The following is a 113,798-nucleotide window of genomic DNA, read 5'->3' on the forward strand; positions in this document are numbered from 1 at the left end:
GATATTCCGTTGTTCGGACGCATTATCGCGGTGGCTGACGCATTTGACGCCATGACCTCCAACCGGCCTTACCGTAAGGGGCTTGATGCAGACCATGCGATTCGAATTCTGGAAGAAGGCCGGGGAACCCAATGGGACCCTTACTATGCCGGGTTGTTCGTAGAAGATTATCGAAAGCGCAAGAAACAAGGCGAATACGCAGGCTAACACCAAGAAGACTTTCCGTGAAGAACGGAGGGTCTTTTTTATTTTGTTATTGCATGAGGGTAGCTGTGCGGGGTAGTGGATTCATGCCGAGACCGCTTGGGTAATTTATGAGAGAGGACATCCTTTATCGTTACTTCGTGAACTACATCAATCATAGATTTCGAGGAGCTGATAATTATGGATAGCAGTGTATTCAAAGGGAAATGGAACCAACTCAAAGGTGAAGCCAAAGTACAGTGGGGTAAACTAACAGACGATGATCTTGATGTGATCAATGGCGAGAAGGATAAGCTTGTAGGTAAGCTTCAGGAACGTTATGGCCATACGAAGGATGATGCGGAACGAGAGTATCACGAGTGGGCCCGCAGCCGTCAGTAGCGCTGACGGAAATAGATGAATATTTAGACATAAAGGCGCAGATCTTCCCATAGGTCTGTGTCTTTATTGTCCTTCCGACAGAATACCCCTTCCTCAAGGAATGTGGAGGGCGAAGCCTAATGAGTAGGGAGGGGATGAATGTCGGTTGGCGATAGCCGAAAATTCCCTCCATATGGTATAATAGGAACATAGGTTCTGGTGATGGTGAGGTGAAAAGTAATGTTAGTCAACAAAGCATACAAATTTCGTATCTATCCAACGAAAGAACAGGAAATCCTGATTGCTAAAACATTTGGGTGTAGTCGTTTTGTATTCAATCGTTTTTTAGCACGATGGACGGATATCTTCAAAGAAACAGGCAAAGGATTAACTTACCATTCATGTTCTGCTGAATTGACACAGTTAAAGAAAGAATTAGTCTGGCTAAAAGAAGTGGATAGCATTGCCCTTCAATCCTCACTGAAAAACCTTGCCGATTCGTATACACGATTCTTTAAAAATCAGAACCATGCACCTCGCTTCAAGTCTAAGAAAAATCCAGTACAGTCGTACACAACAAAGGAAACAAACGGAAATATTGCCGTTGTAGGCAACAAAATCAAATTGCCTAAATTGGGTCTTGTTCGCTTTGCCAAAAGTCGTGAAGTAGACGGGTGTATTCTTAACGCAACCGTTAGGCGTAATCCCAGCGGAAAGTACTTCATTTCTATTCTTGCAGAAACACAAGTGCAATCATTAGAAAAGACAGGTTCTTCTGTTGGCGTTGACGTTGGGCTGAAGGATTTTGCTATTTTGAGTACAGCAGAGGTATTCTCTAACCCGAAATGGTTTCGTACACTCGAAGGGAAACTAGCAAAAGCACAACGTATTCTTTCTAGACGTACGAAGGGGGGTTCAAATTGGAACAAACAGCGGATCAAGGTTGCAAGACTCCACGAATGGATCACCCATACAAGAACAGACTACTTGCAAAAAATCTCTACGGATATCATCAAAAACCACGATGTCATTGGTATTGAGACTTTGCAAGTCACGAACATGTTAAAGAATCATAAATTAGCCAAAGCCATTAGTGAAGTGTCATGGTCACAATTCCACAAGATGTTAGAATACAAGGCAAAATGGTATGGTAAGCAAGTGATTGCTGTATCTAAAACCTTCGCTAGTTCTCAATTGTGTTCGTGCTGCGGCTATAAAAACAAAGACGTTAAACATCGAAACCTTCGTGAATGGGATTGCCCTTCTTGTGGACCACATCACGACAGGGATATTAACGCAGGACAGAATCTTATAAATGAAGCTATAAGACTTCTAACCGTAGGGACTACGGGGATAGCCTAATCAAATTAAAAGCCGATAGGCTTTCGTACTTAGGAATCTCCCACTTCAAACGATCCGTAGGGTGTTAAGTGGTGAGTAGTTCAATTGTCGTTGTCATGCTATCTCTATACTCTGCTTCATGCTATGATGAAAAGAGTGGAATATTTCTTGAATATTCCATCCATATGAATGGTTCCAACAACAGGAGTGAGCGAATGGGCTTTAGGGACATGTTCGTGATGAACTTGGGAATGTTGATAAGTGTGGCTTACTTGGCGAATATGTTATATAAGTACTTGTTCAATTTTACTTCGGGTAAGGTAAAGTATGTCTGTTCCGTATTATTGATGATTATTGCGGGTTGGATCTGCATGAAGTTCGGGTTCCGGCTTAGTGATAATGTGATCTTTGATCTGAGATTTGTTCCTGTGCTCATTTCGACAGTCGTGTATTCACAGCCGCTAACCATCCTGATTATCGGTGTGGGAATTGGGCTGGTGAGACTTACCTTCGGAATTAACGAAGCAGCCATGGCGGGATTATATAACCTTGCGATCCTGGGCGTCATATGCGCTGGGCTGAATGTATGGCTTCGGAGAAGTCAGCTTAGGCTTTTGGTGAAAGCGTGTATTACGATCCTGACCGTGAATGTCGTCAATACGATTAATATCAGTATCTTCGGGGTTATTCCTTTCAACAAGTATATGAGCGAGATAGCCCCGGTTGTCTTTCCTTTAGGAATAGGCTTAAGTGCAATATTTGCTTTGATCTTAAGAGACTTTCAAGTGGAAAAGAGCCTGAATCTGGAGCTGAAATATACAAATGAGCTCCTTAAGAAGCAGGCAGAGGAGCTCCAGAGGACTAAGATCAAACTGGAGGAGCGAGCTGAACAGCTGTTGCTGGCTTCACAATATAAGTCTGAGTTTCTGGCCAATATGTCTCATGAGCTGCGTACACCGCTCAACAGTATCCTGAATTTAGCCCAGATTATCGAAGAATCCGGCCCGAAAAGTGCGGATGATGAGAATCCGGTATACGGGGCGATCATTCATAAGTCGGGTCAGGACCTGCTCCAGTTGATTAACGACATCCTCGATCTCTCCAAGGTCGAAGCGGGCCGCCTGGAAATTGCAAGGGAAGAAATCAGCCTCAAGGAGCTTGGGGAAGTCATGGAGATGCAATTTAGACACTTGGCAGAACGTAAGGGACTTGAATTTGAGATCAGACAGGATGAAGACCTTCCGGATAGGATGTACTCGGATTCCCTGAGAATACAGCAGGTGCTTCGCAATTTGCTGGCTAATGCTTTAAAATTCACCGATGAGGGCAAAGTCAAGCTGGAGATCCGCAGGGAGAAGCCGGATGATCTTATCCCGGGGGAATGGGTTGTATTTGCTGTGACGGATACCGGAATCGGTATTGCAGAGGACAAGCATACACTCATTTTTGAAGCATTCCAGCAATCAGATGGTTCCATCAGCCGTAAATACGGAGGAACGGGACTCGGACTTTCGATTAGCCGGGATCTTGCGGGACTGCTTGGAGGCTTCATCCGTCTGCAGAGCAAGAAGGGGCTTGGGAGTACATTCTTATTCTTCGTCCCACTAAATAATCATACAGAAAAGGAAGGGATTTTACAGTGAGCAAAAACGCAATTTCAACAACTAAGGCGCCCGGCGCTATTGGACCTTACTCTCAAGGAGTAGAAATCGGGGACCTCATCTACACTTCTGGCCAGCTTGGACTCGATCCGGTAACTGGAGAGCTTGCTGAAGGAGTGGAGAAACAGACTGTACAGTCGCTTCAGAATGTTCAGGCGATTCTGGAAGAGGCGGGAAGCGGTATGGATAAAGTCATCAAGACCACAGTATTCTTGAAGGACCTGGCCGACTTCACCAAGGTTAACGAGATATACAGCACCTTCTTCACAGAGCCATACCCGGCTCGAAGTGCGGTTGAGGTAGCGAGACTGCCGAAGGATGGTCTGGTAGAAATAGAAGTGATCGCACTCAAGAAATAGAAATGAATTGAATTGTGGAAATAGAATCAAGCAGGAAGAGACAGCTCAAGGTGATATGCTCCCATCATAGTAGACAGTAGAAAAAACAAAAACTTCTACTGCTACAATGATGGGAGTTTTTCTAATGTCAAAAAGAAGTCCTATTTCTTTAGAAGTAAAATTACATGCCGTACAGCGGTGTCTTGAGCATAAGTCTAATCCAAACTATGAAGCGAAACAGCTTAGAGTTTGTAAGAGTACGGTTAAGGATTGGATAAGAAAGTATAAAGCAGATGGTTTGGATGGATTAAAGGAATCGAATACATGGAAATCATACTCAAAGGAATTGAAGCTTGCGGCTATTAAAGACGTGTTGTCTGGTCATTGCTCCGTAGAAGAGGCAACAAAGAAGCATCGTATTTCGAGTAGAAGTGTTTTGGGAAAATGGATTTCCAAGTATACTAATGAGATAGAATTGAAACCTACACCTAAGGGAAAAGGACTGTCTCATATGAACAAAGGACGTAAAACAACTTTCAAGGAACGCATTGAAATTGCACAATATACAATCGCTAATGGTTTGGATTATCAGAAGGCGATCGAAAAGTACGATGTATCCTATCAGCAGGTGTACGCATGGGTTCGGAAATACCGAGCTGGTAGTGAAGATGCCCTCAAGGACAACCGAGGTCGTAAAAAGCCTGCAGAGGAACTAGATGAGCATGAACGGCTTAAGCTACGGATCAAGGAATTAGAAGCTCGAAACGAATACCTGGAAATGGAGAATGCCCTCGCAAAAAAGTTGGCGGAGATCAAGCGACGAAATACACGCTAACCCTTGTTCGACAAGCAGACTTGTATCAAGCGATTCAAGAACTGAACAAAGAAAAAGGTTATGCAATTACGAAATTGTGTGCGTTAGCCGGAGTTGCTCGATCTGCCTATTATAAGGGGTTAAAATGGATGCCATCCGCCAGAGAACTTGAGAATTATACGCTAGCTAAAGAAGTGAAGCTTCGCTATGACAAGCGAAAGGGGATACTTGGCTATCGCCAAATGCGCACCCAATTAAACCGAAAGCTCAAGAAGAAGTACAATAAAAAGCGGTATTACCGAATTATGCGTGCTCTTGGATTAAAGGCGGTAATTCGTAGGAAACGGCCGAACTACGTGAAAGTCTCTGAGATGCATGTAGCTCAAAATGTAATGAACCGTGAATTTCAGGCAGTTGCTCCTAATATGAAGTGGTGTACAGACGTTACAGAATTGAAGTACGGAAACGGCCGTAAAGCCTACCTGAGTGCAATTCTTGATGTATACGATAACTCTATCGTTTCATGGGTGTTAAGCCCCTCCAACAACAATAAACTCGTCATGGATACGCTAAAGAAGGCTTATGAGAAGAACCCCGGTGTAACCCCGCTTATTCAAAGTGACAGAGGCTTCCAGTATACGTCTCATGAGTATAATCGACTCCATGTAAAATACGGATTTATGAAAAGCATGTCTCGTGTGAGCCGATGCTTGGACAACCAACCTATTGAACGATTTTGGGGCACTTACAAATCAGAGAGCTATTATCTTACAAAGTATGATACCTATGAAGATGTCCTCAAAGACGTTAGCGAATATATTCGTTATTACAACAACTACCGGTATACAGAGTGTTTGGATGGTTTGTCACCTAACGAATACCGAAGAGCTGCATAATGAAAAAATCTCAGCTCTGTTAAAACGAGCTGAGGAAAATAAACGAATCGTTTTTGTTTTATTCACTGTCCACTTGACAGGGAGCACTTCAAGGTGAGAGAGCTGTCTTTCTTTTTGTAATATAAATTTATTTATACCTGGTTACTGAGTATGCAGGCTCTTGGCGAAGCCTGTTCTCCAGGTGGGGTACAGGGGGTCCCACCCATATTCTTGGCGCGCTTTGAAGTTTAAGGCTCCCCGTTCCCACGGGATCGAGAGGCCAGGCTCATGGACCGGCTTGGGCGCGCCGATTGCTTCCGCATAGACTGGGAGCCAATCCCGTCCAGCCGCAGGCTCGTTATCCACAATGTTCACGGCCCCGGATGGCCAGTTCAAAGCTTGGACAGCGGCCCGGGCAGCGTCTTGTACATGAATGAAGGAAGTTATTCCATCGCCAGTTTGGACCAGGCCTTGAAGAACCTGCTCAGCCATCCAGCCCGAATTGTCGTACCAGGTGCCCGGTCCGTAGAACATCCCGTATCTAAGAATAACATGCTCCGAAATTTCGGCGGTGGCTTGCTCGAGAGAGGCTACACCATCAATGGTTAGCCGCCTTGGCATGGGAGCCTTGGTATCCAGAGGAACTTCTTCTCCAGCAGGCGTGGGGCCGGGTTCATAGGCCCAGGCGATGCTTTGGGCAATCATGCGTTTCACACCTGCTGCCTTGGCCGCATCAACTAGATTGCGCGTACCTTCTGTGCGTATCCGATTATTAGCGGAGAAGTCCCTTGCACTTAACGCGGTAAGCTGATGAATCAGCACCTCCGGTCTCAGTTCTTCGAGAACCGTCAAGATGTGTTCACGGTCATATACATCTGCAACTATTGGATGGGCTCCCAGGCTACGGATAACTTCGGCATTCTCTTCCTTGTGGGTCATACCGGTCACTTGGTGGCCTTCCTGAATCAACTGGGGGACCAGATAACGTCCAACGACACCAGCGGCTCCGGCTAGTAATATTCTCATTATAAATTGCCTCCTTCAGTTTAATAAGTTAAGAGGGGTTATATAAGTTGAACTTATATAGAATGGAATCTCTTCACTGTTATAGACAAGAAGGCGGTGGTGATTGTGACATCTAGGGCAGCGGTATTAGTCCCGTTCCCGAGTCCGAATGATCAGCAGCCAGATCGCATATACAAAGAGGATAAGAGCCATAAGGCCAGCTACCAAATATACATTTCGGGTATCCTCCTGCTTGATCGCGATGGCAATATAGGCCCAGACGAATACAAGCGGAAGCACACCATCACGAGCCGGATAGCTGATAAGCACGGCTAGAACGGCACCGATGGCCAACATAATAATAGCCCGCTGGGGACTTGAGAGCCCGAAGCCGTCCCATTCATTCTTGGAGAAGACTACAGCCACATTCACCAGGGCAGCCACACTGATCCAGCCGAGATAAATGCTAAATGGCAGGCGGACGAACCAAGTTTCTCCTAATGTAGGGAAAGTGATAGCGCGAGTCTTGCGGTAGATTACGATGAGACTGATAAATAGTGCAAGCATGACGATTAATGATAGCTCTATGTATAAATATTGCCACAAGATAATCCAGCCCATGTTGAGAATACAGGTGATCACGAACCAGAGTCCGATCAATTGTACTGAATCCCGGCCCTCATATGAGCGGTTCGCTTGATAGATGACAAAGCCGGCCAGCAGTAAATAGATGACGGACCAGATCGAGAAGGCATATCCCGCCGGGGTGATTGGAGTGGGATACATATCTGAAATTTCCCCTGTGGAATGTCCTCCGAGTGGTAGAACAATCGCAAGAGTATTCATGATAATAACGCCGATATAGAACAGAATATTCCACCATTTATAAGGATTTCGAGTATGCATGCAGGGTCCTCCCGTTAAGTGTTTAATATAATGAATATACCCAGAAGATGGATATTACAAGCGTACCGTGAAACAGGACGCGGTTACTCTTGTCCTCTCCTCTGATGCATATGCGGGGGCTGCGGCTTCAACGACTAAATGTGAAACATTTTTGCTGAAAAGGAACGGACCGTTTTTAAAACTGCACTTTTTCGTATAATATGTTAGTAATGTATGTGTACCCGGATATGCAATCGTGAATAGACAGGAGAAAGCAATGAATCAACATCTGTATGGAATTTGGCTCGGGGACGTATTCTTCTGCTTCTCGGGAGAAGCATCGGAATCTAAAGTGGATGCCTGGACCGCCTCACTGAGAAGGCTTGAACTCGCTTATGGGGCCCGCCCTTTTCAGCAAGCTGCACTGCGGCTGGCTGAACTGCGCTGGACAGCTCCCGCTCTTCGCGGCGCATCCCGCCGGGGTGAACGGAAGGGGATGCTGGGCAGAACGCTCGAAGGCTTGGCCTTATCTCCCGAGGAGGCTTGGCCTCTGCTGCTGAATTATGAGGAATCGGAACTGACAGCTAAAGGGATTACACCAGGTGCGGAGATGGAATATTGGAGCGGCGCGGCCAAATTTGCGCTGGAGCTGATGCTCCGCGGCGCAATTGCTCCGTCCGCGCGTCCGGCTGCGGTGCCTGGCGCCCGCAGAAGAAGCGGTCAATTGGCGCTTAGAGCGGTATGGGGACCACGTCTGGATGATATCCATGACGAGGAACGATTCCGCCAGCTTGCAAGTGCGATGCCGCCTATCGGTCTTGCGCCTGTGAAGCATATAGGTATAGAGGATGAGCTTTCTGTAGAAGCGCGTCAGCTCGGTGTGCTGCATTCTTTTCTAACTGCATTCATTGATCATGAGACTCGAAAGACAACCAAGGAGCTTGGCAAGGGGCTAAACTCCGTTAAAGGGAGATATCGCAGAGGCGTCTCGCCGCTAATTGAATTATGGTGGGAAGGGCTCCTCAGCGGAGATAGACCGCTTGATATACAAGGGACTGCCGCTGAAATTGAACAGCTGACCGAGGAAGTCTCCGTTCTGGGTGGAGAGCTGCCGAGTGCATCCGCTGAGGATGAACCGGCACCGGGTGGTGGATTCCGGCTCTGCTTAAGACTGGAGCCACCGGATGAAAGTGATACAGCAGAGCCCTCGACCCGCACCTGGGGTCTGTCGATCTGGGCCGAGGTGCCCGAGGACGCTTCACTGCTGCTTCCAGCGGCTCTGATCTGGAATCAGCCGAATCAGGAAATGCTGATCCGCGGCCGGAAATACAGCGGTGTCCAGGAGAATCTGCTGTTGCGGCTGGCTAAGGCTGCGGAGGTGTCTCCGGAAGTGGCCGCTGCGATGAATGTACCCCGGCCTGAATTTGCCAGGCTGAATCCTGAAGAGGTATATTCATTTCTTAGCAAATCGGTGCCCGTTCTGCGGAAGCATGGAGTCACGGTACAGATGCCCGTGCGGTGGACCAAGGAAGGTAAGCGCCGGGCCGGAGTCCGGATTAAGACTTCAAGCTGGGACCCGGTAGAGGCTGGCACAGGGGAGAAGCCGAAGCTTGGGGTTGAACAAGTCGTTCATTTCGAGATGGAGGCAGTGCTCAGCGGTCAGAAGCTTACCCAGGCGGAGCTTGCTGAGCTGGCTTCTGCCCGGGCACCCTTAGTGCTCTTCCGCGGTGAATGGATTGAGATCGATGTGAAGGAGATTCGTCAGGTTCTTCGCTATATGAAGAAGCATGAACAAGGCAGTATGACCTTTAAGGAGCTTATGCATCTGACGAATGACTCTCTGGAGGAAGGGCGCTATGAAGGCCTGTATGTCGAGGGGGTAGAGACCACTGGACTGATTGCCGCGCTGATGGAGGGGGGAGTGCTTAAGAATCTCAGACCCCTTCCAGTTCCAGTATCCCTTCAAGGGACACTCCGGCCGTATCAGGAGCGGGGCTATCAATGGCTCTCCACCATGAAGTCGCTTGGATTCGGTGCCTTGCTGGCAGACGATATGGGACTTGGTAAGACCGTTCAGGTTATAACCACCCTTCTAAGTGATCATGCAGAGGGGACGAGACTTATCGTATGCCCGACGTCTCTTCTGGGGAACTGGCAGAAGGAGCTGACCCGATTCGCTCCGGAGCTTAAGCTGTATATCCATCATGGAACGGACCGGCTTCATGGTGAGCCGTTCATGAAGGCCTGCCGGGAGCATGATATTGTCCTTACAACCTATCACCTAGCTGGACGGGACGCCAAAGAGCTGAAAGAGGCTCAGTGGGAGTCTATTATTCTGGATGAAGCGCAATATATCAAGAACTACAGCACCAAGCAGGCTCAAAGTGTAATGAAGCTGAGCGCTCCTCATCGTATTGCGATGACAGGAACGCCGGTAGAGAACCGGCTAAGTGAATTGTGGTCGATCTTTCAATTTCTGAATCCCGGGTATCTTGGCACATATGCTTCCTTTCGCAAGCAATATACGGGTGGCGGAGAAGAACAGTCGGTAGAGCTGCTTAGGCTGCGAAAGCTTGTGGCTCCGTTCCTGCTGCGCCGCCTGAAGAGTGATCCGGATATCCGCAAAGACCTGCCTGAGAAGATCGAGATTAAGTCGTACTGCTCACTAACGGTTGAGCAGGCAAGACTGTACCGGGTGGTCACCGATGATCTGATGTCCCGGATTCAGGAGAGTACCGGTATTGCACGTAAGGGATTAGTGTTATCCTCACTAACCCGGCTCAAGCAGATCTGCGATCATCCCTCGCTGTACGATCAGGCAAGACCGGAAGGGACATCCGGCAGGTCAGGCAAGACGGAGCGTCTGCTGGAGCTGCTTGATATGATTCGTGAGAACGGTGAAGCCGCGCTGATCTTCACCCAATATGTCCAGATGGGGGAACTGCTTGTGAAGCAGCTGGCGGAGCATTATGATACAGCGCCATTCTTCCTCCATGGCGGGGTGGCGAAGAATGACCGCGACCGAATGGTAACCCAGTTCCAGGAAGGCAAGGGTCCCTCCATATTCATCCTGTCCCTCAAAGCAGGGGGAGTAGGCCTTAATCTAACCCGCGCCAATCATGTCATTCACTTTGACCGCTGGTGGAACCCGGCTGTGGAGAATCAGGCTACCGACCGTGTATTCCGGATTGGACAGGAGAAGAACGTGGAGGTTCATAAATTGATCTGTCAAGGAACGCTGGAAGAGCGGATAGATGAGTTGATTGAACGGAAAAAGTCCTTGTCCGAGCAGGTGGTAGGCTCCGGCGAGCAGTGGCTGACGGAGATGTCGAGCGAGGAACTTCAAAGCCTGATTACCCTGCAGGCTGGCGATTGGAGCTAGGATGTAAGGAGTTAGGCAGCCCTCGCTTCTTGAAAAGCTTTATAAGGGATTGGATGAATGGATAGGTTCTGCTGTACGATTCTGAGTTCAAATGCAGCATGAAGTAATATAACGGATATGACAGATGAACGTGTGAGAGTTGGAGTTCGAGATAGCTGATCGGAGATATATGTGTTCAGTAGGCTAAACTGGCAGGAGATACTGCTGGTTAGGTTAGTTCAAATTCAGTTCAAATCGCAATTGAAATTGCAACCGAAATTGCAACCGAAATTGCAATCCAGAAGGAGGGGTCCAGGTGAAGAAGACGACTCAGCTGGAGGGCCAAGTGGCGGCTTCCGAAGGCGAGCTTAAGGTAGAGCTGAATGTGAAGCGGGCTCGGCAGGAGGAGATTACTGCGCTGGGCGAAGGAGGAGGCCTTGTCTGCACAGTAACCTTTCCTCTCGCTGTGCCAGACGCCGGGCTGCTGACTCGGCTTGTGAACCATCTCAGCACGCATCCCCTGGAGCTCGCCGAGCTGCTCCAAGGCGGGCAGCCTGCGGGCGCAGCGGCGCTGCTGCCCCCGCTGCCGCCTTGGGCGCAGGCGCCCGGCGCCGAAGGCGCCTGCAGCTGCGGCGCGGCCGGCTGCGCGCACATCGCCGCGGCTGCAGAGCTTGCCGCAGCGCAGTGGAAGGCCGCGCCGTCGCTGCGCTGGGCGGCGCTGGGCCTTACGCCGCAGCGCCTGCAGGGCGCCGTCTTCGCGGCTTGGGCAGCGGATGCCCCTGTGGGAGCATCCGAGCTGCCGGCCGCGGCTGCCCGCCGGGGCGATGCGGGCAGCCGCGCGGAGCGCCAAGGCCCGGCCCTGGCCGAATGGCTGGCCGAGGCGGCGGAGCAGGACCGGCTGCATGTGCCCGGTCCGCAGTTCCATGACGTCAAGTTAGACTTGACGTCTGAGAGAGAGCAGCCGGAGCCTGCTGCGGATGTGCAGGCCTGGGCGGAGCTGCTGCCGGGGGTTCCCGGCGCGGCAGACGGAGTTAGGCGCATCGAGGCCCGGCTGATGGAGCGGACCAGGGAGCAGGGAAGAAGACTGGCCGCTGTGCGGCAGTCCTCCTCATCTTAGAGGCGGGCGGCCTCCAGGGCTTCGAATCATACAACAAGGCTGGCTTCGCGAGAATTCTCGCAAGGCCAGCCTTGTTTTTTACCCCTATATAAGACGCAGTTAAAAATTGACTTGAGGGTAAGGCGTAACGGAGGGGAAGCTTGGAACTGTAGGAGCGAAAGTGATCGCCTTAAAGCTTTCTGAAAGAAAGCTGCATCGGAAGCATATACTTTGGCTTTCTGAAAGAAAGCTACATCGGAAGCATAAGCTTTGTCTCCGGATTTCTTCCGCCTTGCGGTATAAATCAAGAAATCTGGAGGCGGGCAGCGGCCGAAAAGTCCAAGCATTCCCCGTAGTTACGACTGTACACACAAATGTTACATTTTTTAACTGCGGCTTACATAGATTATTATTTATTCGTCGGCGAACCCTCGCCATATCCTTTGTGGTCATAATCCGAATGTTCCAGCTTGCCGAGTACCCCGAGGCTTTCAATGGCGCGCCTTGTCTTCTCGTCGCCGATCTGATGCAGATATTCATAGACATCGATAAGCTTGTCATTATAAGAGTCTGTGGCTTCGTCCTTGTCGGCCGATTTATACGGCACAGGTGCCCGTTTGAGGGTATACTCATCCTCTTTGGAGAGGTCATCCAGCTTATCCCGGAGCAACCCAAGCTCTTCATCATCCAGGTAGACTTCGTATTCAGCTGATTCGTTCTGTACGTCTTGAATGAGGTGATGTGTGACCGATACGTAATAACGCGTCTTCGCAGTACTCATCATAGGTTCACTCCCGGTACTTTTATACTTTTATACACGTGGTTTAGGCGGGTGAATCAGGGCATTTTCCCAGAAAGGTTGAAATCTGGTATGATATATGGGATGAATGATATACAGCATGAAATGGTTGCCTGGAATGATTGGAATCAATCATTTATGAGATGAAATATTAGGAATTTGACATGGATGTTGGTTTCAATTCATAGTGAAAGGTATAAGACAATTAAGAAACCAGATGCCGCCTTTCAATTCAGGGAAGGTTTTAGGGGAAATGGGAGGAGAACGTTTATGGATTTCTTGCAGCGAATTAAAAAAGGTGCAGGTAAGGCGACTGAGCGTGCGCAAAATGCGGTTGAAATTAGCAAGCTAAATAACCAAATTTCAAATATTGAACGTGAAATGGGGATTTACTTCCAGCGTATGGGGCAGGTCTTCTATGAAGGATACCGCGAATCGGATATGTCGAAGGCCGAGAAGGAAATGATGGATCTGGCCAAAACCTGTGATCTTCTGAACGAAGAGAAGGATGAGGTCAGACTCAAGATTGCTTCATTGCGCAATGAAAGATTGTGTGCTTGCGGCAAAGTGGTTCCTGAAGAAGCGATCTTCTGTCCTTATTGCGGCCGGAAGCTGGAGACTTATGACAGAGACGCTGCGGCAAGGAAAGCTCCAGAGGTGGAGCAGGATGCCGAGGCCCGGGAAGAAGCAGCCCCTACATATCAGGAGAAGAAATCCATTGACTTGGATCCAATTATTCTGGAACCGGAATTTGTCTCGCAGCGTGAACGTCTCAGCCCTGAGGAGGAAGAGCGCCGCCAGCGTGAGCTGGAGCGTGAACGGGAGCGGCAGCTCGAACTGGATCGGCGTATCCGTACTTGGAAAGAGAATGTGCTAAGCCCGGATCAGGAACGGGAACAGGAGAAGCAGGCGCATTCAGCATATCCTGCAGAAGAGAAGCGGTATGAAGATATTCCGGCTGAAACCACGAACTGCCAGATCTGTGCAGCGCCGATTGCTAAAGGGAGCAAGGGGTGCCCGAGCTGCGGATCAGAACAGATTTAGGCCGTTTGCAGTGAAGTAACGCACATCGCATTAATTTAATCTATATTAGGGTAGACTTCTAGAAACGACAAGGAGTGTTGATGATGGAGTGTATCGTACATTTTGATGTAGTTCATCCGAATCAAGTCAAGGAGCTGCGTGGATTAATTATGCTGGAGGCGGGCAAAGCACCTACGGAAGCTGACTTTCTCAGCATGTTCAAGGATATGGGATATGAACTGAGGCTGTCCGACAAGGAGAAGCTGGTATTTACTCCGCTGAATGCGAACGCAGATTATAAGGAGATTCGTATTCGAAAGCTGGATACCGGAGAAGACTCGTATGTAGAGGATCGCAATTTGAAGTCGGTCATCTCCAATCTGCTGCCTCCGCAGTCCAAGCCGCTTTAGAACAATAAGATTATGGCATTGCAAGGAGAAGACCAACCGAAATCGGCTGGTCTTCTTTAGTGTGCGCCCGGCATAGGCGATAACTTGGCGGTGAAAGTCCCTTTCCCCCATAAGCTTATTTATTAACCAAGCTCTGCTCCCTCGGCGTCCAGCATAGATGTACAGTGAGCGCACCGCGTCGCTTTGGCCGGAATATCGGACATGCAATAAGGGCATTCCTTGGTAGTCTTCTCTGGTTCCGGCTTCTTCTCTTCCGTACGGCGGATGAAGTTAATGCCTTTAACTAACATGAAGATACAGAAAGACACAATGAGGAAATCAATTAAAGTATTGACGAACTGGCCGTAAGCGATGACAGACTTGCCTTGTTCAGTAACCTTAGCCAGCGAAGGCCAAGGGGAACCGACATTATCCAGCGGATAGTACAGGTCCTTAAAGTTCACGTTACCGAGGATCTTGCCGATCGGAGGCATGATGATATCATTGACCAGTGAAGTGACGATCTTACCGAAAGCCGCCCCCACAATGACCCCGACTGCCAGATCAATCACATTCCCTTTAACCGCGAATTCTTTGAACTCTTTTATAAAACCCATTCTCGTATCTCTCCTTCAATCAAATGCAGCGGTCCAGGCCAGGTGGCCTTAAGACAAAGCTGCTTATTCTAATTTTCATAAGTTACAGTCCATGCAGTTAATTGTACATGAATGTTCTTCTTGGGCAATAGTGTCTTTTTCAGTAAAAATTTAGGATGAACAAAGTGCGAATTATGTCGTAATTTGCAAAAAAATCAAAAACTCCACGAAATTCCTCTTTATTTCTGGGCATTCCTTAAGTTATACTTCTAACATTGAATGAAACTTAAATTTATACTTTCATTTCTTTTTCATAGAGAAATGATTCATATCTTCTCGTATATGTGCAGGAATGGGCCTGCATGTTTCTACCAGATCACCGGAATGATCGGACTACGGGAAAAGGCTGATTGTGAATTCATGGTGTGCCAGAGTGAATCACTTTCGCCGTTTCTTAGCCCATTCTCTGAACTTTCGGAGGATGGGCTCTTGCAATCTATCAGGAACAAGTCGATCTGTAGTTCAGAAATTTGAGGGGGAAGAAGAAGTGAAGCTGTTAAGAGACAAGGTTATGCAGGAAGGGATCGTGCTGAGCGATCAAGTGCTGAAAGTCGATTCATTTCTGAATCATCAGATGGACCCGGTACTTATGAAGGAAGTGGGACGGGAATTCACCCGGCGTTTTGCCGGTGAGCAGATTACGAAAGTGCTGACCATCGAATCTTCAGGTATTGCTCCGGCTATTATGACGGCTCTGGAGCTTGATGTACCCATGATTTTTGCTCGTAAGCATAAATCGTTAACGCTCCGGGATAACATTCTGGTCGAGAAAGTATACTCCTTCACGAAGAAGGAGACGAACGAAATTACGGTATCGAAGAAGTTCCTGTGTCCGGAAGACCGGGTGCTGATTATTGACGATTTCCTGGCTAACGGTGAAGCCGCATTTGGACTGGCTCGTATTGTGGAACAGATCGGCGCCAAAGTGGCGGGGATCGGAATCGTGATCGAGAAGGCCTTCCAGCCTGGAGGCAGACTGCTGCAGGAGGCCGGTTATCAGGTGGAATCTCTGGTGCGCGTTGCCTCGCTGGAGAACGGAACAGTTACTTTTGCGGAAGAAGTTATTTACTAATTAAAGGGCAGGTGCAAGATGGCGAGAGAACGTATTTTTCAGAAGAACAGACATCCCATGCAGACTTTCTCACTCGGGATTCAGCATGTGCTGGCTATGTATGCCGGTGCGGTAATTGTCCCGCTGATTGTAGGCAATGCATTGAAATTGACCCAGGAGCAGCTGACATATCTGATTGCTATTGATCTGCTTGCTTGCGGTGTGGCATCCCTGCTTCAGGTATGGGGGAACAAATATTTCGGGATTGGGCTCCCAGTTATGCTTGGATGTGCTTTCCAATCCATATCTCCTATGATTGCGATTGGAACAGAGAAGGGGATGGGCGTCTCCGCCATATATGGTGCGATACTTGCATCGGGGCTATTCGTATTCCTGTTCGCGGGTGTGTTCAGCAAGCTGATCCGCTTCTTCCCGCCGGTTGTCACGGGTTCGGTGGTTACAATTATTGGTGTGACCTTGATTCCTACAGCCTTGGGGGATCTTGGTGGCGGGAATCCGGGCAGCAATCCGGAATTCGGCAGTCTGCTTAATTTAGCATTGGGATTTGGTGTTCTCCTGCTGGTTATTCTGCTTAATCGCTTCGCCAAAGGGTTCGTGCGTTCGATCTCCGTCCTGCTTGGCCTGATCCTTGGAACTGTGGTTGCCGCGCTTCTCGGCAAGGTGGATTTCACGCCTGTGATTAAAGCAAGCTGGTTCCATGCCGTTCAGCCGCTTTATTTCGGTGTACCGACGTTTCATCTATCCGCAATACTAACGATGATTCTGGTTGCAATTGTCAGTGTGGCTGAATCCACAGGCGTCTTCCTGGCACTCGGCAAGATCGTGGATAAAGAAGTGACTTCGAAAGACCTGGCTAAGGGATACCGGGCCGAGGGCCTCGCTATTATGCTGGGTGGACTCTTCAATTCATTCCCTTACACAACCTATTCGCAAAATGTCGGCCTTGTTCAGATGAGCCGCGTGAAGACTCGCGACGTCATTGTTGTAGCCGGCGGACTGCTTGTCCTCATTGGCTTCGTACCCAAGATCGCGGCACTCACTCAGATCATTCCAACGTCCGTGCTTGGTGGAGCGATGGTGTCCCTCTTCGGACTGGTTCTCTCCTCCGGTATCCGGATGCTCGGGGACCAGGTGAACCTGAACCGGTATGAGAATCTGCTGATCATTGCCTGCTCAGTGGGAATGGGGCTTGGAGTTACCACGGTGCCAACCCTGTTCGATCAGCTTCCAAGTTGGCTGCGCATTCTTGTAGATAACGGGATTGTGGCAGGCAGTGTAACAGCCATTATCATGAATTTGTTATTCAACGGGATGCGCGGTGCATCCAATGCATCCTCCGCAGCGTCTCCCGGCGAACCTTCGGGCGCTGCAAGTCAAGAATCTTCAATTGCCTAAGCTTACTACTCAAATCATAAGCCGCAAGATCCTTTAGTCGGGATCTTGCGGCTTTTTTTGTTGCATACAAACGAGATCTCAATTCATCTCCGTAGTCACAGTTTTCTTCAATATAAACATCTTAAATACTTTTATGCAGCCTTTTTGATGAGACGTGTTTATTCGCCAAGACAACAAGTCCTATTCTGACATACTTATGAATTATTACTTAATCGAGGTGAGTGGAAATGGTTCGATCCAGGGTGAAAACATATAAATACCGGGTAGGCAAGAAGAACTTTATTGTGATTAAGATATACCAATCAACCCACGCCAAAGCACATAGTGGTAATGTGCTCGCGAGTAATGCTGTAAATGTGAAGATATTCAAGAAAGCAAAACGAAGATAACGTGGTCGCTGGGACTTAAAGGAGGTGATGACGTTGTCCAAAGTGAAAAGAAGTGGCTTCAAGAATAAGAGAATAGCTGTTAGTGTCCGCCAATCCTCGTCCGCTACTACAGGGCAAGGAGGCAATCCGATTGCAATTAATGCCTCAGACGTAGGTGTCGTTAGGACAGATGTGCGTAACAACGGGCAATAGCTTTCATTGAGCTTTTATTAGACATCAAGCCGCAGCATCCTGGATGAGGATGCTGCGGCTTGATCCATTTCCATTGTTATTGATTGATAAGAACGAAGAGGAGAAAGGGGGATCAATCGGAGAGCGTAAGCGACCGCCTTTAAAATCGGGAAGCATCCTTATCCTATTCCATCAAGATTCCCGATTTTAACAGCGGTGAAGAGGGATACCCCTAACTCCTTAGAAGCTTCTTCTATCAGAAGACTAATGGAAGTGAAAAACCGCATTTACCTCTCCAAGAAATGCGGCTCCATTAGAGGCGCCTCATTTGATCCTCAGCAATATCACCGATATAAGGCACTTTATAGAATCTTCCCTGCAAGGCTGTCAGCATGAGGAGAACCCAGAAGACAGCGCCGGTAAGCTGGAGCAGCATGGCGGCAAGCACCCCGATCAGCGGGACAAACCCAGCCACCACATGGCCTACGATCAATAAGCCGAACAGGATAATGGATTGAAGAGCATGGAACATCACATACCGGCTGCGCTTCTCCAGAGCAAGCATAATTGCACCGCCTGCAAAAGGGACGAGATAACAGAGAAAGCCCGCCAGGTTCTCGGGCAGACCTGTAGAGGATCTAAAGGGCGACAAGGAGGAATCACCTTCTACACCTGCAGGATGAAGGGGCAGCCTGCGGCTGCATGTCCTTCTCTCTACATTCTATGCTTCACTGACCTGCGCAGAACCGCACGTATTCTCCTAGACAGCTCCTACAGGAAAGGCCAGATCAGCGTCAGCCAGAACGGAGGTCTCCTCTGTGTCCGCTGAGAACCATTGCTCTAGAATATCATTCACAATGACCTCGGCAGAATTGGGCCTCCGCAGCAGCTCGATCTTCTCTTGCCTGTCAGTGAGCTTGTCCTCGGCAGCGAACAGTTCCTTCACTTGCTGCACCAAGACGGAAGGCGTATAGGCAACGGAGGCGATGCCCTTGCTCTCAAGATATAGAGCGTTGTTAAGCTCTTGACCGGGTACAGGCCGGTAAAGGAACATAGGCAGGCGGCTGGCCAGCGATTCGGACAGGGTAATGCCCCCTGGCTTGGTAATGATGCAGTCACAAGTCTGCATCAGGCGGGCGACCTCGTTCACGAAGCCGAACACTTGAAAGTTCGGCCTGTCTCCATACTGCTCCTGAAGTATGCGCTGAAGCTCTATATTTTTGCCACAGGCGGCAATAACCTGGAACTCCCCGCTATCCAGCAGGGGCTGAATGATATCCCGAATTCCCTGCATCACGCCATAAGCACCCGCCATAAGCAGAACAGTCTTCTTCCCGGAATCCAGCTTTTCAGTGATTTGAGGATCAGGCTCATGCGTCCGCTCGAAGTCAGGCTTGATGGGAATTCCTGTGGCTAGAACACGGTGCTCTGGAATTCCGCGGCTGACGGCTTCGAGTCTTAGATCATCCGTGGCGACATAGTAGCGGTCCACCTCGGGGTGTATCCATCGTCCGTGCAGGTCGAAGTCAGTCACAATATTGACAAGCGGAAGAGAAAGGCCGGTCTTCTTCATAAGCTTTGGCATAACCAGTTGAGGGAAAGTATGAATGATAAGATCCGGCTCATGATCGGTAATCATCTGTGCAAGCTTACGCATCCCGAACGAATGAAGGATATTGGAGAAGGGAGTATCCGGCTGCATATCTTTGGTGACGTTGTACACCCAGCCATAGACGGCGGGAAGTGTTCTGAAGCTTTGCATGTATACGAATTTGGTTAGTCCGTTAATAACAGGGTGTGCCATGGCCATTAGATCGAGAAGGATCACATTATGAATACCCTTTTGATGAAAAGAAGCTTCGATTGCCTTGGATGCCTGATAATGACCATCTCCGTAGCTAGCGTAGAGCACCATAATTTTCGGTGAAATAGAATTCATAAAGATCAATTCCTCCTCCTGACATCTAGGGCTTGAATGTTAGCTTTTCATGTTCGCATAGCGGGGATTACACCATTCCTCAGCAGCTGATGTGGGTTTTTCCATCGGCTCACCGCACTGTCGGCCGTAAATACCACAACGGCTTCCAAGGAGGGGATCAGAATGATCTGCTGACCTCCGTGACCGTGGGCGTATGTAAAATGGATTCCATCTTCAGCGCCGCTCCACCACTGATAGCCATAGCGCCCATATCCGAAGTAGGGTTCAGACTGCGGGGCGAACGATTGCTGGAGCCAATCCTCGGATACGATCCGCGTCTCTTCCCATAAGCCTCCACTTAGGCACATCAAGCCAAATTTGGCCATATCCCGCGAGGTAAGAGAAAGTCCTATATGTCGCATAGTATGACCTTCAGCACTTGCTGACCACCCTGCATGATGAATGCCGAGGTGCCCAAATAAGTGCGATTGTGCATAACTAAATGCACTGGATCCGGTCATCTCTGTCAAAAGAATCGAGAGCATATGAGAATCTGTGCTTCTGTACTGAAATGTTCCAAGCCTCTCCTCCTGAACGGGGAGTCTTAGAATGAACCGGGCCAAGCTTCGGCTCTTGTGGAATCGGTGAATGAACCTTTCCCCAAGTTTTGAGCCGGTCTCCCAGTACAGTCCAGTGGTCATGGTCAAAAGATGCCTCAGCGTTATTGTACCCCATAGCGGGTCAGGACGATGAGGAGCATACTTGCTTACTAGCTTCCATACAGGGCTATCCAAATCCTGCATCTCGCCCCGCTCTATGGCGATACCAATCAGGACAGACATGAAGCTTTTGGTTGCAGACCTAAGATCGTTCAGCGAGGTAATCTGATGACCGTTGTAATATTTCTCATAGATAAGCTTGCCGCGCCTGACGACGAGGAAGCTGTGCATTCTGGGATACCTGCGCAAGATTGCTTCATCCGCTGCATCCAGCAATGCGGGATCTGTGTCCAGCTCTTCCGGCTGCGCGGTTGGGAAAGATGGAATGGAGGCAGTGGATGAGACAAGTATTGGTGTGAGTGGATTCATTAAATTCTGATCCTCCTGCCGGAATTTTTGCTTCTAATCTTATTTTAACCATCTGCTTGCCCGATAAATAAACTATATTCAAATTCTTTCCCTTATCGCCTAACAAAAATGTGCGAATTGAAGAAAGCTGAAACCGTTTGGTGAATATGATACAATGGAAAAGGATAGGAGGTCGTTCCAATACCCGGGTCCATACTAGAGAGACCGGTCTGTGCGACAAGAGTGACTTACCAGGCTTGTTTCAGTAAGACTTGATTAGGGTATTTAAATTGTCAGATGCCTGCCGGAAGGCAGAGTTATGTTCCTGTGAACCGCTGCCGGCTTGGTCATTTTTTTTCGGCGAAGCTTGCCGGGTGGCTGTGAGGGCTTTGCTTGTCCTACTTCACTCAATAGCGGCACTAAACCACCATATGATAGTACTTGCAGATCTTTTCGGCATTCTCGAAATCGGAGCATTAACTACAAGCGTTCTGGGAGGGAATTACTATGGCAACGAAAGGTCATAATGAAGTCAAAGAAAGTCTGCGGGAGATGACACGGATTTTCAGGCCAAAGGACCCCAAGAAATTTGTCAAGGAGTATGTCCGTAAATACCGCATTATGGGTGGCTATGAAGAAGAACTGACGCATCTGGTTGAGCATGAAATGGGCAAGTTGGACTCATCCGTTTCCTGATCATCTGGAACAACGAAGAAATAACGTAACACAACCATATATAGACGTATCCAAACCGCCTGCGGACAGGCGGTTTTTTTTGTTATCCGGCATATATATATTAAATCACTCTGTCAGGAGTGGAGATAAAGAGCAGGAGGGAGGGGACGCGCTTTGAAAGCAAGAATTAAATCAAAAGAAGAAATCAAGCGGATGCGGGAGGCGGGACGGATTCTTGCCGCGTGTCACCGGGAGATCCGGAAGCTGCTTGCCCCGGGAATATCCACGCTTGAAATTGATGCTTTTGTGGAGTCCTATCTGAGGAAGCATAAGGCAACGCCCGAACAGAAGGGCTATCGCGGCTTCCCGTATGCGACGTGTGCCTCTGTAAATGACGTGGTATGTCATGGGTTCCCCGATTCCCGGCCACTCGGGGAAGGAGACCTTGTAACCATTGATATCGTAGTGAACAAAGATGGCTGGTTGGCGGATTCGGGATGGTCCTATGCTGTTGGGGAAGCCAGCCCTGCCGCTCAATATTTGCTTGATAAGACGCATGAGGCGCTATATGCGGGGATTGGTATGGCTACCGCAGGAAAGAGAACAGGGGATATTGGCTATGCGGTGCAGACCGTGGTAGAGAATGCCGGGCTGGGCATCGTAACTCCTCTGGTAGGCCATGGAATCGGAAAGAATCTTCACGAGCCGCCCGATGTACCCAGTATCGGCAGTCCTCGAACAGGTGCTCTGCTAAAGCCGGGCATGGTCATTACAATTGAGCCTGTGGTTACGATTGGCGAGACCGGGGCCGTGTTCTGGGAAGATGACGGCTGGACCATACGGACAGCAGATGGCTCCTTGGGTGCCCAATTTGAACATACGGTGGCTATTCTGGAAGAGGGGCCATGTATACTGACTGAATGAGAAAAAGAGAGGAGACTCTCTTTTTTTATCTTTCAATTTAAAGAATATGGGAGGAAAGTTAAGAAAAATGTCATATTTTGAAGCTAGCATTTTTGGTCCTATGAGAGCTTGTCAAGACTGCTTCCAGGAAGGGGGTATGACCAGAAAAGGGTAGGTGTAATCGTTTGCAAACCCAGTGCTGGCGGGCTTTTTCGGAATTTTGAACAATTTGTGAACTACCCTTGAATCATTGACAAATTTGTGTACTAATCATATATTTAATTAGTGATTGTTGGAATTGACAGGATAGCAGTTTCCGTGATAGAGCAAGTCGATTGTTTCCTGATTATGGGGGAAGGGTACTTGTGAATATTGGCGGAAGACAAACGTTAAAAGTGGGGTAGATCAATGATGAAACGGTGGCAGGCTGTGAAACGGCTCCTTCCTTTATTTGTGGGGCTGGTGCTGTTATTGTCCGCTTGCGGTCGCGAGGATTTGTCCGCATTAAGACCTCAAGGACCTGTAGCACAAGGGCAATTTGATTTAATGAAGCTTTCCATTGCGATTATGATTGTCGTTCTGCTCATTGTATTCGGTATTGCGATTTATGTTTGGATACGTTTTCGTCGCAGACCGGGACAGACAGACATTCCTGAACAAGTGGAAGGTAACTTCAAGCTTGAAGTGCTCTGGACAGCAATTCCTCTAGTATTGGTACTTATTCTGGGAGTTGCAACGGTTCAAAAGGTATTCTCTTATGGTGAGAATTACTGGAATGACAAGAACGCGGTGAAAGTGAAAGTGACTTCGCACCAGTTCTGGTGGGAATTCAACTATCCTGATTACGGTGTAACTACAGCTCAGGATTTGGTTATCCCTACAGGTAAGAAGATTGCTTTCCAATTGAAGACAGCAGATGTTCTTCACTCATTCTGGGTACCTTCACTGGCGGGCAAGACGGATACAAATCCGGAGGGAGCCATCAATAATGCCTGGTTCACTGCAGATAAAGAAGGCGTTTACTTGGGTAAATGTGCTGAGCTTTGCGGTCAATCCCATGGTCTTATGGAATTTAAGGTCAAGGCGGTTAGTCAGGCTTCGTTCGACAGCTGGGTGAAGGCCATGAAGGAGCCTGTAGCCTTGCCGGCAGACCAAGCTACCGCGGAAGTCTTCAAGAGTCAGTGCTTGACCTGCCATGCGATTGGCAGCGAGGGCGGTCCGTCCGCACCGAACCTGACAGGAATCGGTGGACGTGAATCGGTAGCGAGTATCCTTATTAACGGCAAGGATGGTACTGCTAAGGAGAACATTAAGACCTGGCTTGAAGATCCTCAGGCGGTGAAGCCTGGCAACAAAATGCCGAATCCGAAGAAGGATCTGAAGCTAACGGATGAACAAATTGATGCCATTGCTGATTTCTTGGCAAATTCAAAATTAAAGACCCAATGATTCAACCGCACGGAGCAACTTTGGATAGGAATTTTTAAAGGGGGTACAAACCTTGGCTCACGCTCACAGTGTCAAGCGCCATACGGGGCTGATGGACTGGTTGACTACAGTTGACCATAAGAAAATCGGCATCCTGTACTTAATTGCCGGGGCTTTATTCTTCGGGATCGGCGGAATCGAAGCCTTGATGATCCGCTGGCAGCTTATTAAACCCATGAACGACTTTGTTTCGGCCCAGACTTTTAATGAACTTATAACGATGCATGGTACCACAATGATCTTCCTTGGCGTTATGCCTTTGATCTTTGCTTTGATGAATGCGGTTGTTCCGCTTCAGATCGGCGCGCGCGATGTCGCGTTTCCTTTTCTGAACTCACTTGGCTTCTGGACGTTCCTGTTCGGTGGAATTCTTCTGAACATCAGCTGGGTGATGGGCGGAGCACCGGATGCTGGCTGGACGGCATACACGCCGCTATCCACTACGGCATACAGCGGTACACACGGGGTTGACTTCTACACCGTGGGCCTTCAGATTGCCGGTCTCGGAACCCTGATCGGGGGCATCAACTTCCTGGCTACCGTCATTACGATGCGCGCGCCGGGAATGACCTTCATGCGGATGCCGATGTTCACATGGACCGCATTCATTACTTCAGCCATTATTCTGTTTGCTTTCCCTGCCATTACAGTAGGACTCGTCCTGCTAAGCTTTGACCGGATACTCGGAGCTAACTTCTTTGAAGTCAGCAATGGCGGTAACCCGGTTCTCTGGCAGCATATATTCTGGATCTTCGGACACCCTGAGGTTTACATACTTATCCTTCCGGCTTTTGGTGTCATTTCCGATGTTATTCCTACATTTGCTCGTAAGCGCCTGTTCGGATACAGTTCGATGGTGTTCGCTACCATCCTGATTGCCTTCCTCGGCTTCATGGTATGGGCTCACCATATGTTCACTACAGGTATGGGGCCGGTAGCGAATGCATTGTTCTCGATCTCTACCATGTTGATCGCGGTTCCTACGGGGATCAAGATCTTTAACTGGCTCTTCACCCTGTGGGGAGGCCAAATCCGGTTCACGGCAGCTAACCTCTACGCATCAGGCTTCATTCCTACCTTCGTTATGGGTGGGGTTACAGGGGTAATGCTTGCATCCGCACCAGCGGATTATCAGTTCCATGATACGTATTTCGTAGTAGCCCACTTCCACTATGTTATCGTCGGTGGATTGGTTCTCGGATTGTTCGCGGGTCTTCACTACTGGTGGCCTAAGATGTTCGGTCGTGTACTCGATGAGAAGCTTGGCAAGATCGGCTTCTGGTTCTTCATTATCGGCTTCCATCTGACCTTCTTCGTACAGCATTTCCTGGGTCTGATGGGTATGCAGCGCCGTATCTTTACGTATTTGCCTAATCAAGGCTTTGATACTTTGAACCTGGTAAGTACAGTGGGTGCCCTGATGATGGGAGTTGGCGTTCTCGTGTTCCTGCTCAACGTAGTGGTTACCACTAGAAGACCCGCAGATGCTCCTAACGATCCATGGGAAGATGGCCGTACACTGGAATGGTCGATTCCATCTCCTCCTCCAGAATATAACTTCAAGCAGACGCCGCTTGTGCGTGGGCTTGATGCTTATTGGAAAGAGAAGATGGCTGGACATACGGAAATGACTCCGGCAGAACCGGTAGGTCCAATTCATATGCCATCGGCATCCATTCTTCCATTTGTCATGTCAGTCGGCATCTTTGTTGCTGGACTTGGATTTATGTATCATCAATATATTGTAGTTGGCCTTGGTCTGGTAGTTACCTTCGCCTGTATGGCGATCCGCTCGCTGTATGATGATCACGGCTGGCATATCGATCCAGAGGAGACTACAGAGAAGGGGGTAAAAGCATGAGCGCACCCCATGCTGAACAAGTGACATCGGCTCTTCCCCATGAACCGGAGAAAGCCACACTTGAAGGCCGCAATAAAGTGCTTGCATTCTGGTTGTTCCTGGGCGGAGAATCCGTACTCTTCGGAACACTCTTTGCCACATTCCTGGCACTTCGGGAGCAGATTGCTGATGGCCCTAGCGCGGATGAGTTGTTCAAGCTGCCTACGGTTGCTGCTGCAACCTTCATTCTCTTGGTAAGTAGTTTGACGAGTGTATTTGCTATCCAGGCTATGCATAAAGGGAATCGAAAAGCATTATCCTTATGGTTGATCGTTACCGTTATCCTCGGACTTGGCTTCCTGGGACTTGAAATTTACGAGTTCGCCGAGTATGTGAATCATGAGAAATTCGGAATGACGACGAGTGCGTTCAGTTCGGCGTTCTATACGCTGGTCGGCTTCCACGGAGCTCACGTATTGTTCGGGGTTGTATGGATCTCGCTGCTTATAGGTCAGCTTGCGAAGAAAGGCCTGACCGTAGTTACAGCACCCAAGATATATGTATCCGCGATGTACTGGCACTTTATCGACGTTGTATGGGTGTTCATTTTCACAGTCGTATACCTCCTTGGGAAGGTGGGTTAAGACATGTCAGAGCATAATACGAATCAAGGCAGTGCGGTGAGACACAGACACCGTACGGAAGGACCTCAGAAACACGTAATTGCCTTTATCTTCTCCATCGTGCTTACCTTGATTGCCTTTGCGGCGGTAGCTGCAGGTGGAGTCAACGCCTCATTTACGATCATTCTATTGGTCGTCATGGCGATCCTGCAGGTGCTCGTTCAGTTAGGATACTGGATGCACCTCAAAGACAAGGGACACATGATCCCGATCCTGTTCATGGCCTTCGGATTCTTCGTAGCCGGGACAGCCGTGATTACAGCTTTATACTGGGTTTGGTGGTAAGATAGAGAGGAGGCTGGTTATACAGCCCCCTCTTTTTTGTACAATGAGACATTTGTCACACAATCGACAGTAAATCCATGCCAGCAGATAAGGAGGCTTTGGTATGCTGGGATTAGAATATTTCAGCTTTAGAGACTTATGGAGCCCTCTGTTTATGGCAGCGATGCTCCTGATTACCGCAGGCTATTTATTGCTTATGGGACCGCTAAGTGAGCGGTTTGCAAATGGCCAGCCTGTAAGTGCTGGAAGGAAAATGGCCTTTGTAGCCGGAATGCTTGTTATCTACTTGGCGCAAGGCGGACCGATTAGTCTGCTGGGTCACATTATGTTCAGCTTCCATATGCTTAGTATGGCACTGACTTATCTCGTAGCCCCACCGCTATTGATGCTGGGGATACCCGATTGGGCGTGGAGAGGAATGCTGAAGCATAATCCGCTGCGTGGGCTGTCTTTTCTGGCTCATCCGATCGTAGCGGCCGTGCTGTTCAACGGATTGTTCTCGTTCTACCATATACCTGTGATCCACGATTACGTCATGCTTCACTTCGGGATTCACCGGCTGTATTATTTGGTATTGTTCGCCTCTTCAATCCTCATGTGGTGGACACTGGTTAACCCGCTTCCGGAATATTCGGAGACCAAGGGTCTGAAGAAGATGGCCTATATCGCGATGAACATGGTGCTGCTTACTCCGGCATGCGGACTAATTATCTTCTCGTCAACCAGCCTCTATTCAACTTACAATGATCCGACCGTTTGGGCCAAGGCTATGGGCTACTGCATATCCGGTGATACTTCAGCCTTGCTTCGGACATATGGCGGGCCAGGGTACTTTGCCTATATGGACCCTCATGTAGATCAGCAGGTTGGCGGTATTGTGATGAAGTTTATACAGGAGATTATTTTTGCATCGATGCTTGCCGTAGTATTCAGGAATTGGTACAAGCAGGAGAACAAGGATGATGAAGTATATGGAAATGAGCTAAAGAACGCAACAGGAGGATGAAATTAAGATGGATGTGTACACACTGTTTCCCACAATCAGTACTTCCTTTATCGTAATTAGTGCGATTCTGGTTGCTATTGGTTGGGGACTCATTATTAAGGGAAGAAGAGAAGCGCATAAGAAAGTGATGCTTGCCGGAGCTGTAGCGGCTCTGATTTTCTTTATCATTTATGCGTCCCGGACCATATTAATCGGTAATACGAATTGGGGCGGTCCGGCTGATCTGGCGATTTATTATCAGATCTTCTTGATCTTCCACATTATTTTGGCCACGGTTGCCGCTGTGTTTGGATTAACGACGATCGTTCTTGCTTTCAAAGAAAGATTCGCCAAACACCGCAAATGGGGCCGGGTAACGGCAGTGATCTGGTTCTTCACCGCGATTACCGGTGTAGCTGTATATATTCTGCTGTATGTTCTGTATCCAGGTGGACACACCAAGTCGATGATTGATACGATTTTTGGATTATAAGGTAACCCTCACCAAAAGAGCAGAGGGTGTTGGGTAAAAGACCGGCGAGATGATCGCTGGTCTTTTTTTTGTAGAAATTTTACAAAAATCTAATTGACATGGTTAATTCTGGACATTATACTGTGTATAAAGATATACACACTAAGCACACAGTACGCACAGTAAACAGGTACAGCAAATGTACTTACACAACGTACCCTACAATACGAGTCTTTTACATCAAGACAAGAAAGGTTGATTTTCATTGGATACGTGGAGAGAAGGTTGGTTTATTTTTTGGAACAATTTAAGGAGTGCGCCACTCTATCTCTTATGGAATGTCGTCTTCATGCTCTATATGGGCCTGACAACCAGCTTTTTGTTCACTAGGGGGGACAGGGGCCCTATTGATCCCCTGCCTGATTTCATGCTTCTGCTGCTCGTTCCGTTTACTGGCTTCTTATTTTGCCGGAGAGGATTTCGTTATCTTAAAGATGATTCCTATACGAAGATGCTGTACTACTACCGGATTCTTCCTATCCCACTGAAATTCATTATGAGCAGTAGAATCATTCAGTTGTTATTCGCCTTGGTGTTCAATAATGTAATTTTCTTTGGTTTCATGCTGCTGATGTCCTATTCCTACTGGGTGGAGATGAACGCAGTCAGCTATATTGCTTTTGTGGTTACCTGGGTGGGTTATGGGCTGCTCATGACCGGCAGTTACATCTACTATGAATTCCTGAAGCGGGGCGTTATTTACATGTGGGCCAGCATTATCGTTAATTTCTTGGTCGCCTCCCTGGCTTTCGTTATTTATATGAACGGAGGCAATCTGGTTCGCTTTGTTATGGAATATTCGAATCAATATGGACTGCTCTCTCCACTAATGTGGGGAGCCTTGGTGGTAGGAGGACTGGTTCTAGCCCTGATGTGCCGGATTACACTCCGGAAGATGTCCCTCAGGGACTTGGCTTAAGCCTTCGGGTGACGATCATTTAGAGCCTTCAGTCCCGCTGCTCATATAACCAACATAATCGACTTAGAGAACTGAAGGTGAGGTGCGAAGGGTGTGGATTCCCATTCAAATTAATGAGAATAGCGCCGAGCCTTTGTATCACCAGATCAAGACACAGCTTCGCTCACTTATTGTCAGTGAGCAGATTGAGGAAGGGACGCTGCTTCCTTCCATCAGGGAGTTCGCAGGAAGTCTGAACTGCAGCGTGATTACAATTCGGCGCGTATATCAGGATCTGGAGAACGAAGGATTTTTACGAACAAGGCAGGGAACAGGCACGTTTGTAGCCAAGGTGGATCAGGGCGAACGAAGTGAGTACCGCAGGACTGTTGTACAGGAAGCGGTGGAAGCGGCTGTTGATGCAGGTCTTGCCGTTCAGTACGGAGAAGACGAGCTTAAGGAGCTATTTTTACAAATCCTGAAGAAGAAATATCATATATAAGACGCAGTTAAAAATTTGACTTGAGGGTAAGGCGTAACGGAGGGGAAGCTTGGAACTGTAGGAGCGAAAGCGATCGCCTTAAAGCTTTCTGAAAGAAAGCTGCATCGGAAGCATATACTTTGGCTTTCTGAAAGAAAGCTGCATCGGAAGCATATACTTTGGCTTTCTGAAAGAAAGCTGCATCGGAAGCATATTCTTTGTCTCCGGATTTCATCCGCCTTGCGGTATAAATCAAGAAATCTGGAGGCGGGCAGCGGCCGAAAGTCCAAGCATTCCCCGTAGTTACGACTGCACACAAATGTGAACATTTTAACTGCGGCTTATATAGCAATCAGAAGGAGGGAGATTCCAAGTGACAGAAGCATTGGCCATGCAGATGAATGGGGTTCGCAAGAGCGGTAGGCGGAAGCCGATAGGCCCGCTGAATCTGGAAATACCGTCTGGTTATGTGGTGGCATTGGTTGGGCCGAATGGTTCTGGGAAAAGCACGATCATGAACCTTATTCTGCAGACGCTTCAACCGGATGAGGGTGAGCTGAGCTGGTTCGGCAAGAAGACTGCCGGAGTGCTGCCAACAGAGCATAGACAGCTGATTGGTTATGTGCCTGAGGTTCCTCTGTTTGAAGAAAATTATAAGACGGCAGAGGAGGCAGCGGCGTTCAGAGCCCGCTGGTATCCGAGATGGGATCAGCAGAGGCTGGAGGAGCTGCTCATTCGCTTCGAGGTGCCAGGGAAGGTGAAGCTGAGCAAGATGTCCAAGGGGGAGCGGCGAAAGTTCGAGATTGCAGCAGCGTTAGCCTGCCGTCCCAAGCTGCTGCTGCTGGATGAGCCGTCATCGGGACTTGATCCTTTTGCCTGGAAGCATATGATTGAAGTGCTCCGCAGCTGCCTTGATGAAGAGGAGATCACGATTGTGCTCTCCACCCACATCGTGGACGAAGTAAAGCGCCTGGCTGACTATATCGCTTTAGTTCATCAAGGTGAGGTCAAGGGCATGGTGGAGAAGGATATGCTGATGGGCAATTGGAAAGAGCTTTGGGTTCGGGCAGATAGAGCCCAGCTTGAAGGGCTGCCAGATATTCTTGAAATTCACGAGGATGGTCCTTCAAAGTGGCGGCTTCTGGTACAGAATCTGGCAGAGCTTGAAGACATCTTCATGGACCGCGGTGTTAGTATTTTGAAGAGCCGGGGACTTGAGTTGGAGGACATCCTTACGCTGTGGATGAAGGGCAATTTGCCTGAAGAGATCAAATGGAAGAGGGGAGAATATTAATGACACAACCTTTGGTAATTGACAATCTGTTCAAGCAGTATGGGGAGAAGACGGCTGTTAATGGGGTCTCGCTAGACGTGAAAGAAGGAGAGATTTATGGACTCCTTGGCGGAAACGGGGCCGGGAAGACCACGACGATGCGGATGGTTCTGGGAATTATTTACCCGGATGGAGGACGCATTCAGTACCATGGTAAGGACTATAGCAGTGAGCTTCAGCACGGTATGGGTTATCTGCCAGAAGAGCGGGGCTTGTATCCGAAGGTGAAGGTCAGTGACCAGATTAACTATTTGGCCCGTCTGCGCGGGATGTCAGCCAAGGATGCCGACAAGAGTCTGAGATACTGGCTGGACCGGTTCGAAGTGCCGGAGTATTACGACAAGAAGATTGAAGAGCTCTCCAAAGGAAATCAGCAGAAAATGGGCTTTATTGCAGCAGTTGTTCATCGTCCAAAGATTCTAATTCTAGATGAGGCTTTTAGTGGTCTAGACCCGGTAAATGTGGAAATTCTTAAGTCCACCGTCAAGGAGCTTCGTGATAACGGCACAAGCATCCTGTTCTCCACCCACCGGATGGAGCATGTCGAGGAGCTGTGTCAGCGGATTACGATTCTTCACCGTTCCAATCCGGTCCTGCAGGGCAATATCCGGGAGATCAAGCAGCGTTATCCGAGAGAGCAGATTGTACTTAACACCACAGGCGAAGTAACAGGACTCGAGCAAATACAGGGCGTAAGAAGTGTAGAGAAGCGTGAACGCGGCTACCTGATACATATTACAAACGTTGCAGCCGCAAGAGAGATTTTGAATATGGCAATGCAGCAGAGTGAAGTTGAACATTTCGAGATTAAAGAACCGACGCTTAACCAAATCTTTATCCAAGAGGTGGGTGAATCCAATGAATAAGCTGGGTACGGTAATTGGCTTTACATTTTTGAATAAGGTGAAGACGAAGGCTTTTGTGGTTACGACGATTATATTCGCACTGCTTGTTACGATTGGGGTTAACGTTCCTTATCTGATCAATTTGTTCACCGGGGATGATGGCAATAAAGAGACGAAGATCGGACTGATCTATGGCAGTCAATCGGAGATTGCACTTCGTCTGGAGCAGTTCGCGGCGAATCAGCCGAAAGCCGGCTTTAAGCTGGTGAAATATGAGCAGGCCGATGAGAAGGTGCTCGCCAAAGATATTGAGGATAAGAAGATTGACGGTTATTTACAGTTCAAGGATGCTCCGGCAGGACAATTCCCGGAGGCTGTATATACCTCTAAGGACGGCAGTCTCGGCATGGGGCTTCAAAGTGCCCTGCAAAGCGGACTGCAAATTGTGAAGACACAGTATATTACCAAAGGGTCATTGAGCGATGCGCAGGTAGCGGCATTGAACCAGCCGGTTCAGATCGATGCTCAGCAGGTTAAGGGGCAGGGCGGTACGGAGGCTTCGAGCCAGGATAAGCAGACAGGGGCAAATTATATTTTTGTCTACATTATGATTGTGCTGTTCTGGATGACGACCATGATGACCGGGAATATGATTGCTTCGGAAGTAACATCCGAGAAGAGCTCGCGGATTATGGAAATTCTGATTACAAGCGTGTCTCCATTAACGCAAATGTTCGGTAAAATTGTAGGTATGTTCCTGATCGGTATTGTGCAAATTGCAATTTTTGGAGGTGTGCTCGCCCTCAATGTGATGCTGCCTCATAACCGGGATGCGTTCTCTGAGTTTAATATTGATCTCAATCAGCTTGATCTCAGCGTGCTGGTCTATGGATTAGTGTTCTATGTACTTGGATATATGCTGTTCTCGACCTTGTTCGCTGCAGTAGGCTCCATGGTCAGCAGAACCGAAGATCTTGGTCAAGCGGTTATGCCGATTACGATGATCAGCCTGGCTTCGTTCTACATTGGGACTTTCAGTGCCTCATCCCCTAACTCGATGATCCTTAAAGTCGCATCCTATATTCCATTTACATCGCCGGTATCGATGCTGATCCGTGTGGGCTTAGGGAATGTGGCGATGTGGGAGGTAGGCTTATCTGTCTTGGTCTTGATTGTCTCAATCCTCTTGTTCGGATGGATATCCGCCAAGATCTACCGCACCGGGGTGCTTATGTACGGCAAGCGTCCAACTTGGAAGGAAGTCCGCAAGGCTATGCAGGCTTATAAGATCTAAAGTATGTAGCTTCTAACTAACTACTAATAAGAAAGATTTAAGGGAGGAACTGAAATGACAAAGCAATTCTATCTGCTGCTCATGCTAATGTTCTGTCTCACTAATACATTGTTATTAACGAATCGCCTTGAGCTGCCCATTAATGATTTCTTTAAAGGGATTATGGCTGGAATCTCGATAGTAGGGAATATCTATATAATTGTCCAGTTGAGCAAGAGAATAGCTCTAAAGAAAGTATAGATTCCCGAAGCCAAGTAGCAGACTAACCGATAAAGTGAGGTGCTGCCAGCAATGAGAAAGAACAGCTTTGGAAACGGCTTGGCAATAGGAATTGCACTTGGAGCCGCACTCGGCTTAATTATGCATAATCTAGCTGTAGGAATTGCACTTGGAGTCGCCATTGGAGCCGCGTTTGGGGCTTCCTACGATAGAAGGAACCGGAATAAGTAATAGGATTATAAGTTAAAATGACCAGTAGGATCAGAATGTTGATCTTACTGGTCAATTTCTTTTCAATACCATACTAGCGTTGGCCTACCGGTTCCCTACTTAATAAATAGACCCAAATGTTAATCCTTTGAAAGATACAGGAGATGGACTTTAATATTTAACACCCTTTAATAAAGGCTCCAGAGCATTGTTACTCCCCCCTGGTATAGCCACCTAAAACATCTAAATTTAGATTTTCACCTACTATATATAATTTATAGCATAAATAAAGGATTTCTAATTGAGTATTTTGCAAAAGTTTGAAATTGCCACAACTATTAACCGCGCAAATTATTTCAAGTTATCAGCTGAAGTCTCGAATCTCTTTTTGGAATCAAACAACCTGATTTTCAACCCGATGCATACAGACGCAAGCACGAGAAACAAAACTCCACTCCAAGCAATCAGGTGTGTTCCCATCTGTGATAGAAACCATCCGCCTATGGTGGTGCCAATCGTAATCCCTAGGTTTCCAAAGGAGACAAACAGGCTATTAGCAAATTCAGTTGCTTCTGAGGCTTCAGAGGTTAACCAAGTTTGACTTACAATCAGGCCGCCGGTAAATACAGCCCCCCATATAATGATGAACATACTCATGGGAAAGGAATAGCTTCCGAGGTAGTAGATCAGACAATAGATAGCTCCGAGCACAAGGGGATAAGAAATAATGGTTTTTACCATGTTTCTGCTCACATATTTAGCGGCCTGCATATTGCCAATGATCCCGCTTGCGCCAAATAGAATTAACATCAAGCTTACCATTTTACCGCTCATCCCTGTCACTACCTTGAGATATTCTGCAAAATAGGCATAGACGGAGTATAAGGACGCCAGGATACAACAAGCGGCTGCAGTATTAAGCCACAATTGGGGCTTGGTCAGGACATTCAGTTGTTTTCCAAAGGATAACCGTCTATTGGCGGGCAGAGATGGAAGGAAGATCAGAATTCCAAGCAGTGAAATGGCATGGACGACGGAGGAAAAAAGAAACGCGGCTTCAAGTGAAAACTGATCTCCAATAAAGGATGTGATCGGAACGCCTAATACCATCCCCACCGTTAACCCGGTGAACACTTTAGCCACCGCTACGGCACTTTGTTCTTTTGGGACAGAGCTTGCCGCTGCCGCAAAGGCAACTGAGAAATAGACAGGATGGAGAAAAGCAGGGATTAGCCGAACCATCATTAAGACATTATAACTCGAGGCAAAGGCGGATAGAAGGTTAGAGATCGTAAAAACAACTAGCACGCCAGCCAAAATCTTTTTCCGATTTACTCCAGAGAATAATAAGGTCATGAATGGACCGGAAATGGCAATGATCAAGGCAAACATACTTACGAGCATACCCGCTTGGGATGCGCCTATATGGAATTTATCGGTTATGATGGGCAAAATGCCCACGATGCCAATCTCTGTATTTGTAATACCAAATACGCCGAGGGCAATAGCATAAGTGAGAAATGATTTTTTGGACTGCAAAAGAATTCACCCTTTCATTATACATATTAAGTTCATGTGTTTAGTTGGAATTGTGAGCAAAAACTCTCCAACACCAAATGAAGAATAGAATAAACTCATCCCACCTGATGTTTGTGAGTTTTGAATAGAGAAACTCGGTGCTGCCTACCCGGAAGATTCCTGCTTTAATCGGTAGTTGTCTTCCATCCCTTTATACGTCACGATTTTATCAGCGAGTAAATCTAGATTTCTCTGAAGTTCCATAATTCTGTTCTGAACCTCAGCATAGTGCTCCTCGAGAAGAATCCTCCTTGCCGTTAGAGTGGAATCGCCTTGCCTCCGGAGTTCAGCGATTTCCAGCATTTTGGTAATCGACATTCCAGTGGCTTTAAGGCGAGTTAGAAATTCAATCCAAGTAACGTCCGTTGAAGAATAACAACGATACCCATTTTCATCGCGATCAATGGAACAGAGAAGACCTATATTCTCATAATAGCGAAGGGTATGGACACTAAGACCTGTGACAGCTGCGACCTGACGAATGGTTAATAACTTTTCCATGAACTCAATATACACCTTCGAGCAAACTCTAAAGCAAGCTTTTTTTGTTATGAGAAAAAGCAGTATACAATAAAAGACCCGTAGGATCAGATTGCTGATCTTACGGGTCTATTTGAGATGTTGGTTGTTTTGTGAATTAACTTTAAGACTACTGAAACGAAGGCTTCTTAAGAGAACAGTTCATAGCAATCTCCCTTAACTCTGGAGCATAATCACTTAGAGATATAATGAAATAACAGGTCTCCGGGAAGTGATGCTCTAGGAAACGGAGGGTTGTTTTGTTCAGCACTTCTGTGTTCTGGTACCGCGTTACCACCATACTGATGAAGCTGTTCAGTTCAAGCACGGTTATGCCCACTTCATGGGCCAAAAGCTGCTGGCGTCTAAATCCGGGAGGAGAGAATCGCAAATATCCAAACATTGCCCGGTTCTGTACCATAAAACCTTGGATCTTGAGAGAGTAGGCATCTATACGATGAATAAGGTCAACTTCCATGGGATCAAGTGTGTTTCGAAGCAGAATAGCATGCCCCAGCTGGTCTTCCAGCCAGAGATCGAGCAGTTCCACTACAGAGAGCGCAGGTGCGGGCTGGCCCTGTATATAAAAAGACAGCTGGCGTAAGTACTCCTGGTTCTCATTAAGAGTCCCGTTGAAATAAGTGGGGGACAAGCTAATCTGAATCTCGTTGTTAATCCGGTGCCTCTGCACCGTTCCCTCAAACTCATAATATCCCTTGGCGACGGGCCAGATTTCCTTGGCTAGTTGGATCATTCTTTCCGAGCTTACATTCTCGTCCTTAGGCAGATTATTCAATTTGATCAGAATATCCCCAAAAGCTTGAATATATTGGTTCGCCGTAGATATCCACTGTTTCTCATAAGGAGCCAGACCTTCGAGTACGAATATAGCATGATCCTGCAAAATGGCAATCCAGAAGGCATGCTCCTCCCAAATTGTAATGCTTCTATTTACTGGCAACATCACTCACCCCGTTCTACCGTTATCTCCCTGAATTTCATGCATCTAATTATATGTGCCGGCAGGAGGGGAAATTCCTGATTACGGAACTAGGCTGCCCCGGAATTATTCTTTACATGATAAGCTGCTCCTTGTTATAATGACGCTAGAATTTGATATCGGAGATCACCGGAGGAGCCTGCCAACAGCGGGCTCTTTTTGTCTTTTTCTCATTGTGAAGCTTCAGGCAGCTTGGTTAATGCTTTAAACTCTACATACCTGGTTATGATGAGAAAAGAGAAAGTATGCTCCTCCGTCAGTATGTAGCGATGTGGAGTTCAGACAGAGAAATGAAGGAGGGTTAAATGCGTCATGCATCATTTTAATGAGATTTTCATTCAATTATTAATTCTTCTGGCGGTCTCCATGTTCGTAATTGCGATTGCCAAGAAATTGAACCAGCCTTACTCGATAGCGCTGGTGATCGTCGGTCTCCTGCTAGGTGTAACGCATGTTCCTTTCCTGGAGGAGGCTGAGGCGTACATTACGCAGTCGCATGTTTTTCAGGCAGTCATCATATCCCTGTTTCTGCCGATCCTGCTTGGAGACGCGACACTCAAGCTGCCCTTCTCCCATCTTAGGGAGCAGAGCAGACCCGTTCTGGCCTTGTCCCTGGGTGGAACGCTGCTATCTTTCCTGATTATTGCGCTCAGCAGTTATTATGTGATGGGTCTACCGCTTATTGTGGCCTTTACCTTCGCTTCCCTGATGAGTGCAACAGATCCGATTAGCGTAATCTCGATCTTCAAATCCTTGGGTGTGCCCAAGTCCGTGGTCACGATTATTGAAGGCGAGTCGTTGTTCAATGACGGCATTGCGGTGGTATTATTCCAGATTTCTTCTATTTACCTGCTATCTTATATGGAGATGGGCTGGGCTTTGGGAATCGGAAGCGGGGTGCTCCTGTTCCTAAAGTTTGCACTGGGCGGCATGGCCATTGGGGCGGTTATGGGCTACATTTTCTCGCAAATTATCCGATTCTACGATGATTATCCGCTGGAGATCGGGTTCTCCATGCTTCTGTTCTTCGGCAGCTACTTTATCGCAGAGCATTTCCACGTATCAGGCGTTATTGCGGTGGTGGTAAGCGGGCTGATCTTTGGCAGTTATGGCGCGAAGATCGGTATGTCGGAGACCACGGAAATGAATATTAACTCGTTCTGGGATGTCGTCACCTTGATCGCAAATTCACTGATTTTCCTAATGATTGGACTGGAGATCAAAAATATTGATTTTGCCCACAGGTGGCAGATGATCCTTCTGGCCATTGTCATTGTTCTCGTTGGACGGACGCTTGCGCTGTATGCCAGCGTATCAATGCTGCGGAATTTCCCAAGATCATGGAAGTCCGTTCTTAATTGGGGAGGCTTAAAAGGAAGTCTGTCCATTGCGCTGGCACTTAGTCTGCCGCAGTCGTTCGAAGGGCGTGAGGATGTGCTGGTGCTGACTTTTAGCGTAGTTCTGTTCTCGCTGCTGGTACAGGGATTAACGATAAAGCCGCTTGTAATGAGGCTTGGTCTCAGCGGTCAGAGTCAGAAGTCTGAGCACAATTAGCCTTTACATGTCCGGGTACCCCCTGATATAATAGCCTAGAATTTGATATCGGAGATCACCGGAGGAGCCTGCCAACAGCGGGCTCTTTTTGTCTTTTTCCGGGCATATTATCATCCACAGAGAAGCACAGAACAGGGACCACAAAGGGGAGGGACGTATGGAACAACAGGCTTATTGGGCAATTGGTATATTTCTTGTTATTTACGCACTGATTATTTCAGAAAAGATTCACCGGACCATTGTTGCCATGCTGGGCGGCATCCTGATGGTAGCGTTCGGAATCGTCAGCCAGGAGACGGCGCTGCATCACATTGACTTCAACACACTTGGTCTTCTGGTCGGGATGATGATCATCGTAAGCATTACCGCGGAGACAGGATTGTTCAAATATATTGCGATCTGGGCGGCTAAGAAGGTCAAAGGGGAACCTGTACGCATTCTGATTGTGCTCGGAATTATTACGGCCTTTGGCTCGGCGTTCCTCGATAATGTGACAACGGTACTGCTCATGGTACCTGTAACGTTCAGCATCACAAGGCAATTGAAAGTGAACCCGGTGCCATTCCTATTCACCGAGATTATCGCTTCCAATGTCGGGGGGACGGCCACACTGATTGGGGATCCGCCGAATATTATGATTGGCTCAGCAGTCAAGGAATTGATGTTCATGGCCTTCATTTCCAATCTGACGCCGATTATTATCATTATCATGCTGGCTTATATTCCTTTGCTCGTGTTGATGTTCAGGAAGAAGATCCAGACGACACCCGAGCTCAAAGCAAGCCTGATGAAGCTCGATAATTCGGAGTTGATCACCAATCATAAGCTGCTCCGCAAATGTCTGGTTATCCTAGGGTTAACCATCATAGGATTCTTCCTGCATCAGACGCTGCATCTGGAATCAGCAACAGTAGCCCTTGCTGGAGCATTTCTGCTCCTGTTATTGACCGGGGAGCATACGATGGAGAAGGCACTTTCCCGTGTAGAGTGGACGACGATCTTCTTCTTCGTCGGTCTGTTCGTCTTGGTATCCGGTCTTGTGGAGACCGGTGTGATCGCGGAACTTGCGGCAAAGGCCATCCAGTGGACAGGTGGCGATCCGCTGGCTACCTCGATGTTGATTCTGTGGCTCAGTGCTATTGCTTCAGCCTTTCTGGATAACATTCCTTTTGTAGCTACGATGATTCCTATGATTCAGGAAATGGGCCAAATGGGTATGCAAAATCTGGAGCCGCTTTGGTGGAGCCTTGCGCTTGGTGCCTGCCTGGGTGGTAACGGTACCTTGATCGGAGCGAGTGCGAACCTGATCGTGGCTGGCCTTGCCGGCAAGGAAGGTCACCCGATCCGCTTCGTAGATTACCTAAAGCTTGGATTTCCACTCATGCTGCTCTCCATTGCGCTGTCGAGTGTCTATATCTACCTGCGTTATTTGATGTGAGAAACGGAGGATGGTTATGTTAACCTATCAGATTGATTCCAGTGTGCTGGATCTCCAGGAGAGCCAGGATGGCACAGATATTGAGTTCAATATCAAGCTTCACCATGGAGGAGCTGTCGATGGGCTAAGGCTAGTTCAGCAAGTATTCGATAGTAATACGGATTATACGGATGCGCTGTTCTATGCGTACGCCAATCATGAATATAAGGTGATTGTACGGCAGGAGCACTACAATGATTTCTTAATTGAGTTATTTAAGGCCCGCTTGCTTCGAAGTCTTGAGTGGGCGGATTAGCTGGGAGCAACAGCGATCGGAATATTATTTCATACAGCTGCATTACGGATAACCAGTAGTTCAACTCATATAGAATAAAATTTAAATAGGTTGTACCCGGAGGAGCCTGTCACCAAGGGAGAGCTGTGTCTAATCACAGTTATCCCGTGGTGGCAGGCTCTTGTTGTCTATATAGCAAGGCTCTAGCTAATGCACATACAAAAGAAAGTGAAGGTGAAGCACATGCTGATTTTTGATATGGCAGTTATTTTATTGGCGTCCAAGCTTGCCGGGGATTTGAGCGTTAAATTGCGCCAGCCCGCGGTACTTGGCAAATTATTAATAGGGATTCTATTGGGACCGGCTATACTTGGACTTATCCAGGAGACGGATATCCTGAATGAGATCAGCCAGATCGGCGTCATTCTGCTAATGTTTATCGCGGGGCTTGAGACTGATACTGAAGAATTCAAACGTACGGGGAAAGCCTCGGTTTATGTTGGGCTGGCAGGTGTGATATTTCCGTTAGCCCTTGGTTACGGAGCTGGTATATGGCTGAATATGCCTCCGCTGCATGCCGTGTTCCTGGGACTGCTGCTGTCAGCCACAAGTGTAAGTATTTCGGTGCAATCCCTGAAGGAAATGGGGCAGTTGAAATCTAGGAAAGGCACAACCATACTGGGTGCTGCTGTTATTGATGATGTACTGGTCATTATCGCTCTTGCTTTCTTGATGAGCTTGTCTGGAGGAGATGTTAATCTGGGCCTGGTCATTCTCAAAAAAGTGGCTTTCTTCGCCATCGCGATCCTGTGCGGATGGAAGCTGGTTCCGTGGATGATGCGGAGGCTTGCCAAGCTGCGCGTCTCCGAGGCGGTTGTGTCCGCTGCGCTTATACTCTGTTTCGCATTAGCCTATTTGGCAGAATACGCCGGAGTCGCCGCGATCATTGGAGCGTACATTGCTGGAATCTCCATCAGCTTGACGGGATACAGACATGAAGTAACAGAGAAGGTGGAGACGATCAGCTACGCTTTCTTTGTCCCAGTCTTTTTCACAACCATAGGGGTGAAGGTGGATTTCTCAGGCATGTCAGCTCACCTCAGCCTGATTGTACTGCTGAGCCTGCTAGCCATCGCGACCAAGCTGTTCGGCTCGGCAATCGGTGCAAGAGTGGCAGGCTTTAGCTGGCGGAGCGCCATGGCTATTGGCGCAGCGATGGTGTCACGCGGGGAAGTTGCGCTCATTATTGCCGCAATCGGACTTGAATCGGGATTGTTAGCTTCAGAAATGATGACTGTATTGGTCATCGTTGTGCTCATTACCACGATTGTAACGCCGTTATTGATGAAGCTGTTCATCAAAGAACAGAGAGAAGATAATCTTCAGGGTATGACAGAGAGCAACTAAAAAACGAGGGCAAGAACGAAAGCAAAGACAAATCAAAACCTACGAATCAGCTGCCCTGTAAGATCGGCTGATTCGTGGGTTACTATTTTCTCAAAGATGTTCATTTCCGAATGAATAATGTAATCGATTGAAACATGAATTGTTAAACGGACGATGTTTCATTAAGCTACCGGTCAGTTAATCAAATCCCTTACATAAAATCCATCCAGACGTGGGAAAATACGGCCTGGGTGATAATGTGAGAAGAAAACTAATGTCCACTCTGGTCCTTTCCATTGCAATCATACTATCCACTTCGTCAATAAGTTTAGCTCAACCACATAATGAAACCATTAAGGAAGAGGATACGATTGAATGGGTTGCGTTATGGAGATTTCCTCCAACAAGAGAAGAACGACTTGAGCGTATGTTAACAACTGAATTACAAAGAAGGGCATTAGGGGCACTTCAAGAAAAGCGATATTTAAAGCCAGGGAAAGAAAATGTGTACTACTTGGATCCGTTTCAAGTAACCAGTATCAGGGAGATTAAGGGAGGTTTCTCTGAATTAGATATTTTGGCAAGTGTTCATAAGGTTAGAAATAACAAGATTGACAAGAATACAGACAAATATCAAATCACATTTCGTTACAACTATGATTTGGGGTTTGTAGTCACAAAAGTAGGCCAAAAATAATTTTTTACACGGGAGGTCGTCGCTACTTGAAATTTGAACTTGGACGCTGCTTGCTGAAAGAACGATTGATAGAATCCGGAAAGTCAGCGGAATGGCTGGCAAAAGACTTGCTTCTGAAGCCGGAACGACTGTACGACTTTATTGAAAACAAAAGAGTGATGCCGCTAAAAATCGCCATATCAATCGCCGATTCCATTGGTTGTGATGTACGCTCCTTGTATGAGTTAATTCCTAACGAATATGAAGTAAAGGGTGATTAACGGAATAAAGGGGAGGTGGTATTGACTAGGACATTATTTCTGCTGATACCTATTGACAGATCTGATGAAGCATATTATCTTTAATTCAAGATATTTAATTCAAAGATAAAGGTGGTGGCCATCATGGCAATGGTCAATATTCTCCTAAGCAATGACTTCGAAACGGCCTGTAAAGGCAATGCTTAGGAAGGGCTGGGAGGAGGTTGGTTAAACTCAGAGGTGAGCTAGAGAGATTGAAATAGGGGACAGGAAGAGGCTGATCGAAGTTTAGGAAGACCTTAGGAAGACCTTAGAAAGTTCTTAGGGAGAGCTTGAGGTTGAGCATTCTAAATGACGGGGAAGAGGTCAGTTGGCAGCTAATAGACAGTTCACTTTTTTTGGAGTGATATCTTAAACTAAAGATAAATTAAAACGAAAATTGGAGATGATTAATATGATGGAAGTAGGGTTATTGATTATTCGGTTGGTTATCGGGCTGTTGTTCATCGGTCACGGCGCACAGAAGCTGTTCGGGATGTTCGGGGGATATGGTCCAAAAGGAACTGGAGGCTGGATGGAGTCAGTAGGCATCAAACCGGGGGTAGCCATGGCCATCATCTCAGGCTTGATGGAATTGATCGGAGGGACTATGTTCGGTCTTGGACTGTTCACACCGGTTGCTGCAATCTTGATTGCGCTGACTATGGTAGGTGCCATTGTGAAGGTGCATGGACCGAACGGCCTGTGGGCAACAGCGAATGGTTATGAATATCCGCTGGTTGTGCTGGCTGTAGTCATTGGCGTTGCTCTTACCGGAGCTGGCGCTTACTCAATCGACGCAGTTCTGTTCTGATTACTATAAATTAAGGCTAGAGGAGTATGACTATGATATCCATAGACCCCGCAATGCAGGAAGACAGGGATAACTACAAACTACTAATTGGAAGTGTTGTCCCAAGGCCGATTGCTCTAGTCACTACACTTACCGAGGACGGAGTACTGAATGCGGCACCATTCAGCTATTTCTCCATCATTTCCAGCACCCCGCCTTTGTTGTCGGTATCAGTACAGCGCAAGAAAGGGCAAATGAAGGATACGGCCCGTAATGCAATCCGCCAGCGTGAGCTTGTCATTCACATTGTCGATGAGACCAATGTGGAGGCCGCGAATCAAGCGGCGGCCAGCTTGCCGCCTGGGGAGAGCGAAGTTACCGCGGCAGGGCTAACTCCCGTGGATAGTGAAGCAGTCCATGTACCAGGACTTGCTGAGGCTAAATTCAGAATGGAGTGTGTGCTTGAACATGCTTATGAGCTTGGAGGTACCGACGGAGAGCCAGGATGTGATCTACTCATTGCCCGTGTGGTACGATTTCAGGTTGCGGAAGAGATTATCCAGGGTGGAAGAATCGATGCCAAGAAGCTGGCACCAGTTAGTCGCATGGCGGGTGACTATTACTCCACATTAGGACAGCTATTCTCTCTGGAGCGGCCGCAATAAATAGGGCAACGAAAGAAAGCCATCATCTTGGTCATCCCCCTGTCAAGTAGAACATAACTAAAAAGACATATTTAAGCAGCAACCGCTTCTCGGCATTCAGCCGGGGAACGGTTGTTAAATTTTTTTCTGGAAAGTTTACTTGGATTAAGTGGCACACTAAGTTTTGCAGTTGGAGCAACTTACTTTTATATAAATAACGAGTTAATTTCATTAACAGAGAGCTACGGTAATCTTGGCGTTATAATGCCTGAACAATTCTAAAAAGCAATCAGTTTACTGAAATCAAAAAGCGATTTCCAAAGACTAAGATTTAATACATAACTCATGGGTAAATAGTTCATATCGCTCAATATGCTTTCAACTCTTACCGATATAGCATCAAACTCAATGGGAAAATGTGCAACTCTCCGTTGTACGTGTTACGTGTTACATGATACAATAGTTGTACATAGATGTGCATAACTATGTATAGTTGTATATAGATGTGTATGCAAACAACCTCAAACGGGCATTACTCTTACCAAGTAAATTTACTTGGAGGTGAGCGTCTTGGGAAAGAAGGAGGAGAAGAAAGTGCAAGCAACAGAATTAAAACCAATCAGATCGACTCATATCCATTTTAAAAACAACTCTGAAGAAATTGAATTTATAAATTATGCAACAAGTAATCAAAAGACAGACGATTCGGCATTGAATCGCTTAAGACAAGAACTCTTCTTTCATAAGCGTTCACCTAGAAGAAAGTAGGTAGGCATTAATTTGTTGAACTTTGATTACATTTCGCATAGTTATATTAAGGATATTCAAGAATTTGAATTATGCAATACCCCAGATGAACAGTCGGTTGAAATGTTCCTTAAAGAAAAAGCATTAAAATTACATGATCTGCAAACTGCAGTAACCCGACTTTATTTTTCTGATGAAAAATTAGTTGGGTTTTTTACTTTGCACAATGATTCTATCTCTCTGAGCGTAGCAGCAATAGAGCGACTTGAGTCAGAATACAAATGGACATTTCCAAAAGACGAAGACATTTATAACTTTCCTTCTATAAAACTTCATTATCTGGGTGTTGATTCAAAACATAGGAACCAAGGTTACGGAAAGTACTTAATTAATGAAGTTCTTCATATAGCATCGGAAATAGCCAGCATGACTGGCTGTTTATTTATTACAGTGGAGGCACTAAAAAGTTCAATAGACTTCTATCGAAAATTAGGATTTAAGTGGATTTCTGAGACACCCGAATTTGCAATAATGGTTTTTAAAATAAGTGAGCTAGATATTATTGCTGACGAGAAAATTGTTTACGATGAACAAACATTAAGAAAAATGGTTGAAAAAATTGTTAGAGTGAGAATAGAGAAGGGATATACTCATAGTGATCTAGCGTATAAGTGTAACTTGGATGAAAGTACAATAGAAGAACTTGAATTTAGCTCTAGTCTTCCTGATATTAATACTATAAGATTGATTGTTGCTGCATTGGAAATTCCCTTGGATATTTTATTTAAATAATTAACTTAAAGTCACTCTAAAATGGCATAACTCTGCCAAGTAGACATAACTAGAAAGACATGTTTAAGCAGCAACCGTTTCTCGGCATTCAGCCGGGGAAAGGTTGTTTAATTTTTTCTGGAATCTACTTTGGTTATAAAATGAAATATGCTCGCTTGCCTGTTGTTCTGCCTCTGCTGAGGTTCCAGGTTTGCTTAAATGATTTTTCCGTTTTAGATGAGAAAAGAAGGACTATGCAGGCATTGTCCAGACACGCCTGGAATGGCTTTCGAGGATCCCAAAGTCATTTAAGGTGAATACCTCTCTCATATTTCCTCGATGATTTCGAACCTGGTTGCTTTCTTCGTCACTCCTCAGATTTGGATACTGCCTTTTAAAATATTCAATCTTCGCTCGTATATACGCCAATTCTTATTTCCATACTGGAAAACTTCGTTTTCGGCCGTCCTCGTCTTGGGGAGTTGGCTCTAAAATCTCATCTGTTCTAAATTTTGTTGCCCAGGTTTGTACCTGAGATTTATTACGAACCCCCAACTGTTTCGTCACTTCACGAATACTCCTCCTCTGCTCCTCGTTCACCAACCGGACTGCCTCCATTTTTAATTCCAAGGAGTACTTCCGCAAGGTTTACCCCTTTTTGGCAAAAAAAACCCTTCGCTCAACAAGAATTAAATCCATCTTACCAGATGTCTTTTTTCTCTTGTCTACTAGAAGGGGGGAATACCATTTACGCTGGCTTTTTCTTGCGTTTACCGTTTCATGGTATTATTAACATATTCAAGGAAATGGAGAGTGATAGAGTGAGTCAAGCCATTAATTTCAGGGTGGGGTGTTCTTTGCCTGGAGGTTATTATTGGGTCAATGAGCCGGAGCTGGTCGAATGGAATGAGAGCCAAGGGCTGGTGATGAAGACAAAGCCAGATACGGATTTCTGGCAGAGAACACATTATGGCTTTGAGCGGGATAACGGGCATTGCCTATTCACCAAGGTGAAGGGAGATTTCGCTTTTACCGCGGAGGTCTCATTTGATCCCTTGACGCAGTATGATCAGTGCGGTGTTATGCTGCGTGCCGATAAGGATCATTGGATCAAAGCTTCGGTTGAATATGAGAATGAATCTTTTAGCCGGCTCGGTTCGGTAGTAACGAATATGGGTTACTCGGACTGGGCGACGACAGATATCTCGAATGAAATCAAGTCGATGTCCTACCGGATCAGCCGGCGGGGACATGATGTATTAATTGAATATAAATCTCCGGGGGCAGATTGGAAGCAGATGCGGATCGCTCATCTTCACAAGGTGATGGAGATTATGGAAGTAGGGGTCTATGCCTGCAGCCCGCGTGATCGTTCTTTCTCCTGCTCGGTAACAGAGGCGTCCATAGGTCCTAATCAATGGGAGCGGGAGGAGTAGAAGCTGGCAATTGGGCTGGAGGGAGGGGCTCTCTAAGTTGGATACTTACGAACTCCAGCTCGGCATCAGCTTCGATGCCGTAAGGAATGCCGGGTCTAATCTCAAAGACATCCCCGGATTTAACGGTTCTCGGGTGATCTTTAACTGTCACTTGTCCTGAGCCGGATAGAATCGTCCAGATCATCTTCCATCCCGGTCTGCCGAGCTCGTGAAATTGCTTGCCCTGGAGGACACGAACGACTGATATCAATTCATCAGGTGTCTTCGAAGGATCGGATCGGCGCAGAATCCTCGTACTGCCCCAGCTGTATTCAGTAGTTGAAGGCATTATAGACCGTCCCGGGTCCAATTCCTTGATCCGGCTGCTGTTTTCTTTGGAAGCGACCAGTATCCCGTCGGGATTAGCGGCGATAATCAGATTGGACACCCCGATCACATGAATCGGCTGATCCAGCTCGCTGACAAGATGCGTATTCTGGGAATCCCCAGAGATGCTTCCGGGTCCAATGGAGTCTGTACCCAGATGCTTGGTGAAGGTGTCCCAGCTGCCCAAGTCCTCCCAGGCCCCCTCATAAGGAACAACTACCGCATTTTTCGTATGCTCCACGATTTCCTTGTCAAAGCTTGCCTCAGACAATCCCTCGTATAATTGCACAAGCTGATCGTAATCTTCAGGTAGACCATATCCAAGAAGCGCTTCGGAAATGAACCTGAGTGAGAATGCAAAAACCCCACAGTTCCATAAGGCGCCCCTCTCCAGCAGGCTGCGTGCCTGAGTCAAGTCCGGCTTCTCCGCGAACTGGGCCACCCGCTGATATCCCTCAGCCTTACTTGATTTGGCTGCTTCAGGTACAATGTAGCCGTATTGGGTCGAAGGGAAAGTGGGCCGGGTTCCGATCAGGGCAATATTAGCCTTTGAGCTTAAGAGGACCGAGGGCAATCTACGAAGCAGCTCGAAGAAGCTAGTCTCCACATAAGGATCGACTGGCATGAAGATGAGAGACTCATTCGGATCCGCCTCTGGCTGAGCCTGAAGGTAGGTACATGCCAGAGCAATGGCGGTAAGAGTTCCCCGCTTATGGGATTCGGTAAGAATGGGAATGACGTTCCCAATCTGGCTGCGCATAAGCTCGAGCTGGCTGTGATGGGTAACAATGGTTGTGGAGCCAAGCAGGCCGGCCTCACCAAGCTGCCGGCATACCCTCTGAATCATGGATTCACGAGTCCCGTCAGGGGCCGGTAACAGCTTAAGAAAGGTTTTGGAGCGGACTTCACCTGATAGCGGCCACAGTCTTTTGCCGGAACCTCCGGACAGCAGGATGATTTTCATGTTGCACACCTCCTTGGGAACACAAAGTATGAAATCAGACTATGGTGCTATCCAGATTTCTTCTTGCGAAGGGAATAGCCGCCGCGCTTATGGAAGGACAAAGAGCGGAAGGAACGGGATAATTGCTGCCTTTCAGCGGCGGGAACCGCAAGGATAGATTTCTTGAATTCCTTGTTCAGTGTAGGTCTTAGAATGATTGTGCCCGGATAGTTGGTACGGACAAAGTTACCGTAAGTCTCAAATTCCGAGAAGCCGAACTGCTTCTTCCGGTTAAGCTGCTTCAGGATAGCGTTGTACCAACGGACACCGTGTCTCTGCTCCATCGTCTTCTTGAGCTGACCCAGCTTGACCGAATCATAGAGCATATAATGGTTGACGAAGGACTCAGGCGAACTGGCTTTCTGTCCAAGCAGACGGGCATGAATATGGAGGTATTCCGGATGCGTCCATTTCCGGTAAAAGAATACGGTCTTGCTGTTCTCCAGGAAAGTATGAGGCCGAATCAGCACGGTATCTGCATCAGTCACCAGAAAATGGCGGTTCTTGCAGACCTTATCACCATTTAGCTTGAGCAGCTGCTGATAAAGCCAGCCTGAACGGTCCCAGGTGCTTGACCGGTAGATAATATCTTTCTTGGTAATCGGCAGTACGGTTTTCTCGTACACAAAGGTACAGTTCTTCAAGCGGCATAAGCTTTTGATTCTGGCACTGTCTGGGGATACGATATAAATGGTGCCAATGGGGTGTTTGACGTATTTACGGATTCCGTTGATCACATAGGGCAGGGTGCTCAGGTCCTTCTCAATGGCAGGTATCAGCACATCAATCGGGGTTCGTGCGCTTAACGAAGCCTCAGCCACGATGTCGTTCATCTCCTCTAATGAATTCTATAAAACTCGCGCCATCTTAAATTCGCAAGGCTATAGTTACAAGATATGCCGGGGACCTGACGGCTGTTTGTGTATCTGTCTTCTGCTATGTAGGGTTACTCATCAAATTCTTATTTTTCTCTCATGCTGCTGTAATTTGGCTATGTTAAATTGTTGCTTACAAACGCAGAGAAAAAGGTGAATTTAAGCAATGTTAAGCAATATCGATTATGATATATTTCAAATGATCAATCACTTAGCCGCAAGCGCTTCGGTTCTGAACCCACTCATGAAGTTTCTTTCGAAAGACGCAGAATATCTGTTTTTTGTGGGTGTGCTCATCTATTGGTTCATCCGGACGGACCGCAACCGGAGAATGACGTTCGAGGCACTGGTAGCAGCTTGTATAGGCCTGGGGCTTAGCGGGTTAATTGGACATTTCCTGTACAGGGACCGTCCTTTTGTTACACATACTGTGATTCAGCTGATTGCCCATCCGGCGAATGCTTCTTTTCCAAGCGATCATGCCCTTGGGGCTTTTGTTATTGCGTCCTCGATTTGGTTATATCGTAAGAAGGAGGGCATTCTATGGATTATTCTGGCTGGATTGATCGCTGTATCCCGGGTCTGGACAGGGGTTCACTATCCATCGGATGTGATCGCAGGTGCGGTGATCGGTAATCTTATTGCGCTCATTGTTCATGGGGCATTCAAGTACTCGGCACGTCTTCGCAGAATCGAGACGACAATGATTCATGTATATGAGAAGATTGAACATAAGATATGGGCTAAGAAACCGGATATGAATTCTTCTCAGTAAATTCTTTCAAGTTAGGGTAGGAGGGAGGAAGCTGATATGAAAAATGCTCTGTTGGCGCTTCTTCTATCTGCCGCGCTGCTGTCAGGCTGTTTCGCTAATAGAGTAGCAACCTCGAATCCAGTGCCTGCGAAAGGCACCACTGGAACAGCTCCTGCGGTATCCGCTCGCACAGCCACGGCCGTGAAGAAGTACGACCATGTTGTCCTCGTTGTCGAGGAGAATCACTCGTACAACCAGATTGTGAATAGCAATCAGAATCCATTCATGCAATCCCTGATCAAGAAGGGCGCCTTATTCACCGACGCTCATGGCATCACTCATCCGAGCCAGCCGAATTATCTGGCGCTGTTCTCGGGCTCTACGCAGGGCGTCAAGAGCGATGCCTGCAAGGGTCCCTTTCAGGCACCCAATCTGGCGAGCCGCCTTGCCGCGGCTCATCTAAGCTTTGCGGGCTATTCCGAGGATATGCCGTCTGTCGGCTTCTCCAAGTGTTATTACAAGGGATATGCCCGGAAGCATAATCCCTGGGCCCAGTTCACGAATGTGCCGAAGGAAGCGAACCGGCCCATGACGGATTTCCCCACAGACTTCTCGAAGCTTCCTACGGTATCGTTCGTCATTCCAGCGCTTGAGAATGATATGCATGATGGAACTGTGAAGGAAGCCGATGATTGGCTTAAGAAGCACCTCGGTGCTTATGCGGCCTGGGCAGAGAGTCATAACAGTCTGCTTATCATAACCTGGGACGAAGACAATTTCGCTAAGCCGAATCATATTCCTCTGGTATTCGCCGGAGCAGGAATCAAGCCGGGCAAGTATACACAGACCGTGAATCATTATCATGTTCTGCGGACTATTGAAGCAATGTATGGACTAGACCCTCTGGGAGAAAGTAAGAACGTACAGCCAATAACCAATCTGTGGACGACATCCGCGGCTAAATAGTACATTTCGGACATCCTTCTGCAATAGCAGGAGGATATTTGTTCATTAAGATAGGCAAGAGATAACTTGAGTAAAGGGCTGGCTGATATGAGGGAGACAATACTAATTATCGAAGACGAGGATAAAATTGCCCGCCTGCTGGAGATGGAGCTCAGCTATGAGGGTTATGAAGTGGAGCGCGCTTCAACCGGACGCGAAGGGTTGTCGAAAGGGCAGACAGGGCAATGGAGTGTCATTTTGCTGGATATTATGCTGCCCGAGCTGAGTGGAACCGAGGTGCTCAGGCGTCTTAGGCAGACTGATCCGATTACCCCGGTTATTCTGCTCACAGCAAGGGATGCCGTACCCGATAAAGTAAGCGGGCTGGATTTGGGAGCTAACGATTATATAACGAAACCTTTTGAAATCGAAGAAGTTCTAGCCCGGATTCGGGCCTGTATCCGCAATCGGAGACCGGGCGACAATGGATATCTGGAGATGGAAGAGTTCCCAGAGCTTACACTGGGCGATCTTACCGTAGTTCCTTTAATGCGTAAAGTGACCCGGGGAGAGGATCTCATTGAACTGACACCCAAAGAGTACGAGCTATTGGTCTATCTGCTGGAGAACCGCAACCAGGTTCTGACGAGAGATCAGATCATCAGCCAGGTCTGGGGTTATGATTTCTCCGGGGACACGAATGTGGTGGATGTATATATCCGATATTTGCGCAAAAAAGTGGATTATCCCTATGAGCAGCAGCTTATTCATACCCATCGCGGTGTAGGCTACTCTATAAAGGGGACCTGATATGACGATCAAGAAAAAGGTAGTTCTCCTCACCACGTTATGGCTGATCGGTATATTGCTTGCCTTTAACATCACGGTCTTCTATGCCTTTCTTAAGATCACAACCCAGAATGAGAAGGATCTATTAATTGAACGGGTGGAAAGTATATTTGAGAAAGCCGGGCCTGAAGACCTTCTTGGAGGGAAGAAGGCGGAGCTGCTAACAAGCTTTTTGCCGGATAATGGTCTTATTCGGGTGCTTGATAAGCAGGGTAAGGAGCTTCAAATGCTTCAAAATGATGATGATATCATCCCTATGGAGCGTGAAGCTGTTAGGAAGCCTGAATCCGAATTATACTATCAAAGGAAAGGGACTGTACTTGTTGTCCGGGTTCCCATCCTCTTAAATGGCAGCGTGGCAGGAACGATTGAAATGGGCGAAAGCCTGAAATCGATTAAGAACAATATCAGCATTCTAATCTCGATTCTTGCCATTGCCAGCTTGGGCGCTATTGGACTGAGTCTGATCGGGGGAATCTATTTATCCAAATGGATATCACGCCCTATCTCGGGGATGGTCACGACAATGGAAGAGATTGAACAAAGCCTGGAATTTCGCAAAATTCCACTGAAGCCGGATGCAACGGATGAGCTGAGTATGATGGGCAGCACGTTCAACCGGATGATCGACCGACTTGAAGAGAACTTTGCGCGGCAGCAGCAGTTCGTATCCGATGCCTCGCATGAGCTCAAGACTCCGCTCACCAGCATTGAAGGGTACGCCAATATGCTTCGCAGGTGGGGGCTCAGGGATGAAGAGCGGGGAAGAGAAGCGGCCGAGAGCATCTACTCCGAAGCGGTGCGCATGAGGGAAATGACTCAGCAGCTGCTGGATCTGGCCTCCACGGAGAAGAAGGCCCGTTATGTGCCCGAGACTGTAGAGCTGGTTGAGCTCAGCAGGAAGACGGCAAAGCTGCTTGATAAGGTATACAGCAGACAAATTGAAATTCACGCGTCTGAGGATAAGCTGTATTTGGATGCGGATCCTTCGCGGATCAGCCAGCTGCTGCTAATTCTCCTGGATAATGCCCTCAAGTACAGTAAGGCCCCGGTGGAGCTGAGTTTATCAGTGCAGTCCGAACCGGCCACAGGCCGGCAAGGGGCCCAAATTAGAGTGAAGGATTCTGGAATTGGGATACCTCCCGAGGATCTGACCCGGGTATTTGAACGCTTTTACCGGGTAGATTCCTCCAGGCATCGCAAGACAGGCGGAACCGGACTCGGTCTGGCCATTGCCAAGAATCTGGTTGAGCTGCATCAGGGCAGCATCCGAATTGAGAGTGAAGAGAACGTGGGAACGGAAGTTATTGTATTCATTCCTATCCGTTAATCATAGAATACTTAGGACCCGCATTGTATTGACAATGGGGGTCTTTCTCATTATAATTACCCTAGTCAATAATGAGAATCATTATCATCGGTTCGGTGGATTTACAATCGCTCAAGAACGGGGAGTTGGGAATATGTCAGGCACGGGCTCGAAGCAGAGTCGGGTTCTTCTCATAGTGATGTTCTTGCTTATACTGATGGGAACTTCTATATCTCCCCTCGGTCTGGTTCCCTCTGCAGCGGCAGCCGCGGAGTCCAGTACAAAGGTTGATATAGAAGGTGTCCTGGAGAACTTAAGCAAGCTTAAGACTGCACTTGGTCAAGGTGATTATGACCAGGCGGCAGCGGCTTTCCGACCGATTAAGAAATGGTGGAATACGAACAAGAACGGGGTCAAGAAGAACTCGCTGACGATGTCTCTTGAGATTGAAGGCCAGATTGCCGGGATTTCGATGGCCCTGCTGAATAAGGAAGCCTCCCAGGCTTTGGATAAGGCAGGTACGCTGGAATTCTCTGTGATTAATTACCGGGATGGTGCGTATGTCGGCAACGATGGGAAGCAGCAAATGACCTTAAGTGTCTACATCATGAAGCTCCGGGAAGCCGCAGACCTGATCGGGAAGCAGCAGTGGACCGAAGCAGCAGCCGAAGTGAAGCATTTGCAGCAGCAGTGGCTAACCGTTGAGGGCGATATTGTCAGCAAATCAGCTGAAGTATACAGCAGCACAGAGAGAGATCTGGTACTGCTGGATGCTTACTTGGCAAGCCCTGAACAGAGAAGTCAGGCCAAGATGGTCATTGACCGGATGATCAGCGGCCTGGCTCCGCTCGCCGGCGCGGAATATACGTGGATCGATGCGGCACTTATTCCGATACGCGAAGGGCTTGAGGCATTGCTCGTGGTTGGAGCCCTGCTCATGTACGGGAAGAAGGCGGAATCCAGAAGAGCCAGCCGCTTTGTTGTCTTAGGTTCAGCAGCCGGGCTTCTTACCTGTGTAGCAGTGGGATTTGCGGTTGCTGTCTTCCTGTCTTCTAGCTCGTTCGGAATGAGCAACTCCTTGATCAATGGCTGGACTGGAGTTCTGGCCAGCTTCCTCCTTCTGTATGTCAGCTACTGGCTGCATCGCAATGCGGATGTGAAGCGCTGGAAGCAATTTGTGGAGAGCAAGAGCTCCAAGGCATTGTCAGGCGGGAAAATGTTCTCGCTCGCCTTGCTGGCTTTCTTTGCTATCGTACGTGAGGGACTTGAGACCGTCATCTTCCTCATCGGTATGGTGGGTAAGATGCCAGGTACGTCACTCGCAGGCGGCATCGCCGCGGGATTCGGTGTGCTTGCTTTAGGCGCGGTTATCCTGATTAAAGCGGGAACAAGACTGCCTGTAAGACCTGTGTTCCTGGTATCGAGCGTGATCGTATTTTATCTATGCTTCAAATTTATGGGTTCGGGAATTCACAGTCTGCAAATGGCCGGAGTACTCCCATCCACAGTGAAGGAATATCTGCCGGATTACGCAGCCATTAGTCTGTATCCTTCCTGGTACAGCACACTGCCGCAGCTGATCTTCCTGCTGACCGGAATTCTGGTGCTGGTATGGGGCAGAACATCCGGGAGACGCACAAAGACCAAGCTTCACACGATATCATCGGTGTAAGAAGACTTTTAATCATAACGGGGGAATATAGATAATGTTGTTCAAGAAGATAACGACCATTGCTTCAATTTCAGTTGCGAGTGTGCTGCTGCTGAGCGCATGCAACCAGGCAAGTCCCAAAGAGGCTGCACCTGCCGCGCAGGTGACCGATAGTAAGGCGCAGGCTGCTGCGGATACGAAGAATCCTGTCGCGCAGGATGCAGGCAAGCTGCAGGAAGAGGTTAAGAAGCTTCAGGATGCGATTAGCAAGAAAGATGTGGCTGAGGTTAAGAAACTGGGCAAGTCGGTTAACGATATCTGGCTTTCTTTTGAGAACACGGTACGGCAGGCATTTCCACTAGAATATACGGAAGTTGAGAAGTATGAAATGCCAATCTTCTCGGCATCCGCGTATGACAAGGTTGATTTCGAGAGCCTGAAGTCAAATGCAGATAAGCTGTACGATGCTTTGGAACAGTTGAAGAATGCCAAGCCTAGTACGGCTAATACATCCGAGCTGCTAAATAAAGCTGTAGAGAACTACAAAGCATTTGTTGATGAACAGGCCGATAACCTGGCTGCGCAGACCAAAGCATTTGCCGCAGCTGTTAAAGCTGGCGATATTGAACTCGCGAAGCAGGAATATACGAAGGCCCGGGTATATTTTGAGATCATTGAACCGATTGCAGAGAGCTTCGGAGACCTTGATCCCAAGATTGATGCCCGCTTGGCTGATGTAGAGGACGAAAGCACATGGACCGGATACCACCGGATTGAGAAGGCGCTGTGGAAGGACAAATCATTAAAGGGCCAAGAGCCTTACGCCGACCAGCTTATCAAGGATACAGAAGAGCTGCAGAAGCAGATCAAAGGCCTTAAGCTTGAGCCTAAAGTTATGGTTGCAGGCGCAATTGAATTGTTGAATGAAGCAGCTACGTCCAAGATTACGGGTGAAGAGGAGATTTATTCCCGTACAGATCTCGTCGATCTTGCGGCTAACGTGAACGGGTCCAAGACCGTGTATCTTGCCATTATTCCTGCGCTAAATGAGAAGAACCCGCAGCTTGCCGATCAGTTGGATAAGCAGTTCCTTGCAACAGAAGAGCTCCTTCGCGGCCATCAGAAGGATGGACAGTATGTGACTTATGACAAGCTGTCGACAGAGCAAATCCGTAAGATCAGCGATCAACTCAGCCAGCTGTCCACGTTGATGACTCAGACGGCAAGCATTCTGTAGGGCTGGGGGAGAGAAGAATGGAACTCGAACCTAAGGAGAACCCGAAGCAGAGTGTATCGCGGCGTGACTTTCTCAAATTATCCGCGATAGCCGGAACAGGGATTACACTGGGCGCGGCAGGCATGGGGGCGATCATGGGGATCGTGAAGCCGGAGAACGGCAAGGTGGCAGCGCTGAGCGATGACCGGATATCTCTCTATGGGCAGCACCAGGCTGGAATTATTACCCCGCAGCAGACCTATATGTATTTAGCGAGCTTTCATCTTACTGGAAATGATCGTTCCTCAGTCATTCGCTTATTCCGGGACTGGACAAAGTTCTGTGATCTGAGCACGGCTGGCGGAACGATGAAGACCGGAGATAACACACTGCTTCCGCCCAATGATACGGGTGAGACACTGGACCTGCCTGCCGCAAGGCTGACCATTACCTTTGGATTCGGCCCTACCTTTTTCCGTGAAGAAGGTAAGGACCGCTTTGGCATTGCTGCGAAAGCCCCTCGTTATCTGAAGGATATTCCGCGCATGCCCCGTGAGAATTTGGACCCTTCGCTTTCCGGAGGAGATGTCTGTATCCAAGTGTGTGCAGAAGATCAGCAGGTGGCTTTCCATGCGGTGCGCAACCTGATCCGTCTGTCTACCGGTTATGCCACTGTGAACTGGCTGCAGGAAGGATTCATTAGTGCAACGCCGGGGAAGACGCCCCGGAATCTGTTCGGATTCAAGGATGGTACAGCGAATAGCGAGCATGATAACTCAGCCGGATATGACGATGTCGTCTGGGCAGGAGAAGGGGAACCCGATTGGATGAAGGGGGGCTCTTATCTGGCCTATCGCAAAATCCGCATGCTGCTTGAGGTCTGGGATCGTACTTCACTTAAGGACCAAGAGGATACGTTCGGAAGATATAAGGAATCCGGAGCTGCCTATGGAAGATCAGGTGAATTTGATGCTGTTGATATGTCTCAGCAGCCGGGTTCAGCTCACGTGAATTTAGCCAAGCAGACGGGACAGAGAATCCACCGAAGAGCCTATTCCTATACGAATGGGATAGACCCGCGTACAGGTAATGTGGATGCCGGACTTCTGTTCCTGAGTTATCAGAAGAACCCTGAGACACAGTTTATTCCTATGCTGAGAATGATGCAGTCCAAAGATAAGCTTAACGAGTATACCTCACACGTGGCCAGCGCGCTCTTCGCATGTCCAAGAGGACTTAAGGAAGGGCAGTATATTGGCCAAAACATTCTAGAAGGATAAATCCCAAGTCTCCTCTCCATATATTGGAGGGGGGATTTTTTTACTAAACTTATTGACAAGGAAAGGGGAGAGGATTATATTCTAAGTAAGCGTTTACGTTACCTTCCTAGGTTTACTGGATTGCACTAATAAAGTTGAGGGCTTATTTTTTTAAAACGAAAAGTAAACGCTTACTTTATGGGAGAAGGATGGTGTTAAGGGAGAGGCTTACTGCATAACTGAGCTGAGATTAAGGGTGCAGGCAAGGCTTATAATTTCCTGCAATTACTTGGTTACTTGGATTTGGGTTCATTCTTTTTGAATATAGAGTAAACGTTTTCCATCATGTCATTTATACAACTAAACCATATTCAGGGGGAAATAACGATGAAAATGAAAAAAGCCATCATGCCGCTTCTTGCAGGAGTGTTAGCTATGTCTATGTTAAGCGCATGCGGATCTAAGAGTGATGGGGGAGCAGCAGGCGGAACGGTCAAGATAGAGTTCTTCCAGAATAAGACCGAAGCCAAGGCTACCTTCGATAAGCTGATTGCCAAGTTCAATTCAGCTAATCCGAACATCAAGGTCACTCAGGTGAATCCGCCGGATGCGGAGACGGTGCTTAAGACACGTGTTGCCAAGAAGCAAATTCCAGATGTCATCGGGATTGGTGCGACAGACACCTACTCCACCTTATCCAAGAGCGGCCTGTTCGAGGATTTCTCGAATGATCCGCTGACCAAGAACATTCAGCCGGCCTACCTCGATATGTTGAAAGCCCAGACTGGACTCAGTGAGCTGAACGGGATCCCTTTCTCTACTAATGCCAATGGTGTGATTTATAACAAAGCCATGTTCAAAGAAATGGGCTTAGCTGTTCCAACAACATGGGATGAATTCATGGCCACAGCTCAGAAGATTAAAGATGCGGGCAAGGTTCCATTCTATCTGACCTTGAAGGATTCCTGGACTACACTCATCCCATTTAACGGCATGGAGCCAGGGATTGTAGGTATCGATTTCTTCAAACAGCGGAAGGAAGGCACAGTAACCTTCAAGGATAAATTCCGTGAAGTTGCTGACAAACAGCTGCAATTGCTGTCATTCGGACAGAAGGATATGTTCGGTAAAGGATATAACGATGGTAACGTAGCCTTCGCAAAAGGACAGTCCGTGATGTACCTTCAAGGCGTATGGGCGATTCCTGAAATTCAAAAGGCTAACCCTAGCATCGAGCTTGGTGTATTCCCATTCCCGGCAACCAACGACCCATCGAAGAACAAGCTGGTATCTGGGGTAGATACCCTGCTGACTGTCTCCAAGAGCTCTGAGCACAAAGCTGAAGCTAAGAAATTCATCGACTTCCTGCTGCAGTCTGACAACGTGAAGCAGTACATTACCGAACAGAAGGCGTTCCCTGCTGTACAAGGCGTAACTCAAGATGATCCAAGTGTAGCTGATCTGAAGCCTGCCTTCGAGCAAGGCAACCTGGTTGATTTCGCCGATCACTACATCCCGGGTGCAATGAAGGTCGATACGATCATCCAAGGCTTCTTGCAAAAGAAAGATGTGGATGCGTACTTGAACTCTCTGGATACGGAATGGGATAAAGTCGCTAACCGTAAATAATCAACTAAAAAGCGAGGGGAGAAAGGTGAGGTAATCCCCTTTCTCCTGCTTTTTTCAGGGAGGACTCAAGATGGCAAAGCGCCGAATCGCCTATTATCTGATGACTATACCAGCTCTTGTGCTGTTCTTTGCTTTTCATACGTTCCCGGCGATCAAAGGGATCTACTACTCCTTCACGAATTGGGATGGATTCAGTGACGTCAAAGATTTCATAGGCTTCAAGAATTACGTGAACATCTTCAAGGATGAGAACGTGCTTAACTCATATCTGTTCACATTCAAATACGCCATTGTGGTTACGATTCTGATCAATGTGCTCAGCCTGCTCATTGCTCTAGGTCTCAACGCAAAGATCAAATTCAAGAACTTCTTCCGCGGTGTGTATTTCCTGCCCAATATTCTAAGCATTCTTATTGTGGGCTATATCTTCAACTATATCTTTGCCAACGTGATCCCTGTATTCGGGGAGAAGATCGGCAGTGCATTTCTATCTGACAACATTCTTGGTAATGAGAACTGGGCCTGGATCGGAGTCGTCATTGTGGGCGTATGGCAGGGCATTGCCTTCAACACCATTCTGTATCTTGCAGGGCTTCAGACCATCTCCAAGGACTTGTATGAGGCTTCAAGCCTTGATGGAGCCAGCCGCTGGAGAGAATTCTGGAGCATCACGTTCCCGCTGCTTGCTTCATTCTTCACCATTAACATGGTGCTTGCGATGAAGGGGGCCTTGATGGTATTTGACCAGATTATGGCCTTAACTGGCGGCGGTCCGGGCCGGGCGACCCAATCGATCTCGCTGCTGATCTATACCGGGGGCTTCCAGGGCGGCGAATTCGCCTACCAATCAGCCAACGCAGTCATTTACTTCATCGTGATTATCGTGATCTCCGCGCTTCAGCTTAAATTTCTACAAAAACGGGAGATGGATATGTGATGAGAAAATCTACGAATTGGACGGTTACAACTCTCGTTGCGCTGGGATCTCTGCTCATTTTATTCCCGCTGTACTTAACTGTAAGCATCGCTTTGAAGAATCCGGAAGAGATGGCGCGTTCCATCTTCGCTCTGCCAACAGGGCTGCACTTTGAGAATTTCGCGAATGCGATTGCAGCTACTGATTTCTTCACGGCTTTCAAGAATAGCGCGCTTGTGACGGTCATATCAGTCCTGTTCATTCTGCTAACGAACTCGATGGTGTCTTATGCGATTGCGCGCAATATGAACAAGAAGTTCTTCAAAGGATTATATTTCTACTTCATTAGTGCCATGTTCATTCCGTTCCAGATCATTATGCTCCCGGTCGTCAACCAGACAACGACTTTCCATATGAATAACATCTTGGGGCTAATTATTCTGTATGTAGTATATGGACTGGCTTTTAATGTATTTGTATATGTAGGTTATATTCGTTCAATTCCTATTGAACTAGAAGAAGCGGCTACCGTGGACGGAGCAACGACTTGGGGAACGTTCTGGAGAATTATTTTCCCGCTGCTTGCGCCCATCAATGCCACAATCGGCATTCTGGCCTGCTTGTCGTCGTGGAATGACTTCCTTCTTCCATTGGTTCTCTTGGGAGACCCGGGATCGTATACACTTCCACTGGTTCAGTACGTATTCCAAGGACAATTCAGCACGGATTTCAACCTGGCGTTTGCGTCATATCTGCTTGCGCTCCTGCCTATGGTGATTGTATATCTGTTCGCCCAGAAATGGATTATTAACGGAATTACACAAGGAGCCGTCAAGTAAGAGAACTATAATAAATGGGATCAGAGGAGAAAAGACAATGGATAGACAGTGGTGGAAAGAAAGCGTAGTGTATCAAATCTACCCTCGCAGCTTCATGGACAGCAATGGGGACGGCATAGGGGATTTGCAGGGGATTATTTCAAAGCTTGATTACCTGAAGACTCTGGGGGTGGATGTAGTATGGCTCTCTCCAGTCTATGAGTCTCCGAATGATGACAATGGCTATGATATCAGTAACTATCAGGCGATTATGGATGATTTCGGAACGATTGAGGACTGGGAAGAACTGCTTAAAGGCCTTCATGACCGGGGGATGAAGCTTATTATGGATCTGGTGGTCAACCATTCCTCTGATGAGCATAAGTGGTTCGTAGAGTCTCGTAAATCCAAGGATAATCCATATCGTGATTATTATATTTGGCGTCCGGGCAAGGATGGCAAGGAGCCGAACAACTGGGGATCTTTCTTCAGCGGTTCAGCCTGGGAATATGACAAGAATACGGATGAGTATTTCCTTCATTTATTCTCCCGTAAGCAGCCGGATCTGAACTGGGAGAACCCGAAGGTCCGTCAGGAAGTGTACGATATGATGACTTGGTGGCTGGACAAAGGCATTGACGGGTTCCGAATGGATGTTATTAACCTGATCTCCAAGGAGCAGCAGCTGCTGGATGCGGAGGGACCTGAAGGCAAGTACCATTTTGGCGGCAAGAGCTTTGTGAATGGACCGCGGATTCATGAATTTTTGCAGGAAATGAACCGCGAAGTATTGTCCAAATATGACGTGATGACCGTGGGAGAGGCCATCGATGTTACGCCTGAAGATGCAGCGTTGTTCGTTGGTCAGGACCGCGGAGAATTGAACATGGTATTTCAGTTCGAGCTGATGGGCATTGATAGCGGCCCAAGCGGCAAGTGGGAGGTCACTCCATGGACACTTGCTGATTTCAAAAGGGTGATGAGCAAATGGCAGACTGCGCTCCAGGGTAAAGGTTGGAACAGTCTGTATCTGAGCAATCATGATCAGCCGCGGATGCTGTCCCGGTTCGGAAATGATACATCTCCAGAGCTTCATAATGTATCCGGCAAAATGCTGGCTACCCTGCTTCATACGCTGCAAGGGACGCCTTATATTTACCAGGGTGAAGAGCTTGGCATGACCAATGTGCGCTTTGAATCGATTGAAGATTACAAGGATATTGAAATCCTTAATATGCATAAGGAATACTTGGCTGCGGGTACGGATGAGAAGACGATCATGGAATCGATCTACAGCAAAGGCAGGGACAATGCCCGGACTCCAATGCAGTGGAACAGCGGCCCTCAGGCTGGATTCACCACTGGAACTCCGTGGCTTACAGTTAATCCTAATTACAAAGAGATTAATGCGGAGCAGGCGGTAGCTGATCCGAATTCCATATTCCATTATTACAGAAGACTGATTGAGCTGCGTAAGCAGCATGATATCATTGTATACGGCGACTATCAGATTCTTAGAGAAGAAGATGAGCAGGTCTATGCGTACTTGCGTTCATTAGGAGAAGAGAAGCTGCTGGTAGTGCTGAACTTCTTCGAAGCTCCGGCGGAATTCGTACTGCCGGATCAGGTAACCTTCTCCGGACAAGAGCTGCTGATTAGCAACTATGAAGTTCCAGCAGATAGCAATCTCGGCCACATGCACCTTCGTCCTTACGAGGCCAGAGTCTATAAGCTGCAAGGTTAATTACTATTATTGAACGCTGGCTTGGAAATTAAGATAGAGGAGATTTATAGCGGCCCGTGAACGAGAGTTTGCGGGCTTTTACAGCAAGCAGGTGACTAATGAGAACGTTTGGTCCGGGTCTATTCCCGACTCTGGAAAAATGAGGTATGCTATAAGGAAGAATGATTCACTTAAAGAGGAATGTGTAGCTATGAATCCAACAATTAAGGATGTGGCCAAGAAGGCCAATGTATCAATAGCAACGGTATCCCGGGTTCTTAATAACCTGACGGGATACTCGGACAAGACCAGGCAAAAGGTGCTGCGTACGATTGAAGAAATGGGCTATCAGCCCAATATGATCGCCCGGGGCTTGATTAGCAAACGCACACAAACAATAGGTGTACTATTCCCGAACGTATCCAGCTCTTTCTCATCGGCACTGCTTCATGGGATTGAAGAGTTCGCATATAACCATAACTACAGTGTTGTGGTGTGCAACACGGATGAGGACGGAAAGCGGACGCTCAAGTGTCTGCAGGTGCTGCGCGAGAAGCAGGTTGACGGCATTGTCTTCGCAAGTGAACAGCTTAAGGATGAGTATTATAAAGTTCTAGCAGCAACGGGTATTCCTGTGGTTCTCGTCTCCTCAGAGACGGATCATCCTGGTATTCCTTATGTCAAAGTGGATGATAGAGCGGCAGCTTATGATGCAACCGAGTATCTCATTCAAAAAGGTCATAGGCGAATTGCGATGATCGGGGGCACGGAGAGTGATCCGCTTGCCGGTGTGCCCAGAGTTGAAGGGTATATGAAGGCTCTTACAGATAACGGTATTCCTTTTCAAGAGGATTATGTTGTTTATGGGGATTTCGGTTTTGACAGCGGTTGCGCGGCGATGGAAGAGCTGCTCAGCCGTTCCCTGGATATCACAGCTATCTTCGCAGCCAGTGACGAAATGGCCATTGGAGTGCTCTCGGTGGCCGTGCGTCTAGGGATCCGAATTCCAGAGGATATATCCGTCATTGGCTATGATAACGTTAAGCTGGCGGAAATGGTTGCTCCTCCGCTGACTACGGTGAACCAGCCTCTAAGCGAAATGGGAAGTACCGCCTGTGAGAAGCTCATTGATATGATTGAGACGGGTCTGATCGCACAGCACACAATCGCTCCTCATCATATTGTAGAAAGACAGACCGTAAGAACACTTGATTGAGAGAGCAGCTCTGATATAATAGACAGCTTAGTGTAACTTTTATAAGTTGAGCTTAATAATTACTCATAGTCAAGAGTGTGGAATGATTCTGGTGAGGCGAAGCAGCAGCGATAGGAAGAACATTTCACACGGCTGCCTAATGTGTAATTCAATAGATCAGCTTATAGCAATCAGAGGTGTAGGTAAGAATGAATTTTTTGATAGGGTTATTGTGTCTGATCTGGGGATTTAACTGGGTATTCATGAAGCTTGCGAACGGCGTATTCCCACCCGTATTATTCGCGGGCTACCGGTTCGCCTTGGGCGCGTTGGTGCTCCTGGCGGTATGTTATTTCAGGAAGGTTCCATTTCCGCGCGGAAAAGATATGATCTGGTACGTTATCTGCGGGATTCTGCAGACCATGTACTTCAACCTGGCCATCCAGCTGTCGCTAGTGGATCTTAGTGCGGGTCTAACCTCTGTGTTAACTTATAGCATGCCGCTCTGGCTGTCTCTGATGGCCCACTACTGGCTTCCGGGCGAACAGCTCAGGGCCCGTAAGCTTATCGGGATTATTGTAGGGATTATTGGGCTGTTCATTGCTATGGATGCGCACTTTGGCGGAACTACAGGTGCTATGCTGCTCGCGCTGTCTTCAGGGTTGTCCTGGGCATTCTCGAATTTGATTATCAAGCGGAAGCTGGCTCACTGCGACATGCTTCAGTTCACAACCTGGCAGATGGTATTCGGGGCTGCGGGGCTGCTCCTGTATTCCTTCATCTTCGAGCATGGACAGAGCCACTGGGGCCTCATGCCCATTGTATACGTAGGTTTTGCGGGTGTGATCGGTTCAGCGCTGGCGTTCGTCATGTGGTCTTACATTTTATCTAAAGTGGAAGCAAGCAAAGCGTCCATCTCCTTGCTGCTAGTCCCTGTGGTTGGGGTGATCTCCGGCTGTCTGGTCTTGCATGAAAGTCTGACTGTATTCATGACCTTAGGGATTGTACTGGTGCTGCTTGGGATCTGGCTGGTAAATGGAACATCTAAAGCGTCTCGCTCGCCAGCGAATGAGGCGCTCGAATAGTGCTGGGAACAGGAACCTGACTTATGTCTGGTTCCTTTTTTATATATTCCATATTGTGGCATATGGCGCAGGGATGTTAAGGTTAAGTGAGTACGATTATTTTACAAGAGCAAGGCGGGACAGAGATTGCAGCAAAAAATATTGCTAATTGAAGATGATCAGTCCATAAGTGAGATGGTGCGGGACTATCTAACCAGAGAAGGCTATGAGGTCACCGCGGCATTCGATGGAATTGAAGCGGAGACGGCATTTACACAGGGCAGGTATGATTTGGTCCTGCTGGATCTGATGCTTCCGGGACGAAACGGAACAGATGTGCTTCAGTTGATCAGGCGGCAGAGTCTGGTGCCTGTTCTCATCATGTCTGCCAAGGATAGTGATGTCGATAAGGCGCTGGGTCTCGGCTTTGGTGCCGATGATTACATAACCAAGCCCTTCTCGATGATCGAGCTTGCTGCCAGGGTGAAGGCGGCGATACGCCGGGCAGGATATTCAGCTTCAGAGCAGCACACAGAGACTGCGGGCAAGCTTCTCCAGATTGGAGAACTGGCCATAGATCTGGATAACTTCTCCGTGATTAAGTCTGGGGAAGAAGTAAAGCTGACGGCCAAGGAGTTCCACATTCTGAAGCTCTTCGCAACCAATCCTACCCGGGTGTTCACGAAAGCCCAGGTATATGGGTTTGTCTGGAATGATGACTATTTCGGAGATGAGAACGTGATTAATGTACATATGCGCAGGCTGCGCGAGAAGATTGAAGATGATCCATCGCATCCGAAGTACATTCAGACCCTGTGGGGCATCGGCTACAAGTTGGGGGAGTTCTAACGTGATCCTGCTCTTATCCGTCATCGCCCTGATCTTGGCAGTATTTCTTACTTTGCAGCTTATGAAGAACAGGACCCGTTCCCGGCAGCTGGACGAGATTCATCAGGCTGTAAATGCGATTAAAGATGCTGGAAGCCTGGAAAGGGTGCTGCTGTTCACTGACGATGTGCAGCTCCAGCGTCTCTTGGTGGATATGAACCGTCTAATTGAAGATACGCATCAAATAGACGCAAAGCAGAGAGAGCTTGAGTCTTCCATGCGGAAGATGCTTTCCAACATCTCGCATGATCTCAAGACCCCTTTAACGGTAGTCCTGGGCTCCACCGAGACCCTCATTCAAGATCGCAGACTTTCTGGTGAAGAGAAGGATAAGCTCTTGCTTAAAGTTCACAGCAAGGCGGCTGAGGTTCTGGAGCTGATCAACAAGTTCTTCGACCTGGCCAAGCTGGAATCCGGGGATAAGCAGCTGCCGCTCACGCCTGTTAATGCTGGAGAAGTATGCCGCAGGAATATTCTCTCTTTCTATGACTTAATCGTCTCACAAGGGATGGAGGTCAGCATTGAGATTCCGGAGAGCCCTATCTTTCTTGTGTCCAATGAAGAGACGCTTGACCGAATTCTGAACAATCTGATCTCCAATGCGATTCGCTACGGAAGCGAAGGGAAGGTGCTGGGCCTTAGTCTGCGAGCCGAAGAATCGGAAGTAGTGATGGAGGTATGGGACCGGGGGAAGGGAATTCATGAGATCCATCAGGATAAAGTGTTCGAGAGAATGTACACTCTGGAGGATTCGAGGAACAAATTCTACCAGGGAAGCGGCCTTGGGTTGACCATTACCAAGCGGCTTGTAGAGCAGCTAAACGGCCGGATTACTTTGAGCAGCAAGCCCTTTGTACGCACGACGTTCGCGGTGAGATTTCCACGGATGAAGGTGTAGCTTCACCTGTTGGGGCAATTTTCCCTACTTAAGATTTAAGTAAGATTCAGTTAATAAAAAAGAGAACTCCTCTCCTTAATATAAAGATATACAGTTGAAGCAAAGGAGATAGGGATATGGGATATATACTTAAAACGAGTCATTTAACCAAAACGTTCGGTGGCCATGAGGTTGTTCAGGACGTGAGCATGAAGATAGCGCAAGGTGAAATCTACGGGTTCCTCGGACCCAACGGTGCCGGTAAGACTACGGTCATGAAGATGATTACCAATCTGGTTAAACCCACCGCTGGTGAAATTGAAATTTTTGGGGAGAAGCTGACAGAAAAGTCGTACAGCGTGCTTAAGCGGATGGGCAGCATTATCGAATATCCGGTATTTTATGATCGGTTGTCAGCCCGTGAGAATCTGGATCTGCACTGTGAATACATGGGCTACTATGACAAGAAAGCGATCAAGGATGCTCTGGAGCTTGTGAAATTACAGAACATTGAGAAAAAGGCGGTCAAGGACTTCTCCCTCGGAATGAAGCAGCGCTTGGGTATTGCGAGAGCCATTATCACCAAGCCAGAGTTTCTGATCCTGGATGAGCCCATTAACGGTCTTGACCCGGTTGGGATCAAGGAGCTTCGGGATATATTCAAAATGCTTAGCCAGCAGTTTGGAATTACGCTGCTTATTTCGAGTCATATTCTTGGGGAAATGGAGCAAATTGCCGATACTATAGGTGTGATCCGGGGAGGACGGCTTGTTGAAGAAGTGGCGATGAGCACGATCCGGGAGAAGAATACGGAATATATTGAGCTGGCGACGAGCGATTATAAGAAAGCAGCGTTTGTGCTGGAGAACAAGCTGAACATCCGTAACTATAAGGTGATTGACGACAAGTGTCTGAGAATATATTCGGATGGGATATCTCAGCGGGATTTAGCTAAAGCTCTGGTGAATGAGAATGTGGACATCGAATCGCTCAACCTTAAGCGGCATTCGCTTGAAGATCACTTCCTTAGCTTGATCGAGGGAGGTGAGGGCGTTGCTTAAGATGATGAGACTTGAGATGAAGAAGTATAAGCTTTGGGGGATGCTCAAAGGGGTAGTCATTTGTATCTTGGCGATTATGGCCTTATTGACCCTGATTTATTTTGCGGATAAGACAGAATCAGAAAATACTTTCGCCTCGTATCATACAATTTTTGATATTATTGGTTCACTTGTCCGGATTACCTTTGTCATTTATGCGTCTGCTATTATTGCAAGGATTATTATAGAAGAATATAAGAATAAGACGATTAACCTTATGTTTGTCTATCCGATCAGCCGTAAGCATATCATGGTTGCCAAGCTGAGCATTGTTTTCCTGTTCACTTTAATTACTGTGCTGCTGTCCAATGTATTTCTGGATGGTATGGTGATGCTGGCAGATCGGGCGTATGACATAGTTCCGGAAACTTTGACGATGGAAATGTTATGGAAGCAGGTATCCAGCGTACTGTTATCAGCTGTGTCGGCTGCGGGCATCAGTCTGATTCCTCTATACTTTGGAATGCGCAGACATTCAGTGCCGTTCACAATCGTATCCGCGGTGTTAATTGTTAGTCTGGTCTCTTCAAACACGAATGGCTTCACACTGAGCAGTATTATCGCCATACCTGTCGCACTATGCTTTATCGGAATAATAATCGCCTACATGACGATAAGGAATGTGGATACCAAAGACGTTGTATAAGAAAGGAATGCAAGGATGCCACACAAAATAAGCGGTTATAAGGGCATAATTATCTTATGTCTCATGAATCTGCTGCTGAGTTATCTTGTCCTCTATCCACTTGGATTGGGTCAGTATATAGGGCCGGAGCACCCTTACTTGTTCGGAATTATCAATCTGGGAACCGGCCTCATCATGCTCGCTGTAACAATTATATATATCCGAAGGGTCGACCGTATGAAGGTCGCCTCTCTCGGAATCAAGAGGGGCCGCAAGCATTTGATCTATTCGCTTGCGGCTATCACGATGACGATTGTGCTGCATCTCGTCTATCTGAAGAGCCTGGATGAGGCAGGGATTCTCAGAGCATACTTCAATGTCCACTATTTCGAGAACGTACAGATTGTTCCGATGCTCCTAGTCACGGGGGCAGGTTGGTTCGTCAATGCCTTTTATGAAGAGATGCTTCGTGCCTATATCGTGCTGAAGCTCAAGCATTGGGGTCCCCTGCTGATGTTCCTGTCCATTGGCCTGTTGTCTATCATCATGTCTATATTTAATGGTCTCGATCTGGTCTACTCGATTCTAATCTTTATCGTGAATACAACACTCTTGTATGTCTACCTCAAGAGTGGCTCTATCCTACCTGCTGTCTGCGCACATTTTATTTATAATTTTACTCTTGGACATCTCTTTGGAAGTGGAGCTGTGGCGTTTCTCAGAGTCGAGGGGGAGACAACCCTATGGTATGGACTCGCGCCATTTCTTCTATATGTCATCATCCTTCTAGTGATGGCCAAGCTGATTTATGGCGATGCTTCTCTGGAACAATGTCTGAAGAGAATAGATAAGAGCGGGCAGCAATCTGGAAGCAAATCACATTCACCAATGATGTAAAAGCCATATTTACCGGGTAGGCCCGGAATAATAAGCTGCCCAAGAATACATAGTCTGACCTAATAGCCCGTGATAAGGGCAGCCTTCAATAGATCATAGCCAAACAGGCCCTAAGAAGAATACCTTCTCCGGGGCCTGTTTTGGCTAGGTCATTCATGTCTGCTGCTGTGCCAAGTATGATATGCCTTGCTATGTGAAGAATTCCCCCATCTTGTCATGATCCGCCCTCAGTTAGGCCAATCTTACGTCCGAATAGCTGGCGAAGCGCAGGAGCATTAATGAGGATAAGTCCGGCGATAATGATCAGCACTCCGGCCAGTGTGTTCCAAGAGACGGGTTCATGGTACAGGATCATGCCTAACAGGAGCGCAATGACCGGGGAAATATACAGCCAGGTTGACGGAAAGAGCGGCGTGGTCTTGGCGACCAGCCAGTAGAAGATCGTATGGGCCACCATGGAGCCGATCACAATCAGATAGAGCATGGAGTAGATGGCATGGGGTTTGAGCAGGGAATGAAGATGAATATCCTCTGTGAAGAACGACATCACCAGCAGGCCCCCACCGCCGTACATCATCTGAACCGCATTTAATGCGACCGGAGAGATCCCTTTGAAGCGCGGCATAACGTGCTTCGAGTAGAGTGTTCCGCCGGCGTAGAAGATTTCGCCAATCAGGATCGTGACAGAGGCCAGAATCCAGAATGGACTGGTAGGGGCCGTAATTCCCGGGATCAGGAGCAGAACAACACCCGAGAATCCGATCAGACATCCAGCGATAGCGGTGATTCTTGTTCTCTGGCGAAGAAGGGTCATTTGAAGCAGCAGAATCATAATCGGTCCTGTTGCGGATAGAACCGCGGCGATACCTGAAGAGATGTACTGTTCGGCCCAGTATAGTGAAGCGAAGGTACCGAAGGTGAGACCCAGGCCCGTAAGCATCATCTCCTTGCGGAGCAGCAGGGAGAGCGGGGCCTGTCGCTTCCATACCATGAAGCTGAAGAGAATCAGTCCAGCCAGGAAGAAGCGGCATCCTCCTCCGAGGAATGGGGTAAGCCCCGCATCGATCCCCCATTTAATAGCCAGAAAGGTTGTACCAAAAATCAGACACATTACAGAGAAAGCCACATAAACCATACACGAATCCCCCTTTTGGCTCTATTATAGTTAATAGGATATAGAACAGATGGGATATGAATAGACCAGATGAGATCGATAGCTATATAAGCCGCAGTTAAAATGTTCACATTTGTGGGTACAGTCGTAACTACGGGGAATGCTTGGACTTTCGGCCGCTGCCCGCCTCCAGATTTCTTGATTTATACCGCAGGGCGGATGAAATCCGGAGACAAAGGCATATGCTTCCGATGTAGCTTTCTTTCAGAAAGCTTGTAGGCGATCGCTTTCGCTCCTACAGTTCCAAGCTTCCCCTCCGTTACGCTTCCCCTCAAGTCAATTTTTAGCTGCGTCTTATATAGGTCTTAGTTCTATACTTAATTATGGAAAGGGGGATGATCCACATGAATATGCCTAATTCCATCAATGAAGGGCCCGATCGCACTGAGAGTATGAATATGAACTTCAATGTGAATTCACAACTTCATTCAAGCCAGAGAAGTATTCAGCCACGTCAGCAGCTGTTCCGTCAAGTCTATGACCTTCTGCTTGAGAAGCTTGCGAAGAAGGAGTGGAGAGAACATGAGAAGCTCCCTTCGGTTCGAATTCTGGCTGAAGAGCTGGGCATTCACCGGCTTACGGTGCTCAAGGCCTACCAATTGCTGAAAGAGACAGGACGAATCTACGTCAAGGAAAAGTCGGGTTATTACGTGCTGCCGGAGAAGCAGCGCGAAGGTCATATTCGCACGAATGTGGACGCTCAGCGTTCCGATCCCAGCACCGAGCGGCCCGTCCAGCCGCATTCGTTCTCACAGGCCTTGGTTGATCCAGCCTTGCTGCCGAATCGTTATTTCTCGGAGTACGCCAAGAAAGTATTCGACTTGTATCCGAAGGTGCTCAGCACCTACTCCTCTGTACAGGGAGATGAAGAGCTGAGATCTGTATTATGCCGACTCTTCGCCCAGACGCATCAACTTCATCTGACCGCGGATGATCTGCTGATCACCACCGGAGCCCAGCAGGCGATTGACATCATAGCAAGGGCTTTCGTACAAAGAGGCGATGTTGTTCTCATTGAAAGACCTACCTATCACGCGGCTATCACCATCTTTGAGGGATGCGGAGCCCGCTTGATTCCCGTAGATATTCATCCAGATGGATATGATTTGCCCCACCTTGAGACGCTCATGAGACAGCATGAGCCCAGGATGTTCTATATCAACCCAACCTTTCATAACCCGACAGGGTATACGGTCCCTGTACAGCAGCGTAAGCTGCTGGCCGAGCTTGCTGAGCAGTACCAATGTCTGATTGCCGAGGATGACTCCTTTCGCGATATTTATTTTGGCGAGGCACCACCTCCTCCAGTAGCATCATATGATACGGACGGGTGGGTGATTTATATCCGGAGTTTCAGCAAATATGCGGCTCCAGGGCTGCGGGTAGCAGCTGTATGTGTCCAGCCGCCGAGGATGAACCTCTTGCTGCAGTATAAATATCAGATGGATAACGGGGCGCCGCTGCTGAATCAGAAGGTATTTCTGCTGTACCTGGCGTCTGAGCGGTTGACAGGGCATTTGGAGAAGCTGAGGATTGCGCTGGAGATTCGCAAGAAAGCGATGGAAGAGGAGCTCCGTGCTGCTGACTGGACATGGGAGAGCCCGCAGGGCGGGTTAAGCTTATGGGTTCGGCTGCCGGCGGAGGGACCTTCAGCTGAGGAACTTCTGAGACGGAGTGCGGAGCATGGCATCGTGTTCTCTCCAGGAAATGTCCATGATCCTATGAGAGAGCTGCGGGATTATATCAGGCTCAGTTACTCATTCGTAAATGAGGCTGAGATCCAGGTCGGAATAAGGAGACTCGTAGAGTCGGCTAATCTGTCCCCTACTACTGGAATTGTCCGAAGTAGCGAACGCATTCCTGGATCGTGAGCTCTCTGCCGAGTGGTCCCCAAGGGTCCCATTCCTTGCTGTCCGGGACATACACTTGCCCGTCTGCGACTGCACGCAGCCCCTGCCAGATCGGATTTGTACTCAGCTTACCCAGCGCGGCCGAATCACTCCAGACAACCAGAATCCGCTCAGGGTCAATTTCTGCTAACAGGGACAGTCCCTGACACAGATAAGCCTCCTCATACGCCATCTCATAAGGCTGGAATCCAAGCTGTTCGAACAGCAGGTCACTGAGCGCATGATTGTTCCCTGTATACAGACGTATGTCATCCTGCATTACGCGAATAACAGCCCATCTTCCTTGGACGGTAAATGATCTGAGCGCGTCTTTGCCGATCTGCTGGACATGGGCCATCCTTCTAACAATCCCATCTGCCTCGTCCTCCTTACCCAGGATGCCAGCGACAGCCCCCAAATATCCAGTCCAACTTGTAATTCCATTTAGATGAACCGTGTTCTCATAGCCAGCCCAGGCGGCGCCGCCCAGGTTATTATTGAAGTCCATCTTGATAATCACATCAGGAGAGAGCGGGGTAAGCTCGTTATAGCGGATTCTGCGTTCCGCATTCAGCGCCACAGTGTCTTTAAGAAGTCCTGTTAAGTAGCTTGGATAGCCAAGACCGGCATAGGTGCTTGGAAAAGAAGGCCCCGCCACCGGCTTAACGCCGAGCGCCAGCATGTGATCCTGTAGAAAGAGGTGGCTGACGATAGCCACTCTTTTGCCGTGTCTTTTGCGGTACAGGGTAGGGGACATGCCTTCACTCTTCTTGAACGTTCTGCTGAAGTACAGCTCGTCCTGATAACCGACATGGCGGGCCACGTCTTTCAAAGTCCGATTCGGCTCACGAAGAAGGGTCTTCGCCTTCTTGATCCGAAGCTGAGTCAGGTAGCTGCCCGGTGACAGACCGGTAACTCTCTTGAATGCGCGGCAGTAAGAGCTTGGCGTTAGACCAGCCAGCTCGGGGAGGCGGCTAAGTGGGAAGCTATTCATATAATTCTGGTCCATCCAATTGAGGGAACGTTCAATCGCGTTGTCGGTTCTTTCATGAGACAGTTCACTCGAGGAGAGCAAATAAAGCATTTGATTGAACAGCATGCTACGGTTGAATTGCGTACCGGATTCCGTGGATTCCCCGGATTCCTTGGATTGAAGCAATTTACCCAGAAGCTCCTTTATGTCAGGCAGGCGGAAGGAATCCAGATTGAAGAATTCCGCAGCCACCGGTGACAACCCCCATTCGGCGATAGCAGGTGGAGCAAGGACAGCAGCATCTAGCATGACGCCCAGGTAGTGAATATACGTAAGCGTCAGCGACCCTATTGCGGAAGCCTGGAGTTCCAAGGAGGTCTCTGGGGCGATATGCAGAACTGCGCCTGGTTTAAGCTCGTATTTATAACCTCCAAGCTGCGCTGTTCCGGTGCCTTCCATCACAAAGCCGAGGGCAGCGCGGCGCGCACGGAAGCTTCTTATTTTGCGTCCAGCGGAGAGCTTATGCTGTTTGATTGAGAGCATGACATAGACAACAGGAAATTTTGTAATCATAGAACCACATCCTTCAGACAATATAATCCATGGAAAGAAGACAATTTCGTCCATAGTCAAAAGACTGTATTTTCATTATATTGAAATTGAGAATCATTATCAAATAGAAAGGATAGGCCATTTTCATCCGGCTTTACTGTAACTGTCTTATGGAATGTATGATCCGAAGTGCCAGAGGGAAGCTCATAATACTAGCTGTGCTTATATTACTCCTGTCCCTGGGCATGATAGCCAGCTTAATGCTGGGTTATCATCGGTTTGGAATGAAGGCGTTAGTGGGTGCCGTATTTCAATTCAATGGTTCGGAAGACCATTTGCTGATACGTACTGTAAGAATTCCGGCCGTCTTGATCTCCGCCGCTGTAGGGGCGGGTTTGGCTGTTGCGGGCGCAGTGATGCAGGTGTTGACCAGGAACCCGCTGGCATCCCCATCACTGCTCGGAGTTAACGCAGGTGCTGTTCTATTGATAGTGATCTTCCTATCCTTCGTCAGTCGGGATCTCGGGATGGGGGAATTGGTGTGGGTCGCATTCACCGGCGCAGCGGTGACAACGGTGTTCGTCTATGTATTAGGAAGGACCGGTCCCGGTGGATTTCAACCCATTAAGCTGACCCTTGCGGGTGTAGCCTTCGCAGCCCTGGCTTCCGCAGCCACATCGGCCGTGATGCTGCTGAACAACGAATCACTAGGAGAGACGCTATTCTGGCTGATCGGTTCAGTGACAGGGAGGAAGCTTGAACATTTAACGGCTGTAGCGCCTTATATGCTTGCGGGTCTGCTCATCGCGCTGGCTATGAGCCGATCTCTAAATGTTATGGCTCTTGATGAGGATGTTGCAACAGGGCTGGGCCAATGGGGAGGACCGGCGAAGGTTGCGGCTGTTCTAAGCGTTGTGCTGCTTGCAGGCGGAGCCGTTGCTGTGGCAGGTCCGATAGGCTTTGTTGGGCTGATCGTGCCCCATATATGCCGGTATTTGATCGGTAGTAATCATTATTGGCTGCTTCCATACTGCGCTGTAGCCGGAGCGCTTCTGCTTGTCTGCGCAGATCTGGCATCGAGATATTTACTCATGCCCAAGGAAGTCCCTGTTGGGCTGCTGACGGCACTGCTTGGGGTTCCCTTCTTCATCTATCTCGCAAGGAGGGGAGCAGCATGAGCCGGGTTAAGATAGTCGGATTAGTTCCTCTGCTGTTCCTGGTGCTGTTGGCCTCCATAATCTGGAGTGTGTCCACAGGAGCGCTGCCGATCCCTTTCCTTAAAACCGTGGCCACCTTGTTCGGAGGCGGGGATGAGCAGACACGGATGTTGATCTTCAAGCTCAGGCTACCAAGAGTGCTCGTAGCTGCTATGGTTGGAGCAGGTCTTGCCGTCTCGGGGACGATCCTGCAGGCAATCTTCCGTAATCCGCTGTCAGCACCTGATATTGTTGGTATTAACGGAGGGGCATCTGTAGCAGCAGTTGCTTTCTTGACGCTCATGAAGGCTAGCGTCAGTATTCATTGGCTTCCTGTTGCTGCCTTCGGCGGCGCGCTTACCGCAGCGGCACTCATATACATATTGGCTTACACCAGGAATTCATCCCCGCTTCGCCTGATCCTCGTTGGAGTTGGTATATCCTCGGCTGCATCAGCCCTCACTACTTTTCTTCTCATTAGCGGGGATTCTTACCGGGCGGATCAAATATTGAATTGGCTCACGGGAACTGTATATGGCAAGTCGATGGAGCACGCCGCTGCTCTGCTGCCTTGGATCGTGATCTTTATTCCGCTCGCCTGGGGAATGTCCAGGCATCTGAATGTCATGCTGCTTGGTGATACCGTTGCTATGGGAGTCGGGAGTGCCGTTGAACGTACCCGCCTGGTGTTGCTTCTGATCGCGGTGTGTTTGGCTGCATCTTCTGTCAGTGTAGCGGGAGGGATTGCGTTCATTGGTCTGATGGCCCCGCATATCGGACGAAGACTGGCAGGTAATCAGCATGCAGGGCTAATTACCGTATCTGCGCTGATTGGCGCTATACTGCTTGTCCTGGCTGATTTAGCGGGAAGAACTTTATTCGCCCCGAAAGATCTGCCTGCAGGAATATTCACGGCGGCTCTGGGCGCTCCATTCTTTTTCTACTTATTTTTTAAGAACAACGGCACGTCCGTCAAATAAAAAGGAGAGATTCATCCGATGAAATTGTTACGTCCTAATCATAAGTTAATTTCATTAACTATCATGCTATTGCTCGCATTCTCAGTTGTCTTGTCCGGATGCGGCCAAGGCAGCAGCAAGGATGCGGAGCAGAAGCCGGCGGATACGTCCGCAACGGCAGCAGCGAATACGTCAGACGAAGAGATCCGAAAGGTGAAGCACAGCATGGGCGAAGCCTCCATTAAGGGCACACCGAAACGGGTAGTGGTGCTTACACAGGAAGGCACAGAAGCTCTGCTTGAGCTCGGAGTTAAGCCCGTGGGCGCGGTGAATTCGGGCCTCGGAGATGACTGGTTCCCTCATATCCGATCTGAGATGGAGGGGATTACGGAGCTTGGTGACGAGTCGAAGCCGAACGTAGAGCTGATTCTGGGTCTGAAGCCGGATTTGATCATCGGCAATAAAATTCGGGATGAAGAAATTTACTCTCAGCTGGAAGCTATAGCCCCAACGGTATTGTCTGAGGAGCTCTCAGGGAGCTGGAAGACGAACTTCAAGCTGTATGCGGAAGCGCTCAATCTTAAGGCAGAAGGGGATGCCGCTCTAGCGAAATACGAGACTCACATTCAGGAAGCGAAGTCAAAGATCGGTGATAAATTGTCTTACAAAGTATCGCTCGTTCGCTTCCTACCGCAAGCGGTGCGCCTGTATAAGAAGGATACTTTTGCCGGTGTAATCTTAAGTGACCTCGGCTTCGCCCGTCCTGCCGTTCAAGACAAGGATGAATTTATGGAAGTGATCGGCAAGGAGCGTATGGCGGACATGGATGGAGATGTGATGTTCTACTTTAATGCCGATTACGATGAGAAGAAAGGCGGCACGAAGATGCAGGAGGAGTGGTTCAAGGACCCGCTCTTCAACAATCTGAATGTAGCTAAGAAGAACATGGCATTTCATGTGGATGAAGTGATCTGGAATTTGTCTGGCGGAATTAAATCAGCCAATTTGCTTATCGATGATATTGTATCTAAATTTCAATCCTTATAGTACATCATGAATAGAGCTGTCCATTCAAGTGTTCATTTGAATATTTGAGGGGCGGCTTTTTATTTGGTTCAGCTGATTAAATCATGGGATTGATACTTGATTTAGGCGGCTGGTTCAGGCAACTCTCCACGGGTTCGCATACGATGATTTGTGTAATTTTCCTGTTCGTTCATGAGATGGATAGAGAGGAACGATGACGATGATTGGGCAGAAGAATAAGAAGTCTACAAGAAGAACTCTCACAAGCAAATGGATAAAGAACAACGTACTGCTTAAAAATCCAGCGATTCGTAAGTACATCCCGGATACCCAAAGATTTAATGCCAAGAATCTGGAGAGCATGCTCAGCAGTTACAAAATGGTCTATATCAAGCCGGACCGTGGAACGCATGGGCTGGGCGTCATCCGGGCCGAGCTGGCCGGAGAAGCATTGAATAAATATAAATACCAGTTCGACACGACTACAAGGACGTTCAGTACATTCGAAGCCTATTACGCAAGCTTGAAGAAGGCGGTGGGAAGCCGCAGTTATTTGATCCAGAAAGGGATACACCTGCTCAAATACCAGGGCCGCCGGTTCGATATCCGCATTATGGTTCAGCTGAGCCCCTCAGGGAAATGGGAGACCACGGGTCTGATCGGGAGAGCTGCCAAAGAGGGCAAAATCGTAACAAACTATCACAGCGGAGGACGTCCTATGTCTGTACCAGTACTGCTGTCCCAGCATGTAACAGGTGCCAAGCAGACAGCTCTCCTCCAGGAGCTGAGACAGTTTGGTGAACGAATTGCCAGAGCCTATCAGTCCACTTATCCGAATTTCAGACAGATTGGAGTGGACGTTGGTCTCGACCAGTCGCTGACCCCATGGATTATTGAAGTCAATACGAACCCCGACCCGTATATATTTAATCAGCTAAAAGACAAATCCATGTATCGCAAGATCATGCGTTACAGACGGGCTCAGGGCATCAAGTAATCAGCTGTAAACAGGCTGTCTCTACGGGGATGGTCTGTTCCCCATGTCAGGGTTCCTATGCGGAATATTTGTGCGGCTGGTCTGATTCTTGCGCAGGCCCGTAAAGAAGGCCAGCCAATTTCTCCGCGGTTCCCTCCGCCTATGCATCATCCATTCCGTCCGGTTGATCCGTTCCAGCCGTTGCTGTTCACTCTCATACCTCTTCTCGATAAAATAAGGGTGCATTTCAAATCCTCCTTCTCCTAATAACTTGAACTGGGTTACAATGTATGGCATATCTTTCTTTTCGGTGATTTCATTGTAATTTCATTTCTTTTTCACAAAAAGGGTAGAGGTTGCGTATTTATTTTCGCCTTTTACCGGGAGAGGAGGAACCTTATGCGTTTGGTTGAGGATTATATGCGGCTGCGCAGTACATTTGCCCAGATGAAGGAGTATCAGCCTTTTCCGGCTTCTATGGCACAAGTGGCGGATGCCCTGTACTGCAGCCAGAGAAATGCCAAGCTGATTATTATCAAAATGGTGGATCAGATGTGGGTAAGATTCGTACCCGGCAGAGGACGGGGGAATACGTCGGAGCTTACTTTTCTCAAATCCGGGGATGAGGTTCTGCTAGATGGGGCGAAGGAGAGTGTACGGATCGGGGAAGTCGAGTCCGCCTTGAAGCTGATCTCAGAGCACGGAACAGGGACTGAGATTAGACGGCAGTTCGCGGAATGGCTGTCTTTATATTTCGGATATGAGGCCGATGTTCAGTCTGAGCAGATCTGGGAGAGTCTGAAGCTGCCGATCTACCACCCCATACATACGCTGGATCCTGCCAGAATAGTCTATGCCTTCGACGTTAATCTGGTCGGGCAAATCTTTGATAGACTTATAGAATATGATAATCAGACCGGGCGATTCATCCCTGGAATCGCGCATTTCTGGAGAACAAATGAGGATAAGACTGTCTGGACCTTCTATCTGCGAAAAGGTGTAATCTTTCATCATGGCAGGGAGCTGGACGCGGCGGATGTTGAATTCAGCCTGCTGCGGCTGCGAAGCTCACCCGTAGCCTGGCTGGTTCAGCAGATTGAAGAGGTCAAAGTACTGTCCAGATACGGAATCGAGATCCGTCTGAAGGCGACGAACCATCTGCTGCTCTGGTATTTATCGGGAGGCACAGCTTCGATTGTACCTGCAGACGTGTACCGGGATTACTCTGACCGGGAGCCGCTGATTCCTGTAGGCACAGGGGCGTACCGCGTAACCAAGCGGACACCGGGGATCTGCCAGCTGTCGGCGTATGATCGTTATTTTCAGGGGAGGCCCATGCTGGATGTGGTCGAGATCATCTATGTTCCCGAGAATTGCGGGGATTTCCTTCAGTCGGAGGAGCAGGAGCTGCTGGTTGTGCATACAGGGGAGAGTCAGGAAATACCCGCTCTTGGACAGTGGAACGAGCAGAAGATGACCTCAGGCACCTGTCTGCTGACCTTTAACTTGCGCAAAGCGAGCCTTCTTCGGAATCCAGCTCTGCGCAAAGCGCTAACTCTTCTGATCGATCGCAGTCGTATGGCCCTAGAGCTGGGTCCTCCTCATGTTGCCCCTTCAGAGAGCTTTCGGCTCAAGGAGGCTTCGGTAGAGAGGGACCGGATTTATGATCCGGAGGAAGGGCTAAGGCTGCTTCGCGAATCCGGTTACTGCGGAGAGCTTCTGCGGCTGTATACCTATTCCCGGCATATCCGTGATGCCCACTGGCTTAAGCAGGAGTACGGGAAGTATGGGGTTCAGATCGAAGTGTGTCTGGTAAGCTTAGATGATATGCTCAAGAATGAGCATGTTGACCGTGCTGACTTTATCATGTTTAAAGCTGTATCCGCACAGGGGATCATTTCCTTGATGGAGAATTACCTATCGGACAACAGCTTTCTCCGCATGCATCTTGGCGAGGAGCTGGAGGCATTCGTTGACGATGAAATGGCTAAAGTACTAAGATCTGATGGAGAAGAATGCGAGGATGAGATTATCCGGAGATTGGAGCCCTTGGAGAATAAGCTTCGCGAGAGCTGTGCGATTATGTTCCTGACCTACAAGGCCATAGGTTCCATGTACCATCCGAGCCTCCAGAATGTAACGATTCAATCCCACGGATGGGTTGATTTCAAGAAGCTGTGGTTTCAGAATTACTAACAAGATATGACTAAATAGTCGGCAAAAGATTAAGATAATGAAACTTTGAATCCCGGATTTTCGTCTATTATGGAGAAAAAGAGCTTGTTATAAAAGCTGATTAGAAAGTTCAGGGAGGAAGCGTTTGTAGTGGAACCAAGAACATTACCCAGCCGGTCAACGGTTCGCAATCAGAAGAAGACACGGGGGAAGCGGAAGAAAAAGAAAGGCTTTTTTTACGTGCTTTCCAGAGTGTGTCTGGTTGTCTTGCTGCTGATTATTGCTGCGGGGAGCTGGCTTTACTGGGCCCCATCGGCTCAGAATCTCAGGTACCTGATCGCAGATACGTTAATCACAACACAGCACAGAAGCTGGGCGCAATATATTATTGGTGAAGATGAAATGAAGAGACGAGTGGCTGAGTATAATGCCCGTTTCAAGGAGATGGGGGATGAAAGAGATACTCATGTGATTGACCGTTCTGCCGAGCAGAAGAATAAACCGCTTGTGGAGATCGAGAATATATCGGGGAGCGGCTACCAAGGTTATGTCATGATCGTCAACGATCCTACCAAGATCAGACTGGGCGTGCCCGGCAAGGTCGGCTCCGGGGAAAAGGTATCCAGTATGGTGAAGCGCACTGGCGCCATAGCAGGAGTCAATGGCGGGGGATTCGTCGATCCGAACGGGAAAGGCAATGGATTTAAGCCGATCGGTGTCGTGATTGCCGAAGGCAAGCTGTATTATAACGGGAACGGCAGTGCCTCTACGCAGATTGTCGGTATTGACAAGCAAGGTAAGATGATCGCGGGCAATTATACGTTAAAGGAGCTTTCCAGACTCGGACTCCAGGAGGCCGTGACTTTTCAGCCCCGGATTATTGTGAACGGAAAGGGCCTGATCAAGAACGCGGCACAGGGCTGGGGGATTGCCCCAAGAACAGCCATGGGACAGCGCAAAGACGGAGCCATTATCTTCGTTGTTATCGACGGCCGCCAGCCGGGCTACAGCATTGGAGCCAATCTCTATGATGTGCAGCAGATCATGCTGGAGCATGGTGCTGTGATTGCCGCGAATCTGGATGGGGGATCCTCATCGGTGCTTGTTAAGGATAATGAAATTATAAATAAGCCATCTTCCCAATATGGGGAGCGGTATCTGCCTTCCGCGTTCCTGGTGTTTGAACATCCTGAAGATGTGGAAATTCCGAACATTTGGAAAGGTCTTGATGCGGACAGCATCAACGCGGGGAAGAAGCGCAGCCGTTAGGAGTTGGCAACTCATAAGAGCCGGAGATTATATCTCCGGCTCTTATTTGCGTAGATGTTCAGTTATGAGTAGCTTCGTGATCCAGCTGGTTTTTGATTTCAAGCAGATAAATCAGATACAAGGTTTTTCATCCACTTCTTGGAACGGATACGCACAGCACCGACAAAGAAACGAACGACCTCTTCAAGAGACAGGATAAGATAAACCCAGTAAATAGGCTGATTGAAGACGAATGACAGCAGTAAGGCGGATGGCACGCCGATGATCCAAGTTGTAGCCGACTCCATGACAAACACAAATTTGCTGTCTCCGCCGCTGTTCAGCACGCCGCCAGCTTGGATCATGTTGGCAACCTTCACCCAGAGGAAGCCGGCGAACACCCATACGAGATACATCCCCAGACGATGTGATTCATCGGAAATATTAAATACGGACACATAAAGCGGAGAGATCACTGCAAGAATGACACCGATCACCAGTGAGACCATTACACCAAGTCTAATCAGTCGCCGGGCAAAATCATATGCAGCGTCGTTGTCACCTGCACCCAATTTTTGCCCAACCATAACGCCAGCCGCACTAGCGAGTCCGGCCAAGAGTGCAATACTTAAACCTTGAAGCGGGAAAGTAATGGTCATTGCGGTCATCTCCGCTGTCCCCATCCGGCTGTAGACGACAGCATAGGCGGTCTCGCCAAGCACCCAGATCAGCTCCGTCAGAATAATGGGGTAGCATGTTGCGAAAAACTTGCGCAGCAGCGGTTTTGACACGCCGAACAGCTGCTTAAACCCATCTGCGCCAGGAAGCCGGAACTTATAAACTGCGCCGATAATAAGAAGGCATTCCACTGTCCGTGCCATTGCCGTCGCGGCAGCTGCTCCCATAAGTCCCCATTCAGGCATACCAAGCTGGCCGAAAATAAGTCCATAATTGAGAACGATATTAAGCCCTACGGCGATCAGGCTTATGTACATTGGCAGTTGGGTGTGTCCTGTGCTGCGCAGTATGGCCGAGTACATCATCGTTAACATGGAAGGTATAAAACTTAGCGCAAACACCTGGACAAACACCGATCCTTCTGTCTTTACTGCGGTGTCTGAAGTGAAAATACCGAGGAACATTTCCGGCATGAAGAATACGAATATGGTGAACAATCCGGACAAAACCAGGCCTGCCCCGAGGCCAAGACCGAGAAGATGGGATATACTCTTACGATCTCCGCCGCCCCAGAACTGGGACGCATAGATGGATACCCCCGTCGCAAGACCCGCGAGAACGACGGACAAGATACCGTATATTTTCACCGACATGCCTACCGATGCGATGGCCACGTCACCAAGCTGCCCGACCATCAGCTGATCCGTGAGGTTGAGCAAGGACATAATTAAACTTTGCAGCGTCACGGGAACGGCAATTTTCAACACTTGTTTATAAAAATCGCCAGACTTCTTCATGATATGTTTTCCTCCTATTATGATTAAATGGGTTGCTGATCAGCCATTCTTGCACATAAAAAGGGTACAACCCAACAGCTCGGGTTGTACCCTTAACAGGTAACATGGCCTTCAAATTGTAAGAGAAGAACCTTATCTCTCAACAGCACTATAGCACACGGAGGTTGTCGAAGTAAGGAAAACAGTGTCGAATTCGCAATGATTCAAAATCAGTTTTCACGACTTTCAGGCAGGTCTTTAGCGACCTGCCTTTTCATTAAGTTTAAGGAACAGCGGTTATTCAAAAAATGTATGGTCGCTTACGACACGGTTCTCATCATCAAGTATGAGGAAGACGGTTGCACTAACAACTGCTTCATCAGCGCCGTTTACCGCTTGAAAGCTAAATTTCACGGCGTTGTTATTGCGGCCGATCGTTTTGTCGAGTACACGAAATCTCAAGCCTTTCTCCACGAGGTCTTTATGGATGAATGCAATATGTGTTTCGATGTCAGCATGTCCATGGATCTGCAGTGTTTGAGGCTGGGCAACTGAGACCGTCGCACTGTCACTGAGCAGCTGAGCTGCTAGTTCGTGTCGGCGCGTTTCGTCTGTCGTACTCCAGAGTTCCTTATAGAGTTGGACGAGATCCTCTGTCTTGATAGGTGTTGACATAAATAATACCCTCCTCTGATTATTTAATTCTTCCAGGTGCCATGACCACAAATTGAGGTCTCACTCAATTCGACTGTTCATCAATGCCTGCCGCTGAACCGTTTGATCGCTTCCTCGGTCACCGGCGCGAAGAGATTAACCAGATTGCCGTCGGGATCTCGAAACAGCACAGCACGGTTCCCCCATGGCATTGTGGTTGGTTCCTTTACCCATTCGTCGACAAATGGCTTTAAGCGCTCGTATTCGGCATCGACATCGTGGACGCGGAACTCAAGAATGACAGAGAGATTGTTGGCCGCCACTGCGGAACCAGCGCCGAACAGTTGCACCGTCTGGGAGTGGCCGATCGCCAGGGTGCATGATGGCATAACGAATTCGGCAAAGATGGGCGCGGGGCGTTCCGCTGAAACGCCCATGACTTTCTCATAGAACTCGACGAGACGATCCACGTCGTCGGTAATGATGCGTACAGAAGCAAAATGCATGTATTTCCCACTCCTTTATATTCATTACTCCGATTATAAAAAAACACTCCTGACAACTGTATGTCAGTAGTAAGGCTGTCGAGGACTTTCTCGACAGCCTGAATGCATGCTGCCACACAATTAGTGTCAGCATGCATTGTTGTTCAACTAACGGGAGACGTTGGTTCAATCAAACAGCGGTAGTCTCGGACTTTAATTTCCGGTCCGAGGCTACCGCTGTGTTTTTTATTCAAGCCAGTCATTCACTGTCATTATTTGATAAATACGCCCCCGAACGGAATGACCTCCCGAAGAAATCGCTTAACGATGCCGTCATTGCTCAGGTCCTGCTCCAGACGATGGCTTTGACGCCCTGCCTGAAGGATGACTTTCCCTGAGCCTGTCATCTTCCACTGATAGCTCATGTGCTGACTGGCCAAATGATTCCCGTATACCGACAACTCCATTCTTGCATTCTCCGGGTAAGCCACGACGCTGCCAGCATCGACATACAGCGGCTCTTCCGGGTCGAGAGTCACCTCGCATACCTGGCCTTCGGTCAGAATGCCGATCTGCCCGCTGCCTGAGAATTTCATCTTCACGGCATCCCGAGTGATCAACATATTCTTCATACTCAAGATCTGGGTCTGCATGCTTACCCCCTCCGTATAAAAGAAGAGATGACGGAAGTCGTACAGAAGATCGCTCTCTGGGGTCAGCTCGATCGGCTTCATACTGTACGACGTAGGAAGGGCGGCTACAAATTCACAGCTGCCCTTCAGATCGGCCTGGATCAGCTTCTTCTTCCTGTACATCCCCTTCACATTCATAAGACGGTCGCTCCGGTTGCCGGACGGCCCCTTGAAGGCAATAATCTGCTGAGGATGAAGAACGTGAATCTTCTCGTTCTCTTCAAGCAGGAACCGAACCGCTTGTCCACCAATGTGGCTTGATTCAGTCTCTTGGATGAGCTGCATGGCGGTTCTCCTTCCTAAGTCTAAGTAGATTGCTCTGCTAAAGGGCAGCGTGCTTGGCTTTAGCGCCTCAGGACGACGCGAAGTACTCTCAGCAGGATAAAGTATCCGGCTAGCAGTGCGGCCCCGGTAATCAATAGAACGCGAATCCGCTTGGAGCTGGCCTGGCGGGCAGCCTCTTCATCCATAAGGGACTGCACAGTCTCGGTCAGCTTCTTGTTCTGCTGGATTAAGGCTTCGTTCTGCTGACGGTAGGACTCCATAGTCCCTTGAGCCTCTTCAAGTTTGCTCACCGTGCTTTTATATTCCTCTTTCAATTGATTGACTTCGCTAGGAAGCTCGGATATTTCTTGGACTCCATTGAACAGGTCGTTAAAGTACCCGGCGTTAGCTGAAGGTGAAATATAAAGAGCGCCTGCACACAGCATTGGCAGAAGCGCCAAAATAATTTTTCGGAATAGGCAGTGCTTCATCCAGGTTCACCACCTTACGATTAATAGGTTCTAATCAGTATTACGTATGAAATTTACACAAAGTTTCTAAGGGAAAAGGTCTGGTCCAGGGATATATTTATCATTACCCCATACAGGACTGATACCTCCTTATATGTCACTTTTCTAACTGCGTTATATCCATAACAATCTTGAATGTAAAGGTTTGGAAAATATAAATTTCGAGAAAGCGTTATCACGATATTTCTATCATTCTGTGTGAAATTAAGCAAACCGCTGTCTGAATTGTCGCGGTGACAGTCCTTCTTGCTTAACGAATGAAGAAGTAAAGTAGGCAGGATGGTTGAATCCCACCTCTTCCGAGATCCGTGTAATGGATAGATCGGTCTGCAGCAGCAGCAGCTTGGCTCGGGCGATCCGGTATTTCAGTAAGTAAGCCGCAGGCGAGGAGCCGAATACCTTTTGCATACAGCGGGCGATATAGACAGGATGAAAGTTCAGATGTTCCCCAAGCGCCTTGGCCGTTACTTCCTCCTGATAATGAGCTCTGAGATAGGCGGCAGCGCGCTCTGCGCAAGCAACCTTTGGAGAAGGAGCATCTGTAGTCAGCGTATCGGACAGCTGCTGAATCACTTCCTGGAACAGAGCCTGCTGACGCAGCCGTGCGCCAGGCAGGTGAAAGTTCTGATTCATCAGGGTAAGCTCCTGAAGTATGTTGTAGAACTTATCAGGCTGCAGCAGGGGCGTGTACTGTGGAACCCGGATCATAAAGGGAGTAATAGAATAGGCCGGCAGGAACGTAGGTGCCTCTACGGCAAAATCCCGTTGGTACGCTGGGTCTGACATATGCTCGTCAATAGGCTGCCACTCTCCTTGGGTATGGAAATGCAGCCAGTAATAATGAGTCTCTTCCGTGCATGCGAAGCTGGAATAGTGATAAGCGTCAGGACGGAGGATGAGCGAGTGCCCTTCTCTTACCTCATATTGCCGGTCTTCTTCACCAACATATAGAGCTCCTTTCATGACCACGAGTAAATCGAACACTCCAATATTTCTTCTCGCAGGATGCTTGCTCCCGGTGGGTACCACGGCTAATCCGCTAACGATGTAATAGGGCAGGGGAGGAACAGAGAATTGCAGCAGCGGCACAGTCTTCACCTCGAGATATAAATTCAGGTTGGAATTTTTAAAGTTTGAGTTCAAATACTGATACTTCCGTCCCAGTATACCATCTATAATTTGTTTACACATACAACATTACTTGGGAAGGTGTTATAAGCGTGAGCAGCTTGGAAAAAGATAAGTTTACTCTATGGGCGCTATCATGGCCTATTTTTATTGAGTTGTTTTTGCAATTTTTGCTGGGTGCGGTGGATACCTTGATGGTCAGCCGGATTTCAGATGATGCTGTTGCGGTCGTCGGCTTCTCCAATCAGCTCTTCAACGCGTTGACCACGCTCTTTGCAACGGTAGCTGGTGGTGCGGGTATCCTGATTGCCCAGAAGCTCGGGTCGCACAGGGAAGAGGATGCCAGGACAGTAGCGATTATCTCGCTGAAAGTCACAGCTCTGATCGGAGCCTTGTTAAGCGTACTGCTGATTGCGGTTCCAGGACCTATCGCGCAAATGCTTCAGATGCCGGATGAGCTGCTGCCACTTGCGAGAACGTATATCTCTGTCGTAGGAGGCGGCATGGTTCTGACGGCCATCATGTCCACACTTAGCACAGCGATCCGAAATACTGGGAATACGCAGGGGCCGATGTATACAGCGGTCGGCATGAACATCATTCATATTGTTATGAATTATGGCTTTATTTTTGGTGCGATTGGGTTTCCAAAGTGGGGGCTTGCCGGGGTAGCGATATCTACATTGGTTAGCAGGCTCATCGCCACACTCGTGCTGCTGTTCATATTTATAGGTACATTTCAGCGTAACATTGTCTGGTCGGATCTGCGCATCTTTGATCGCAGGCTATTCAAGGAGATCATGCAGATCGGATGGCCGCTTGGCGTGAATATGGGCTGTTGGGTATTCTCGCAGTTAGCAATATTCTCATTTCTGGCTATGCTGGGTACTCAGGTGCTGGCTGCAAGAACATATATGAACACACTTGAATCGTTCTGCTTCCTTTTGGGCTATTCCATCGCTCTTGCCGCACAGATTCAGATTGCCCACCTGTTCGGAGGCGGGAAGACGAAGGAGGCTTACAAGTCCGCATATCGCGCTCTGAAGTTCGGACTGCCGCTGGTTACCATAAATGCGTTCATTCTGCTGCTCTGTGGCAAGGCCCTGCTCGGATTGTTCACATCCGATCCGGAGATCCTTACGATTGGAGTATCCCTGCTCTGGATGAATCTGCTGCTGCAGCCGGGCAAAATGCTGAATATGGCGCTTGGTGATGCACTGAATGCGCTTGGGGATACCCGGTTCGTCATGTACAACTCGCTGATCTCCATGTGGATTATCGCTACTGGATGTTCTTATTTACTCGGAGTATCGCTAGGGTGGGGCGTTGTCGCCATCTACGCATGCATGATCATCGACGAATATGTCCGCGGAATTGTGGCTCTGCTGCGCTGGAAGGGACGCAAATATTTGCGGAATAAGGAAGCCGAGATGGCGCGTGAGCGAAGCAAAAGCATTCAGACCACAACGTCTGCTCCCACTGAGGAGATGCTGAGCTTTAGCTAGAGGGATTCCTTAGTTGGGCTAGTTGACGCAAGAGCATGTCATTTGTTAAATTATAGTAAGGATTGAGCCGCAGGGATTCCCGCGTTCATTCCGTTACATTCCATTTTGGTAAGGGGAAATCTTGATGTTGGTGAACGTTCTTAACTAATAAATTTCATAAGGCTGATACGAAGGTGACGACTGGCACTGCTGCATTTATGCGGGTGTTCTGTTTGATTCTGTCCTTCTGCGGCCTGAGATTTAGTTAAGAACACGCGGTACATCAAACGGCGCCTTACCAGCTGTTTTATTTCCTATGTACACCACACCGTGCTGTTTTTCAGCACGGTTTTTTGTGTTACGGCGGGAAATTAGACAGTTATATATGGGGGGACTGAAGATGCCTGAGCTCGGCTGCTTTCGTAATAGAAGCAGTCTGAGAGACGGGTCTGTCTACAGTTCAATCCATGTTAGAGGGCAAAGAATGACGTTAGGCATTCTTTGCCCTCTTTTTGTTTTTCCATCATAAATTCAGGAGGTTACGCAAATGGAACAGCAGTATACACAAAGCACACTGGAGTACGACCAGATCAAACAGGATATCATGACGTACGCCGTCTCATACGCAGGCCGGGAGATGGTCAGCAATCTTCAGCCTACGAATCAGATTCATGTGATCAGAAGGTCCATGCAGGAGACGCTGGAGGCGAGGCTAATACTCGAAAAAGGCTCCAGCATCCCGCTCCCATCCCTGGATGGAATTGAGCAGGTCATGTCCCTGCTTGGAACAGGATATCTGTTCCGGGAAGAGGATCTTACGGCGGTGTATACCTTCCTGCACAGCTGCACACAGCTGCGGAAATATATGGCCGGCAAGCGGGAGCTGGCTCCAGAGATAAGCTCCTATGCCGCTTCGCTGTGCGAGCTTCCGGCTGTGCAGAGCGAGATTCTGAGGTGTATTCGCCACGGAAGAGTAACCGATGAGGCCAGCCGGGAGCTGGCGAAGGCCAGACAGCGCATGAATTCGGTGAAGGACCGGATTCAGAGGAAGATTCAAGGAATCATGTCCAGGTATCAGTCGATCCTGCAGGAGAGTCTGGTCAGTGTCAGGAATGGACGCTATGTTATTCCGCTGAAGAAGGAGTATTACCGCCAGGTTAAAGGGAGCGTGCTGGATTATTCGACGAGCGGTCAGACGGTATTCGTGGAACCATATGAGATTTCAGGACTTCAATCCGAGCTTGAACTGCTGCAGGGCGATGAGAGCAGGGAAGAGGCCAAGGTCCTCAGCATGCTGTCTGAGATGGTGGAGCAGGGAGCGGAAGAGATCCTTATGAATATCAAGATTACCGGAACCTATGATTTTATATTCGCTAAAGCCAGGCATGCGGTGACCATAGGAGGGCAGGCGGTCCAGCTTAGTGAGGAGGGACAGACCCGTCTGCTCGGCGCCAAGCATCCCAAGCTGCTTCAGAGCATGGTTCCGCTGGATATTGAGATTGGGAGCACCTTTAAAACGCTGATTATTACTGGGCCGAACACCGGGGGAAAGACCGTTGTGCTCAAGACCCTCGGATTATTGACGCTCATGGTACAGTCCGGTCTGCTGGTCCCGGTGCTGCCCGGCAGTCAGTTTAGCGTATATTCCAGAGTGATGGCCGTGATCGGGGACGGACAAAGTATTGAACAATCTCTTAGTACCTTCTCCGCCCAAATCCAAAGCCTGGTTAACATGCTTGAAGCAGCTGATTCACGGACGCTGCTGCTTATTGATGAGCTGGCTGCGGGAACGGACCCCGGAGAGGGGATCGCACTCTCTACTGCTATTCTGGAAGAACTGAGCGGGAAAGGGGCATCTGTACTTGTGACCACTCATTTCAATGAGCTTAAGGTACTGGCAGCGAGAACACCGGGCTTCGAGAATGCCCGGATGGAATTTGATCCGGTATCCCTGCAGCCGCTGTATCGTCTGACTATTGGCCAGGCTGGGCAGAGCTATGCGATAGAGATTGCCGAGAAGCTAGGCATTCCCGGTACTGTGCTGGGCAGATCACGAGCGCTGCTTTATAAATTGCCTGTGCGTGCAGAACGGGAAAGACAGCCCGATTATAATGAAGAGAAGCAAGAATTTGAGTTCATGGATTATAAAGGTAATAGGGAGCTAGGCTCTATGGAGCTGCCAGCACGGAGTATATTTGAAACAGCAGGAACTGGGCGGCTAGAAGCAGCAACTGAACGGACAGAAGCAGGGACCGAGAGGATGGAAGCAGCAACTGAACGGACAGAAGCAGGGACCCAGGGAATGGAAGCCGGAACTGAACAGCTAGAAGAAGACCCATTGGATCAAGCCGTATCCGCTGACTCGGAGGAAGAGCGTGAAGCTCCGGCGAACCCGGAGCCGCAGCCGGCAATACCCCGGAGAACATTTGAAGTTGGGGATGCGGTTAAGGTCACGTCTCTTGGCAAGGTGGGCATTGTCTGCGAAGCCCAGGATCGGTACGGAATCGTAGGCGTTATAGTTCAGAAGCAGAAGATGCGAATCAACCATAAGCGTCTAAAGCCGTATATCTCCAAGGAGGAGCTGTATCCTGAGGATTACGACTTCGATATTGTCTTTGAGACGAAAGAGAATCGGAAGAAGAAGAAAGTGATGAGTAAACGGCATGTGGAGGGAATGATGATCATTCATCGTCCGGATAAGGGCAGGTAACAAGTGCGGAGCGAGCTTAGAACAGCTGCTCCGAGCCAAGTGGTGTAACAATAAGGGCTGGACAGTCGATCAGCATAAAATGCATGACCAATATGACCAATATGACCAATATGAGCAGCAAGACCAGGATCACCAGCTGCAAAAAGGACATCTGCTCATCCGAATAGGATGAAGCTGATGTCCTTTTTATTAGAGCGGGTTTAGACAGCTGAGAGTTCCTTGGTAAGAACCTGGACGAACTTCTCAAGGTACTCCTTGTCCAGTTCATCAAATCTACCTTTAAGCGGACTGTCAATATCCAGCACGCCTATCAGCTGGTCGTCCTTAATTACCGGAATGACAATCTCGCTGTTAGAAGCCGCATCACAGGCAATATGTCCTGGAAAAGCATGCACATCCTCCACAACGAGCGTTCTGCGCTCCTTCGCGGAAGTTCCGCATACTCCCCGGCCCAGAGGAATACGGATGCAGGCCGGAAGCCCCTGGAACGGGCCAAGCACCAGTTCTGTACCGTCGAACAGGTAGAAGCCAACCCAGTTCACATCCTTAAGGAATTGGCCCAGGAGAGCAGAGGCATTAGCGAGATTGGCGATCAGGCTTGGTTCTCCGTGGATGAGCCCACCCAGCTGACTAAGTACAGTCTCATATTGTTCATGGCGTGTGCCATTATATTGATTTGCTTGAAACATAGGCGTTCCTCCTTTGGTGAATCAATGTTTTAATTAGAGACCTTTTCGTACTGAATGTCAACAGGGCAATCCTCAAGAACTGAGGCCTGGCAAGGCGTCAGGGTGTCTAAGTGTTTCCTTGAGGGCCGCTCGGGGTAAGTACAATCTGAGCATCTCACACCGGAAGGAGAGTTATGTATGCGCGCAGATGTGCAAAATTTATTTATCCGTATTCACATGCTTCACAATGCTGGAATGGAGGATATTAATATGGGGGACATGCTGCTGCTGCTTGAGAAGCATGGCTACAAAGTTGCCGAGCGTGAAGTGAAGCAGGAGCTTGAGAGGCTGACCGAAGACAATTTCCTCACTCCTCATGATGACCAATATTCAATTACCGGTGCGGGGATTGAAGAGTTGAAAGAGATCAGGACCGTGCTTCATGGATTGTGCAGCGAAGTTCTTCAGCCAGAGGCGGAGCAGACAAGATAGTCCAAACCTAACTGAGCTTTAACATAGTGAAAAAAAGGCGACCCAATTACTTATTTCAGGAGGATTTTCCATTTTATCCGGTGAATAACTAATAGGGTGGCCTTTTTCTATTTTAATTAACCATTTGTTAAATATATGTAATTTTGCTATTATTATGATAATAGATTAGGAGGTGCTGAATGGAGTCTATGAACTCAATTCGCTCGGAGATTGAGGATCACCTTTCGAGCTCTGGTTATACACTCACCACATTTGGACACCTTTCCGGAATGAACAGGGGCAGTCTGAGTGCGATTCTGCACGGAACTCCTCCAAAGCCTATAGCTATAAGACAATTAGATATTATTACAGAGACGCTGGGATATCCGGAAGGGTGGTTCTACCATTTATATCTGGATGAGTGTTTTTCGGGAACAAAGGTCTCGCGAAGGCGACTGGAGCCTTATTTGATCCGCTGCGCGGAGCTGAATAAGGAGGAATGTCTGAAGGCTGCAATCCTAAGATTGCTGGAAATTCCTAAACCGATCGGCATTCTTTTTGATATAGGTGAGAAGTTGTATATGAAGGGCCGGGTCACGGATTCAGCCTTGTTCCATGAGGCTGTCGCGGAAATGGAGAATGATAGTCACTCTGAACGTCTGGCGATCAGCCAGTACCGCTTATTTATGGGGAAGCAGGGACCTGATGCGGAAGAGAACTGGAAGGCGGTGATCAGGTTCGAGCCATTCCGCAAGCGGCTCCCGGAGAACCATCAGCTTGATGCCCTTCTGAAGCTAGCTAATGTCTGCTTCACGCTGCATAAGTGGAAGGAGGTGGAGAAATACTCCGATGAGCTGAGAGCATTGGCCCAGGCTGTGTATCGTGACCAATTAAGACGGAAAGTGCGGGAGAAGTCTTATGACATCCTGGAGACAGAGCGGCACCTGGTAGTCTATTATGGGCAAGGCTATCTGCTCAAGACGGTCGCGCTTCAGAAGCAGGAACTGTATGATAAAGCGAAGAAATACGTCACCGGCTATGCCGACCTAAGCTGGTTCGAGAATTTGAATGAGATAGGCTGGATGGAAGTCAAGAAATTCAAGGTCTGGGCTCAGGCGAACGCGTACACGCTTGAGATGCTTACCGGCAATATCGATATTCTTCCGGAATACTGCCAATTCTTGCAGGAGCATCCACAGGAGATTCTTCCCGGTCTGCTCACGATTATTGAATCTGCCAATAAATATGCTTTCTATGTTGACCATATAATTGAACAATGCTCCCAGGTGATTCAGAAGTTCGATAATCATGATCCTATCGAAGTGGACAGGCATTTCTCCTACCGCTACCAGCTCGCTGTCTACCATTTCAGGAAGAATCAATACGCAGAGGGAATATCACATATCTTATTTGCATTAAAGCTGGCTTTCATCCTGAACAATGATAGAGATGTCATTCAGTGTGTGACTGTGTTCGAGGCGTACCGGAATTACGCATCGGAGCAGCATAAGAGCGAGTATCAGTTCATGATGGAGGAAGTGAGAAACAAAGAGAGGAGCTATCCTTTCAGTGATAGGCGTATCCGGATTGTGTAAGGTTAGGGGGAGCAGAACAAGCAGGAGATGGAGATCTGTGGCGGCGGGCCATAGTGGAATTCTATCTGCTATATGGAATGAACTAAAGATATGAGCGCTGGATCAAGGCTAACACTTGTTGTGCAAAGGAATCGATCACGCAGTCTTTAGTTCAATCATATAAAACTTCTTTACAAGAATAGAGGTTACCTAGTATTATAGAATTAACAGGGAATATTATCCATATTAGTATAACCCTGTACACTACTCGCATATCTACTTCGGCATAAGAGAATTAAATAATGTCTGAATCGGGGGAGGTGAGCAGAATGAAGAAGGTTATCTTGTCTCTTGTCTTAGCTGTAGGAATCTTTAGTGGCATTGCTGCCACTGCACCAGCTTCTCACGGCGGCGTTCAATCTTTTATGCTCAACCATGGTGTTGGCGGCTAGGAGATCATGTCCAAGGAGCACTCGAGAGAGTGCTCTTTTAATTTATTGATAGCAGGCATTAATATTTGGGTGTTCCGACAAGGAGTGCTATATTTTTTTGTTTTTTGAAAAATATGTTTTTTGGCATCATGGGGTATGATAGTTTTGTAATGATAAGAGAGAAGGTGAGAATATGGCATCCAAAGCTTATCAACCGCATGAACGACCTAAAAAAGGCAGCAGAGTAAATGAGGAGCTCCTTATGATTATAGAGAGTCTTAGATATGAATTGGCAGCTTTGGCTGGAGAACGGGATTTCACCAACCCCCATGTTCTGGAACTTAGCCAGCGGCTGGATAAATATATCGTTATGGCACAGCACCAAATGGTCAGCGGTTATGCAGTGGAGTAGATTATGGCTAATTGTCTGTGTAGGATATTGCAGGATAACATAAGCCGCCCAATGCTTGAATGTACAAGCATAAGGCGGCTTTAAGGTGTTCCGAGGTCGTTAGTGGTGTGATATTGACGCTATAGAGATTTCGGGCCGGGCTACTTGATCTGCTGCAACAGATGAAGAGCCTTCAAGAACCTCATCGATAAAGCTATGCACCTTCCTGGTGTAACCCGCGGGATCCACTCCGTAGGCATTGGCATGAACCGCCCCGTCAATGATGAGGAGTTCCCTGACTCCGGGTTTGGCTTCATACATATCCCTACTCATTTGAGTAGGAACATAAGTATCTGCCGAACCATGTATGAATAGAACGGGCAGTAGGCTCTGCCGAACCGCACGAATAGGGCTGACCTGATTAAGACGGAACCCCGCTTTGCGTTCAAGGCGGTTATCAATCAAGGACATGAACGGGAATGCAGGTACCTTGTTCAGGACGGTCATTTGATAACGGATTAACTCTGTCAGATCCGAGTAAGGACAATCGGCAATGACAAATTTGACACTGGGATGGGCAATGCTTAAGTATTCCAGAACCGTGCCACCCCCCATAGATTGGCCGTGAAGTCCAATAAGGACATCCTCCCCGTAATGGTCATGCACCCATTTCACCCATACTTCGATGTCATATTTCTCCTGGTATCCGTAGGTGGTATAACTGCCCTGGCTTCTGCCATGACGGCGCTGATCCACCAGCAGAATATTGAATTCCCTATCCTCGAACATGCCCGCAAATTGAGCCGACACTTCCAGGGCACCCGTATATCCATGTACAATGATAGCCCAGCGTTTGGAGCCCGGATGCAATTCCAGCACATGGCCTCTCAGAAGAAGGCCGTCGTGTGAGGTGACGTTAACCTCTCTTTTAACCAAGGCATCAAATTTCTCGCGGGAAAAAGCCCCCGTTTTTTCCATAAAGTTAAACAGCCCTTCGGTTGTCTGCAGCCGCATTTGTGTAATCTGACGAAAGCCAAAGCGGGTGACCCCGCTTACAGCAAGCAGAATAAAGAGCAGCACGATAATCAAAATGGTGTATACCATCCGGGAAATCCTCCAAACTTTGTTCTTGATGACTATATTATCACCTAAATGATGCCTAGAAAATCGCACCTGGAAAATTGTTGTCAGAACTTAGGAAGGCTTTGACTAGGACGGATAAAGTATGGTTTTCTAATGTAAAGTGGTTAGGACTGCCTCAGGAAGGAGCGTATAACATGTACAGATGCGGGGGAGTCATTCCCGAGCTTGAAAGCAGCCGCCTGCGGCTCAGAAAGCTGGAGGATAGCGATGCGGCCCAGCTCTACAAATATTGGGGGGATGACGAGGTAGTAAAGTATCTGAACATGTCCAGGCTGGAATCTGTACAGGATACGCTGGATATGATTAACTTACTTAATGGCTTGTCCGAAAGTGAAGATACCCTTAGATGGGGCATTGAGTTGAAAGAAACCGGGCTTCTGATTGGCAGCTGCGGGTTCAACGTATGGCAGCTTGCTGGGGCGACCCGGGGTGAGATCGGTTATGATCTTGGAGAAGCTTACTGGGGCAGGGGCTATATGTCTGAAGCTCTGCTCACGCTTATGGAATTCGGTTATTCTGTGATGGGGCTGAACCGGATTGAAGTGCTTGTGCTGCCGGAGAACAGCGCCTCGAGGAGAATGCTGGAGAAACTCGGATTCCAGGAAGAGGGTCTGCTGAGGGAGTACCAGCAGAATGAACAGGCGGAAGGCTATATTGATCTGTATTTGTACGCGCTCTTGAAAAGGGAATTTGAACAGAGGAGGATGTCATATTGAGTATGAGGACTACAGAGTTAAGGAATCGCTTCGTTCTACAGAAGTTTGATCCGCTTAGCAAGCTGGTAGCGCTGATCAGCCTGGCTGCGCTTGCGATGCACTGGGATAATCCGCTTCTGCTGGCTTTAATGCTTGTCTTCTTGGCAGCTGCGGCGTGCATCGGGGCAGGGATGAGACTTCGAACACTTAGGCAGCGTCTGACTTTTATCGGCGGATTCAGTCTGCCTTTGTTCCTGTTGACAGCCTTTGCGGCTCCAAGCGGAAGGGTTCTGGGGTCATTCGGACCACTGGAGCTAACTACGGGAGGACTGTACGATGGCGGTGCGACTGCACTCCGAATGTGCTGTTTGTTCCTGTCCTCGTTGATCTACATCGCCTCCACGGATCCGGTGGATTTCGTGATTATTGTGGTACAGAAGCTGAGAATACCGTATCGGCTGGCATTTGGCGTGTCAATCGCGCTTACATTCCTCCCCTTGCTTGAAGCGGAGGGAAGAGCTGCCGCGGCAGCACGTGAGATACGGGGAGGTCGCCCGACTCGAGGTCTAAAAGGACGAGCGCAGCGGATCAAGAGTCATCTATCGGCCATGTTCACCGCGGCGATCAGGCGGGTTCAGCAGACGGCAGGAGCCATGGAATCCAAGGGATTCGGAGCCTATCCGGGCAGGACCTTCCTTAGAGAAGTGCCGCTGAGGAAGAAGGGGCTGCTGATGATGCTTGTCAGTGTTATGATTACAGCGTCTATGTGGGTTCTGTAGAACAGCTTTGGTGGATGATTTGAGAAAAAGGACTTGACGCGAGTTAATTGTTAACCTAAATTAATATTGTTAGTTGACAATAGAAAGGGAGAATTTAGATGGCAAGTTCCAACAAAAGTGTGTTTGCTTCATTTTCAACCATGGAAATTGTATTAATGGCCATGCTGGCCACAGCCAATGCGGTGATGACTACGTACATATCGCCCATCAATCAGGCACTCAATACTTTGGGAGGGCCGATTGCAACATCATCCATAACCGGAATATATATGATCTATGGACTTCTCGCCTATTATATTATTCGCAAACCGGGAACGGCTGTAATTACATATGGCATCGGCGGTGTGGTACAAGCCTTTATGGGCACCGCTTACGGAATTGCTTCCTGCTTCGTTGCCGCGGCATGTTACATGGTGATTGCCGAGCTTGTATTTGCAGTCGTCCGCTACCGGAAGTGGAACCTAACCGTGCTGATGATAACAGGAGGAGCCATGGTGCCGATTTGGTTCTTCTTCGCGGCTAACATGTTCCACTATACCAAATGGGGAACCTCGATCCTGCTTATTGCTCTTGGGGTAAGAATTCTGAGTGGTATTCTGCTGTGCGGCCTTCTGACTCAGGTTCTGGGAGCGGCGCTCTCAAGAACCCAGCTGCTGAGAAGATTCGCAATCAGCCGGGGACAGGAAGCCTAAACCTTGAAGGCCCCGGTTATCGAGCTGTATGACGTGACCTTTAGGTACGAGATGGAGAAGCGGCCTGCACTGAATAATCTGACTCTTCTAGTAGAGCCAGGTGAGTGGGTCGCGATCACAGGGCGGAGCGGAAGTGGAAAGTCCGCCTTATGCCAGCTTCTAAATGGGTACCTTCCCCGCGTCGGAGGCGGAGAGCGGGAGGGGATCGTTCGAATTGGAGGAATTGACCCGCTGGAAGCCGAGATTGCGGAGATTGCCGGGCGCATCGGGGTTGTCTTTCAGGACCCTGATGCTCAGCTCGTTCAAGGAAGGGTTGAAGACGAGGTTGCCTTCGGCCCCGAGAACCTGTGCGTTCCCGCACCGGTCATTGCCGGGAGGGTGAGCGAAGCGCTGGCCGCCGTCCGGCTGACGGAGCAGCGGACAAGTTCCGTGCACGCATTGTCCGGCGGACAGCGGCAGCGCACGGGCATTGCCGCGGTCCTGTCCATGCAGACGCCGGTCATCGTCTTCGACGATGCGGCGTTCAGCCTGGACAGGGCTTCGCGGGAGCATCTGCTCGCGCTGCTGCAAGCGCTGCACGCAGAGGGGCGCACGCTCTTGACGGTGTCCAGCCGCGTCGATGAAATCGCTGCGGCGGCTGGGCGCCTTGTGGTGCTTGAAGGCGGGGCCGTTGCCTTGGACGGCCCCGCGGCAGAGCTTGTGCGCACCGGGCGGGATCGCTTGGTGCAGCTCGGCGTACTGCCGCCCGCTGCGCGGCAGCCGGGCGCGGGCCGAGGCGGCACGCGGGCAGCGGCACAGCCCGGCGCGGCCTTGGGCGGCGCGCAGGCCACGGCGCAGCTCGGCACGCAGGCAGCGGCACAGCCCGGCGCGGCCTTGGGCGGTGCGCAGGCCACGGCACAGCCCGGCGCGGCCTTGGGCGGTGCGCAGGCCACGGCGCAGCTCGGCACGCAGGCGGCGGGCCAAGAAAAGGCGTCGCTGCTTGAGCTGCGGAACCTTACGTTCCGCTACCCGGGCAGCGCAGCCGCCGTGCTTCGCGGCATCAGCCTGTCTCTGCGCCCAGGGGAGTGGGCGCTGATCTGCGGGGAGAATGGCTCCGGCAAGACTACCTTGTCGCAGCTGCTCATGAACCTTCTGCCTATGCCCAGGGGGACATTTTATTGGGAAGGCAAGGAAGCAGCACGAATGAAGACATATGAGCTGGCGGAGCAGATCGGTTATTTATTTCAGGAGCCCGAGCACCAATTTGTTACCTCTAACGTACTGGATGAGATGCTGTACGGACCAAAGCTGGACCTGTCGCTGGAACCGGGGGCTTCCGTCCCGGAAGAATTGATGCAGCGGGCAGAGCGGCTGCTTGAAGCCGCTGGGCTCAGCGGAAGACAGGACGCCTCTCCTTATCTGCTGAGCGGTGGGGAGAAGCGCCTGCTGGGCGCTGCAGCCCAGTTCATGTCCCGCAAAAAGTTGTATATTCTGGACGAGCCCACAGCAGGCACCGATTACGCAGGGGCACAGCTCTTCATTAATTTATGCAGGACGGCCTACGAAGAAGGTGCGGCACTGCTAGTCATCACACACGAACCTGATCGTTTCGAAGATGAGGTCGATACGATATTTACTCTGGACCAGGGGGAACTGCACAGGACATCCATAAGATAGCTGCTTGAAGGAATAACCTTCGTGCAGCTATTTTTTGTTGGACAGGTACATGGACTTCCCTTGAACTGAGGATTATAATTAAATATTGCAATATTTCACACGGACGCCATACGTGTAAATCAACAGTTCAACCTATATAGAAGGGTAGGTCATATTCGAGTGCAGTCCTCTTTGAAGCGTAATTATATTTTGGCCGGCCTCCTGCTGTCGACTTTTCTAGCAGCTATTGAAGGAACGGTTATCGGGCCTGCGGGACCGCGAATCGTAGGCGATCTTGGCGGTGCCCAGCTGCTAAGCTGGGTGTTCACTGCTTATTTGCTTACCATGTCGGTAACGACGCCGATCTTTGGCAAGATCAGTGATCTGTTCGGACGGAAGCTGGTCTTCATAATCGGCTCGCTTCTGTTCCTGGGTGGATCCCTGCTGTGCGGATTCGCTGGAAGTATGGAGCAGCTGGTTATCTTCCGGGCGATTCAAGGTATCGGAGCCGGAGGGCTTATTCCGGTAACCTTTACTATTATCGGAGATATTTATTCCATAGAGGAGCGTTCCAAGATACAGGGCTATCTCAGCTCTGTATGGGGAATTTCATCTCTAGTTGGACCATTGCTTGGCGGATACGTGGTGGATTCCCTGAATTGGAGATGGGTATTTGGCTTTAATATTCCGTTTGGACTTCTCTCACTTGTCTTCATTATCAAATATTTGAACGAGAATATAGAGAAGAAGAAGGTGAAGATCGACTACCCGGGTGCTGTGACCTTTACGATTGGGGTAGCTGCCCTGCTGTTCGGGCTTGCGGCAGGCGGGCAGTATTTTGCCTGGAATTCACCTGAGCTTCTGGTTATCTTTGCAATTGCCGTTATCGCTCTGGTGTTGTTCTTCATTGTGGAAAAAAAAGCCGAGGAACCGCTGGTCCCTCTCAAGCTGTTCCGCTATAAAGACATCGCCTTCTCCAATATTGCGAGTCTGCTGACCAGTGCTCTGCTGATCGGACTCACCTCCTATTTTCCATTATGGGTTCAGGGGGTTCTGGGCAAGAGCGCAACCCAATCGGGTCTGCTGCTGGCCCCTATGTCCTTCTCCTGGCTCATCGGATCGGTAATCGGAGGACGCTGGATCGTTAGACATGGCTCACGACTCACCTCGTTCATCGGACTTATATTTGTACTCATTGGTGCAGGCGGGATGGCATTCGTCACAGATGAGACTCCCCAATACCTGCTGATGGTATGGAATGCGCTCTATGGGCTTGGATTTGGCTTCTCGTTCACGGTATTCACGATCATCGCCCAATCCTCGGTAGGCTTCAACCTGAGAGGAGCCTCCACAGCTCTTAACTCGTTCGTGAAATCACTTGGCCAGACGATCGGGGTTGCTGTATTCGGAGTATTGATTAACCAGCATATCTCAAGCGCGGCTGAAGCAAGCCGTAAGCAGGGAACCGCAGTATCCCAGGATGATATTAATAAGCTTCTATCCCCTGAGAAGATAGGTGAGCTGCCGAAGGCACTCTGGAATACTCTTCGTCATTTCCTGGAAGGCGGTCTCCATCTTCTCTTCATCATCATGGCTGTAATTGCGCTGCTTGGCGCGCTAAGTGTGCTCGGTCTGCGGAGCAAGCCGCCAGGCACTGAAGAGACAGGCCACGGGCAAGCAGGGACGCAGTAGAATACTGGATACCTGGGTACACACCAATTTTGGAACAGGATCATATCGAAGTATAAAAAGAGGTAAGCCTCCACACCTTAACAGTAAGGGGAGGTGTGATAGATGAACGAACCGTTCAACGTGGATCAGAATATGCTGGTCAATGCCTGGCAGCAGCAGCTGCCCGAATTCCTGAATTCGGGAGACAGCGCCCAGGTGCTTGCGGATGCCAGGGATCCTCAGAGTCTGCGGATTCATATTAATGCAGCAGGACATCAATTCTATTCTTTCGACTTCCAGTGTACTTATCTGGACCCTCGCGAGATTAAGGTGAGTCTTGTGGATGTGGAAAGGGCTGGAGATCATGTGGATGAGCGAGGAGATGTCATTCAGGATCTTGCCGCTGATTATTCCCGCCACCTGCATGAATGCGCGCAGGCCCTGCACCGCATCACGAATCAGCCATAATTCACACAGAGAGAAGAGCAGGTTTCCGTACCCGGAAATCTGCTCTTCTTTTTGAAATGTGCGACTTTTCATGGAATTATACGTTTTTATTATGTAAGATGAGGCGCCATATCATGATTAGATCAATACATAGACAGGGAGTGAGCGGTTTGACTTACGACCATGAAAGTGTGATTCAAGTACATATTGAAGAAGCTGGCTACGAGGAGGGAAGCCCTAAAATTCGCGGCGTAGATATCGATGTTCGTGCTGGAGGGCTGACTGGATTAATCGGTCCGAACGGGGCGGGCAAAAGCACTACAATCAAGACCATCCTCAGTCTGCTTCCGCATTCCAAGGCTGACATCAAGTTCGGTGGGCCTTCAGGAAGCTATGCCTATGTCCCGGAGCAGCCTGTCTACTATGATACGCTGACACTGTGGGAGCACCTGGGCCTCGCTGCGGCTGTCTACGGTCTGGATGAGGCGGAGTTTGAACGCGAAGCCACTCATCTGCTGGAGAAGTTCCGCATGAATGAGGTCCGGGATCATCTGCCGGCGAGCTTCTCCAAAGGAATGCAGCAGAAAATGATGCTGATGATTGGTTTTCTGATCCGCCCGGATGTATATATTGTGGACGAGCCATTTATCGGTCTGGACCCCAGAGCGACCAAGGACTTCCTGGGACTCCTTGAGGAAGAGCGGAGAAGAGGGGCGGGCGTGTTGATGTCTACGCACGTGCTGGATACGGCGGAGCGCATCTGTGATGATTTTATCTTGATTTCAAATGGACAGGTAGCTGCGAGCGGAACCTTGGAGGATATACGCGAAGCGAGCGGACTGCCGGGAGCTTCATTATTTGACTGTTTTGACAAATTGACTTAACGGCCGGAGGAGGGGCTTGTCCTCTGTTATATCAGGATTGTCCCATTCTGATTGTTAAATCCACACGAGAAGGAGGAATTCAAGTATGCCTATGGTCAGCAGCCAGCGCCTGTTTTTGCGCCGGTGGACGGATCATTTTCGTAAGCAGTATGGTGCAATTCGTTCAGTCATTGATATCACGGTGGCCCTTTATATTGTCATCCCAGGGATTCTGCTGCTAGCGCGCTTATATTATGATTTGCTGGCCAGTCCTCCAGAATGGCTGCATCTGCTTCCGTTTGGTGTGATTCCGTTCATTCTTATGCTGGCGCTAAGCCAAAGTGGCGGGCTTATTCTGTACAGGGAAGCCGCAGATGTGCTCTTCCTGAAACAGCATGAACGCTGGCAGAGCCGTATTCTGCGTCTGGGCTGGTTCTTCAGCCTTTTATTTCAAATTATAGTCACAGCTGTTCTAGTACTGATTCTTACTCCTGTTCTTCTTCAAGTCTTCAAGGTTAACCTGTCCGGGACTATATTGTTATTCGGGATTACAGCTGCATATAAAATAACGCTAATTCTGGCGGAGAATCTCATTCAGGTCTTGTTGTCCGGTTGGCGGAGGTACGTTACGGGGTATTTAGGGGCTTTAATTCTTACAGCCGTATACCTGTGGCCATCTTTATATCTCATCACGTCGCCATTTTGGGCCCTTCTTGCCGCGATAGGGTTCATCGCTCTGATCTCCCTGTTGACTATCGTGCGGTTCCGATTAAGAGGAACTTTTCTGGCAGATGTTCGTGAGGATGAGAGACAGAAGACCCAGCTGACTGCCGCGCTGCTCTCGGGAGCCGTTGACAAACCCCGTGAGCAAAAGCCAAGACCGTGGATATTTCGACAATCCAACCGGCTGCTTCGTTCACGCGAGGCTCCGGAGCGGATTGCTGAGTCTGTAGTGAAGGCATTCTATCGCAGCCATGTGAATATCAAATTGTATCTTCAGTTCTCATTCGTTGGTATGGGCGCTTGTTATTTGCCTCCTTTTCCGGTAAATGTCCTGGTCTATTGTGCACTAATTATCATGCTGGCTTACTGGATGAACGGGTATTGTAAATATTTCCTCACCTCCCGGTTCATGAACATGCTTCCTTTGGCTGAATCCACCGCTTTTCAACTGGCGGCTCCAGCGTTAAGGCTGCTTATGCTTCCAAGTGTTCTGCTGCTAAGCTTAAGTCTGGGCGTTAGAATTCTGCACGCCTGGTGGGCGGTCCCCGTCTTTATACTTGTGGGATTCGGGGTGAACTGGTGGGTAAGCTCTTCGTTATGGAAGGTATTCGGAATCGGAAGAATAGGGCGAAGATCCATTGAAGGATGAGAAGATTGAATTGATTTAGTGAATGGATTCGCCAATTTCTCACCTGTGCGAGAAGACGGGACAGTGGAGCTTACGGCGATTTATCTGAAGCCTGAATATCAAGGTAAAGGGATTGGTTCAGCACTTCTGCAAGAGGGAATTCTCCACTCGGCTGGTGCCAATGAGGTATATGCCAACGTTGAAAGAGATAATGAGGTTGGTCGGAAGTTCTACGAATCCAAGATGTTTGCAAGAGTCACCGAGTTCGATGATGAATTTGACGGTCATACTCTAAAGACCCTCCGAATGGTGCTTACACTTGAACTCAGTTAACAAGGAGCGCTTTTCTCTCATAAAAGGATAGCAGGCCACCCCATGGAATTAAATCCAGGGGTGGCCTGCTTGAGTTCGTCCCCCCAGGGGTGGACTAACGACGATGACGCACGCTCTCTCCGGCGTTGTAACCCGCCGTATAGCCTGTGGTGAAGGCGGCTGTGATATTATAACCGCCTGTGTAGCCATGGATATCAAGAACTTCGCCGCAGAAGAATAGGCCAGGCATCAGCTTTGATTCCATCGTCTTCGGATCGATCTCCTTGAGGTGTACGCCTCCTCCGGTTACAAAGGCTTCTTCAAAAGGTCTGGTCCCCGTTGCCTTCAACGCAAAGCCCTTGAGCACAGATATGAAGGAGCTCCAGGGCTCCTTCGGCAGATGCTCATACGTAGTATCGCCGGGAAGACCGGCACGGCTGAAGAGAAGCGGAAGAAGGCGCTCCGGTATCGTTCCCTTGAACACATTCTTGAGCGCTTTCTTCGGCTCAGCCGCTGCAAGGCGGCGAAGTTCCTGCTCAAGTGAGCCGGCTGAGTGATCCGGGAACAGGTCAATCTGAAGCTGGGCTTCCGGAAGCTTGTACTTGTTCTTCACCTGCCTGATGAACTGGCTGCAGCGAAGCGCAATTGGACCGGATAGACCGAAGTGGGTGAAGATCATATCCCCGCGGTGTGAAATGACCGCCTTGCCTTTCGGATTCATAACGGATAGCTCCACATCCCGAAGGGATAAGCCTTGCAGCTCACGGCTCACAATGAACGGCTCCTTGGACACGATAGGCACTTCGGTAGGGTAGAGCTCCGTAATGGTGTGTCCCGCAGCTTTGGCCCAGGGATAGCCGTCTCCAGTGGAGCCCGTGTGGGGAACGGATCTCCCTCCGGTAGCCACAATAACTGTGGAAGATGATATTTTTTTGCCTGACTCCAGCAGAACGCCCTGTACGCCTTCAGCACTGTAGAGAATCTCCTTCACGGGCTCCAGTGTACGCAGCTTGACTCCGAGGGAGAAGGCTTTGCCGACAAGCGCATCGACTACGGTCTTGGCTTTATCGGATACCGGGAACATCCGTCCGTTGTCTTCTTCTTTCAGGGCAATGCCGAGATCCTCGAAGAACTGAATAATATCCCTATTATTGAAATTAGCAAAGGCACTGTAGAGAAAACGTCCGTTGCCTGGAATGAACCGGATCAGCTCATCGATCTCCTTAGCATTGGTCACATTACATCGTCCCCCGCCCGAAATGCCAAGTTTGCGCCCCAGCTTATCCCCTTTGTCCAGGAGTACAACGGATGCTCCCTGGCTCGCCGCCGCAATGGAGGCCATGAGTCCCGATGGGCCGCCTCCGATCACAATTACTTCATATCGATTCATGATGTCTTCCTTTCACTAACCTTGTTGTTGTTAAGTATATCCTATACGAAGGCTCTCGTAATAAAAACCCGGAATTCTCCCTTATAAAAAGACCTATAAAAAACCTCTATAAAACACAAACCTCCGGGGCTAATAGGTTATTGTAAAATATTGTCGGCTATGATTTAATCGATTACAGTACATGCTCCGCAGAGGAGGAAGAATGTGGTTGCTGTTAAGGAAGTATTGCTTCAATTACTAATTGCGTGTTCGCCAGCCTTTCTTTTTCCCCTTGTCTTCGAAAGGCGGAGTCCACACCCTGTTCATAACAGCAGGCTGGAGAGAACATCGTATTACAATATGCTCTTGGCTTCCTGCCTGATCAGTATTCTTATTTGTTCATTGTTCTCATCTAATTTATTCGGGGTCATCCCGCTTAATTATTTTTTGCCTTCCTTATTTGTAGGTATGCTTTATGGCAGACGGCGTGACGGATTAATACTGGCTGTGGTAGAGCTTGTTATTTATGTCGTTATGAACCCTTCTTTTAACGCATCCGGCTTCCTTCTGGATACAGGTCTTTGTCTGTACCCTATGGTACTTCTGGTAGCAGGCCGATTCAAGCGTAGTGGAAGGCATGCGAAGTATGTTACTCTTTCTTTTTTCCTTCTTGTAGGTCAATATCTGTCGACAGCGTTAGCCTTTCTAACCTGGCCTATGTCCTCCAAGATGGATCTGACGATTATCATATTCGCAATCATAAATATAGCGGTTGCGGTTCTGATTGGCAGCCTGCTGCTCTTCGTTATCGAAAGCTCGCTGGACAAAGAGAAGCTGCAAATGCAGGTTACTCTATTGTCGAGACGATATTTCCGTGAAGCCGAGAAGCTGCAGCAGATGATGGATGCAGCTCCATTATCAATCCTTCTGCTGGATCATGAGGGACGCATCGTCTCCATCAACAATACGTTCCTGACCTATTATCAGATGGAGTATCCCGAAGTGATCAAGGAGGAATTGATAGGGAGAATGCTGATGGAGGCTGTTAAGGATTTTGATTTCGAGATTATAGGCCACCGGGTGGATACGACGCTTCTGAACAGAGAGAATACCAGTGAGCTGGTTCAGATCAGAGGAAGGACTTTCTTTGCAAGCACCTCGCCCATAAAGCGGGGGCACACGGAAGAAACTGTCGGTGCAGTGGTCATTATTCAGGACATCACTGAACTGGAAGCGCTTAGAACGGAGCTGTTCAATGCGGATCGGCTTAGTCTTGTCGGGCAGATGGCGGCAGGCATTACCCATGAAATCCGGAATCCTATGGCAGTGGTCAGGGGCTTCCTACAGTTAATGAAAGAGAAGAGCCCCTCGTCCCTGGATCACTACTATCGTATTGTTATGGATGAGCTGGATCGTGCCAACAGTATTATTAGTGACTTCCTCTCCCTGGCTCAAACCCGGAGTGTGAACAAAGAGGAGTGCCACCTGCACGATATTATCCATGAATTAAGTCCGCTGCTCTGGGCAGATGCAAATCTTCGTGGGCAGAGCATAGAGCTGAAGCTGGCCGAATACCTTCCCCAGCTGCGGCTGAATACGAAAGAGATTAAGCAAGTTATTCTAAACCTGTCCCGTAATGCCATGGAGGCGATGGAGGAGAAGGGTCAGCTGACGCTGGAGACGCGAAATTCCCCGGAGGGGGTGGAGCTTCTGGTTACTGATACTGGTCCAGGTATTCCGCTTGCGAAGCAGGAGAAGCTGTTTGAGCCCTTTTTTACGACTAAAGATCAGGGTACTGGTCTTGGACTTGCCCTCTGTCTGAGTATAATCGAGCGTCATAATGGTAAGATCTCCGTTGAATCTGAAGAGGGCAGCGGCACCACTTTCTCTGTGATGTTCCAGCGTCCTCAGGGGTATAGTGCTGAGGTGAGCTAAAGTTGCCTGAATTTGCTTTCCTGATTCGGCGTTGTATAATAAACTTATCTTTGTAAAACCAATGCTATGAGAGATTAGTAAGTTAAGGAGTGAAAGATCATGTCCATGTCTTTTGACCAATATATGAGAGATATGGTTCAACCTATGAGGGATGAACTGACTCGTCTGGGAATTCAAGAGCTTCGTACACCGGAAGAGGTGGAAGCAAGCTTTCCAGCCCTGAAGGGTACTTCATTAGTAGTCATTAACTCGGTATGCGGATGTGCTGCCGGACAATGCCGTCCAGGAGTAGCCAAGGCGCTGGAGAACGACCTTACACCGGATCACTTGTTCACCGTGTTCGCAGGTCAAGATAAGGAAGCGACTACGAAGGCACGCGAATACTTCGCCCCTTATCCGCCGTCCTCTCCTTCCATTGCGCTGCTTAAGGATGGGGAACTCGTTCACTTTATCGAACGTCATCAAATTGAAGATCGCTCTGCAGAGGAAATCGCGGCTGATTTGACCAGCGCGTTCGATCGTTTCTGCCGGTAATAGTTACAGGAAGCGCCCTGCAGATCGGACAACCGATTTTGCGGGGCGTTTGGTTTACGCGGAAGTGGGTTAGTGTACATAGTGAAGGAATACCTTGTTAAAGCTAATAGAGAGGTGAGAATATGAGTTTACAACAGGAAATTATTGAACGTTTAGGTGTTAAGCCAACTATTGATGTCGATCAGGAGATCCGCAGACGTGTAGACTTTCTTAAAGAGTACGTGAAGAATTCAGGGACTACAGGGCTGCTCATTGCCATCAGCGGCGGGATCGATAGTGCTGTGGCGGCGGGTCTCTGTAAGCGGGCAACGGATGAACTTACTCAGGAGCTTGGTAAGGAGTACATTACCCTTGGGGTATATCAGCCTTACGGAACTCAAGAGGATATTGCACACAGTTACGCGGTTGCTGAAGCTTTCGGATTGACCAAGACGGTAGAGACCAATATTGAGGAAGCCGTGAATGAAATTGCGCTTGAAACCGAGCACAGTCTTAAAAATATCGGCATTTCCCGGCACATCAGCTACCAGGGGAAAGGAAATGTTAAGGCAAGAACCCGTATGGTGGTTCAGTATGCGATCGCCTTTGAACTTAATTTGCTGGTGGTAGGTACTGATCATGCTTCTGAAGCCTTGACCGGCTTCTACACCAAATGGGGTGACGGCGCGGTGGATATTACTCCACTCAGCTCGCTTAACAAGCGTCAGATCAGACAGGTTGCTGCCAAGCTTGGCGTACCGCAAAGTATTCTGGACAAGGCGCCAACAGCCGGCCTTTGGGAAGGCCAGACCGATGAGAAGGAACTCGGCGTGAGCTATGACGACAACAGTGATTACCTTGAGGGCAAGGAGATCAATGAAGAAGCGCGTGAGCGTCTGGAGAAATTTTACCGGAGAACAGAACACAAACGCAGTCCAATCCCGGGTATCTAAAATGCGCCGTTCTTCGTTAACCTAGATTACAACGAGGGGCCATCCCATTGTCATCTTTGATGACTTTCGGGACGGCCCCTTGTTCTTTCCTTAATTCGTAGAATGATTTCGATTGCGGAGTACATCCGAGATGAACGATTCACTGGCATTGATCGCGTCCTTCAGCTGACGGCTGGCGCCTTGAAACGGGTGGTCCGTGTTAAAGGTATGATTGCCGCCTTGTATCTGAATCCAAGGGATATGGGGGTTCGCCTGCACAAGCCGGCGGGAGCCTTCTATAGGATGATCCTCGGTGCCCTGAACAAGAGCAACCGCGAAGTCAGCAAAAGCAATACGTCTGTGAATATCAAGATCCGTAACGCCGTTCCAGGACAAAACCCCTGTTAAAGTCCGCGGATGGTCGAACCCGTAGACCAGGCATATCCCGGCGCCGCGGCTATGTCCGATTAGAAAGAGGGGAAGTAGGGAAAGCTCCGGGTTCTGGCGAAGATAGGAAATAAGCACGTCCAAGTCATGAAGCTCAAGGTCATAGGTGCCTACTGCAAACTTCTCTATTTCCGCAAATTCCTGCGGGTTATCGTCTATCCCATTGTGGGAGAAATTGAAAGTGATGACTTCATGATGCCGGCTCAGCTGTTCAGCCGTGTAGGTGAACATGGCAAAGTCCTTGAACCCTTTGAAGCCATGAGCTAGAATAATTAAGCTCTGCGGCTCTGAATCCCTTGAAGGGTAGCGGGTACACCTGAGCATGTCTGTCTTGTCCAGCGGGATATTGAAATCAATGGGCATCAAGCTCACATCCTTATCTGGGTTATGATTTCATTCATAGGTGTATATTCAGTTCCATTATATCACAGCCGATGGAAGGGTTCGCATGACAGCCCAGTAGTTGATACAATGAGAGCATACACAAGGAAGAGAAGGAAGGGTATAATTTGATACAAGGCATCGGGCATGATGTGGTCGAGATTGACCGAATTAAGAGACTGACTGGAAGCATGCACGGGGAGCGGTTTCTGAATCGTGTGCTGACTGCCGGAGAACGTAGTCAGGCTGTAGGACGAGCCAGGCTTGCCGAGTACACGGCCGGGCGCTTTGCGGCCAAGGAAGCTGTAAGCAAGGCTTTTGGATGCGGGATTGGAGCTGTATTGGGGTTTCAGGATATCCAGATTATCCCGGATGAGTCTGGCAAGCCTTGGGCCATGCTCACAAGAGCTGCTTGGGAACGGCTTGCTATTGGAGATCCGGAAGTCTATACAATTCATGTGAGCATTACCCATGAGCGGCAGCTTGCATCGGCTTTTGTCATCGTGGAGCGTCATAATATATAAGGAATTTATAGGAGACAAGGAGATAGAATGCAGCAGGATAACCACCAATTTTTTAGTACAGAGCTTCTGGAATGGTATGGACAGGCCAAAAGAGATCTGCCCTGGCGCAGACACAGGGACCCTTATTTCATATGGGTATCCGAGATCATGCTGCAGCAGACCCGGGTGGATACGGTCATTCCGTATTTTCACCGCTTTATCGAGAAGTTCCCTACCGTCGCAGCCCTTGCACAGGCACCGGAAGATGAGGTGCTTAAATGTTGGGAGGGGCTTGGCTACTACTCGCGCGCACGCAATTTGCAGGCAGCTGCGAGGCAGGTCACAGAGCGGCATGGAGGAGTCATCCCGGACGACCTGAGCGCCGTGTCGGCTCTCAAGGGAGTCGGGCCGTATACTCGGGGTTCGATTATGAGCATCGCGTTCAATCGGCCTGTCCCTGCGGTGGATGGGAACGTGATGCGCGTGTTGTCGCGTTTCTTCCTGATTGAAGAGGACATTATGAAGGTGAGCACACGCAAATCCATGGAGGTATTGGCGGAGGCGCTCATTCCTGAAGGCCGTGCTTCTGATTTCAATCAGGCTCTTATGGAGCTTGGGGCGCTCGTCTGTACGCCCAAGTCACCTCACTGCCTGACGTGCCCTGTCATGCAGCACTGCCAGGGCCGTATTGCCGGCATGGAGACACAGCTGCCGGTGAAGACCAAGGCCAAGAAGCCGCGGCCGGAATACCGCCTGGCCGCGCTCATTGAAGGCCGCGGCGCTGAAGCAGGCCGCGTGCTGGTCCAGCAGCGGCCCCAGACCGGCCTGCTGGCCCGCATGTGGGAGCTGCCGCACATTCTGGCGGCAGCGGAGAACCCGGCCGGCGGCGCCGTGCTGCCTGATGAGCCGGCCATGGACCGGCTCACGCAGGCCTTGGCCGCCGAAGGGCATTACGCGCAGCCGCAGGGGCTCTATATGGAAGCTGAACATACGTTCAGCCACATCCACTGGAACCTGCGCGTGTACCGCTTCCAGCAGTCGCCTGAACTAGGCGCACTGGCTGCACTAGGCGCTGTAGCGGAGTCCAGCGCGGAGTACGAGAGCGCGGCATCACGAGAAGACGCCCCGCTAAAGACGCGCTGGATCAACCAGGCTGATATGGAGCAGCTTGCTTTTCCGAATGTGTTCCTGAGGATTCTGAATCAATACTTTGCCAGCGGGAATGAACAGGAATAATTCTTGGGCCTTATAACCATAAAGAAACAGCCTTCAACACCGTTTGTGCGGGTTGAGGGCTGTTTTGCCATGATTAGTTCTTCTTAAATCATACGGTTCTCGACGGATTTCATCTTGTTCTGCTGATCGGGGACACGGCTCTGATCCAGAATTTCCTGATCATGCTCATGAGCCATCTCTCCACTGACGCTGCGGGCAAAGTTTGTGAACTGTGCCTTATGCTTGTCAGCTTCATGCTTGGACTTCAAAAGTTCCTGCGGATCGTTGGTAGTCATCATCACAACCTCCTTATCAGAATGGATGGAACCAATGTGGTTCATCCATCAGAGTTGTTATTACTTTACCCACTTCGTCCGTTTCCAATCAGAAAGATTGGGGCAAAAAAAGACCGCTTGCGCGGTCTTCTTGGTTTAGAGCTTATTATTTTTTTGCAGCCTCGTAACGTTTGTTCACTTCGTTCCAGTTGATTACATTCCAGAACGCCGCGATATAGTCAGGGCGTTTGTTTTGATATTTCAGGTAGTAAGCATGCTCCCATACATCCAGTCCAAGAACAGGAGTTTGACCGTCTTGAAGCGGGTTGTCTTGGTTAGGTGTGCTGGTTACAGCAAGCTTGCCGTCCTTGCCCACTACGAGCCAAGCCCAGCCACTGCCGAAACGTGTAGTAGCCGCTTTAGCGAAATCTTCCTTGAACTTGTCAAAGCCGCCAAGCTCGCTGTCGATAGCCTGAGCAATCGCGCCAGTTGGGTTGCCGCCGCCATTCGGTCCAATGATCTCCCAGAAGAGAGTATGGTTGGCATGGCCGCCGCCGTTGTTGCGAACTGCAGTACGGATGTTCTCAGGAACGGCATCCAAGTTGGAAATCAATTCTTCAACGCTCTTATCTTGCAGCTCTGGTGCACTTTCGAGTGCTGCATTAAGATTAGTGACATATGTGTTGTGGTGACGATCGTGGTGAATATTCATAGTCTGTTCGTCGATATGTGGTTCAAGTGCATTTGCTGGGTAAGGCAATGCTGGTAATTGATGAGCCATTTGTGAATCCCTCCTGAATTGTTATTAGTATTCAAACACATGCGAAAGAGCATCAATGTATGTACCGATGCCACTATATTTATTAAACCTTATAATTAAAAGTAAATCAATAGGGATGTATGGGAACACCTGGATATTAGCCGTCTTATCTGGCATGCTAGTCTTAGAAAGAGTAAGCACCAATCACTAAGAAGGTAGAGGTGATACCGATTCATGCAAAAGGCAGAAACTACACTTCCGGGTTCCCCGAAGCCACCCGGACCGTCTAAGCTATGGGAACTCCTTGCGGTCTCCACCAAGCTTGGACTAACCTCTTTCGGAGGACCTACTGCGCATCTCGGTTACTTTCACAACGAATATATCCGCCGAAGGAAATGGATGGACGAACGGAGCTACGCTGACCTGGTTGCCCTATGCCAGTTCCTCCCTGGACCAGCAAGCAGTCAGGTTGGGATCGGAATTGGTATCATGCGCGCCGGGCTGCTTGGGGGGATTATTGCCTGGCTGGGCTTCACAATCCCCTCAGTGGCTGCGCTTATTCTGTTCGCTGTTCTGCTGCAAGGGACGGATATCAGCCAGGCAGGCTGGATTCACGGACTTAAGATCGCTGCAGTGGCTATTGTAGCGCATGCTGTCCTTGGAATGGGGCAGAAGCTTGCCTCCGATAAGAAGCGGGCGACGATTGCGGTTCTCGCCGCGGCTGTAATACTGCTGTGGCAGACGGTATTTAGCCAGGTTGCTGTTATTATGGCTGCCGGACTGCTCGGGCTTTGGTTATACCGGAGGGTGGATGTACCGGAAGTTCCGGAGGTGGCCGTTCCTGTGAAGCGCAGCTTTGCCGCCTTATGTCTAGCTGTACTGATTGGTCTGCTGATTGCCCTACCTTTGCTGCGGTTGGTTATCCATCACCCAGGGCTAGCCTTATTCGATAGCTTCTACCGGTCCGGGTCGCTCGTATTTGGAGGAGGACACGTTGTTCTGCCGCTCCTTGAAAGGGAGACCGTAGGGGCAGGCTGGATCAGCAAATCAGATTTCCTAGCAGGTTATGGCGCCACGCAGGCAGTTCCAGGTCCTCTATTCACCTTTGCCTCATACCTGGGTCAGATGACCGCAGGAATTACCGGAGCTGTAATTGCCACCCTGGCGATCTTTCTGCCTGCCTTTCTGCTCATCGCAGGAACGCTGCCGTTCTGGAGTCTGCTTCGCCGGAACACCAGGGTTCAAGGTGCTCTAATTGGAATTAACGCAGCTGTAGTGGGTATTCTTCTTGCTGCGTTGTATAATCCGCTTTGGACAACGACGATTATGAATTCCACTGACTTTGTACTGGCCTCGATCCTGTTCGTTCTGCTCGTGTATTGGAAGCTTCCGCCCTGGGCTGTTGTTGCAGCGGGAGCCGCTGGAGGCATGATCATTTCTATCTTATAGGTCTGAATCGACTGCAGTAGTTATTGTGGAATTTTTCGCCCGAATCTATTCCTTTTAGGTTGAGAAAATAGAACAAATCCTTATCCGCAAAGGCTTCTCATGATGAGAAGCTTTTGTCTTGGAATAAGGACGAAAAGTCAAAAACAATGTAAACGCTTCCTATTAAGCGCTTTCAGAAGAAAACAGGTGATTTGCTCAGATAAATGTGGTTTAATGGTCAAGGAAGCATTAATTTATCGGTTTTTGTCATGAAATATGTTCGGTTAATGTAAAATTTAAATCGGCTCAGATGGAATGTATCGATGTCGATTTTACTTTGCGTTAATCTATCTTGTCAGGAAAAGGGAGATAATAGCATGCAGGTTCGTTCCTTTCGATTAAGTGACGCTAGTCAGGTAATGGAGCTTTTGCAGGTCGCCTTGTCAGAAGATTGCTATGAGGATACTAAGCGGGCTTTTGCCCGGCAGCTTTCTTGGGATTCCGAACTCATTGTGGTTACGGAAGTAGATGGGGAAATCGTGGGTGCGTTAATTGGAACGATCGATCAGAACCTGGGTTGTATTTACCGGGTTGCGGTACATCCGGAATACCGTCGTCAGGGCGTAGGCAAGAACCTTGTATCGGCTATGGAACAGCGGTTCCAGCAGCGCAATGTAAGTCGTATCATGGTTGCGGGGGATGAGCACAATCTAGCTGCCATGCCGCTTTATGAAGCGATGGGTTATGCAGGGCGTATTCTTGAGGCTTTTCAGAAGCTGGGAAT

119 protein-coding genes, 1 pseudogene and 1 riboswitch (2 of these 121 only partly in view) are annotated in these 113,798 nt (G+C 48.7%); of the genes and pseudogenes, 90 read left to right on the forward strand and 30 right to left on the reverse strand.

The features are described from left to right. The 7 genes from ACRRNK_RS02795 to ACRRNK_RS02825 all read left to right on the forward strand — a co-directional run. Positions 1 to 207, forward strand: partial view of an HD-GYP domain-containing protein gene (locus ACRRNK_RS02795; RefSeq protein WP_433945304.1) — the end only. It extends 1,299 nt beyond the left edge of the window; only the last 207 of its 1,506 coding nucleotides appear in the window; its start codon lies beyond the left edge, outside the window; the stop codon is at positions 205 to 207. 177 nt (positions 208 to 384) lie between these two features. After that, positions 385 to 585: a CsbD family protein gene (locus tag ACRRNK_RS02800; protein WP_433945305.1), complete on the forward strand. Its 201-nt coding sequence runs from the start codon at positions 385 to 387 to the stop codon at positions 583 to 585. Positions 586 to 804: 219 nt separating this feature from the next. After that, positions 805 to 1,926: an IS200/IS605 family element RNA-guided endonuclease TnpB gene (gene tnpB, locus ACRRNK_RS02805; protein WP_433945306.1), complete on the forward strand. Its 1,122-nt coding sequence runs from the start codon at positions 805 to 807 to the stop codon at positions 1,924 to 1,926. Between the two features lie 194 nt (positions 1,927 to 2,120). Next, positions 2,121 to 3,548: an ATP-binding protein gene (locus ACRRNK_RS02810; RefSeq protein ID WP_433946782.1), complete on the forward strand. Its 1,428-nt coding sequence runs from the start codon at positions 2,121 to 2,123 to the stop codon at positions 3,546 to 3,548. After that, on the forward strand, positions 3,545 to 3,925 hold the full coding sequence (locus ACRRNK_RS02815; RefSeq protein WP_433945307.1) for a RidA family protein: 381 nt from the start codon (positions 3,545 to 3,547) through the stop codon (positions 3,923 to 3,925). The genes ACRRNK_RS02810 and ACRRNK_RS02815 overlap by 4 nt, the downstream gene beginning before the upstream one ends. 124 nt (positions 3,926 to 4,049) lie before the next feature. Continuing rightward, complete coding sequence (locus ACRRNK_RS02820) at positions 4,050 to 4,739, forward strand: helix-turn-helix domain-containing protein (RefSeq protein WP_433943245.1); 690 nt, start codon at positions 4,050 to 4,052, stop codon at positions 4,737 to 4,739. Next, entirely contained in the window at positions 4,673 to 5,614 is a 942-nt protein-coding gene (locus tag ACRRNK_RS02825; protein ID WP_433946783.1) for an IS3 family transposase, read from the forward strand. Before ACRRNK_RS02820 ends, ACRRNK_RS02825 begins: the two co-directional genes overlap by 67 nt. Positions 5,615 to 5,755: 141 nt before the next feature. Here ACRRNK_RS02825 and ACRRNK_RS02830 read toward each other — a convergent pair whose 3' ends face one another. Together ACRRNK_RS02830 and ACRRNK_RS02835 are read right to left on the reverse strand one after the other, a co-directional pair. Beyond that, on the reverse strand, positions 5,756 to 6,619 hold the full coding sequence (locus ACRRNK_RS02830) for an NAD-dependent epimerase/dehydratase family protein (protein ID WP_433945308.1): 864 nt from the start codon (positions 6,617 to 6,619) through the stop codon (positions 5,756 to 5,758). A gap of 126 nt (positions 6,620 to 6,745) precedes the next feature. Further along, a complete protein-coding gene (locus ACRRNK_RS02835) occupies positions 6,746 to 7,504 on the reverse strand; it encodes a tryptophan-rich sensory protein (RefSeq protein WP_433945309.1) in 759 nt (252 codons plus the stop codon). Between the two features lie 256 nt (positions 7,505 to 7,760). Here ACRRNK_RS02835 and ACRRNK_RS02840 point away from each other — a divergent pair, with 256 nt between their 5' ends. After that, positions 7,761 to 10,865 (forward strand): DEAD/DEAH box helicase, encoded by a 3,105-nt coding sequence (locus tag ACRRNK_RS02840; protein WP_433945310.1) that lies wholly within the window; start codon positions 7,761 to 7,763, stop codon positions 10,863 to 10,865. A 229-nt stretch (positions 10,866 to 11,094) separates the two neighbouring features. Here the strand turns inward: ACRRNK_RS02840 and ACRRNK_RS02845 are convergent, their stop codons facing one another. Continuing rightward, positions 11,095 to 11,388 (reverse strand): hypothetical protein, encoded by a 294-nt coding sequence (locus ACRRNK_RS02845; RefSeq protein WP_433945311.1) that lies wholly within the window; start codon positions 11,386 to 11,388, stop codon positions 11,095 to 11,097. 396 nt (positions 11,389 to 11,784) lie between these two features. On the opposite strand from ACRRNK_RS02845, the gene ACRRNK_RS02850 reads away from it, so the two are divergent. Then, positions 11,785 to 11,961 carry a hypothetical protein gene (locus ACRRNK_RS02850; protein WP_433945312.1) on the forward strand — a complete coding sequence of 59 codons (177 nt, stop codon included), beginning with the start codon at positions 11,785 to 11,787 and terminating at the stop codon, positions 11,959 to 11,961. A 388-nt stretch (positions 11,962 to 12,349) separates the two neighbouring features. Here ACRRNK_RS02850 and ACRRNK_RS02855 read toward each other — a convergent pair whose 3' ends face one another. After that, complete coding sequence (locus tag ACRRNK_RS02855; RefSeq protein ID WP_433945313.1) at positions 12,350 to 12,724, reverse strand: hypothetical protein; 375 nt, start codon at positions 12,722 to 12,724, stop codon at positions 12,350 to 12,352. A gap of 285 nt (positions 12,725 to 13,009) precedes the next feature. Here ACRRNK_RS02855 and ACRRNK_RS02860 point away from each other — a divergent pair, with 285 nt between their 5' ends. Beyond that, positions 13,010 to 13,783, forward strand: coding sequence for a zinc ribbon domain-containing protein (locus ACRRNK_RS02860; protein ID WP_433945314.1), 774 nt, complete (start codon positions 13,010 to 13,012; stop codon positions 13,781 to 13,783). A gap of 80 nt (positions 13,784 to 13,863) precedes the next feature. Continuing rightward, positions 13,864 to 14,172: a hypothetical protein gene (locus ACRRNK_RS02865; RefSeq protein WP_433945315.1), complete on the forward strand. Its 309-nt coding sequence runs from the start codon at positions 13,864 to 13,866 to the stop codon at positions 14,170 to 14,172. A 122-nt stretch (positions 14,173 to 14,294) separates the two neighbouring features. Here the strand turns inward: ACRRNK_RS02865 and mscL are convergent, their stop codons facing one another. Next, positions 14,295 to 14,768, reverse strand: a complete 474-nt coding sequence (gene mscL, locus ACRRNK_RS02870) for a large conductance mechanosensitive channel protein MscL (RefSeq protein WP_433945316.1) — start codon at positions 14,766 to 14,768, stop codon at positions 14,295 to 14,297. A gap of 295 nt (positions 14,769 to 15,063) precedes the next feature. Continuing rightward, a riboswitch (purine riboswitch) is annotated at positions 15,064 to 15,163 on the forward strand. Between the two features lie 131 nt (positions 15,164 to 15,294). On the opposite strand from mscL, the gene ACRRNK_RS02875 reads away from it, so the two are divergent. From ACRRNK_RS02875 to ACRRNK_RS02885, 3 genes are all read left to right on the forward strand, one after another. Further along, a complete protein-coding gene (locus tag ACRRNK_RS02875; protein ID WP_433945317.1) occupies positions 15,295 to 15,879 on the forward strand; it encodes a xanthine phosphoribosyltransferase in 585 nt (194 codons plus the stop codon). 18 nt (positions 15,880 to 15,897) lie between these two features. Then, positions 15,898 to 17,274, forward strand: a complete 1,377-nt coding sequence (locus ACRRNK_RS02880; protein WP_433945318.1) for a nucleobase:cation symporter-2 family protein — start codon at positions 15,898 to 15,900, stop codon at positions 17,272 to 17,274. A gap of 422 nt (positions 17,275 to 17,696) precedes the next feature. Then, positions 17,697 to 17,855 carry a hypothetical protein gene (locus ACRRNK_RS02885; RefSeq protein ID WP_433945319.1) on the forward strand — a complete coding sequence of 53 codons (159 nt, stop codon included), beginning with the start codon at positions 17,697 to 17,699 and terminating at the stop codon, positions 17,853 to 17,855. A gap of 292 nt (positions 17,856 to 18,147) precedes the next feature. Here the strand turns inward: ACRRNK_RS02885 and ACRRNK_RS02890 are convergent, their stop codons facing one another. The 3 genes from ACRRNK_RS02890 to ACRRNK_RS02900 form a co-directional block, all read right to left on the reverse strand. Then, entirely contained in the window at positions 18,148 to 18,486 is a 339-nt protein-coding gene (locus tag ACRRNK_RS02890) for a DUF4870 domain-containing protein (protein ID WP_433945320.1), read from the reverse strand. A gap of 108 nt (positions 18,487 to 18,594) precedes the next feature. Next, a complete protein-coding gene (locus tag ACRRNK_RS02895) occupies positions 18,595 to 19,773 on the reverse strand; it encodes an MGDG synthase family glycosyltransferase (RefSeq protein WP_433945321.1) in 1,179 nt (392 codons plus the stop codon). Positions 19,774 to 19,820: 47 nt separating this feature from the next. Then, positions 19,821 to 20,840, reverse strand: coding sequence for a serine hydrolase domain-containing protein (locus tag ACRRNK_RS02900; protein ID WP_433945322.1), 1,020 nt, complete (start codon positions 20,838 to 20,840; stop codon positions 19,821 to 19,823). A 486-nt stretch (positions 20,841 to 21,326) separates the two neighbouring features. Between ACRRNK_RS02900 and ACRRNK_RS02905 the strand changes: the two genes are divergently transcribed. From ACRRNK_RS02905 to ACRRNK_RS02975, 15 genes are all read left to right on the forward strand, one after another. Further along, positions 21,327 to 21,515: a hypothetical protein gene (locus tag ACRRNK_RS02905; RefSeq protein ID WP_127199002.1), complete on the forward strand. Its 189-nt coding sequence runs from the start codon at positions 21,327 to 21,329 to the stop codon at positions 21,513 to 21,515. Positions 21,516 to 21,668: 153 nt separating this feature from the next. Continuing rightward, on the forward strand, positions 21,669 to 22,418 hold the full coding sequence (gene map, locus ACRRNK_RS02910; RefSeq protein ID WP_433945323.1) for a type I methionyl aminopeptidase: 750 nt from the start codon (positions 21,669 to 21,671) through the stop codon (positions 22,416 to 22,418). A gap of 387 nt (positions 22,419 to 22,805) precedes the next feature. Continuing rightward, entirely contained in the window at positions 22,806 to 23,846 is a 1,041-nt protein-coding gene (coxB, locus tag ACRRNK_RS02915) for a cytochrome c oxidase subunit II (protein WP_433945324.1), read from the forward strand. A gap of 91 nt (positions 23,847 to 23,937) precedes the next feature. After that, positions 23,938 to 25,746, forward strand: a complete 1,809-nt coding sequence (gene ctaD, locus ACRRNK_RS02920; RefSeq protein ID WP_433946784.1) for a cytochrome c oxidase subunit I — start codon at positions 23,938 to 23,940, stop codon at positions 25,744 to 25,746. Beyond that, positions 25,743 to 26,369 (forward strand): cytochrome (ubi)quinol oxidase subunit III, encoded by a 627-nt coding sequence (locus ACRRNK_RS02925; protein WP_433945325.1) that lies wholly within the window; start codon positions 25,743 to 25,745, stop codon positions 26,367 to 26,369. The genes ctaD and ACRRNK_RS02925 overlap by 4 nt, the downstream gene beginning before the upstream one ends. Positions 26,370 to 26,372: 3 nt before the next feature. Then, the gene (locus tag ACRRNK_RS02930; protein WP_433945326.1) at positions 26,373 to 26,693 is read left to right on the forward strand and encodes a cytochrome C oxidase subunit IV family protein; all 321 of its coding nucleotides are present in this window, start codon (positions 26,373 to 26,375) and stop codon (positions 26,691 to 26,693) included. 103 nt (positions 26,694 to 26,796) lie between these two features. Continuing rightward, positions 26,797 to 27,699 (forward strand): cytochrome c oxidase assembly factor CtaG, encoded by a 903-nt coding sequence (gene ctaG / locus ACRRNK_RS02935; protein WP_433945327.1) that lies wholly within the window; start codon positions 26,797 to 26,799, stop codon positions 27,697 to 27,699. A 7-nt stretch (positions 27,700 to 27,706) separates the two neighbouring features. After that, the gene (locus ACRRNK_RS02940) at positions 27,707 to 28,171 is read left to right on the forward strand and encodes a DUF420 domain-containing protein (RefSeq protein ID WP_433945328.1); all 465 of its coding nucleotides are present in this window, start codon (positions 27,707 to 27,709) and stop codon (positions 28,169 to 28,171) included. 244 nt (positions 28,172 to 28,415) lie between these two features. Continuing rightward, positions 28,416 to 29,129 (forward strand): hypothetical protein, encoded by a 714-nt coding sequence (locus tag ACRRNK_RS02945; protein WP_433945329.1) that lies wholly within the window; start codon positions 28,416 to 28,418, stop codon positions 29,127 to 29,129. Positions 29,130 to 29,220: 91 nt separating this feature from the next. Then, positions 29,221 to 29,610, forward strand: coding sequence for a GntR family transcriptional regulator (locus tag ACRRNK_RS02950; RefSeq protein WP_433945330.1), 390 nt, complete (start codon positions 29,221 to 29,223; stop codon positions 29,608 to 29,610). A gap of 352 nt (positions 29,611 to 29,962) precedes the next feature. Then, entirely contained in the window at positions 29,963 to 30,883 is a 921-nt protein-coding gene (locus tag ACRRNK_RS02955) for an ATP-binding cassette domain-containing protein (protein WP_433945331.1), read from the forward strand. Beyond that, a complete protein-coding gene (locus ACRRNK_RS02960) occupies positions 30,883 to 31,788 on the forward strand; it encodes an ABC transporter ATP-binding protein (protein WP_433945332.1) in 906 nt (301 codons plus the stop codon). Before ACRRNK_RS02955 ends, ACRRNK_RS02960 begins: the two co-directional genes overlap by 1 nt. After that, positions 31,781 to 33,061: an ABC transporter permease gene (locus ACRRNK_RS02965; protein WP_433945333.1), complete on the forward strand. Its 1,281-nt coding sequence runs from the start codon at positions 31,781 to 31,783 to the stop codon at positions 33,059 to 33,061. The genes ACRRNK_RS02960 and ACRRNK_RS02965 overlap by 8 nt, the downstream gene beginning before the upstream one ends. A gap of 54 nt (positions 33,062 to 33,115) precedes the next feature. Continuing rightward, positions 33,116 to 33,301, forward strand: a complete 186-nt coding sequence (locus tag ACRRNK_RS02970) for a hypothetical protein (RefSeq protein ID WP_433945334.1) — start codon at positions 33,116 to 33,118, stop codon at positions 33,299 to 33,301. A gap of 51 nt (positions 33,302 to 33,352) precedes the next feature. Further along, positions 33,353 to 33,511: a hypothetical protein gene (locus ACRRNK_RS02975; protein ID WP_433945335.1), complete on the forward strand. Its 159-nt coding sequence runs from the start codon at positions 33,353 to 33,355 to the stop codon at positions 33,509 to 33,511. Positions 33,512 to 33,841: 330 nt separating this feature from the next. Here ACRRNK_RS02975 and ACRRNK_RS02980 read toward each other — a convergent pair whose 3' ends face one another. The 3 genes from ACRRNK_RS02980 to ACRRNK_RS02990 all read right to left on the reverse strand — a co-directional run bounded on the left by ACRRNK_RS02980 (position 33,842) and on the right by ACRRNK_RS02990 (position 36,551). Then, on the reverse strand, positions 33,842 to 35,029 hold the full coding sequence (locus tag ACRRNK_RS02980) for an MFS transporter (protein WP_433945336.1): 1,188 nt from the start codon (positions 35,027 to 35,029) through the stop codon (positions 33,842 to 33,844). A gap of 144 nt (positions 35,030 to 35,173) precedes the next feature. Then, on the reverse strand, positions 35,174 to 35,569 hold the full coding sequence (locus ACRRNK_RS02985) for a MerR family transcriptional regulator (protein ID WP_433945337.1): 396 nt from the start codon (positions 35,567 to 35,569) through the stop codon (positions 35,174 to 35,176). 148 nt (positions 35,570 to 35,717) lie between these two features. Continuing rightward, positions 35,718 to 36,551, reverse strand: a complete 834-nt coding sequence (locus tag ACRRNK_RS02990; protein ID WP_433945338.1) for a DUF2935 domain-containing protein — start codon at positions 36,549 to 36,551, stop codon at positions 35,718 to 35,720. A gap of 348 nt (positions 36,552 to 36,899) precedes the next feature. Here ACRRNK_RS02990 and ACRRNK_RS02995 point away from each other — a divergent pair, with 348 nt between their 5' ends. From ACRRNK_RS02995 to ACRRNK_RS03050, 12 genes are all read left to right on the forward strand, one after another. Continuing rightward, positions 36,900 to 38,141 carry a cation:proton antiporter gene (locus ACRRNK_RS02995; RefSeq protein ID WP_433945339.1) on the forward strand — a complete coding sequence of 414 codons (1,242 nt, stop codon included), beginning with the start codon at positions 36,900 to 36,902 and terminating at the stop codon, positions 38,139 to 38,141. 112 nt (positions 38,142 to 38,253) lie between these two features. After that, positions 38,254 to 39,579 carry an ArsB/NhaD family transporter gene (locus tag ACRRNK_RS03000; protein WP_433946785.1) on the forward strand — a complete coding sequence of 442 codons (1,326 nt, stop codon included), beginning with the start codon at positions 38,254 to 38,256 and terminating at the stop codon, positions 39,577 to 39,579. Positions 39,580 to 39,595: 16 nt separating this feature from the next. Next, positions 39,596 to 39,874, forward strand: a complete 279-nt coding sequence (locus tag ACRRNK_RS03005; protein ID WP_433945340.1) for a hypothetical protein — start codon at positions 39,596 to 39,598, stop codon at positions 39,872 to 39,874. A 222-nt stretch (positions 39,875 to 40,096) separates the two neighbouring features. Further along, a complete protein-coding gene (locus tag ACRRNK_RS03010) occupies positions 40,097 to 41,260 on the forward strand; it encodes a cation:proton antiporter (RefSeq protein ID WP_433946786.1) in 1,164 nt (387 codons plus the stop codon). A 211-nt stretch (positions 41,261 to 41,471) separates the two neighbouring features. Then, positions 41,472 to 41,936, forward strand: a complete 465-nt coding sequence (locus tag ACRRNK_RS03015; protein ID WP_433945341.1) for a hypothetical protein — start codon at positions 41,472 to 41,474, stop codon at positions 41,934 to 41,936. Between the two features lie 26 nt (positions 41,937 to 41,962). Then, on the forward strand, positions 41,963 to 42,196 hold the full coding sequence (locus tag ACRRNK_RS03020) for an XRE family transcriptional regulator (RefSeq protein WP_433945342.1): 234 nt from the start codon (positions 41,963 to 41,965) through the stop codon (positions 42,194 to 42,196). A 433-nt stretch (positions 42,197 to 42,629) separates the two neighbouring features. After that, positions 42,630 to 43,028 (forward strand): DoxX family protein, encoded by a 399-nt coding sequence (locus ACRRNK_RS03025; RefSeq protein WP_433945343.1) that lies wholly within the window; start codon positions 42,630 to 42,632, stop codon positions 43,026 to 43,028. A gap of 32 nt (positions 43,029 to 43,060) precedes the next feature. Then, positions 43,061 to 43,672, forward strand: coding sequence for a flavin reductase family protein (locus tag ACRRNK_RS03030; protein ID WP_433945344.1), 612 nt, complete (start codon positions 43,061 to 43,063; stop codon positions 43,670 to 43,672). A gap of 111 nt (positions 43,673 to 43,783) precedes the next feature. Further along, the gene (locus ACRRNK_RS03035) at positions 43,784 to 43,933 is read left to right on the forward strand and encodes a phage holin family protein (protein ID WP_433945345.1); all 150 of its coding nucleotides are present in this window, start codon (positions 43,784 to 43,786) and stop codon (positions 43,931 to 43,933) included. A 288-nt stretch (positions 43,934 to 44,221) separates the two neighbouring features. Further along, complete coding sequence (locus ACRRNK_RS03040; protein ID WP_433945346.1) at positions 44,222 to 44,419, forward strand: hypothetical protein; 198 nt, start codon at positions 44,222 to 44,224, stop codon at positions 44,417 to 44,419. A 12-nt stretch (positions 44,420 to 44,431) separates the two neighbouring features. Continuing rightward, entirely contained in the window at positions 44,432 to 45,190 is a 759-nt protein-coding gene (locus ACRRNK_RS03045) for a GNAT family N-acetyltransferase (RefSeq protein WP_433945347.1), read from the forward strand. A gap of 59 nt (positions 45,191 to 45,249) precedes the next feature. Continuing rightward, entirely contained in the window at positions 45,250 to 45,486 is a 237-nt protein-coding gene (locus ACRRNK_RS03050; protein WP_433945348.1) for a hypothetical protein, read from the forward strand. Positions 45,487 to 45,601: 115 nt separating this feature from the next. On the opposite strand, the gene ACRRNK_RS03055 is transcribed toward ACRRNK_RS03050, so the two are convergent. After that, on the reverse strand, positions 45,602 to 45,814 hold the full coding sequence (locus ACRRNK_RS03055; protein WP_433945349.1) for a transposase: 213 nt from the start codon (positions 45,812 to 45,814) through the stop codon (positions 45,602 to 45,604). 176 nt (positions 45,815 to 45,990) lie between these two features. Between ACRRNK_RS03055 and ACRRNK_RS03060 the strand changes: the two genes are divergently transcribed. Beyond that, complete coding sequence (locus tag ACRRNK_RS03060) at positions 45,991 to 46,605, forward strand: DUF1349 domain-containing protein (RefSeq protein ID WP_433945350.1); 615 nt, start codon at positions 45,991 to 45,993, stop codon at positions 46,603 to 46,605. Here the strand turns inward: ACRRNK_RS03060 and ACRRNK_RS03065 are convergent. Both ACRRNK_RS03065 and ACRRNK_RS03070 read right to left on the reverse strand, forming a co-directional pair. Beyond that, a complete protein-coding gene (locus tag ACRRNK_RS03065) occupies positions 46,580 to 47,935 on the reverse strand; it encodes a sugar phosphate nucleotidyltransferase (protein WP_433945351.1) in 1,356 nt (451 codons plus the stop codon). The genes ACRRNK_RS03060 and ACRRNK_RS03065 overlap by 26 nt on opposite strands. Before the next feature lie 47 nt (positions 47,936 to 47,982). Continuing rightward, complete coding sequence (locus tag ACRRNK_RS03070) at positions 47,983 to 48,807, reverse strand: DUF6492 family protein (protein ID WP_433945352.1); 825 nt, start codon at positions 48,805 to 48,807, stop codon at positions 47,983 to 47,985. A 208-nt stretch (positions 48,808 to 49,015) separates the two neighbouring features. Between ACRRNK_RS03070 and ACRRNK_RS03075 the strand changes: the two genes are divergently transcribed. From ACRRNK_RS03075 to ACRRNK_RS03160, 18 genes are all read left to right on the forward strand, one after another. After that, on the forward strand, positions 49,016 to 49,624 hold the full coding sequence (locus ACRRNK_RS03075) for an undecaprenyl-diphosphatase (RefSeq protein ID WP_433945353.1): 609 nt from the start codon (positions 49,016 to 49,018) through the stop codon (positions 49,622 to 49,624). A 36-nt stretch (positions 49,625 to 49,660) separates the two neighbouring features. Next, positions 49,661 to 50,569 (forward strand): alkaline phosphatase family protein, encoded by a 909-nt coding sequence (locus tag ACRRNK_RS03080; RefSeq protein ID WP_433945354.1) that lies wholly within the window; start codon positions 49,661 to 49,663, stop codon positions 50,567 to 50,569. Between the two features lie 87 nt (positions 50,570 to 50,656). Further along, positions 50,657 to 51,358, forward strand: coding sequence for a response regulator transcription factor (locus tag ACRRNK_RS03085; protein ID WP_433945355.1), 702 nt, complete (start codon positions 50,657 to 50,659; stop codon positions 51,356 to 51,358). 1 nt (position 51,359) lies between these two features. Beyond that, the gene (locus ACRRNK_RS03090) at positions 51,360 to 52,727 is read left to right on the forward strand and encodes a HAMP domain-containing sensor histidine kinase (protein ID WP_433945356.1); all 1,368 of its coding nucleotides are present in this window, start codon (positions 51,360 to 51,362) and stop codon (positions 52,725 to 52,727) included. A 133-nt stretch (positions 52,728 to 52,860) separates the two neighbouring features. Then, positions 52,861 to 54,378 (forward strand): FTR1 family iron permease, encoded by a 1,518-nt coding sequence (locus tag ACRRNK_RS03095; protein WP_433945357.1) that lies wholly within the window; start codon positions 52,861 to 52,863, stop codon positions 54,376 to 54,378. 34 nt (positions 54,379 to 54,412) lie between these two features. After that, entirely contained in the window at positions 54,413 to 55,594 is a 1,182-nt protein-coding gene (efeO, locus tag ACRRNK_RS03100) for an iron uptake system protein EfeO (RefSeq protein WP_433945358.1), read from the forward strand. 17 nt (positions 55,595 to 55,611) lie between these two features. Beyond that, complete coding sequence (gene efeB / locus ACRRNK_RS03105) at positions 55,612 to 56,853, forward strand: iron uptake transporter deferrochelatase/peroxidase subunit (RefSeq protein WP_433945359.1); 1,242 nt, start codon at positions 55,612 to 55,614, stop codon at positions 56,851 to 56,853. A 366-nt stretch (positions 56,854 to 57,219) separates the two neighbouring features. Continuing rightward, entirely contained in the window at positions 57,220 to 58,461 is a 1,242-nt protein-coding gene (locus ACRRNK_RS03110; RefSeq protein WP_433945360.1) for an ABC transporter substrate-binding protein, read from the forward strand. Positions 58,462 to 58,531: 70 nt separating this feature from the next. Beyond that, entirely contained in the window at positions 58,532 to 59,398 is an 867-nt protein-coding gene (locus tag ACRRNK_RS03115) for a carbohydrate ABC transporter permease (protein ID WP_433945361.1), read from the forward strand. Beyond that, positions 59,398 to 60,216 carry a carbohydrate ABC transporter permease gene (locus ACRRNK_RS03120; protein ID WP_433946787.1) on the forward strand — a complete coding sequence of 273 codons (819 nt, stop codon included), beginning with the start codon at positions 59,398 to 59,400 and terminating at the stop codon, positions 60,214 to 60,216. Before ACRRNK_RS03115 ends, ACRRNK_RS03120 begins: the two co-directional genes overlap by 1 nt. A gap of 37 nt (positions 60,217 to 60,253) precedes the next feature. Continuing rightward, positions 60,254 to 61,939: a glycoside hydrolase family 13 protein gene (locus ACRRNK_RS03125; RefSeq protein WP_433945362.1), complete on the forward strand. Its 1,686-nt coding sequence runs from the start codon at positions 60,254 to 60,256 to the stop codon at positions 61,937 to 61,939. 190 nt (positions 61,940 to 62,129) lie between these two features. After that, positions 62,130 to 63,134 (forward strand): LacI family DNA-binding transcriptional regulator, encoded by a 1,005-nt coding sequence (locus ACRRNK_RS03130; protein ID WP_433945363.1) that lies wholly within the window; start codon positions 62,130 to 62,132, stop codon positions 63,132 to 63,134. Between the two features lie 188 nt (positions 63,135 to 63,322). Beyond that, a complete protein-coding gene (locus ACRRNK_RS03135) occupies positions 63,323 to 64,198 on the forward strand; it encodes a DMT family transporter (RefSeq protein WP_433945364.1) in 876 nt (291 codons plus the stop codon). Between the two features lie 174 nt (positions 64,199 to 64,372). Next, complete coding sequence (locus ACRRNK_RS03140; RefSeq protein WP_433946788.1) at positions 64,373 to 65,026, forward strand: response regulator transcription factor; 654 nt, start codon at positions 64,373 to 64,375, stop codon at positions 65,024 to 65,026. Position 65,027: 1 nt separating this feature from the next. Beyond that, positions 65,028 to 65,963 carry a sensor histidine kinase gene (locus ACRRNK_RS03145; protein WP_433945365.1) on the forward strand — a complete coding sequence of 312 codons (936 nt, stop codon included), beginning with the start codon at positions 65,028 to 65,030 and terminating at the stop codon, positions 65,961 to 65,963. Between the two features lie 116 nt (positions 65,964 to 66,079). Further along, entirely contained in the window at positions 66,080 to 67,003 is a 924-nt protein-coding gene (locus ACRRNK_RS03150) for an ABC transporter ATP-binding protein (protein WP_433945366.1), read from the forward strand. 1 nt (position 67,004) lies between these two features. After that, entirely contained in the window at positions 67,005 to 67,688 is a 684-nt protein-coding gene (locus ACRRNK_RS03155; protein ID WP_433946789.1) for an ABC transporter permease, read from the forward strand. A 15-nt stretch (positions 67,689 to 67,703) separates the two neighbouring features. Next, positions 67,704 to 68,564: a CPBP family glutamic-type intramembrane protease gene (locus tag ACRRNK_RS03160; RefSeq protein WP_433945367.1), complete on the forward strand. Its 861-nt coding sequence runs from the start codon at positions 67,704 to 67,706 to the stop codon at positions 68,562 to 68,564. A gap of 214 nt (positions 68,565 to 68,778) precedes the next feature. Here ACRRNK_RS03160 and ACRRNK_RS03165 read toward each other — a convergent pair whose 3' ends face one another. Beyond that, positions 68,779 to 69,699: a DMT family transporter gene (locus ACRRNK_RS03165; RefSeq protein WP_433945368.1), complete on the reverse strand. Its 921-nt coding sequence runs from the start codon at positions 69,697 to 69,699 to the stop codon at positions 68,779 to 68,781. A 437-nt stretch (positions 69,700 to 70,136) separates the two neighbouring features. Here ACRRNK_RS03165 and ACRRNK_RS03170 point away from each other — a divergent pair, with 437 nt between their 5' ends. After that, positions 70,137 to 71,609, forward strand: a complete 1,473-nt coding sequence (locus ACRRNK_RS03170) for a PLP-dependent aminotransferase family protein (protein ID WP_433946790.1) — start codon at positions 70,137 to 70,139, stop codon at positions 71,607 to 71,609. Here the strand turns inward: ACRRNK_RS03170 and ACRRNK_RS03175 are convergent. Then, positions 71,566 to 73,173, reverse strand: a complete 1,608-nt coding sequence (locus ACRRNK_RS03175) for a helix-turn-helix domain-containing protein (protein WP_433945369.1) — start codon at positions 73,171 to 73,173, stop codon at positions 71,566 to 71,568. The two genes, ACRRNK_RS03170 and ACRRNK_RS03175, sit on opposite strands and share 44 nt — an antisense overlap. Positions 73,174 to 73,322: 149 nt before the next feature. Here ACRRNK_RS03175 and ACRRNK_RS03180 point away from each other — a divergent pair, with 149 nt between their 5' ends. The 4 genes from ACRRNK_RS03180 to ACRRNK_RS03195 all read left to right on the forward strand — a co-directional run bounded on the left by ACRRNK_RS03180 (position 73,323) and on the right by ACRRNK_RS03195 (position 77,330). Continuing rightward, a complete protein-coding gene (locus tag ACRRNK_RS03180; protein ID WP_433945370.1) occupies positions 73,323 to 74,330 on the forward strand; it encodes a FecCD family ABC transporter permease in 1,008 nt (335 codons plus the stop codon). Next, positions 74,327 to 75,328 carry a FecCD family ABC transporter permease gene (locus ACRRNK_RS03185; RefSeq protein ID WP_433945371.1) on the forward strand — a complete coding sequence of 334 codons (1,002 nt, stop codon included), beginning with the start codon at positions 74,327 to 74,329 and terminating at the stop codon, positions 75,326 to 75,328. The genes ACRRNK_RS03180 and ACRRNK_RS03185 overlap by 4 nt, the downstream gene beginning before the upstream one ends. 18 nt (positions 75,329 to 75,346) lie before the next feature. Then, positions 75,347 to 76,354 carry an ABC transporter substrate-binding protein gene (locus ACRRNK_RS03190; protein WP_433945372.1) on the forward strand — a complete coding sequence of 336 codons (1,008 nt, stop codon included), beginning with the start codon at positions 75,347 to 75,349 and terminating at the stop codon, positions 76,352 to 76,354. Positions 76,355 to 76,547: 193 nt separating this feature from the next. Beyond that, complete coding sequence (locus tag ACRRNK_RS03195) at positions 76,548 to 77,330, forward strand: YheC/YheD family protein (protein WP_433945373.1); 783 nt, start codon at positions 76,548 to 76,550, stop codon at positions 77,328 to 77,330. Between the two features lie 21 nt (positions 77,331 to 77,351). Here ACRRNK_RS03195 and ACRRNK_RS03200 read toward each other — a convergent pair whose 3' ends face one another. Beyond that, complete coding sequence (locus tag ACRRNK_RS03200) at positions 77,352 to 77,555, reverse strand: hypothetical protein (protein ID WP_433945374.1); 204 nt, start codon at positions 77,553 to 77,555, stop codon at positions 77,352 to 77,354. Positions 77,556 to 77,708: 153 nt separating this feature from the next. Between ACRRNK_RS03200 and ACRRNK_RS03205 the strand changes: the two genes are divergently transcribed. Together ACRRNK_RS03205 and ACRRNK_RS03210 are read left to right on the forward strand one after the other, a co-directional pair. Next, positions 77,709 to 79,505 carry an ABC transporter substrate-binding protein gene (locus ACRRNK_RS03205; RefSeq protein ID WP_433945375.1) on the forward strand — a complete coding sequence of 599 codons (1,797 nt, stop codon included), beginning with the start codon at positions 77,709 to 77,711 and terminating at the stop codon, positions 79,503 to 79,505. Positions 79,506 to 79,634: 129 nt separating this feature from the next. Next, entirely contained in the window at positions 79,635 to 80,753 is a 1,119-nt protein-coding gene (locus ACRRNK_RS03210) for a phosphodiester glycosidase family protein (protein WP_433945376.1), read from the forward strand. A 98-nt stretch (positions 80,754 to 80,851) separates the two neighbouring features. Here the strand turns inward: ACRRNK_RS03210 and ACRRNK_RS03215 are convergent, their stop codons facing one another. The 6 genes from ACRRNK_RS03215 to ACRRNK_RS03240 all read right to left on the reverse strand — a co-directional run bounded on the left by ACRRNK_RS03215 (position 80,852) and on the right by ACRRNK_RS03240 (position 85,954). Then, positions 80,852 to 82,207, reverse strand: coding sequence for an MATE family efflux transporter (locus ACRRNK_RS03215; protein WP_433945377.1), 1,356 nt, complete (start codon positions 82,205 to 82,207; stop codon positions 80,852 to 80,854). Between the two features lie 276 nt (positions 82,208 to 82,483). Then, positions 82,484 to 82,861 carry a hypothetical protein gene (locus ACRRNK_RS03220; protein ID WP_433945378.1) on the reverse strand — a complete coding sequence of 126 codons (378 nt, stop codon included), beginning with the start codon at positions 82,859 to 82,861 and terminating at the stop codon, positions 82,484 to 82,486. A gap of 80 nt (positions 82,862 to 82,941) precedes the next feature. Further along, positions 82,942 to 83,346: a VOC family protein gene (locus ACRRNK_RS03225; protein WP_433945379.1), complete on the reverse strand. Its 405-nt coding sequence runs from the start codon at positions 83,344 to 83,346 to the stop codon at positions 82,942 to 82,944. 251 nt (positions 83,347 to 83,597) lie between these two features. Further along, positions 83,598 to 84,302: an AIM24 family protein gene (locus ACRRNK_RS03230; RefSeq protein ID WP_433945380.1), complete on the reverse strand. Its 705-nt coding sequence runs from the start codon at positions 84,300 to 84,302 to the stop codon at positions 83,598 to 83,600. Between the two features lie 59 nt (positions 84,303 to 84,361). Next, on the reverse strand, positions 84,362 to 84,772 hold the full coding sequence (locus ACRRNK_RS03235) for a hypothetical protein (RefSeq protein WP_433945381.1): 411 nt from the start codon (positions 84,770 to 84,772) through the stop codon (positions 84,362 to 84,364). Between the two features lie 243 nt (positions 84,773 to 85,015). Next, positions 85,016 to 85,954 (reverse strand): helix-turn-helix domain-containing protein, encoded by a 939-nt coding sequence (locus tag ACRRNK_RS03240; protein WP_433945382.1) that lies wholly within the window; start codon positions 85,952 to 85,954, stop codon positions 85,016 to 85,018. A 146-nt stretch (positions 85,955 to 86,100) separates the two neighbouring features. Here ACRRNK_RS03240 and ACRRNK_RS03245 point away from each other — a divergent pair, with 146 nt between their 5' ends. Both ACRRNK_RS03245 and ACRRNK_RS03250 read left to right on the forward strand, forming a co-directional pair. Further along, positions 86,101 to 87,444 carry an MATE family efflux transporter gene (locus ACRRNK_RS03245; protein ID WP_433945383.1) on the forward strand — a complete coding sequence of 448 codons (1,344 nt, stop codon included), beginning with the start codon at positions 86,101 to 86,103 and terminating at the stop codon, positions 87,442 to 87,444. Between the two features lie 526 nt (positions 87,445 to 87,970). Continuing rightward, positions 87,971 to 90,133, forward strand: a complete 2,163-nt coding sequence (locus ACRRNK_RS03250; RefSeq protein ID WP_433945384.1) for an endonuclease MutS2 — start codon at positions 87,971 to 87,973, stop codon at positions 90,131 to 90,133. Between the two features lie 16 nt (positions 90,134 to 90,149). On the opposite strand, the gene ACRRNK_RS03255 is transcribed toward ACRRNK_RS03250, so the two are convergent. Both ACRRNK_RS03255 and ACRRNK_RS03260 read right to left on the reverse strand, forming a co-directional pair. Further along, entirely contained in the window at positions 90,150 to 90,284 is a 135-nt protein-coding gene (locus ACRRNK_RS03255) for a hypothetical protein (RefSeq protein ID WP_433945385.1), read from the reverse strand. 49 nt (positions 90,285 to 90,333) lie between these two features. Beyond that, positions 90,334 to 90,822 (reverse strand): GAF domain-containing protein, encoded by a 489-nt coding sequence (locus tag ACRRNK_RS03260; protein ID WP_433945386.1) that lies wholly within the window; start codon positions 90,820 to 90,822, stop codon positions 90,334 to 90,336. Positions 90,823 to 90,999: 177 nt separating this feature from the next. On the opposite strand from ACRRNK_RS03260, the gene ACRRNK_RS03265 reads away from it, so the two are divergent. The 4 genes from ACRRNK_RS03265 to ACRRNK_RS03280 all read left to right on the forward strand — a co-directional run bounded on the left by ACRRNK_RS03265 (position 91,000) and on the right by ACRRNK_RS03280 (position 93,689). Beyond that, positions 91,000 to 91,293, forward strand: coding sequence for a hypothetical protein (locus ACRRNK_RS03265; RefSeq protein ID WP_433945387.1), 294 nt, complete (start codon positions 91,000 to 91,002; stop codon positions 91,291 to 91,293). 179 nt (positions 91,294 to 91,472) lie between these two features. Continuing rightward, positions 91,473 to 92,867, forward strand: coding sequence for a DNA-binding protein (locus ACRRNK_RS03270; protein ID WP_433945388.1), 1,395 nt, complete (start codon positions 91,473 to 91,475; stop codon positions 92,865 to 92,867). 308 nt (positions 92,868 to 93,175) lie between these two features. Further along, positions 93,176 to 93,298 (forward strand): hypothetical protein, encoded by a 123-nt coding sequence (locus ACRRNK_RS03275; RefSeq protein ID WP_433945389.1) that lies wholly within the window; start codon positions 93,176 to 93,178, stop codon positions 93,296 to 93,298. A 172-nt stretch (positions 93,299 to 93,470) separates the two neighbouring features. Continuing rightward, positions 93,471 to 93,689 (forward strand): aspartyl-phosphate phosphatase Spo0E family protein, encoded by a 219-nt coding sequence (locus tag ACRRNK_RS03280; protein ID WP_433945390.1) that lies wholly within the window; start codon positions 93,471 to 93,473, stop codon positions 93,687 to 93,689. Between the two features lie 99 nt (positions 93,690 to 93,788). Here the strand turns inward: ACRRNK_RS03280 and ACRRNK_RS03285 are convergent, their stop codons facing one another. After that, positions 93,789 to 94,772 carry an alpha/beta hydrolase gene (locus ACRRNK_RS03285; RefSeq protein WP_433945391.1) on the reverse strand — a complete coding sequence of 328 codons (984 nt, stop codon included), beginning with the start codon at positions 94,770 to 94,772 and terminating at the stop codon, positions 93,789 to 93,791. A 173-nt stretch (positions 94,773 to 94,945) separates the two neighbouring features. Between ACRRNK_RS03285 and ACRRNK_RS03290 the strand changes: the two genes are divergently transcribed. From ACRRNK_RS03290 to ACRRNK_RS03335, 10 genes and pseudogenes are all read left to right on the forward strand, one after another. After that, complete coding sequence (locus tag ACRRNK_RS03290) at positions 94,946 to 95,527, forward strand: GNAT family N-acetyltransferase (RefSeq protein ID WP_433945392.1); 582 nt, start codon at positions 94,946 to 94,948, stop codon at positions 95,525 to 95,527. A gap of 2 nt (positions 95,528 to 95,529) precedes the next feature. Next, entirely contained in the window at positions 95,530 to 96,285 is a 756-nt protein-coding gene (locus tag ACRRNK_RS03295) for an energy-coupling factor transporter transmembrane component T family protein (RefSeq protein WP_433946791.1), read from the forward strand. A gap of 98 nt (positions 96,286 to 96,383) precedes the next feature. Continuing rightward, entirely contained in the window at positions 96,384 to 96,977 is a 594-nt protein-coding gene (locus ACRRNK_RS03300) for an ECF transporter S component (RefSeq protein WP_433945393.1), read from the forward strand. 51 nt (positions 96,978 to 97,028) lie between these two features. Continuing rightward, positions 97,029 to 97,436: pseudogene (locus ACRRNK_RS03305) on the forward strand (energy-coupling factor ABC transporter ATP-binding protein); the annotation flags it as partial. A gap of 453 nt (positions 97,437 to 97,889) precedes the next feature. After that, positions 97,890 to 98,633: an ABC transporter ATP-binding protein gene (locus ACRRNK_RS03310; protein ID WP_433946792.1), complete on the forward strand. Its 744-nt coding sequence runs from the start codon at positions 97,890 to 97,892 to the stop codon at positions 98,631 to 98,633. Between the two features lie 171 nt (positions 98,634 to 98,804). Then, positions 98,805 to 100,304 carry an MDR family MFS transporter gene (locus ACRRNK_RS03315; protein ID WP_433945394.1) on the forward strand — a complete coding sequence of 500 codons (1,500 nt, stop codon included), beginning with the start codon at positions 98,805 to 98,807 and terminating at the stop codon, positions 100,302 to 100,304. Positions 100,305 to 100,406: 102 nt separating this feature from the next. Next, a complete protein-coding gene (locus ACRRNK_RS03320) occupies positions 100,407 to 100,751 on the forward strand; it encodes a hypothetical protein (protein WP_433945395.1) in 345 nt (114 codons plus the stop codon). Between the two features lie 113 nt (positions 100,752 to 100,864). Next, positions 100,865 to 101,614 (forward strand): ABC transporter ATP-binding protein, encoded by a 750-nt coding sequence (locus ACRRNK_RS03325; RefSeq protein WP_433945396.1) that lies wholly within the window; start codon positions 100,865 to 100,867, stop codon positions 101,612 to 101,614. An 85-nt stretch (positions 101,615 to 101,699) separates the two neighbouring features. Further along, positions 101,700 to 102,965 (forward strand): ABC transporter permease, encoded by a 1,266-nt coding sequence (locus tag ACRRNK_RS03330; RefSeq protein ID WP_433945397.1) that lies wholly within the window; start codon positions 101,700 to 101,702, stop codon positions 102,963 to 102,965. Positions 102,966 to 102,983: 18 nt separating this feature from the next. Then, positions 102,984 to 103,277, forward strand: coding sequence for a GNAT family N-acetyltransferase (locus ACRRNK_RS03335; RefSeq protein ID WP_433945398.1), 294 nt, complete (start codon positions 102,984 to 102,986; stop codon positions 103,275 to 103,277). 94 nt (positions 103,278 to 103,371) lie between these two features. Here the strand turns inward: ACRRNK_RS03335 and ACRRNK_RS03340 are convergent, their stop codons facing one another. Further along, on the reverse strand, positions 103,372 to 104,646 hold the full coding sequence (locus ACRRNK_RS03340) for an NAD(P)/FAD-dependent oxidoreductase (RefSeq protein WP_433945399.1): 1,275 nt from the start codon (positions 104,644 to 104,646) through the stop codon (positions 103,372 to 103,374). Between the two features lie 204 nt (positions 104,647 to 104,850). On the opposite strand from ACRRNK_RS03340, the gene ACRRNK_RS03345 reads away from it, so the two are divergent. The 3 genes from ACRRNK_RS03345 to nadE all read left to right on the forward strand — a co-directional run bounded on the left by ACRRNK_RS03345 (position 104,851) and on the right by nadE (position 108,026). Then, the gene (locus ACRRNK_RS03345; RefSeq protein ID WP_433945400.1) at positions 104,851 to 106,560 is read left to right on the forward strand and encodes a two-component system sensor histidine kinase NtrB; all 1,710 of its coding nucleotides are present in this window, start codon (positions 104,851 to 104,853) and stop codon (positions 106,558 to 106,560) included. Positions 106,561 to 106,659: 99 nt separating this feature from the next. Beyond that, positions 106,660 to 107,094: a BrxA/BrxB family bacilliredoxin gene (locus ACRRNK_RS03350; RefSeq protein WP_213620675.1), complete on the forward strand. Its 435-nt coding sequence runs from the start codon at positions 106,660 to 106,662 to the stop codon at positions 107,092 to 107,094. 122 nt (positions 107,095 to 107,216) lie between these two features. Continuing rightward, positions 107,217 to 108,026 (forward strand): ammonia-dependent NAD(+) synthetase, encoded by an 810-nt coding sequence (gene nadE / locus ACRRNK_RS03355; protein WP_433945401.1) that lies wholly within the window; start codon positions 107,217 to 107,219, stop codon positions 108,024 to 108,026. 90 nt (positions 108,027 to 108,116) lie between these two features. Here the strand turns inward: nadE and ACRRNK_RS03360 are convergent, their stop codons facing one another. Further along, a complete protein-coding gene (locus ACRRNK_RS03360; RefSeq protein ID WP_433945402.1) occupies positions 108,117 to 108,815 on the reverse strand; it encodes an alpha/beta hydrolase in 699 nt (232 codons plus the stop codon). Between the two features lie 146 nt (positions 108,816 to 108,961). On the opposite strand from ACRRNK_RS03360, the gene acpS reads away from it, so the two are divergent. Further along, positions 108,962 to 109,357 carry a holo-ACP synthase gene (gene acpS / locus ACRRNK_RS03365; RefSeq protein WP_433945403.1) on the forward strand — a complete coding sequence of 132 codons (396 nt, stop codon included), beginning with the start codon at positions 108,962 to 108,964 and terminating at the stop codon, positions 109,355 to 109,357. 27 nt (positions 109,358 to 109,384) lie between these two features. Continuing rightward, complete coding sequence (mutY, locus tag ACRRNK_RS03370) at positions 109,385 to 110,572, forward strand: A/G-specific adenine glycosylase (RefSeq protein WP_433945404.1); 1,188 nt, start codon at positions 109,385 to 109,387, stop codon at positions 110,570 to 110,572. An 83-nt stretch (positions 110,573 to 110,655) separates the two neighbouring features. On the opposite strand, the gene ACRRNK_RS03375 is transcribed toward mutY, so the two are convergent. Together ACRRNK_RS03375 and ACRRNK_RS03380 are read right to left on the reverse strand one after the other, a co-directional pair. Beyond that, positions 110,656 to 110,850 (reverse strand): hypothetical protein, encoded by a 195-nt coding sequence (locus ACRRNK_RS03375; RefSeq protein ID WP_433945405.1) that lies wholly within the window; start codon positions 110,848 to 110,850, stop codon positions 110,656 to 110,658. Between the two features lie 142 nt (positions 110,851 to 110,992). Beyond that, complete coding sequence (locus ACRRNK_RS03380; protein ID WP_433945406.1) at positions 110,993 to 111,607, reverse strand: superoxide dismutase; 615 nt, start codon at positions 111,605 to 111,607, stop codon at positions 110,993 to 110,995. A gap of 213 nt (positions 111,608 to 111,820) precedes the next feature. Between ACRRNK_RS03380 and chrA the strand changes: the two genes are divergently transcribed. Next, positions 111,821 to 113,035 carry a chromate efflux transporter gene (chrA, locus tag ACRRNK_RS03385; protein WP_433945407.1) on the forward strand — a complete coding sequence of 405 codons (1,215 nt, stop codon included), beginning with the start codon at positions 111,821 to 111,823 and terminating at the stop codon, positions 113,033 to 113,035. A gap of 356 nt (positions 113,036 to 113,391) precedes the next feature. Next, a protein-coding gene (locus tag ACRRNK_RS03390) for a GNAT family N-acetyltransferase (RefSeq protein ID WP_433945408.1) crosses the window boundary here: on the forward strand, positions 113,392 to 113,798 show its 5' portion. The gene runs 31 nt beyond the window's last position; the window shows 407 of its 438 coding nt (coding positions 1-407); it begins with the start codon at positions 113,392 to 113,394; its stop codon lies off the right edge, out of view.

The sequence above is a fragment of the Paenibacillus sp. SN-8-1 genome (assembly GCF_050995535.1).
Taxonomy (GTDB): Bacteria; Bacillota; Bacilli; order Paenibacillales; family Paenibacillaceae; genus Fontibacillus.

Excerpts from the sequence above, each read along its gene's own strand:
- ACRRNK_RS03225 (WP_433945379.1), bottom strand. The coding sequence starts at position 83,346 with ATGCATTTTGCTTCTGTACGCATCATTACCGACGACGTGGATCGTCTC.
- ACRRNK_RS03295 (WP_433946791.1), top strand. The coding sequence starts at position 95,530 with ATGAGGACTACAGAGTTAAGGAATCGCTTCGTTCTACAGAAGTTTGAT.
- chrA (WP_433945407.1), top strand. The coding sequence starts at position 111,821 with ATGCAAAAGGCAGAAACTACACTTCCGGGTTCCCCGAAGCCACCCGGA.
- ACRRNK_RS03160 (WP_433945367.1), top strand. The coding sequence starts at position 67,704 with ATGCCACACAAAATAAGCGGTTATAAGGGCATAATTATCTTATGTCTC.
- ACRRNK_RS02985 (WP_433945337.1), bottom strand. The coding sequence starts at position 35,569 with ATGGAAAAGTTATTAACCATTCGTCAGGTCGCAGCTGTCACAGGTCTT.
- ACRRNK_RS02860 (WP_433945314.1), top strand. The coding sequence starts at position 13,010 with ATGGATTTCTTGCAGCGAATTAAAAAAGGTGCAGGTAAGGCGACTGAG.
- ACRRNK_RS03255 (WP_433945385.1), bottom strand. The coding sequence starts at position 90,284 with ATGTCCTTTTTGCAGCTGGTGATCCTGGTCTTGCTGCTCATATTGGTC.
- ACRRNK_RS03270 (WP_433945388.1), top strand. The coding sequence starts at position 91,473 with ATGGAGTCTATGAACTCAATTCGCTCGGAGATTGAGGATCACCTTTCG.
- ACRRNK_RS02810 (WP_433946782.1), top strand. The coding sequence starts at position 2,121 with ATGGGCTTTAGGGACATGTTCGTGATGAACTTGGGAATGTTGATAAGT.
- ACRRNK_RS03070 (WP_433945352.1), bottom strand. The coding sequence starts at position 48,807 with ATGAACGACATCGTGGCTGAGGCTTCGTTAAGCGCACGAACCCCGATT.
- ACRRNK_RS03120 (WP_433946787.1), top strand. The coding sequence starts at position 59,398 with ATGAGAAAATCTACGAATTGGACGGTTACAACTCTCGTTGCGCTGGGA.
- ACRRNK_RS03320 (WP_433945395.1), top strand. The coding sequence starts at position 100,407 with ATGAACGAACCGTTCAACGTGGATCAGAATATGCTGGTCAATGCCTGG.
- ACRRNK_RS02835 (WP_433945309.1), bottom strand. The coding sequence starts at position 7,504 with ATGCATACTCGAAATCCTTATAAATGGTGGAATATTCTGTTCTATATC.
- ACRRNK_RS03230 (WP_433945380.1), bottom strand. The coding sequence starts at position 84,302 with ATGCAGCTCATCCAAGAGACTGAATCAAGCCACATTGGTGGACAAGCG.
- ACRRNK_RS03360 (WP_433945402.1), bottom strand. The coding sequence starts at position 108,815 with ATGCCCATTGATTTCAATATCCCGCTGGACAAGACAGACATGCTCAGG.
- ACRRNK_RS03190 (WP_433945372.1), top strand. The coding sequence starts at position 75,347 with ATGAAATTGTTACGTCCTAATCATAAGTTAATTTCATTAACTATCATG.
- ACRRNK_RS03195 (WP_433945373.1), top strand. The coding sequence starts at position 76,548 with ATGACGATGATTGGGCAGAAGAATAAGAAGTCTACAAGAAGAACTCTC.
- ACRRNK_RS03135 (WP_433945364.1), top strand. The coding sequence starts at position 63,323 with ATGAATTTTTTGATAGGGTTATTGTGTCTGATCTGGGGATTTAACTGG.
- ACRRNK_RS03325 (WP_433945396.1), top strand. The coding sequence starts at position 100,865 with ATGATTAGATCAATACATAGACAGGGAGTGAGCGGTTTGACTTACGAC.
- ACRRNK_RS02880 (WP_433945318.1), top strand. The coding sequence starts at position 15,898 with ATGGCGAGAGAACGTATTTTTCAGAAGAACAGACATCCCATGCAGACT.
- ACRRNK_RS03165 (WP_433945368.1), bottom strand. The coding sequence starts at position 69,699 with ATGGTTTATGTGGCTTTCTCTGTAATGTGTCTGATTTTTGGTACAACC.
- ACRRNK_RS02865 (WP_433945315.1), top strand. The coding sequence starts at position 13,864 with ATGATGGAGTGTATCGTACATTTTGATGTAGTTCATCCGAATCAAGTC.
- ACRRNK_RS03290 (WP_433945392.1), top strand. The coding sequence starts at position 94,946 with ATGTACAGATGCGGGGGAGTCATTCCCGAGCTTGAAAGCAGCCGCCTG.
- ACRRNK_RS02900 (WP_433945322.1), bottom strand. The coding sequence starts at position 20,840 with ATGAATCCACTCACACCAATACTTGTCTCATCCACTGCCTCCATTCCA.
- ctaG (WP_433945327.1), top strand. The coding sequence starts at position 26,797 with ATGCTGGGATTAGAATATTTCAGCTTTAGAGACTTATGGAGCCCTCTG.
- ACRRNK_RS02800 (WP_433945305.1), top strand. The coding sequence starts at position 385 with ATGGATAGCAGTGTATTCAAAGGGAAATGGAACCAACTCAAAGGTGAA.
- ACRRNK_RS03155 (WP_433946789.1), top strand. The coding sequence starts at position 67,005 with ATGATGAGACTTGAGATGAAGAAGTATAAGCTTTGGGGGATGCTCAAA.
- nadE (WP_433945401.1), top strand. The coding sequence starts at position 107,217 with ATGAGTTTACAACAGGAAATTATTGAACGTTTAGGTGTTAAGCCAACT.
- efeB (WP_433945359.1), top strand. The coding sequence starts at position 55,612 with ATGGAACTCGAACCTAAGGAGAACCCGAAGCAGAGTGTATCGCGGCGT.
- ACRRNK_RS03090 (WP_433945356.1), top strand. The coding sequence starts at position 51,360 with ATGACGATCAAGAAAAAGGTAGTTCTCCTCACCACGTTATGGCTGATC.
- tnpB (WP_433945306.1), top strand. The coding sequence starts at position 805 with ATGTTAGTCAACAAAGCATACAAATTTCGTATCTATCCAACGAAAGAA.
- ctaD (WP_433946784.1), top strand. The coding sequence starts at position 23,938 with ATGGACTGGTTGACTACAGTTGACCATAAGAAAATCGGCATCCTGTAC.
- ACRRNK_RS03180 (WP_433945370.1), top strand. The coding sequence starts at position 73,323 with ATGGAATGTATGATCCGAAGTGCCAGAGGGAAGCTCATAATACTAGCT.
- ACRRNK_RS02930 (WP_433945326.1), top strand. The coding sequence starts at position 26,373 with ATGTCAGAGCATAATACGAATCAAGGCAGTGCGGTGAGACACAGACAC.
- ACRRNK_RS03095 (WP_433945357.1), top strand. The coding sequence starts at position 52,861 with ATGTCAGGCACGGGCTCGAAGCAGAGTCGGGTTCTTCTCATAGTGATG.
- ACRRNK_RS03140 (WP_433946788.1), top strand. The coding sequence starts at position 64,373 with ATGGTGCGGGACTATCTAACCAGAGAAGGCTATGAGGTCACCGCGGCA.
- coxB (WP_433945324.1), top strand. The coding sequence starts at position 22,806 with ATGATGAAACGGTGGCAGGCTGTGAAACGGCTCCTTCCTTTATTTGTG.
- ACRRNK_RS03330 (WP_433945397.1), top strand. The coding sequence starts at position 101,700 with ATGCCTATGGTCAGCAGCCAGCGCCTGTTTTTGCGCCGGTGGACGGAT.
- ACRRNK_RS03280 (WP_433945390.1), top strand. The coding sequence starts at position 93,471 with ATGGCATCCAAAGCTTATCAACCGCATGAACGACCTAAAAAAGGCAGC.
- ACRRNK_RS03375 (WP_433945405.1), bottom strand. The coding sequence starts at position 110,850 with ATGATGACTACCAACGATCCGCAGGAACTTTTGAAGTCCAAGCATGAA.
- ACRRNK_RS03170 (WP_433946790.1), top strand. The coding sequence starts at position 70,137 with ATGAACTTCAATGTGAATTCACAACTTCATTCAAGCCAGAGAAGTATT.
- ACRRNK_RS03205 (WP_433945375.1), top strand. The coding sequence starts at position 77,709 with ATGCGTTTGGTTGAGGATTATATGCGGCTGCGCAGTACATTTGCCCAG.
- ACRRNK_RS03250 (WP_433945384.1), top strand. The coding sequence starts at position 87,971 with ATGGAACAGCAGTATACACAAAGCACACTGGAGTACGACCAGATCAAA.
- ACRRNK_RS02965 (WP_433945333.1), top strand. The coding sequence starts at position 31,781 with ATGAATAAGCTGGGTACGGTAATTGGCTTTACATTTTTGAATAAGGTG.
- mscL (WP_433945316.1), bottom strand. The coding sequence starts at position 14,768 with ATGGGTTTTATAAAAGAGTTCAAAGAATTCGCGGTTAAAGGGAATGTG.
- ACRRNK_RS03030 (WP_433945344.1), top strand. The coding sequence starts at position 43,061 with ATGATATCCATAGACCCCGCAATGCAGGAAGACAGGGATAACTACAAA.
- ACRRNK_RS03175 (WP_433945369.1), bottom strand. The coding sequence starts at position 73,173 with ATGATTACAAAATTTCCTGTTGTCTATGTCATGCTCTCAATCAAACAG.
- ACRRNK_RS02830 (WP_433945308.1), bottom strand. The coding sequence starts at position 6,619 with ATGAGAATATTACTAGCCGGAGCCGCTGGTGTCGTTGGACGTTATCTG.
- ACRRNK_RS03200 (WP_433945374.1), bottom strand. The coding sequence starts at position 77,555 with ATGCACCCTTATTTTATCGAGAAGAGGTATGAGAGTGAACAGCAACGG.
- ACRRNK_RS03150 (WP_433945366.1), top strand. The coding sequence starts at position 66,080 with ATGGGATATATACTTAAAACGAGTCATTTAACCAAAACGTTCGGTGGC.
- ACRRNK_RS03065 (WP_433945351.1), bottom strand. The coding sequence starts at position 47,935 with ATGAAAATCATCCTGCTGTCCGGAGGTTCCGGCAAAAGACTGTGGCCG.
- ACRRNK_RS03025 (WP_433945343.1), top strand. The coding sequence starts at position 42,630 with ATGATGGAAGTAGGGTTATTGATTATTCGGTTGGTTATCGGGCTGTTG.
- ACRRNK_RS03285 (WP_433945391.1), bottom strand. The coding sequence starts at position 94,772 with ATGGTATACACCATTTTGATTATCGTGCTGCTCTTTATTCTGCTTGCT.
- ACRRNK_RS02840 (WP_433945310.1), top strand. The coding sequence starts at position 7,761 with ATGAATCAACATCTGTATGGAATTTGGCTCGGGGACGTATTCTTCTGC.
- ACRRNK_RS03340 (WP_433945399.1), bottom strand. The coding sequence starts at position 104,646 with ATGAATCGATATGAAGTAATTGTGATCGGAGGCGGCCCATCGGGACTC.
- ACRRNK_RS02925 (WP_433945325.1), top strand. The coding sequence starts at position 25,743 with ATGAGCGCACCCCATGCTGAACAAGTGACATCGGCTCTTCCCCATGAA.
- ACRRNK_RS03125 (WP_433945362.1), top strand. The coding sequence starts at position 60,254 with ATGGATAGACAGTGGTGGAAAGAAAGCGTAGTGTATCAAATCTACCCT.
- efeO (WP_433945358.1), top strand. The coding sequence starts at position 54,413 with ATGTTGTTCAAGAAGATAACGACCATTGCTTCAATTTCAGTTGCGAGT.
- ACRRNK_RS03215 (WP_433945377.1), bottom strand. The coding sequence starts at position 82,207 with ATGAAGAAGTCTGGCGATTTTTATAAACAAGTGTTGAAAATTGCCGTT.
- ACRRNK_RS03275 (WP_433945389.1), top strand. The coding sequence starts at position 93,176 with ATGAAGAAGGTTATCTTGTCTCTTGTCTTAGCTGTAGGAATCTTTAGT.
- ACRRNK_RS02975 (WP_433945335.1), top strand. The coding sequence starts at position 33,353 with ATGAGAAAGAACAGCTTTGGAAACGGCTTGGCAATAGGAATTGCACTT.
- ACRRNK_RS03185 (WP_433945371.1), top strand. The coding sequence starts at position 74,327 with ATGAGCCGGGTTAAGATAGTCGGATTAGTTCCTCTGCTGTTCCTGGTG.
- ACRRNK_RS03085 (WP_433945355.1), top strand. The coding sequence starts at position 50,657 with ATGAGGGAGACAATACTAATTATCGAAGACGAGGATAAAATTGCCCGC.
- ACRRNK_RS03075 (WP_433945353.1), top strand. The coding sequence starts at position 49,016 with ATGTTAAGCAATATCGATTATGATATATTTCAAATGATCAATCACTTA.
- mutY (WP_433945404.1), top strand. The coding sequence starts at position 109,385 with ATGCAGCAGGATAACCACCAATTTTTTAGTACAGAGCTTCTGGAATGG.
- ACRRNK_RS03350 (WP_213620675.1), top strand. The coding sequence starts at position 106,660 with ATGTCCATGTCTTTTGACCAATATATGAGAGATATGGTTCAACCTATG.
- ACRRNK_RS03265 (WP_433945387.1), top strand. The coding sequence starts at position 91,000 with ATGCGCGCAGATGTGCAAAATTTATTTATCCGTATTCACATGCTTCAC.
- ACRRNK_RS03220 (WP_433945378.1), bottom strand. The coding sequence starts at position 82,861 with ATGTCAACACCTATCAAGACAGAGGATCTCGTCCAACTCTATAAGGAA.
- ACRRNK_RS03130 (WP_433945363.1), top strand. The coding sequence starts at position 62,130 with ATGAATCCAACAATTAAGGATGTGGCCAAGAAGGCCAATGTATCAATA.
- ACRRNK_RS02820 (WP_433943245.1), top strand. The coding sequence starts at position 4,050 with ATGTCAAAAAGAAGTCCTATTTCTTTAGAAGTAAAATTACATGCCGTA.
- ACRRNK_RS03005 (WP_433945340.1), top strand. The coding sequence starts at position 39,596 with ATGTTAACCTATCAGATTGATTCCAGTGTGCTGGATCTCCAGGAGAGC.
- ACRRNK_RS02995 (WP_433945339.1), top strand. The coding sequence starts at position 36,900 with ATGCATCATTTTAATGAGATTTTCATTCAATTATTAATTCTTCTGGCG.
- ACRRNK_RS03050 (WP_433945348.1), top strand. The coding sequence starts at position 45,250 with ATGTTTAAGCAGCAACCGTTTCTCGGCATTCAGCCGGGGAAAGGTTGT.
- ACRRNK_RS02895 (WP_433945321.1), bottom strand. The coding sequence starts at position 19,773 with ATGAATTCTATTTCACCGAAAATTATGGTGCTCTACGCTAGCTACGGA.
- ACRRNK_RS03260 (WP_433945386.1), bottom strand. The coding sequence starts at position 90,822 with ATGTTTCAAGCAAATCAATATAATGGCACACGCCATGAACAATATGAG.
- ACRRNK_RS02970 (WP_433945334.1), top strand. The coding sequence starts at position 33,116 with ATGACAAAGCAATTCTATCTGCTGCTCATGCTAATGTTCTGTCTCACT.
- ACRRNK_RS03080 (WP_433945354.1), top strand. The coding sequence starts at position 49,661 with ATGAAAAATGCTCTGTTGGCGCTTCTTCTATCTGCCGCGCTGCTGTCA.
- ACRRNK_RS02940 (WP_433945328.1), top strand. The coding sequence starts at position 27,707 with ATGGATGTGTACACACTGTTTCCCACAATCAGTACTTCCTTTATCGTA.
- ACRRNK_RS03235 (WP_433945381.1), bottom strand. The coding sequence starts at position 84,772 with ATGAAGCACTGCCTATTCCGAAAAATTATTTTGGCGCTTCTGCCAATG.
- ACRRNK_RS03115 (WP_433945361.1), top strand. The coding sequence starts at position 58,532 with ATGGCAAAGCGCCGAATCGCCTATTATCTGATGACTATACCAGCTCTT.
- ACRRNK_RS03010 (WP_433946786.1), top strand. The coding sequence starts at position 40,097 with ATGCTGATTTTTGATATGGCAGTTATTTTATTGGCGTCCAAGCTTGCC.
- ACRRNK_RS03300 (WP_433945393.1), top strand. The coding sequence starts at position 96,384 with ATGGCAAGTTCCAACAAAAGTGTGTTTGCTTCATTTTCAACCATGGAA.
- ACRRNK_RS02990 (WP_433945338.1), bottom strand. The coding sequence starts at position 36,551 with ATGTTGCCAGTAAATAGAAGCATTACAATTTGGGAGGAGCATGCCTTC.
- ACRRNK_RS02855 (WP_433945313.1), bottom strand. The coding sequence starts at position 12,724 with ATGATGAGTACTGCGAAGACGCGTTATTACGTATCGGTCACACATCAC.
- ACRRNK_RS03380 (WP_433945406.1), bottom strand. The coding sequence starts at position 111,607 with ATGGCTCATCAATTACCAGCATTGCCTTACCCAGCAAATGCACTTGAA.
- ACRRNK_RS02960 (WP_433945332.1), top strand. The coding sequence starts at position 30,883 with ATGACACAACCTTTGGTAATTGACAATCTGTTCAAGCAGTATGGGGAG.
- ACRRNK_RS03110 (WP_433945360.1), top strand. The coding sequence starts at position 57,220 with ATGAAAATGAAAAAAGCCATCATGCCGCTTCTTGCAGGAGTGTTAGCT.
- ACRRNK_RS02905 (WP_127199002.1), top strand. The coding sequence starts at position 21,327 with ATGGCAACGAAAGGTCATAATGAAGTCAAAGAAAGTCTGCGGGAGATG.